Consider the following 115343-nt stretch of genomic DNA (forward strand, 5'->3'; position numbering starts at 1 on the left):
GAACCAGGTAGTTCAAAACATCTTATAAAATTCATGAAATCTGCTGAGGATAATTATGATATTGCGGTTAGAGATATGGTTTATAAACCAGGAGTTTCTCCCTTAGAACTAGTTTCTGCCAAGACTGCAGTAAGAGTAAATCAATTTTTTCCACGATACGAAAAGAAGTTAGGAAAAATATCAAAAGTAAAAAACTAATTCAAATACTAGAATTTCCAGTATTATTTTTAGGAGCAAAGCCTAGCAATACTCCTGCCTTCTATAATTTTATGAATTATGCAGATTTCTCCTTAGGGACCTGGCATCCTGTTGGTGGTATGTATAAAGTAATTGAAGGAATGGTTTCTCTTGCTAAAGAATTAGGTGTTACTTTTAATACAAACAGCCAAATCACCAAGATAGTATTACACGATGATCAAAGTGTTAAAGGTTTGGAGGTCAATGGTGAGTTTTCAGCGTACAACCTCATTCTAAGTGGTGCAGATTACCATCATACAGAAACACTTTTACCAAAAGAAAATAGACAATACTCAGAGAAATATTGGTCAAAAAAGACCTTTGCACCATCGTCCTTATTATTTTATGTAGGTTTTGATAAGAAATTGCAAAATGTTTCGCACCATACCCTGTTTTTTGATACGGATTTTGATGTGCACGCAAAGACAATATACGATACACCAAGTTGGCCAGAAAATCCATTGTTTTATGCAAGTTTTCCTTCGATTACAGACGATTCTTTTTCGCCAAAAGGAAAGGAAGCTGGTACGTTTCTCATACCTCTAGCACCAGGAATTGAGGATACGCAGGAAATTAGAGAAAAATATTTCAAGATTATCATGAAGCGTTTAGAAAAGTTAACTGGGCAAAGTGTTGAAGATTCTATTCTCTTTAAAGAAAGTTATTGTGTTAATGATTTTATTGAAGATTATAATTCTTACAAAGGAAACGCATATGGATTAGCTAATATTCTTACGCAAACAGCTTTCTTAAGACCAAAAATAAAAAGTAAAAAGGTAAAAAATTTATTTTTTACCGGACAATTAACAGTTCCAGGACCTGGTGTTCCTCCATCTCTTATTTCAGGGAAAGTAGCAACAGACTTAATTCTAAAAACAACCACAAAATGAAAGAACTCTTCGATCAAGTATCCTACGAATGTAGCAAGCAGGTAACAAAATATTACAGTACCTCCTTTACGTTAGCAACAAAAATGTTAGCTCCAGAGATAAGATCTGCTGTCTATAATTTGTATGGTTTTGTACGTTTTGCTGATGAAATTGTAGACACGTTTCACGATTACGATAAAAAGTTTTTGTTGGATAAATTTGAAAAGGATTATTATGAGGCCTACGAACAGGGAATTAGTTTAAACCCAATATTAAATGCTTTTGTCCATACGGTAAAAAAATACAATATTGACGATGCTATGGTACAAGCATTCATTGGAAGTATGCGGGCTGATCTTACCAAAACAGTATACAAAACGCAAGAAGAGTATGAACAATATATTTATGGTTCTGCAGATGTGGTAGGTTTAATGTGTTTAAAAGTTTTTGTAAAAGGAGATGTTGAAAAATACAACGAATTAAAAGATGCTGCCATGCGAATGGGATCTGCTTTTCAGAAAGTGAATTTTTTACGAGATTTAAAAGACGATGTAGAATTGTTAAATCGGTCGTATTTTCCAAATGTCAATTTAAAAGAGTTAGACGCAGAATCAAAAGAAAAAATTATTGCAGAAATCGAAGACGACTTCGATTATGCATTTAAAAATGGGATTGTAAAATTACCTGTTGAAGCAAAATTAGGAGTCTATATCGCTTTTAGATATTATCGAAGACTTCTTAAAAAACTAAAAAAGACACCATCGAGTAAAATTATTAACACTCGAATTCGAATTTCTAATGGTTTAAAAATAAGTTTATTGATGCGAGGTTATGCGAGGTATAAATTGAATATATTAAGATAATAAATGAATTACTACATCTTTAGATTTTGTTGTAATTATTTCAATTTTATTAACAGTAATCATTAATTAAATTCTATAAATTAAAACGATAATGATATTATTTTTCTTGGTAACTCTGGGAACTTTTGTAATAATGGAAGGGATAACATGGATGACCCACAAATACGTCATGCACGGATTTGGATGGTTTTTACATGAAGATCACCACCAGCCTGGATACCCGCACGTATTTGAGAAAAACGATGCGTTTTTTGTGGTTTTTGCAATTCCGAGTATGCTGTTATTTTTCTTCGGAATTCGACCAGAATTAAATTTTTTATTCTTTATTGGGCTTGGTATTCTATTGTATGGAATCGCTTATTTTATTGTACATGATGTTTTAATTCACCGACGTTTTAATTGGTTTAAAAATACTAAAAACGCCTATTTACGAGGTCTTCGCAAGGCCCATAAAATTCATCATAAAAATATGGGTAAAGAAGATAGCCAATGTTTTGGTATGTTGTTTGTTCCATTTAAATATTTTAAACAAGCAAAATGGAAATAAGTAAATATTTGTACTTAACGCTTAATCTTGGAAGTATTTCTATACCTCTACTGTATAGTATCTTCGAAAAGGATTTCCATTTCATACAATATTTTAAAAAAGTAATAATAGCAATAACTATGATAGCAATTCCTTTTTTGATATGGGATGCTTTTTTTACAGAGATGGGTGTATGGGGGTTTAACGCAGATTATCATTTGTCTTTAGAAATTTTGGGAATGCCCATCGAGGAATGGATGTTTTTTTTCTGTATTCCCTATGCGTGTATTTTTACGCATGAAGTTCTAAAATTCTATCTACCTAACTATAAATTATCACGGAAAAACACTATTAACCTCAGCGTTTTTTTATTGCTTGTCATAACAATATTATTGGTTTTTAATCTAGGGAAGTGGTATACTTCGGTAAACTTTGTATGGTTCATTTTATTATTGTCGTATAGTTTGAAAAATCAAATAATAGCACTGCAAAGTTACTTCCCTAGTTTTTTAATAATTCTAATTCCATTTTTTATTGTAAATGGAGTTTTGACAGGTAGTTTTATAGAAAATCCTGTCGTATGGTATAATAATGAGGAGAATATCGGCGTGCGATTGTTCACCATTCCGTTGGAAGATGTTTTTTATGCTTTTAATTTACTTTTTTCCATTCAACTCATATTTAACTTATTAAGTGCTAAAAATGAAGTTCATGTCACAGAAAAAATTAGGTAGGTTTCTGCTTTTTTTAGCAGTGAATTTTTTTGCATTGTATGTTGGCGTACAGTTAATGGGTGATGGTTCTAGATCAGAGTGGTATGTTACTTTAAATAAAGCACCCTGGGGACCACCAAATTGGCTTTTTGGTGTGGCTTGGACAACAATAATGGTCCTTTATGCATTATACATGACAAAATTAACTTTTGCATTTCCATATTTTGATAAAAAATTATTGTTTTTATACAGTTTACAATGGGTATTAAATGTCTCCTGGAATTATGCTTTTTTTAATAAGCACAATACTGTTGCAGGACTAATAATTATTATATCCCTTCTCGTATTAATTGCATTTTTTACAGGGAATTTTCGAAAAGAGACAAAAGTATTTACCATTGGTATAGTACCTTACTTAATTTGGTTGGCATTAGCAACAAGTCTTAATGCTTACATCGTTTTTAATAATTAAACAAATACGTTATGACACGAAAAAAAAATATTACCGCAGAAAAAATAGTAGATTTTTACATGAACGATGTTTTACTAGAACACACGCCAAAGTCTGTATATGCATTTGCGGATAAACATAATTTTAACGAGGGGGATTTTTATCAATTTTTTCCAAGTTTTGACAGATTAGAGCAAGAAATTTTTGCGCTTTTTTGTTCTAATACGGTTGCTTTATTGGTTAAGAATGAAGCGTATACTACTTATGACTCTAAAGAAAAACTTTTGAGTTTTTATTATACATTTTTTGAGATTTTAACTGCTAACAGATCATACGTGTATTTAAAATTAAAAGGTAATAAAAACAAATTAGAGTCTCTAAAATTGTTACAAGAACTCAAAAAAGAGTTTTCCAATTATATAACAGCCGAAATTTATAAAGATGGTATTGATTTCAAGAATAAAAATATCAATAAACTAAGAGATAAAAGTGTTCTTGAAGTTTCCTGGATCCAATTACTTTTTACCATTCAATTCTGGTTAGAAGACGTGTCTAAAGGGTTTGAAAAAACAGACATTTTCATCGAGAAGTCTGTGAAAGCAACTTTTGATTTAAGTGATATTACACCTTTGCAGAGTGTTTTCGACTTTGCAAAGTTTTTGTGGAAAGAAAAAATGCCGACATCATGAAAAGTATTGACAGTATACCAACATCAAAAATTCAAAGAGCTTCTAAATTAATTACAACAGGTTTAAAAGTTGGCGTTAATTATGCTAAATACTACGGGGAAAAAATAGTTAAAAGCGAAGAGGAGGCCAAAGAACACCTAAATGAAGCAAATGCTTCTGATATTTATGACGGATTGAAAACATTGAAAGGTTCTGCTTTAAAAGTGGCACAAATGTTAAGTATGGAGAAAAATATTCTACCAAGTGCATATGTAGAAAAGTTTTCTTTATCGCAATTTTCCGTTCCTCCTTTATCACCTCCATTGGTAGTAAAGACTTTTAAGCGATACTTTAAAAAATCACCGCTTGAAGTTTTCGATACTTTTACTTCAGAGTCTGTAAATGCTGCTAGTATCGGTCAGGTTCACAAGGCTACTATCGGTGAGAAAAGTCTTGCGGTTAAGATCCAATATCCCGGAGTAGCAGATAGCATATCTTCAGACTTAGCAATGGTAAAACCAATTGCAATTAAAATGTTTAACATCAGAGGAGAAGGTTCAGACGAGTATTTTATGGAGGTTGAAAATAAGCTAACGGAGGAGACTAATTACACATTAGAATTACAGCAGAGCAATGAAATCGCAGCTGCGTGTAAGCATATTCCTAACTTAAAGTTCCCCACGTATTATCCGGAATATTCCTCCGATAAAATTCTTACAATGGACTGGATGAAAGGTATACACCTTTCGGAATACACGCAAAAGAAAAATTCTCAAGAAAGCCTTAATACCATAGGGCAAGCCCTTTGGGATTTTTATATGTTCCAAATGCATACGCTCCGTAAAGTACACGCAGACCCTCACCCGGGTAATTTTCTAATATCGGACAAAGATGAACTAATAGTGATTGATTTTGGATGTATGAAAGCGGTACCCAATAGTTTTTATGTACCCTATTTTGAATTAGCTAAAAAGGAAAATATAGAAAATGAAGAGTTTTTCTTAGAGAAATTATATGAATTAGAGATTCTTAAACAGAGTGATACTGTCGAAGAGAAGGCTTTTTTTTCCGATCTCTTTCACGAATTACTCTCTTTATTTACGCAGCCATTTCATAACGAAACCTTTGATTTTTCAGACGAAGTTTTCTTCAGTAGGATCGCGGATTTAGGTCAAAAATACGCGAAGAGTACAGAATTAAAGAAAATGAATGGCAACAGAGGATCTAAACATTTTATATACATTAATAGAACCTTTTTTGGATTGTATAATTTAATGCATGACTTAAAAGCGAAAGATATTAAAATTAATAATTTTAAAACATTTTAGTGCATTTTACTCGCGAGCAAATAGACAATTTACATCATATTTATAAAATAAATCTGATAAATAGCATTTCTGGTTACAAATCGGCAAACCTCATTGGAACAAAGTCTGGTGTCGGTATCCCTAATGTTGCAGTTTTTAGTTCTGTGGTGCACTATGGATCCTCTCCTCCGATTTTAGGTTTTGTGTTGCGTCCTACCACAGTTAATAGAAATACCTATGACAATATTAAGGAGACCGGTCTCTATACGATTAACCATATTCATGAAGGAATAATAGAAGACGCACATCATACCTCTGCTAAGTATCCTGCTGCTATTTCTGAGTTTGATAAAACCGATTTAGAAGAACAGTACATTAACGATTTTTATCCGCCTTTTGTTAAAAATACAGCGGTACAGATAGGGTTGAAGTATTTGGAGGAATACCATATAAAAGCAAATAACACTATTTTACTTTTAGGAGAAGTAGTCGATCTTTATGTTAAGGATGATTTGGTCGCTAAAGATGGGTTTATCAATTTAGCGAAAGCAAACACGGCAACAATTAATGGATTAGATACCTATATGGTTCCTAAGACTTTAAAGAAAATGACGTACCAAAGACCAAAGTAAGTTTTTTGTGCCGTTATTATGCTAATTACTATATATTATGAACATATTAATCACTGGTACAACTGGGTATATCGCAAAGCGATTAATTCCTAAATTATTAGAGGATAATCACACCTTGTTCTGTTGTGTTCGTGATTTGTCGAGAATCCCTGAAAACCTTAAGGATAAAAAACAAATTACTTTTTTAAAAGTTGATTTTCTAGAAATAGAAAATTTTAAACTTCCCAAAAATATAGACGTAGCTTATTATTTAATCCACTCTATGTCTTCTAGTAGTAAACACTTTGTAGAACTCGAGAAATCTTGTGCCTTAAATTTCAAATCTTTACTAGAACCAACAGATTGTAAACAGGTAATTTACCTTAGCGGTATAGTGAATGATAATTCGTTATCTAAGCATTTGCAATCTCGATTACAGGTAGAACATATTTTACAATCCGATGTGTACGCATTAACCACATTTAGGCTGGTATTATTGTTGGAAGTGGAAGTGCCTCTTTCGAAATTATTAGAGATCTCGTTGAAAAACTGCCGGTAATGGTAGCCCCAAGATGGTTAAATACCAAAACACAACCAATTGCAATCCGAGATGTATTAACTTACCTTTCTAAAGCAGCACTCCGTGAAAAATTATATAATAATTCCTACGATATTTTCGGTCCGGAAATTCTTACCTATAAAGAGATGTTGCTACAATTCGCAGAAGTAAGAAATTTAAAACGATGGATTTACACCTTACCTGTGTTAACTCCAAAGCTTTCTTCTTACTGGCTATACTTTGTAACTTCAACTTCGTATAAATTGGCTACCTCCCTGGTAGATAGTATGAAAGTAGAAGTTATAGGAAAACCATCTGCTATAAATCAACACATTAATATAGCGCCTCTAACCTATAAAGAGGCAGTGGAAAAAGCATTTATAATAATAGAACAAAATTCTATTATTTCTAGCTGGAAAGATGCAATGATAAGCGGTGTAATTGATACCCAACTATCCGAGCATGTAGCACTACCTCATTTTGGTTGTTTTAAAGATATTCGTAGTAGGAAAGTAATTAGTGAAAGTTTTACGTTGCGTCGTATGTGGAGTATTGGCGGTGAAACCGGATGGTATCGATTTAATTTTTTGTGGAAATGTAGAGGCTATATCGACAAATTATTCGGTGGAGTAGGATTACGAAGAGGTAGAAGACATACAACAGAATTGGTTGCTGGAGATGCTTTAGATTTTTGGCGCGTTCTATTAGCGAGCAAAGAAGATAAAAGACTACTTTTATATGCGGAGATGAAATTACCGGGAGAAGCCTGGCTAGAATTTCGAATCATAAAAGATGTGCTTTACCAAAGAGCAGTTTTCAGGCCCAAAGGAATATGGGGAAGAGCATATTGGTACAGCGTATTACCTTTTCATGCATTTGTTTTTCAGGGGATGCTAAATGCTCTTGTAGAAGAATAATTAATTTTTTGTTCAGGAATAACCTCATTTTTTTATAATATTTACCGTAAATTGACTTGTTGAGTCATTTATTCCTTTTATCCATGTACTTCAGAGAACTTCATGTTTTTACTGCTAATTTTTCTGCTCAAGTTACTTTTTATAGGGAAGTTCTCGAACTAGATATAGTTACCATATCTACAGAAAGAGCAAGTTTTCGTATTGGAAGTTCACTACTAGTTTTACAAAAGAAAGACGGAGCTACACCATATCACATCGCAATTAATATACCTGCCAATAAAATAAAAGAAGCCTTGCATTGGTTGCGCAGTAGAGTAGCGGTATTGCCTCATAATGAACAAGACATTCATGATTTTTGTAATTGGAATGCTAAGGCCATATATTTTTATGACAACGATGCGAATATTATTGAATTTATCGCGAGAAAAAATTTAAAAAACGAAACTCCATTACCATTTTCATCCTCTTGTTTATTAGAAATTTCTGAAATTGGGCTACCAGTTATGCATATTGAAAATACTTACAAACAGCTTTGTAATATGGTTTCTGTAGATATATACGATGGTAACTTTGATATATTTTGTGCCATAGGAAACGAATATGGAATGTTTATATGTATTCATAAGCAACGAAAAAAATGGTACCCAACCAGTACTATTGCATATGCTTCAAATTTTTGGGTTCGCCTAGAGGAAAAAGAAAAGACATATTACCTTGAATTTACCGATGGAGAATTAAAAGAAAAACATAGAAATGGTCCCAATAGTTTATAAAATTATGCTACTGGTAAACATTGAAACTAGCTAGTGTGCATAATCTTTCTTAAAACATCCATCGATATAGTGTCTTCTTGCGTTATTTCTTTAATCTTACTAAAAGGAAGAACGTAATCACAGCCCGTTTTATATGCACTGCACCCATAGGCTGTTTTTCCTTTTACTATTTTTCCCTCGTTACACTTTGGGCAGGCGATGTAGTCTTTAGTTTTTTTAGAACTAATCGAAACCTTTGGTTCTAGTATCAAATTAAAGTCAGCATCGAAACGTAGCAAGCCCTCTATTTTTGCATCTTTAACCTTCCAACCTTTCAAATTTACGGTACAACCTTTATCTAATAATCTAATAATTTGATTTTCCGATATTTTTTTATGGTAAATTTCAAAAGGAAGACGAAAATCGCAACCAGTTTTATAGGAAGTACAGCCATATGCAGCGCTTCCTTTCAATATTTTACCCGTTTTACATTTCGGACAAATTTTATCCGTAACCTTTGGCTTGGTTTTCTTTTTAGTTGTATTTAGAGTATTGGAACTAGTAACTTCCGAGGATATTCTTTTGCTCTTCGTACTCGAGCGAACTTCATACACTAATTGGTCTACCATTCTTTTCATTTCTTTAATAAAGGTTGCGGCATGGTAGGTACCTCGCTCTATTTCCTTTAATCGCTTTTCCCACAAACCTGTTAATTCGGCAGATTTGAGTAGTTCATTGTCTATTAGTTCAATTAGAGCAATACCAGTTTCTGTTGGAATGATTAATTTTTTCTGTCGCTTAATATATTTACGCTTGAATAAGGTTTCAATTATACTGGCCCGTGTTGATGGTCTTCCTATCCCATTTTCTTTCATCAATTCGCGCATTTCATCGTCGTCAACCTGTTTACCGGCTGTTTCCATGGCGCGCAATAAACTAGCTTCTGTGAAATTTCTTGGAGGTTTGGTCTCTTTTTCTAAAAAAGAAGGTTCATGGGGTCCTTTTTCACCTTTCAAAAATGTTGGTAGTACTTCGTTATCCTTTATCTTTTTGTTGTTTTTTGTAGTTTCAAAAACCACTCTCCAGCCTTTACTTAAGACTTCTTTACCGCTTGTTTTAAAAGAAACATTTGCTGCTTTACCAATAACTGCAGTATTTGAAATTTCACTATCCGGATAGAAAACTGCAATAAATCTACGCGTTATTATATCGTACACTTTGTACTGGTTTTCTTGTAGATTCAATTGTACACCGGTTGGTATAATGGCATGATGGTCGGTTACTTTTTTATCGTTAAAAACGCGCGTATTTTTTTAATTTTTGTCGTTAATAATGGGGCAATTAATCGCTGGTAATTCGATAGTTTTTTCAATGTAGGTCCTACCTTAGGAAATACATCGTTAGGAAGAAATGTGGTGTCTACTCTAGGATAAGTAATCGCCTTCATTTCGTATAGTTTTTGTGCAATTTTTAAGGTTTCATCGGCAGAAAATCCAAATTTTGTATTACAGTATACTTGTAAACCTGTTAAATCAAATAATTTAGGAGCATATTCTTTCCCCTTCTTTTTGCTTACCGAAATGATTTCAAAAGTAGCCTCCTTAACTTTAGTAGCAAAAATTTCTCCTGCTTCTTTTTTCAAAAAGCGTCCTTCTTCACAGGAAAATAGGGTGTCTCTATATACAGTTTGTAATTCCCAGTAGGGTAGTGGTTTGAAATTCTGAATTTCCTTAAATCTGTCTACTAGCATTGCCAGTGAAGGGGTTTGTACCCTTCCGATAGAAAGTACTTGCTTATGGCCACCAAATTTAACGGTATACAGCCTTGTAGCATTTAGCCCTAAAAGCCAATCTCCAATTGCTCTTGAATATCCGGCATAAAATAAATTATCGTATTCTTCACCAGCTTTAAGGTTGTTAAACCCCTCTTTTATAGCTTCCTCTGTTAAAGAGGAGATCCAAAGGCGTAGTGTTTTTCCTTTATAATTTGCTTGTTGGATCACCCAACGTTGAATTAATTCTCCTTCTTGCCCTGCATCTCCGCAATTTATAACGACTTCAGCCTTGCTAAAAAGTGATTTTATAATTTGAAATTGCTTTTGAATTCCAGAATCTTCAGTTACTTTGGTTCCAAATCGTTCAGGTAGCATTGGTAAGTTATTTAAGTCCCAACTTTTCCAATGTGGTTTGTAATCTTTTGGTTCTTGAAGCCTGCAGAGATGTCCAAAAGTATACGTTACGGCATAACCATTTCCTTCGTAATATCCATCATGTTTTGTATTAGCTCCTAATATAGAGGCTATTTCTCGAGCAACACTTGGTTTTTCGGCAATACAAACCTTCATTCCTTCTAATTTAAAAATCGAATGTACTATTTTTTATAGGATTAAAGCAAAAAAAACGTGGCAAGTGCCACGTTTTTTAGTTATGTAAACTAAAGAATTAATCTTTAACTGTATTTTTAAATTTATCAAACTTAGTACTGGTTTCTTTTGGCCAGCTGTTGTTTGAAGTATCAATATCTGCGGTTTCTAAATCTGGATCCACAACTATACTTTTAATTTCCTTGTTAGAGGTAAACACTCTGTACACTTGACTATCGTTTTTTCTCCAAATTTGCGCAGGGAATGTTTCACGAGTTTTTGAGCCATCAGCATAAGTTAATTCTACGATAATTGGCAACACAAGACCTCCTGGTTTTTCAAATTCTACCTGGTAGATATACTTTGGAATTTCTTTCATGTTTTCCTTCTGATCTGCAGGAAGTTTACTAATAAACTCCTCTACATCCTTTGCATTAGCGTCTTCTTTTTTGGTGGTTAAGAAAACAAGTTTCCCTAAACGTGAAAAATATGCAGGATACTGTTCTTGTAATTTTTTCGTTCTTTCGTTAGGTTTATCGGTTAGGTAAACCGGCTTTACTTCTTTTATTCCTATATCATTATAGTCGGTAGTATAGAACCATCCTCTCCAGAACCAATCTAAGTCCATTCCTGAAGCGTCTTCCATTGTTCTAAAAAAATCTGCAGGTGTTGGGTGCTTAAACATCCATCTTTTTGAATAGGTTCTGAAAGCATAGTCAAATAATTCAGGGCCCATAATTGTTTGGCGTAACATGTAAAGACCAGCTGCAGGCTTCGTGTATGCGTTTGGACCAAAGTTATATACATAATCGCCCTGTGACATAATTGGAGATAAGTTCTCTTGATCAAGGCTCATGTAACGAACAATGTCTTTTGGTAGGTTTCCGGTATTAAAGGATGGGTCGTAATCTAACTCTGCCAAAATTTCTACAAAAGAGTTCAAACCCTCATCCATCCATGTCCATTGACGCTCATCAGAATTTACAATCATTGGGAAAAAGTTATGTCCTATTTCATGAGTAATTACACCGATCATTCCATTTTTAACTCTATCAGAATAGGTTCCGTCAGGATTTGGTCTACCGTAGTTAAAACAAATCATTGGATATTCCATTCCTTGGCGTTTTGCATGCACAGATATAGCTTTAGAATACGGATAATCAAAAGTTAATTTTGAGTATTCTTCTAAGGTATTGGCAACTACTCGCGTAGAGTGTTCCTCCCATAATGGATTTCCTTCTTTTGGATATAACGAAACTGCCATAACAGTATTTCCGTTAATGTTTACGGCCATTGCATCCCAAATGTATTTTCTTGAAGATGCAAATGCATAATCACGTACATTATTTGCCTTGAAATGCCATGTTTTTGTTTTTGTAGTTCCTTCTTTTTCATTTGCTTCTGCTTCTTCTTGCGTTACAATGAATACTGGATCTTTGTATGATTTTCTAGCTTTTTCCCAACGATTTCGCTGCTCTTTAGTTAGAACTTCTTTTTCATTTTGTAATTCCCCTGTTGCATCTACTATATGATCTGCTGGTACTGTTAATTTAACATCGTAATCTCCAAACTCTAAGGCCCACTCACTGCGACCCCAGAATTGCATATTTTGCCAACCTTCCACGTTATTATACACTGCTAACCTCGGGAAAAATTGTGCTATAGTGTAGTTTTTATTTCCGTCAGGAAAGGCTTCGAACCCAGATCTACCCCCATCTTCAACAGAGTTGTTAATTAGGTAATTCCACTTGATACTAAATTTAAAAACTTGTCCTGGGGCAAGTGCTTTTGGTAAGTTAATTCGCATCATAGTTCGGTTTATCGTATACGATAAATCTTTACCATCTGCTTGTTTAACTTCTTCAATATTAAAACCAAATTGTTTTGGTTTTGCCATATTCTCTTTAACAAACGCATCGGGTGTTTGAAAACTGCTCATTCCCTTAGATTCAACTAATGGTGTCTTAGAGTCTGGGGCACGCATGTTTTGGTCTAATTGTACCCACAGATATTCTAGATTATCGTTAGAATTGTTGTGGTAGGTAATTTTTTCATTACCATATAACATGTTTTTAGCTTCATCTAAACGTAAATCCATAACATAATCAACCTTCTGTTGAGTGTATGCGTGACCAGGAGCTCCAGAAGCAGTTCTTTGATCGTTAGGAGTCGCTAATACGTCTTTTAATTGACGAAATTTATTTTGGTCAATATGACCTTTCGTAGTTTTTTTCTTTTCCGCAGTATCTTGAGCGATAACCGAGGAAGCCATCAAAAAGGCTATTAAAAAAAAGGATGCAAATTTTCTCATTTTCCTGATTAAAGTTGTTTAAGTTTTAGCTGTCTAAATTAATAAATAAATATTAGGCCTCGTATTCTTATGTTAAAATTTTAACAAACTTTTATCTATTATCACAAAAAAGCGATACCCTTCATTAGTACCGCTTTACTTTTATATGAAATAAATGGTTATCCTTTGATTTTATTCTTGAATTTTTCGAATTTATTGTCATTTTTCTTAGGCCAACTATTATTCGAGGTATCTACATCTGCAGTTTCTAAATCAGGATCTATCGTGATGCTAGTAATTTCTTTATCAGAGGAAAATACTTTGGTTACTTGCTTATCGTTAAATCGCCATATTTGAGCAGGATAAGTTTTTCTTTCTTTCGTACCATCGGTATAAGTAAACTCTACGATAATAGGCATTACCAAGCCACCTGGTTTGTCATAGGTAATCTCGTAATGAAACTTAGATTTTGGATTTTTATTCTTTCCAAAGCCCAATCCTTCTGTGGTATCCTCTACAAAATTAATAGAATTATTTCTACCTTCTTCCGTGTAAAACTTTTTAACTTCTTTAACACCAATATCCGTAACATCTGTAGTGTAAAACCAACCTCTCCAGAACCAGTCTAAATCCATAGCAGAAGCATCCTCCATAGATCTAAAAAAATCAGCAGGGGTAGGGTGTTTGAATTTCCAACGCTTTGCATAGGTTTTAAAAGCATGATCAAATAATTCTCTCCCCATAATGGTTTCTCTTAAGATCCATAAAGCAGTTGCTGGTTTACCATAAGCATTATAACCGAATTGATACACATTGTCACCTTTTGTCATTATAGGAGCTATTCTTGACTGATCTCCTCCCATATACTTAACTATATTTTTTGGGTATCCACGCGTAATAGGAAAGTTTGGGTCGTAATCTAATTCCGCTAGCATCTCCATATAAGAATTCAATCCTTCATCCATCCATGTCCACTGGCGTTCGTCTGAATTTACAATCATTGGAAAAAAGTTATGTCCAACCTCGTGAATCGTTACTTTTATCATTCGGTACTTTACCCTATCGGAGTAGGTACCATCGGGGTTTGGTCGACCAGGATTAAAACAAATTTGCGGATATTCCATTCCCATTTGACCATCTACAGAAATGGCTTTGTGATATGGGTAATCAAAGGTATATCTCGAATAGGTTTTAAGTGTTTGTGCAACGGCTCGTGTGGAATGGTCTCCGTATAGTGGATTTGCTTCTTTCGAATAATACGAATATGCCATAACAGTTCTTCCATTAATATCCACTGCCATACCATCCCAGATAAATTTTCGTGAAGAAGCAAAGGCATAATCACGAACATTTTTAGCAACAAATTTCCAAGTTTTTGTTTTTTTAGATTTACCTTTCTCTATTTCCTCCGCTTCTTTTTGGGATACAATCTCTATTGGTTTATCGAAAGTTCTTTTGGCTAGTGCCAATTTTTCTTGTTGTTTTTTGGTCAAGACTTCTTTTTCGTTTATTAAAACACCTGTTGCTCCTAACATATGATCGGCAGGGGTGGTAATATTTACATTAAAATCTCCGAATTCTAGGGCAAATTCACTTCTTCCCCAAAATTGATCATTTTGCCAACCTTCCACATTGTCGTATACACAGAGCCTTGGATAAAATTGCGCAATTACGTAATTGTTATTTCCATCTTCAGGGAAATGTTCAAATCCAGATCTACCTCCCTGCGTTCTATGGTTGTTTATATTGTACCACCAAGATATTTTAAAAGAAAACTTTTCTCCAGACCCCAATGGTTTTGGAAGGTTAATTCGCATCATTGTTTGGTTTATAGTATGTGACAAATTACTACCATTAGTATTGGTTACGTTCGTAATTTTAAATCCACCATCAAATGGTTTTTCAGGGAAATTTCGATTAAATCTATTTTTACTAATACTCTCCGGAATGCTATTCGGTTGAATATCTGGAGTTTTAGAATCGGCGGCTCGCACGTTTTGATCTAATTGCACCCACAGATACGTTAAAGTATCCTCTGAGTTGTTGTGATAGACAATGGTTTCTTCTCCGTAAATTCTTTGGTTATCATCATCCAAAACGATATCCATGGTGTAGTCTACCTTTTGCTGTGTATAGTTTTTACCGGGCGCTCCCGATGCGGTGCGCTGACTATTTGGAGTTGCTAATTCGTCTTTAAGTTGTTTAAATTTATTTTGATTCGTATGTCCTGTTTGTGTTTCTCTTTTATTTTGAGAGCTAAGCGAGAAAACAACAAATAGTGCAGAAAAAATAAATAGTATATTTTTTTTCATTGTTGGAGTTTAATTTATTTGAGAATAAAAGTAAGGAATATGTAGGTTGCAGTCTTTATTTTTGTTAAAATTTTAACAGTCCTTTATCAGTTGATCGATCGAGAAATAAGCTTTTTCTTTTCGCATTAACAACTGCTTTTATAAGATTTTGTTGCTCCGGAAATTGTTTGATAAGCATAGTGTTTTTTACAGTCAAAGAATTTACCGTTTCTACATTTTCAATTTCTAAATAAAAGTACACAATATCACCTTCGTATTCTTTTCCGATGAAGGTATAATTAACAGTGGTTTCATTAATCCAAATTTTAAAATTTTTCTCTAAATATTTAACAAAATAATGGTCAGCGTTTGTTAACTCGTTAGCTGTAGTTAACTGTAAATCAATATTGTATTCTTCATTTAATGAAGTTTCAAAATCGTCAAGAAAAACATTCATAATCATTTGAACATTTTTCTTTTTTTCTACGTATTCGATTTCCGTTAATGCGATGTAGTATTTGTGATCACTTTTAAAAGATACAGACAAAAGAATAGCAAAAAAAAGGCTAGTATATTTCATTGAACTCTATTATTTATCTTTGGAAATTAACTTTAGATAAGGAACGTGTTCTTTGCGTAGAATTTTAATGACTTCTAAAGAATTGCCATTGGCATACATTTTTTCTATACCCAATGGATTGCAATACTCGAGAAAATGGAAATAGCGTTCTGGTGGTATCTGGAGTTCTTCAAAGAAAAACTTTTCTCCATATTCCGACATTAATTTTTCTGGTATTCCTTTTCGAATAGCAAGTTCTTTTCGTAATTCCCATAGGCGTTTAGAACCTCCCATAGGAATAGTTGCACTAGAACCAACACCGACAAAACGTTGTGTTGGATCAGAAATAACAACAGGAGGCCTCACTTTTGTATCAATATGGTCATCATCTTGAATTACTTTCATGTTAACATCGGAAAAATCCATTGTTTTAGCTAAGGCTTCTCTCTTTTTATCTACAGGAGTTTTACTGATATCGGAGTTTAAACTTCCTTTTAAATTATTTTTCGGAATCGTTACTTCATCTAGCGCATAATTTATTTTCTCTAAGTAAAAAGGTGTTATTAAGTCTGCATTTAAATATGCTTTTACAACTGTAATTACTTTAGTATCGTATCCTACTGAGGTAAACTGAATACTATCATTTATTGCCGCATTTATGGCAAATAGACCATTACTATTGGAGAAAGTCGCTAGCTTTGTGTTTTTATTAATAACATGAACATTAGGAAGAATTCCAAACTTGTCAGAAATTTTACCGGTCATTGTAGTTCTCTTATTTTGCGTAAATCCGGTACACGTAGTTACAATAAAAATTATGGTAATGAGTTTTTTCATTTATTAGTTTTAAGACCTTTAAGATACAAAATACTTTCCTCTTTTAATAATCGAATAAGTTCTAAATGCTTATTTTCATAGAACAATTCTTCAATACCCACAAATTTACAATACTCTATGAAATTATAGTACTTGTCTTTTGGTATTTTTAAGATGTTAAAAAAGAAATTTTCTCCTATGGTAATTCGCAATTTGTCAGGAAATGTTTTTGCCAATTCTAATTCTTTTTTAATCTTTTTTATTCGCTCATCATTTTTATTGCCTAATGGTATTGACATCCCTAAACCACTAAAAGAATTTGGTATGGCAGGTGCGACTCCTTTTTGAAGGTGTATTTCATCCTCACCAATAGGCATATCTAGTATAGCATTATAGTCCATACTCCTAATTTCAGAAACAAGATTCGCTACAAGTTCTGAAATCGTATCTTTTGGTATTTGTTTTGCATCGATATGCAGGTTTCCTGTTAAATTATGTTGTGCTATTTCTACCTCATCCAACAAATACGTTTTTCTTACAATAAATATATTAATAGTTCTTTTTTCTATATCTTTTTCAGATATAGTCACGATCTTGGTGTAGTGCTGTATCGACTGAATTTCAATTTATCTCCTTTTTTTACAACAATAGAGAAATTCCCTAACGCATCTGTAAATGTTCCTTCTTGAGTATCAAGATTTATAATGTGTACGTTTGCAAGAGCACCTATCTTGTCATTTATTGTACCGTGAATAGTATATGGTTGCTCAAAAGCAAAAAATTTTTGAGTGAAGAGCAGTAATGTGAAAATTAGAAGTGTTTTCATGTAACAAGTGAAAAAACAAATTAACACACAAGTAGTCTTAAAATTATTGTAAGGAAGTTACAATTTAATGTTAAAGAAAACGATATTTAAATTTTTTTCTACATTTCAACGATATAAAATGGTATTTCAACGACATATAATTGAATTTATATACTATTGTTTGTCAAACTAAGAAAATCTAATTATCTTTATTAACAACATAATTATTTTTATTTAAATCCCCTTAAAATGAAAAAAATTAATCCATCTATCGTTTTTCTGAATTTTATACTTATACTTAGTACTAACATTTATCTTTTTGCACAAAAAGTAGATCTTGCCAATAAAATCGAATATAAATCCTCCGAAGAGCAAGTATTAGATAATAATGCTTTATCCATGGATTTATTGGAAATTAAAAATGCAAGTACCAAAAAAAGAAAAAGCGAAAAATAAGTAAAAAAACAAATTCTACAGGCACAGTAAGTAATTTATTATTAAGTGGAAATAAATTACGTTACCGAAAAAAAAGGGAAAACAATAAATGTTTCGAAACTGTTGTAAATTGCGAGGACAAAAACGATGGTAAGAGTACTGTTTCGGAATCTAAAAATAAGACTTTAATCCCCAAGCAGTAAAACGATACTATTCTATTACTGCAGTTTTTATTTTTTTAAGATTATTTAGTAGTATTTAAGTTTCTTTAGTTCATAAATATGTAACTTTAAAGTTATAAAAAACTATTATTTATGAAAAGACTTCTAATAGCAAGTACTTCCACGGTACACGGAAGCAGTTACTTAGACTATATTTTATCGGAATTAAGTATACATTTTTCTGAAGTTACTACAATCCTATTTATTCCTTATGCCCGCCCTGGTGGGATAGATTACGATACCTACACTAGTATTGCAAGAACGGCATTCCAAAAAATTAACATCGAAGTAAAGGGGTTGCATGAATATGAAAATCCAAAGGAGGCAATTACTAATGCCAAAGGTATTTTTACTGGAGGAGGAAACACTTTTGAATTGGTTAATCAATTATACAAACATGATTTGGTAAGTTGTTTAAAAAATGCAGTAGAAAAAGGAATTCCTTATCTCGGAACAAGTGCTGGAAGTAATATATGTGGTATGACGATGAAAAACACCAATGACATGCCAATTGTTTACCCGCCTAGTTTCGATACTTTGGGTATTATTCCTTTCAATATTAATGCACATTATTTAGATCCTGATCCAAACTCAACGCATATGGGAGAGACAAGAGAAACGCGCATCAAAGAGTTTCACGTGTTTAATAATACGGATGTTCTGGGTTTACGAGAAGGAAGTTGGCTAGAAGTAAAAGGAAACGTTATAAAATTAAGGGGAAGTTTGTCCGCTAGACTTTTTCAAAAAAACAAAACACCTGTAGAAATTGAATCGAATACTACTTTAGATTTTTTTTCTCCAAAACAACCATAAAAAAAGCCTTGTTGAACAAGGCTGTGTAAACGCATTAAAAATCCCCTAAAATAACGCGTTCATTGATACTTTATAAGGATAACGTATTTCTTATGTGAATATTATAGCACTTTGTGTGTATGTATTACTATAAGTTCATTATTCATATTTTTAGTAAAAAATAAGTAGAGTGAGCCACCATCCTTTAGTTTCGTTTCCTTTCTTATTTGAGCGACACTTTTTGGGAAGTTTCTCACAGAAATATTTGCTTGCTTTTCCGATATCTCTTTTCTTATGTTTTTTTTATGGTATTTGAATATTTTTTGAATTTTGAATTTTCTTCCTGGAAATTCGGATAAGAAAGTAGGAGAGGTGTACAAGTGGGAGTGTGGGTGAAGTTTGGCAATGTTGTATTGAAATGCAACTTCGTTGAAACCTCCAGATTTTAAAATTGCTGCATTTGGTTCGTATAAAAATTCTGCAGGAAAACTATACTTAATTTCTTTTTTCAATGCAGGGTATTCAAATGAGAAGGTAGTAACTTTCGAATTATTTTGCATATTATGAGCAAACATTTTTATAGTTTCTGTAAAGCCCTTTTCTACAATAAAAAGTAGTTCTTTAACTTCATTTTTTAAAGCCACAACATGAATTTCTTTAACAAATTTTAATTCTTCTAAAGCTAAAGAAATATCTAGCATTGGTGAATATTTAATAAATATGGTTTTAGATTTTGTAAATAGAAAATCAATATTAGCAGGAATATTAGGCTGGCAATCTTGTATTAAGAAAACTTTTCCTTTGGTATCATTTCTTCTCGAGGGATCAATATAAATACAATCGAAATAGGAATTGTTATTTTGTAAAAAGGATATTCCATCTAGTGCTACGGTTTGTATATTGGTAATTCCTAATTGTTTATAATTATGGGAAACAATTTTAGATAATTTTTCATTTATTTCACAATGAATTACTTTATGGATTCCTTTTGAAAAATAGAAACAATCTACTCCAAATCCTCCTGTAATATCAATTAAAGAATCTACGTGTATTAAATTAGATTTAAAAAAGGCGGTTGCTTCAGATGAAGTTTGTTCAATGTTCAGTTTTGGAGGATATAAAATATTTCTTGTTGAAAACCAAGTAGGCAATTTACTGGAAGCTTTTTTTTAGATTCAATTTGCGTAGCTAATTCTTGAACAGATACTTCAGGAAAAGGAGATCCTTTTAAAATTACTGCATTTATATCTATTTTTAAATTATCTGTAATATAATTTTGTATTTCAGGTTTCAATAACTTAATGTCCATAATTGGGAGTACCTAATAGCAATTGCAAAAATAAAATATAAATTTTTAGTTGACGTTTTTACTTGGTTTCATTTCCTCAATAGAATAAAAAAATGTAGGCTCTGAGAATTGCGTATTTGATTTTAAAATATAGATATGGGCGAATATCCAATTTTCGTAAAATTATTCCTTTTGGCTAATTTCTGTAACTAGGGCCTATATTCTTGAAAAGAACCATCATTGTATAAAAGTATCACTTTACATAATACTTTATTGGAATTTTCCTTGGATGTCTTAATGCTTGCTTTAATTTTAGGTTCATCCTCTACGTTTTCAAAAAGTGTTGGTGGTTTTGCACTTTTTATACTTGTTTGTGATTTTTGAGTTTTGGACAGTGGTTCCTGGGGTTCTGTTGTATTTTTATTTCTAGGGAAGGAGCCTTCTCCTTTCAATAACCAATATAAATCAACTTCTGGATAGGTGTGTATAACCTTAGTCACAAAGTCTAAACTCGGTTTATTTCTTCCAGAAAGTAAATGTGACATGCTTGATCGTTGAACTTGGATACTGTCAGCAAAACTAGATGTGCTTAATCCGTAATGCGCTACAATTACTTGTATTCGTTTAATAATAGCTTCTGTATTCACAATTGTAAATTATTTACCAAATATTTTAATATTACAAATGTAACACACTTGTCTCTAATATCCAAGAATAAATATATGGTCATAAAACGTTATAAATATTTAAATATATACTTTAAGTTACATTATTTAAATTACTAAAAAGCAGTTATTTATAGTATCGCTATAAGTAATCTTTATATATCTCGTTGATTTTAAGTTTTTAGGAAGTGTTTACAAATGTAATTAATGACGCTTACATCAATTAAAAATTCTGAGTATTACATTTGTAACTAACTAAAATAGATAGTAATATCAACCTTTGTCAAATATTCAGAATATAAATGCATATATTTATTTATTATAAACAAAATACTTAAATTTTCAAAAAACCATTGTTTATAGTGTTATTATCGATTGGTTTTATTATTTTTTATGGCATTGTTAAAGTGTTTACAATTGTAAATTAACGTTTATGGAAGATTATTATAAGTTGTAGTTCAAGGTTTTCACTTTATCTAAAAAAAATGTGAGGTTCTGTCATAAATTTTCTCTTTATACCTAATAAAGGGTTCCTTTTAGCGTTTTATTTTTTTTGCATATTTTTGGTGATACTTGATAACTAAACACGTAGCCTATAAAATTTAAAAAAAAATGAAATTTAGTGTTTTTGGCATTCTTATTGTAAATTGTTCTATAATTTTCGAAACTAAACTAAATTATGAAACACACATTACTCTATTTTTTTGCTTTTTTGGTTTTTATTTCCTGTAGTGGGGTAAAATCAACACAGAAAGAAATTAATCAAGGAAATTATAATGACGCTATAAATTACTGTCTAAAAAAACTAGCAGCGAATAAGACGAAAGAAAAAAATGAACCTTATGTTATTATGCTGCAACAAGCATTTGAAAAATCTTCTCAAAAAGATCTCAGTAAAATAGAGTATTTAAAAAGCGAGAAGAATCCTGAAAACTATGAATCTATTTATAATTTATATCTCTCTTTAAAAGAGAGGCAAGATAGAATTCAACCAATCTTACCTTTGTATCTTTCGTCTGGAAAAGAGGCTAAATTTGATTTTGTAAACTATGCAAGTTTATTAGCAAATTCAAAAACTGAACTGTCTGATTATCTTTACAATAGATCTAAAAATGTTTTTAATTCACAAAATAAACTGGATTATAGACAGGTATACCAGGATCTTGAGTATTTAGAGAGAATTAATCCTAATTACAAAGACGTTCGTGCAATGCTACAAGAAGCGCACAAAAGAGGTACTGATTTTGTGTTTGTAGCTTTAAAAAATAAAACACGTCAGGTCATTCCAAAAAGACTAGAGAAAGATCTTTTAAATTTTGACACCTATGGAATGAATGACTTTTGGACAATATACCATAGTAGAAAGCAACCAAGTATACACTATGACTTTAATTTAGAGCTTGTTTTTAGGGATATTCGCATCTCACCGGAACGAATTAAGGATAGAGAAATTATTAGAGAAAAAGAAATCTTAGATGGTTTTGACTATGTTGTAGACGCCAACGGAAATCGTGTAAGAGATAGTTTGGGTAAGGATATAACAGTAGATAGGTATATAAATGTTAAATGTGAGTTTTATGAACATATCCAAAGTAAGTCTGTGCAAGTTAGTGGGATAGTTCGTTATTTATCGAATAACTCTAAGCAATTAATTCACGAGTTTCCATTACAGAGCGAATATCTATTTGAACATGCGTATGGTACTTATAATGGTGACAAACGTGCTTTAGAAAGCTCTTATTTAGATATGCTACGCTTCAGGTCTGTTCCATTTCCAAGTAACGAACAGATGGTGTATGATGTTGGTAAAGATGTCAAAGAAAAGCTAAAGGCAATCATTACAAGAAACAGATGGAGGGGATAAAACACCAGGGTTTAAAAAGGAAAAAGGCACAATAAATTGTGCCTTTTTAAATAAATAATATTATTAATCTAACCCTTCTAAAAGACTAATATTATTAGTAGCAAATGTAAAGTAAATTAGACTTGTTTTTTGTAACAAAAGTTACATTTATGTTTTTTTTAATGTTAATTTAACTTTTCAATCCATTTTCTAGCATTTACAAAAGCCTCTAGCCAAGGCGAAACCTCATCTTTCCTGTCGCCAGGGTAGTAGGCCCAGTTCCATTGGAAAGTACTTCTTTCAATATGCGGCATGGTTACCAAGTGTCTTCCTGAGGCATCACATAGCATTGCTGTGTTGTAGTCTGAACCATTTGGGTTATTCGGATATCCTTCATAACTGTAAGTGGCTACAATATTATACGCTGACGCTTTTTTGGTAAGTTGAAATTTCCTTCTCCATGGGATATCCATACTCCTAGTTCGGTTCCTGCTAAAGAGGATAACATTACTGAATTGTTTTCTTGAATTTTTACAGAGGTAAACGAACTTTCGTGTTTTTTAGATTTATTATGTACAAGTTTACCATGCACGTCGTGTTCAGGATTTATTAAATCCAATTCCATCCATAATTGTGCACCATTGCATATTCCAACGGATAATGTATCTTCTCTTTTGAAAAAATTCTTTAATGCTTTATTTGCTTTTTCGTTGTATAAAAATGCACCAGCAGCCTTTTGCAGAACCTAATACATCGGAGTTAGAAAAGCCTCCAACGGCTCCAATAAATTGAATATCCTCTAGGGTTTCTCGACCAGATATTAAATCTGTCATGTGTACATCTTTAACATCAAAACCTGCGAGGTACATGGCATTTGCCATTTCACGTTCTGAGTTCGACCCTTTTTCCCGAAGAATAGCAGCTTTTGGTCTAGTAGTCAAACCTTCGTTGGCAACTACATCTTTTAGTTTACCGCTAAAATTCTCAGGAAATGTAAATTGAAGTGGTTGTTTTTTGTAATTATTATAGCGCTCTTCTGCCAAATTATTGGCAGTTTGCTTTTGATCTAAAAGAAATGAAGTTTTGTACCATATATCTCTGTATTCTGAAACAGACATTTCTATTCGATCTTCTTTATTTACAATTTCTAAAACATCCGTTGCAGTTACTTCACCAATTTCTGTGAACGAAATATTGTGGTCTTTTAAAATAGATTCTATATCTTTTTGTGCTTGGATAATAATACCTGCATTTTCAGCAAAAAGCACCTTTACAGTATCCGGTTCCTCTAAAGCAGAAATATTAATCTTTGCACCGACATTGGTGGCCGAAAAACACATCTCTAAAAGGGAGGTAATAAAACCACCAGATGCAATGTCATGACCAGCTATTATTTTGTCCTCTTTTATGAGTTTTTGAACTAGATTAAAAGTATGTTTAAACTTCTTTGCATCTTTAATGGTAGGAGTTTCGTTTCCAATTTTATTGTTAATTTGCGCAAAAGAACTACCTCCTAATTTAAAAGTATCTTCAGAGAAGTTAATGTAGTATATAGTGCCTTTTCCAACCTGAAAAACTGGTTCTATTACCTTCGTAATATCATTACAATTTCCAGCAGCTGAAATCACAACAGTTCCAGGTGCTATAACTTCTTCATTCGGATATTTTTGTTTCATCGACAAAGAGTCTTTTCCGGTAGGAACATTAATTCCTAGAGCAATAGAAAATTCTGAAACCGCTTTAACAGCTTTGTATAATCTTGCGTCTTCTCCTTCATTTTTACATGGCCACATCCAATTTGCAGAAAGAGAGACAGATGCTAAACCATCTTTAAGTGGTGCCCATATAATATTGGTTAATGCTTCCGCTATTGAATTTTTACTTCCTGCTTCAGGATTAATAAGCCCGGAAATAGGAGAGTGTCCAATACTTGTAGCTATTCCTTCTTTTCCTTTAAAATCTAATGCCATAACCCCAACGTTATTTAAAGGGATTTGCAACGGACCAACGCATTGTTGTTTTGCTACTTTACCACCGACACATCGATCAACTTTATTGGTTAACCAATCTTTGCAAGCTACTGCTTCAAGTTGCAGCACTTCTTTTAAATAGCCGTGAAAATTTTCTCTTTGGTGTGATATTTCCGAATAGTTCCTAACAATGCTGTTATCTTTAAGTATGGTCTTTGGAGAACTTCCAAACATATCCTCTAAAGCTAAATCCATAGGTTTACTTCCATTCGTTTTAGATTCAAAAGTAAATCTATCATCTCCAGTAACATCGCCCACAGTGTAGATTGGGGCGCGCTCCCTTTCGGCAATTTTATGCAGTTTTTCTATGTGATTTTTTGCAATAACAAGCCCCATTCTTTCTTGTGATTCGTTGCCTATAATCTCCTTGTTAGATAGCGTAGGGTCACCAACGGGTAATTTATCTAAATCAATATGCCCTCCCGTGTCCTCTACTAGTTCGGACAAACAATTTAAATGACCACCAGCACCATGATCGTGGATGGAAACAATATAGTTTTCCTCGCTTTCAACCATACCACGTACTGCATTTGCAGCTCTTTTTTGCATCTCTGGATTAGAGCGTTGTACTGCGTTTAATTCAATTCCTGAAGAAAATTCTCCGGTGTCTGCTGAAGACACAGCAGCACCACCCATTCCAATACGGTAATTTTCACCACCTAGAATAACAATTTTATCTCCTTTTTTTGGCGTATCTTTTAGTGCTTGGTCTTTTTTACCATATCCGATACCCCCGGCTTGCATGATAACTTTATCAAAACCAAGTTTACGTGCATCTTCTTCGTGCTCAAAGGTAAGTACAGAACCACAAATTAAAGGTTGCCCGAACTTGTTCCCGAAATCAGAAGCACCATTGGAAGCTTTGATAAGTATGTCCATTGGTGTTTGGTATAACCATGCTCTTTCTGCCATTGCATTTTCCCAGGGTCTATTTTCTTCCAAACGAGAATAGGAGGTCATGTAAACGGCGGTTCCAGCTAATGGAATGGAACCTTTACCACCTGCAAGACGATCTCTAATCTCCCCACCAGACCCAGTGGCTGCTCCATTAAAGGGCTCTACAGTTGTAGGAAAATTATGTGTTTCTGCTTTTAACGAAATTACAGATTCAAATTCTTTAGTTTCATAAAAATCAGGTTTTTCTGCAGACTTAGGGGCAAATTGTTCAACTTTTGGTCCTTGAATGAATGCAACATTATCTTTATAGGCAGAAACGATGGTATTTGGATTCTGCTTCGAGGTTTCCTTAATCAATTTAAACAATGAACTCGGTTGTTCTTTACCATCAATTACGAAAGTTCCATTAAAAATTTTATGACGACAGTGCTCTGAATTAACCTGAGAAAAACCAAAAACTTCAGAATCGGTTAACTTTCTTCCTATCTTTTCAGAAACCTTTTTAAGATATTCAATTTCTTCCTCGTTTAAGGCAAGCCCTTCTTGTATATTATACGCAGCGATATCCTCAATTTCCAAAATAGGTTCCGGAGATATTTCTACAGTGTATATTTCTTGATCTAAACCTTGGTATTTTTGCGATATCATCGGGTCGAATTCTGTGTAGTTTTCTGCTACATTATTGAATTCCTCAATTCGTATAATACCTTGTATTCCCATATTTTGAGTGATTTCAACGGCATTTGTACTCCATGGTGAAATCATCGCTGCTCTTGGGCCAACAAAAAAGGCGTCAAGTGACGCCGCGTTTATTTTTGGTTGGTTTCCAAATAACCAAGTAAGTTTAGAAATAGTTTCTGAGTTTAATTCTTCTGTTGTTTGGACAGCAAAAATTGTACTGTTTACGTTTCCAAAGAAATGAATCATTATGTAGTTGTATTTGTGTGGTTTTACAGTTTGTAAAGTTAAATTATTTAAGCGAGGTAGCATACAAAAAAATGAAGATAAATAGAACGATCTATTTAGAGTCGTTAGGAAGCCTGTCTATTTCTATTTTTCCCTTTTTAAGGGCCTTGTAATTTTCGTAACAATTGAGTACTGCTTCAATTAGCTGTAAGTCACTTGCTTTTTTTATAAAGTACTCTGAATAATCACAATCAGAAAGTAATTTATTTAATTCTGTTCTATCCATTTCTAGATATTCCATCATTACTTCTCGATCAAATTTTCCAGCGAGCATTTTACGCAAATCGTCCTCTTTTTTTAGTTTTTGTAATTTTTTCAGTTGCTTTGGTTTTTTTCCAAACAGATTGTAAACCAAGTCCACGGGATTTAGAATACTTGCAATGGGCGATTTGATTTTTTTAGGACGTCCTACTTCATAGGTTTGTTGTATTCCATTAATGCGAATTCGTGTGTATTTATCTTTTGGAACCTGCTTTAAATCTACTTCAAGTACACCAATTAATTTTGTTGATTTTATAACAATCTCCTTAATTTCTTCAGGTTTTTCAGTTAATGATATTTCCACTTCGTTTCCTTTTAAAATATCGTTGGTTACCTTAAGCTTAATAGAGGAGTATCCAACAAAAGAAACTAAGATAGTATCGTTGGCTTTACTAGATAATTCAAAAAGTCCATCCTCATTTGTAATGGTCCCAATAACCGTATTAAGATTTAGAATATGCGCCGCACTTAAAGGTTTTTTTGAATTTCCATCTATAATTTGTCCTTTAATTTTATCCTTGACTGTTTCTTGAGCCACACTAAAAAAAGATAATAATAAAACGAAAAATGTTACGAAGTGTCTTTTTTGCATGCTGCGAAAATAAGAATAAAAGCAATTGGTAGTGTTAATAATCTGTGAATATTACGGCTAATTTTGTTCTTTCTTAACTTTGTTTTTTTGAATCTAATTACAAATATTAAAATCCTAAATCTTTAAGTTTATTTTTTGCTCAACAAAGACACAAGCGTACTCTGTATAAAAATTATAAAAATATAAATTTTTCTAGTTTGATGTATTAAACCTTTTTAGGGTATAAGCGTCTAATAATCATAAGTTTTTTGTCTAAATTAAAAATTGACGAATAACTGTTTAATTCTCCTTTAAAAAAGTAACACAAAAAAATAGTAGTGTAACTTTTGTTACAACGAAACCGTGATTTTTACCGAATAAATTTATGAAATACTATTATATTTGTTGAAAAAATAAATACATGACATTAATTAAATCAATTTCAGGAATACGCGGAACAATTGGAGGAGCAGAAGGGGATAATTTGACACCTGTAGATGCTGTTAAATTTGCCGCGGCTTTTGGAACATTTATCAAAAGAAAAAGTAATAAAAAAAATAATGTTACCATTGTATTAGGAAGAGATGCTAGGATATCGGGAAAGATGATAAGTAGTTTGGTTTCAAACACACTGATAGGCTTGGGTATCGATGTAATTGATTTAGGATTGTCAACAACACCAACCGTCGAAATTGCCGTACCTATAGAAAAGGCCGACGGAGGTATTATTTTAACTGCGTCCCACAATCCAAAACAGTGGAATGCTCTCAAACTACTAAACGAAAAAGGAGAATTCATCGATGGGGAAGATGGTGCAGAGGTACTTGCTTTGGCGGAAGGAGGAGCATTAACTTTCGCCGAAGTAGATGAGTTGGGAACCTATAAAAAGAAGAAAAAATATATTAAGAAGCACATAAAAGAAGTGTTAAAGCTTGATTTGGTGGATAAAAAGGCCATCAAAAAAGCGAAATTTAAAGTCGTTGTAGATGGAGTAAACTCCACTGGAGGTATTGCAATTCCTATGCTTCTAAAAGAATTAGGAGTCAAATGTGAGGAACTTTATTGCGAACCAAATGGAGAATTCCCGCACAATCCTGAACCTTTAAAAGAACATTTGACAGACATTTCTGAAATGGTTGTAGCTAAAAAAGCAGATTTAGGTATTGTCGTAGACCCGGATGTAGATCGTTTGGCTTTAATAGCAGAAGATGGATCAATGTTTGGGGAAGAATACACACTTGTAGCTTGTGCTGATTACGTACTTGAAAAGTTAGGTGGAGGAAATACCGTATCTAATTTATCTTCTTCAAGAGCCTTGAGAGATATTACAGAAAAGCATGGTGGTACTTATACAGCAAGCGCAGTTGGGGAAGTTAATGTGGTAAAAAAAATGAAGGAAACCAATACACTTATTGGTGGTGAAGGAAATGGAGGAATTATATATCCAGACGCACATTATGGAAGAGATTCTCTTGTGGGGGTTGCTTTATTTTTGTCGTTATTAGCCCATAAAAAAGTATCGTGTAAAACATTAAGAGATAGTTACCCTAGTTATTTTATGAGTAAAAATAAAATTCAACTAACACCAAAAATTAATGTAGACTCTGTTTTAGAAAAAATGGCAATTGCATATGCAAATGAACAAGTCAATACAATAGATGGTGTGAAAATTGATTTTGACTCGGAATGGGTACATCTCCGCAAATCTAATACAGAACCAATTATTAGAATTTATACCGAGGCAAGTACTCAGGAAAGCGCAGATGCTTTAGCAAATAGAATTATGGAAGAAATTAAAAATATAATTAGCTAGCGATTTGAAAAAAACTATTTTGTTGTGTTTATTTCTATTAATAGGAATTGCAGCTATAGGACAGAATTCGGAGCATGAAAAACATAAAAATAAAGGTAAGTTTTTCGTATATTGGGGATGGAATTGGGCTAGTTATTCTGATTCTGATATTCACTTCACCGGAGATAATTATGATTTTACACTAAATAATGTTGTAGCGACGGATAGACAGTCGAAGTTTTCTTTTAATGACTATTTCAATCCAGGAAGGATTACAATTCCACAAACAAATTTTAGAATTGGATATTTTTTTAAAGAAAATTATACAATTTCTTTGGGTGTAGACCATATGAAATATGTAATGAAACCGGACCAACTAGTTACCATAAACGGTACCATTAACATTGGAAATACGACATACGATGGTAGTTATTTAAATACGCCGATACAATTAGAAGAAGATTTTTTACGCTTTGAGCACACAGATGGTTTGAACTATGTTAATGTCGAGTTGTATCGTTTTGATGACATTAGTAGTTGGTTTGGTATAGACATGGAAAACCTTCAAATAAATTTAACGGAAGGTTTAGGTTTGGGAGTTTTATACCCAAAGACAAATGCAACTTTGTTGGGGAAGGATAGAAGTGATAGATTTCACTTATCCGGATATGGCTCTTCTGTTGGAATTGGACTAAATATTACTTTTTTAAAGCATTTTTTTATACAAACAGATGTTAAAGGAGGTTATATTTATATGCCAAGTATAAAGACTACCAACACTAGTATAGATAATGCATCGCAAAGTTTTTATTTTTTACAGAATAATATTTTGATAGGCGGTAAATTTAAAATTTAAGTTATGAGTTTAGAACGAGAATTTGAAAAGTTTAGAAAGAATATCATAGGAATAGATCAAACTTTTAGAACTCCTTTTGGAGAAAAAAGATTAGTGTATACCGATTGGACAGCAAGTGGTCGAATGTACCGTCCTATTGAGGAGAAATTAATGAACGATTTTGGTCCTTTTGTTGCCAATACACATACAGAAACATCTACCTCTGGGGCTGCAATGACCCTAGCATATAATCAAGCTCGAAAAATCATCAAAAAACACGTAAATGCAAGTGAAGACGATGTTTTAATTACAGAAGGTTCAGGAATGACTGGGGTGGTTAATAAATTTCAGCGAATTTTAGGCTTAAAGGTCTCGGAAAATTTAAGGGAATTTACAGAGATACCAGAAGAAAAACGACCCATAGTATTTGTGAGTCATATGGAACATCATTCCAATCAAACTTCTTGGTATGAGACAATTGCAGATGTTGAAGTAGTTCCCGGAAATGAAGAAGGGTTGATCTGCCTCGAAAACTTTGAAAAATCGATATTGAAGTACAAAGAACGCCCTATTAAGATTGTTTCTATTATTGGTGGATCTAACGTTACAGGTATAAAAACAGACTATCACAAAATTGCTGCTTTAATTCACAAATACAACGGTTTGTGTTTTGTAGATTTTGCATGTTCTGCACCTTATGTAGATATTAATATGCATCCAGAAAACAAAGAGGAGTCTCTCGATGCCATTTTTTTCTCACCGCATAAATTTTTAGGTGGTCCAGGTAGTTCCGGTGTTTTGTTATTCAACAAGAAGTTGTATAAAAATACGGTTCCTGATAACCCAGGAGGGGGAACTGTAACCTATACCAATCCTTGGGGGGAACACGATTATATTGACGATGTTGAAACGAGAGAAGATGGAGGAACTCCAGCTTTTTTACAAACCATTAAAATTGCCTTATCGATGCAATTGAAAGACCAAATGGGAACCCAACGCATGAAAGCACGTGAAAACGAAGTTAATCCTTTAATATTTAATTGCTTAGAACAAGTTAAAGGGGTCAAAGTATTAGCTCCACATCATAAAGAGAGGTTGAGTATTTTTTCATTTTATTTCGAAAAATTCCACTTCAATTTGGTAGTTAAATTGTTAAATGATCATTTCGGAATTCAAACTAGAGGTGGATGTTCATGTGCAGGAACTTATGGCCATTTTCTTTTAAACGTAGATTCGTATACTTCGCACAAAATTAAAGATCAAATATCGGAAGGATGTAGTACGGAAAAACCAGGCTGGGTGCGCTTATCCATTCATCCTACCATCACCGATGCGGAGGTGAACTACATATGTGACTCTTTGATCGCTCTAGGAGAAAATATTGAAGAGTGGTCGAAAGACTACCACTACGATATGGAAAAAAATGATTACGTTCATAATTCTGCAAAAACTATAGAAAAAGAACTCGTGGAAGAATGGTTTGCCGTATAAATTAATCTATGGAAATATTAGATATTGAATTTCTTACCGGAATATATCCGAAAGTAAAAGAGAAAAAAATTCAGGGGAGATGGGTTACCTTTAAGGACATAGAATCTATTCTAGAAGAATTACCTATAAGTATTACTAAGGATATTATTGGCACCTCCGAGCAAGGAATTCCGATTTATAAAATAAGTTTTGGTACTGGAACAAAAAAGTATTGCTTTGGAGTCAAATGCACGGCAACGAAAGTACCGGAACCAAAGCAGTTTTTGATTTTATAAATTTTATTCAAGCACATTCCGGGCTCCCCACAGTGAAGCAAATTATGAATAATATTCAAATACATATTATTCCAATGCTCAATCCAGATGGTGCTTTGTCTTATACTAGAGAAAATTCCAACGGTATCGATTTAAATAGAGATGCAGTAGCTCTAGAGGCAAAAGAAAGTAAACTGTTGCGAAAAATTTTAGAACAAGTAAATCCAGAATTTTGTTTTAATTTACACGATCAAAGGACCATCTTTGGGGTAGAAGGTACTAAAAATCCTGCTTCTATATCTTTCCTGGCACCTTCAGAAGAAAGTACCCGAAAAGTTACCCAAGGTCGCAAGCAAACCATGAATGTTATCATTGCTATGAATTCACTACTACAACAAATTATTCCCGGTCATGTTGGCAGGTATACCGATGAATTTTATCCGACGGCAACAGGAGATAATTTTCAAAAACTAGGGCACAACACGATATTAATTGAGGCAGGTCATTTCCCTGACGATTACGAACGAGAAAAAGTTCGTGAGTTTAATTTTTACGCATTATTGCAAGGGTTGTTTCATGTAGCAACGGAAGATAATTTTGATGACCATAAAGATTATTTTACTATACCTAACAATATCAAGAACTTCTATGATGTTATTTTTAGGATGAAAAATAGTAAAAAAGATATTGCTTATCAGTATGTAGAAAAGATTGAAAATAATAAATTTGTACTTGCTTTAAAAAGGGAGAAAAAGGAAGATTTATCTTTTTATTTGAGTCACAAAGTATTCAATGTAAATAGTTAATTATTGATTTTTCTTCAATAAAAGTATTTGATTAGTGAAAAAAAATCATATTTTAGCGATAATATTTGAATAAAAATAAAAATGAAAAAATTTATACTAGATGAAATTGATCATCAAATATTGGATATCCTAATTGAAAATGCACGAACACCATTTACGGATATTGCCAAAAAATTATTGGTATCAGCAGGAACCATTCACGTTCGTGTGAAAAAAATGGAAGATGAAGGAATTATTCAAGGATCTACTCTAAGTTTAAACTATGAAAAAATGGGCTATTCTTTTATTGCCCATGTTGGAATTTTCTTAGAAAAAACCTCCATGACACAACATGTTTTAGACAATCTTAGGTTTATACCTAATGTTACTGTGGCCTATGTAACCGCAGGTAAATACAATATTTTTTGTAAGGTTAGAGCGCAAAGTACTAATGATGCTAAGGATATAATCTATAGAATAGATGATATACATGGGGTTAACAGAACAGAAACCATGATAGCACTCGAAGAGAGCATTAACGACAAGAAAAGATTAATGCATGCAAATTTTTAAAGAAATTTAGATTAAAAAATATAAAAAGTATTATGGGGATGTTTTTAACATCCCTTTTTTTATGGTGTTATCCAATTAAAATTATCGAACATAATTTTCCAATGTTGGGGAAATTGTGCCTCTATAGAAATTTGCTTCTCTAAAAATGGGTGCTCAAATTCAATTTTTGCTGCATGTAAAAAAGATTTTCGCATTGAAACTCTTTTTCAAACATCACATTATGGTTTTTATCTCCGTACTTTGGATCTCCAATTAAAGGGTGGCTTATTTTAGTACAATGTATTCGTAATTGGTGTAATCTACCTGTTTTAGGGGTTAATTTAACCAAACTATACCTCGAGGTCTCATAAGGTTTTACGGGTATGTTTAATGTTATGTGCTCTAGGCTTTCCAGTTGGGTAATAGCATCTTTATAGACCTTAGCATCTCTGCCTTTAACCGGACTATCAATTATTGTTTTTGAAGGGGAGTGCCCTCGTACTAATCCGAAATACACTTTGTGTATGCTCTGCTCTGTAAATAGAGCTTGAAATTTTGAAACGTATTTTGTTTCCCTTGCTAGTATTATGACACCAGAGGTTTTTCTGTCTAAGCGATGAATAGGATATAATTGTTTATCAAAAATCGCGTTTAAATGTTGTAGTAATGATTTTTCGTCAGCAACATTTCTAGAATGATGGGCATGATGCACAACTACATTGTTTGGTTTTGAAACGCATACGATATATGCGTCTTGATATAATACTTTTATTTTCAAATAAATTAGCTTAAATAATGAATTAAATTAGTCGTCTTTTTTTAAGATATAACAACATTAGCATTGCTAAAATACCACAAATTAAAAAACCAATAAAGATTGGAAGTGTTGTATGCTCAACAAATCTTCCAATACATATCGCGATTGGTACAGCCATTACAGTAGAGACAAAACCATTTATAGCAGAACCAACTCCTGCAATGTGTCCAATAGGCTCCATAGCTAAAGATCGGATATTTCCAAAAAGAAAACCAATAGCGAAGAATTGCATCGCAAAAAAAGCGAGTAGCGTTTCTATTGCTGGATTTGCTTTCCCGAAAAAAAGACAAAGGTAAACAAATGAAGTTCCTATAAAAATAAAGGTGAAAAAATACACCAATTTAAACATTCCATATTTCATTACCAATGTACCATTTAAAAAGGTAGCAAAGCCGATAAAAATAGCCAAGCCAGCAAAAATAAAAGGAAATTCTTCTTTTAAATTATATTGCTCTTCAAAAATTTGTTGAGCAACACTTATGTAAACCATAAAAGAACCAGTTATTAAACCGGAAATAAAGGTAAAGAGAACAGATTGTTTGTGTTTTATAAATTCTTTGTAGCCGGAGGTGAATATAGAAAAGGATAGTTCTTTTTTATAATTTGAGTTTAAAGTTTCTGGTTGTCTTTTCCACAACCATAAAATTATGAAAGCACCGAAAATAAGTTGACTATAAAATATTGCTTGCCATCCAAAATGATCTAAAATAATTTTCCCGAATGTTGGAGCAACTACAGGAACGAGTATAAAAAATACCACAATGAAAGACATTATCTTCGCCATATAATTTCCACTAAAAGAATCGCGAACCATGGCGATACTTATGGTTCTTGGAGCAGCTAAACCAATTCCCTGAAGAATTCTTCCCAATAGCATAACGGAAAGCTTATCGGCAGATATACATATAAAACTAGCAATTACAAAAAGAGAAAAACCAATATAAATAACCTTTTTTCTTCCAATACTGTCAGAGAGCGGGCCAGCCAATAATTGTCCTAGTCCAAGACCTAAAAAAATCATGGTTATCAAGAGCTGGTTATCTTTCGCAATTTTTATGTTGAGAGAGGTTCCAATTTGGTTTAATGCCGGAAGTAAAGCATCAATGGAAAGTGCGGCTAACGACATAAGTGAGGCCATTAACGCAATAAATTCAACTTTTGAATTTTTAATAGGTGTATGCATCTTGCAAAGTTACAATTTGCAAGCGTCTCACAATCCAATTATTAAAATTAAAATTTTGATAATTAATAATTAGATTTTGTTAAAATAAACACAATTAAGTTAAATTATTTTTGGAAATATAATAAAATATATCCAAAATTTGAATACTTTTTTTTTAAGTAAAAAATATTATGTTTGTCGAAATGAGCCTAAAAACCCTTTCTAATCACCATAAAAATTTCCAAAATTTATATGACGAACTTGCAGGTTCGTTGTATAATTATCTTTACTACAAAACTGGTGACAAAGATTTAGCAGAAGATATTTTACAAGATTCCTTTATCAAGTTATGGAATAATTTAGAAAAAGTAGAAGTGAAAAAAGCTAAATCTTATCTATTTACAGTCGCTAATAATAATTTCTTAAATCACGTTGCTCACAAAAAGGTAGTGTTGCGATATGCATCAGCATTAAAACATTCGTATTCTAATGAAACTCCAGAATACGTTTTGGAGGAAAAGGAATTTGAGCAAAAACTGCAAGCAGCTATAGCTAACTTACCGGTAAAACAAAGAGAGGTGTTTTTACTCAACAGGATTGATAAATTGAAGTATAAAGAAATTGCAGATGTACTGAATTTATCTGTCAAAGCAGTTGAAAAGCGTATGTCAGCTGCATTAAAATATCTCCGAACTCACATTAAAGGTAAGTTTTAGTAGGGTTTGTATCAGGTGTCGTGTTTTATTAGTGAAAAACTATTGAAAACATGAAATGCAAAAACGAAGATGCGGGGGATGAGGAGCAACTATTAATTACTATGCGCATTCAAGAAGATTTAATGGAGTGTAAAATACAGATTTCAGAGGTCTCCAATGTGAAAGAAGAATACCTGAAAATTATGGAAACATCAGGTTTAATAGAGAAACCAGTATTTGAGAAGCAGAAGGTGTTCTTAAAAATTAAAAAATTGTTATCCACAAGTAATTAGATGCATAATTTAACGGATTTTAAATTTTGAAATTTAGGCATCCTTCTTGATTAAAGTTGTCTATTCCCTATTATCCAAATTGCATGTAATGACATTTATTTTGAAATAAAGTATTAAATGCCCATTACAGCTTTAACCTTACACAACTTTTAGTTAAAATATTATTAAAAAAATCAAATAATTATAAAAAAATGAAGTATCTTTGTTTAATAAATAAAGCAAAACGTTGAACAATATTAAAACCATATTTACGATTAAAGACCTCGAAAACATTTCGGGTGTAAAAGCGCATACGATAAGAATATGGGAAAAAAGGTACGATTTATTACAACCAAAAAGAACAGATACTAACATAAGGTATTACCCTTCAGAGAGTTTACTTAAATTATTGAATGTTGCTTTGCTTAATAAGCACAACTATAAAATTTCAAAGATATCTAAGATGTCTACTGAACAGATTAATCTTATAGCCCGAGAATTATCTTTCAATCAGGCAACTAGTGACGAGGCTATAAACTCTTTCAAGATTTCGATGTTTCAATTTGATAAAGTTTTATTCAATAATACCTACAATAAACTGCTTCATAAGAAAACCTTTAGAGAGATTTTTAAGGACGTTTTTGTTCCTTTTTTAGAATACATTGGTTTGTTATGGCAAACCGATACTTTAATGCCAGCGCATGAGCATTTCATTTCCAATTTAATTATAAAAAAATACAATTAAATACAGAAAAATTAGAGTCTTCAGTCACGAATAACGATACTACGTATGTATTGTTTCTTCCAGACGGAGAAATCCATGAAATAGGATTACTATACTTGAATTACGAGCTTGTTCTTCGCGGGTACAATACAATTTACTTAGGGCAAAGTTTACCTTTAAACAATTTGACGTATTTTATCGATAGTGATTGCACAATGAAATTTGTTTGTTCCATGACAATTAAGCCGTACGACGATATCATCAATGATTACTTTAGTGAAATCGATGAAAAGTTAAAAGGAACGCAACACAAATTCATCGGTATTGGCAATAAAACCGCTGCTGTCGATACTTCCCAATTCGACTCCGATATCCGTGTGTATCCTTCTGTGGTAGAATTGTTAGAAGTCGTTTAATGCATAACTAAAACTCTCTTTATTTTTTAACATTTTTGTTTAAAGCATTTTCATATATATCTTTATATCCCAGATATTATGTTCTAGTATATATGTTTCTGGTCGTTAGGATGTAACTTTTCAAAATTGTAATGATCATTTTTTATGAATTAATTCACTTTCCTATAATTTTTTACTTAAAAATCTAATGAAAACGTTGGTGATATAGTGTTTTAAGTATTTATTTCATGGTTAGTGCTGTTTAATAATATTTTATTTATATAGTTTTATGTAAATTTTTATGATAGTTTTTTTACATATTTTTATTAAATTAGTATTGCTAATGTTTTAAAAACAAATACTTATGGGATATGTAATTATCATTTTAAAATTAATAATTGGATTTAGTATACTTAATGTTTGGCTTGTTCAACCACAAAAAGCTACTAGATATAGAGGTGGTGATGCTAAAAATATTATAGATGAGTTTAAAGCTTACGGATTTTCAAAGTCTTTTTGTTATATAATCGGATTTTTAAAAATTACCTTAGCTCTTATATTGTTATTTTCTATTTATTTCGAAAATCTTACCCTGCTCGGGAGCTTGGGGCTGGCTATATTATTACTAGGATCTGTCTTGGTTCATTTAAAAATTAAAGATCCGTTGTACAAATCTTTTCCAGCAGCCTTATTTCTAATAATGAATATCATTGTGGTTTGGAGTAGTTTTTAAAAATATAACACGTAAGTTTCTATGGTAATTATTATATTAATTACAGCGTACATAAATGATGGAGAAGATTGTAAAAAATTATCTTTAATCTTTAATCGCACCACAAACCCTGCTATCATTAGTAGGGATAGTCCAATAGATGCTGCGATAAGTATCAGAGGACTACAATAATAACCTATGAGTAAACCGATAGCACCAAGTAATTGTAAAGCGCCAGTAAGTATTCTAAATTTAGGTAATTTATATCTTTTAAATTCTCTAATTATAAATTTGGAGAAAAAACAACCAAAACCAAAATAAATAAACGAAATGGCCGAAAACCAAATTAAGTATGAAAGTATACTCAAAATACAGTGTTTTTTAGATACGTAAATTTACAATATTTTGGTCTAAAAGAAGTTGCTTTAGCTTTTAAATATAGTATTGTATTCTTCTAATATTATTTGACCATCATAATAGATTGGTCTAATTAATTAGTGTATAATATTAAGAAAACACCAATTAGTATTCCGAAAAGTGGTACTAATTTTTTACGTTTATTTTTTTCTTTAAATACTAAACCACCAATTACAACTGCTATTAGGATTTGACTGCGTTTAATTGCTGATAAAAGCATAATCATCGCCTCTGGATCTTGTAGTGCTTTGAAATAAAAATAATCTGCTGTTTGTAATAATATTCCCACTGCAACAATAGACCACCGAAATGTAAATGCCTTTCTTTTTTCCTTAAAGGGCAACCAAGTTATACCTAGTATTACTAAAAGTATAGCAAGGGTGTATATACAAAACCAAAATTGCAAAGTTTGAGGATTTAATTGTAGGTTTTGGATTAGAAATTTATCGTATAAACCACTACTTGCTCCCAAAAAGGTGGCACCAATAATAGCAAATATCCACTTGTTATTTTTAAAATATATCCCTTCTTTTTTTCCTATTTTCGAGTATAACATAACCGAAAAAAGAATGAGAAAAAAACCAATCCATTGCAAAGCATTTGGACTTTCTTTATAGATAACTAAGGCACCGATGAATGTAAAAAAAGGACCGGCTGAACGAATAGGAGTAACAATCGTTATTGGTAAATGTTTTAAGGCTTGGTATGCTAGTACCCATGAACTAGACATGATGCAAGATTTTATGCATATATAAATGTGCTGTTGCCATCGCAGCGTTTGGAAATTGTAACCATTATCGGAAGCGAAATCTGGAAATAGTTTAGTACCCATAAAAAATATCACAATCCAAACAAAACCACTTAATACTGTACCAAACAATACAGGGTAGACTTCATTGCCCCGTACCGCATGTTTTTTACACAAATTATGCAACCCCAGAAAAAGTGCTGCTAATAGTCCTAAATACATCCACATGAGCGCGAAAATATAATTTTATAAATAGCTATAAAACATATAATGATATTTGTTGTTGAATATATTTAATTTGAAAGTAGTGCATCAATTTTCTTTAAATATTCATCTGCGTGAATTAAATGTATTTCTTTTTTTTCAGGAGACATTTTATCGTACATTCTTACAAGCATACTCAGCCTTGGATTAGACAAAAAGAAGTTTCGATGTACGTCCATAAATCGCCAAAACAGCCCGTCCCAAGTCGCTTGCCATTCTCCTTTTTTATAGTTACTCATTTTCATTAGATAATTACTTCCGCTTATATAGGGTTTGGTAGCCATTAACCCTCCGTCAGAAAACTGGCTCATGCCATAAATATTTGTAACCATCACCCAATCATAGGCGTCTACAAATAATTCCATAAACCATTGGTATACCTCTTGCGGATCAAATTCGCAAAGCATCATAAAGTTACCTAGAATCATTAAACGTTCGATGTGGTTACAATATCCTGTTTGGAGCACTTTCTTGATCGTAGTATCTAGGGGAGGAATACCCGTAGTTCCATCATAGAATGAGGTAGGTATCTTTCGTTTAAATTTCCAAAAATTTCTGGTTCTTTCTTCAGTTCCTCTACTTTCGTATATACCTCGAATAAATTCTCTCCATCCCATTATTTGTCGCACAAAACCCTCTGTAGAATTTAATGGAATATCCATTTCTTTAGCGAAAGCAAGAGCGGATTGTATTACCTCTTTTGGGCTAATTAGACCAATATTTAGCATTGGAGAAAGTACGCTGTGGTTTAAGATGGAGTGTTCTGGAACTATGGCGTCTTCATAAATACCAAATTCCATAAACCTATTTACAAAAAATTGATGTAACCATTCTCTGGTCTCTTCAAAAGAGGATGGGTAAAGTGGTTGATCGGATAGAATACCTAAATTTGAATCGAAATAGGTTTTTACATAGGTTTTAGCTTCTTCGTAATGAGAATTTGTATCAGGAAACTGTATGCTTGGAGGTGTTTTTTTTATTGGATATTTTTTGCGATTTTCAGTGTCATAGGTCCATTTTCCTCCTTCGGGTTTCCCTTCAATATCTAATAGAATACCTTGGTTTTTCCGCTGTTCTACATAAAAAGTGGTTTGGTGGTATTTCTTTTTATCCTTTCGAAAAAAATCACCTAAAGTGGCTTTCGAATTTATAAATAAAGGACTGTCAAAAACAGTAGTGCTCAATCCTGTGGCTTGTACTGATTTCGCAATTCTTTTTTGTAACCAATTGTCTACCGGATCTATATAGTTTATTTGTTGTACTCCGGAACTAACTAAATAAGGAAGTAAAGTGCGAATATCTGCTATTTCTTCGAAAGCATTTATATAAACAACATCGAATCCCTTCTTTAGTAAAAATGCTTCGTATCTTTTCATCGATGTTCTGTGAAAAGCAATTTTTTGCTTGTGAAATTTATATTGCTTGAAATACAGATACTCTTCTATGAGGTAAAACGTTGTGTTTTCCTGAAAAAGAGGTGAATTTTCAAATAAATGGTGGGGAAATATTAAATTAACTGTTTTCATTTGTTCCTTCTGCAACGTTCGCTGCAATATTTAACTTCCTCCCAATTTTTGACCCATTTTTTCCGCCATGTAAAAGGGCGATGGCAAACGGGGCAGGTTTTTTGAGGTAAGTGTTGTTTTTTCATTAGTTGTACTATTCCATTTTATTTCAAGAGTGCATATCGTTATGCACTTTATTTACGTGAGTAGCCAGTAATCTATGTCTTTCTTTAATCACAGCTGGATGCTTTTTATGACCCCATATTTTATCTCTAGCGCTTTTAGCACTCTCTTTTAAGTTTACTATTGGAGGAGGGTAGTCTTCTCCGATACGAACATTGCAGAAAACCTGTTCCATCTCGGTCATTTTCCATGGCTCATGAATAAAAATTTCTGGAACATTTCGTAATTCAGGAACCCATTTTTTGATGAATTCTCCTTTCGGATCATGCTCTTGTGAGTTTTTCACAGGATTGTAAAGCCTTACGGTATTAATTCCTGTTGTTCCCGCTTGCATTTGAAATTGTGGATAATGAATGCCTGGTTCATAATCTAAGAATTGTCTTGCCAAATGATAAACACCTTCTCGCCAATCTTGGTCTAAATTCATAGTTAAAAAGGAAACTACCATAGCTCGCATTCTAAAGTTAATCCATCCCGTTTGTGCAACAGCCCGCATACATGCATCTACTAAAGGAACACCGGTATTTCCTGTTTTCCAGGCTACTAAATACTTTTCATTTTTATCATGAGGTAACAATTCATATCCTTTATTAATACACATCGTTTCATAGCTGCATTCCACTTCAAATTTTTGAATAAAGTGGCAGTGCCAATGCAAACGAGTAATCATGGCAGAAAAAGAACGTTTGCGTGCAATGTCGTCAGGATGAGAACGAATGTATTGATAAACTTGTTGGATACTGATGTTACCCCATGCTAAAAATGGTGATAATCTACTACAAGATAATCTACTTTCAGAGGGTTTAGATATGTGTTTTTGATAGTTAAAACCTCTATCGAGGGTAAATGATTTTAAATAACGCCATGCATTTTGTTCCCCTGCTGGCTGAAATTGAGGTGGATAATCTCTCCATATTTTGAGTTTATCTTCTGGTATAGGAAAGGGCAGCTTAATAGGAGGTATTTTTCTACTACTAAATATATTTTTTATTAGCGGGGAATGCATTTTAATATGCCACTTTTTGTTCCAATTTTTTCGATTAGTAATACCTCTTAAAACGCCATCTCTTTGGGATTCCTGCCATTGAATTGTATGTTGCTTACAAAATGATTTTACCTTTCGATCCCTATTATAGGTTATCTGCGTTCCACTTTCACGATAACTTAAAATAGTTTTGATACGGTAGTGTTTCTGGAGATATTGGAAGGCAGTAACTGCTTCACAATAAGAAACATCTACTTTTCTTTGAAAAGGTTTTAAAGTTTTATTCATCGCAATTATAGAGTGATATACAAACCTTAAATGCCTTGTACTTGTGTCGGGATAAGAAATTATATCGGGTTCAAAAATATAAAGTATTACATATGGTATTCCAAGATTTTCTGCAACAAATAACGGCTCGTGATTCGTTGTTCGCAAATCTCGTTTTAACCAAACAATATTAATTTCTTGTTTATTCAAAGATTACTTTGTTTTTTACATTTTTTCCAGAAGGCAAAGAAGGAACGATGATATCCCTCTACCGGAAACATCCAGTCTCTAGACTCTTTATTTCCCTCGTAATTCCTATTCAAAGGATGTTCTTTAAAATAAATATGTAACGGATTACTATTTTGTAATAGTTCTGAAAATTCTCCAGTAAATACCTGAAGGTTATTTATGTTTTCTGTGGCTAGAGTAATTGCAAAATCTATAGACTTTTGCGATACGGGATATTTTTCAAATACACTTGGTTCCAATAGCAATATCCTATTCGCAGAAATGTCTTTTTTCCACATCGGATCTATATTGTAAAAATTATAAATTAAGGTTGGCAAATTTTTATCAATACGAAGTGTTTGTTTTTCTGGTAGCGGTGTTTTAAAATCCAGTATAGCATCTTCTTCAAGTCTCCTAGGAACTGCCATGGTGGTTAAGGCGTCATAGGAAACATCTAAAAACGTATTTTTTTGTTGTGTATGGCAATATTTGTTGATGTTGTCTTGATTTGCAACATATTTCTTATTTGAATTTGTTCCAGCAACCCATTGCCAACTGAGAGCATTGCTTGCCCAATCTGCATCTAAAAGATGATAGTACATCCATTTTGCGGGGATATACCAATGATTTTGAGCTATGTTACAAGAAATACCAGCAATATACATTCGAACGTGATTGTGAAGATAACCAGTTTTATAAAATTCTTCAATAGCTTTATCAATAGCTGTTACTCCGGTGGTAGCTTCTACAATTGCCTTTGACAAATTAGTGGTTTTTACAGGTGTTTGCATATTTCGCATATCTTTGTCAATCTCACTTCCTTTCGCAATCCAAATTTGTTGCCAATAATCTCTCCAAGCTAACTCTTGTATAAACTTTTCAATCTGGTATGGCTTATATCCCATTTGTAAAACCTCCCTTAAAACAATATTGGTCGAAATAAATCCTCTCGAAACATATGGAGACAAGTAAGAAACGTCACCCGAAATATAGTTTCTTGTCTTGGCATAAGCTACCGGCTTTATATTTTGTATTCTTTGAAATATTTCAGCGTAAGAGGTAGGAAATAATTCGGTATATAAGGATGTGATACTCATAATTTAACTGTTACATACTACTTTTTATTTTTCGGATAAAGCTTCTATTTGGTTTAAAATTTCATTGGCTTCATATATTTTTTGATCACTTAACTTCCGATTAGAAGTAGATAGGGCATGTGCTTCTTTAAGCAACTTAGTGTACTGTTCTTGAAGCTTTTCTGTTTGTGTTTTTTTTTTAAATAATCCAAACATATCTCTAAATAATTTAATTCTAGGTAAAGATACAAAATGTTTAACTATTTGTTAAAAAGATTAAACAAAATTATTTTTTATAAATAACAACTACTACCTTCTTTTTGTAAGTGTTTGTTAATCTGAATGCTAACGATTCAGACGGTATTAGAACAGTTCAAGTGGCCTTTTATACAATTCAAATATTTGTGGTTGGGTATTACCCCATATTGTTCCATATTTGAATAGAATTATGTAACCAATTTAAAATAGTATGACAGCAGCACAAGTTTTTTCTATGGCAAGTGTAATAACACTTCCAATGTGGATTTTAATGATCACAGCTCCGAACTGGAAAGTAACGCAATTTCTTATGCAAAAGAGAGTGGTCCCTATTGGTTTATCAGTGGCTTATTCTCTTTATGTAATACAAGAACTGTTTTCCTCCGGAATGATGGATTTTGGTACACTTTCCTCTGTCATGAAAATATTTACTAAAGAATCTGCTGTTTTGGCCGGATGGTTACACTATTTAGCATTCGATTTGCTTATTGGAATATGGATGCTCGAACAAAACAAAAACATACAAATTTCTTCTTTGGTCATGATACCCTGCTTATTAGGAACGTTTATGTTTGGTCCTTTTGGATTCTTACTTTTTACAATTTTTAAAACTATTAAAACCAAAAAATTATGAAACTTATTTATCAAATTTTTAGCACTGTAAAAACGGAAAGTCCGGTATTGTATTATGTAGTATTGGCACACTTACTTCTCGGAGCACTAACTTTTGTGGCATTATTAATTGATTCAAGAACTTTGTTAGGCGTAAATGTTTGGTTAAAACCATTTAAGTTTTGTGTATCTGGTGCAATTTATATTATTACGCTAGGATATTTTATGACTTTATATCCCTACTCAAAAATTAAGAAGGCTTTATTTGGTCACTTGGTAGCATGGACACTACTTGTTGAATTATTGATTATCATATTTCAAGGGGCTAGGGGAGTGCAATCTCATTACAATATGAATACTGCTATAAACGGTTTACTTTTTGCTGCGATGGGAATTTTGATTGGAATTAACGTTGTAATTATGCTTATTTTTTTAATAGATACAATTCGATTAAAGATGAAAACCGAAAGATCGATACAAATAGCTATTTTGTTTGGATGGGTGATATTAATAGTTGGAAGTTGGATTGGCGGACAAATGATTAGTCAAATGAGTCATACGGTTGGCATGGCTAGTCATGGAGAAGGATTACCATTAGTTAATTGGAGTACTGTTGCCGGAGATTTACGCGTTGCTCATTTTTTTGGGTTGCATGGCCTTCAAATAATTCCGTTATTAGCATTTTGGTTGCATAAAAAAACGTTTGTTTCTAATAAAAATCAAGTAATACTTATTTCCAGTATTGCTATATTCTATGCTTCCTTTATTGGTTACATTTTTCACCAAGCAAAACAAGGTTTACCCTTTTTAAGTATATAATTTTATGCCGATTTTTGATAAAAAAAAGAGATTGCAGTATTTGGGTTTTGATGATTTTTGGTTTTCTGTCCTAGGAATTATTTTACTTAGTACCATAACGAACTATCTTTTTAATGCTCCAGAGAAAAGAGCTTCGATTACTTTGGTTTTTATTGGATGGTTTGCGGCTTTTAGTAATACCATGTGCTATTGGTTAGGTACTCGATTGATATTGATAGAACTGCGAAAAAAATATCCTGATTTTAAAGATGATGTAATTCGTATTTTTCTTTTGCTTCTTTGCATTGTTGTAGTTACTCCTGTGATTGATATGGTCATGGGAAACTTCCTCGCCTGGGTATTTCGTCTTTTTGGATATACCTCTTCCTACAATTTTATACTAAAGATTATCATACCTGTTTTTTTAATTGTTGTGATGATGATGGCTATTTACGAAGCGATGTACTTTTATGCGAGGTTAAAAAAGTCTATTAGAGAAGAAGAACAGTTAAAACGAGTAATGGTGCAAGCACAGTTGGATACCCTCAGAAACCAAGCAAGACCACATTTTTTATTTAATAGTTTGAACACGCTTCGGGATATCATCGATCAAGAGGATAAAGAAGAGGCTAAAGTTTTTGTAGATAAATTATCCGATGTATACCGTTTTATTTTAGAGTCAGGAAGTTCCAATTTAATACCCTTAGAAAAGGAAATTCAATTTGTTCGTTCCTATGTGCATATTCAACTCGAACGATTCGGTACAAATCTTATAATACAATGGGAGATTTCACAGGATATACTTCAATACCAAATAGTACCAATGAGTTTGCAGTTATTAGTTGAAAATGCTATTAAGCACAACGTGGTTTCTAAAGCAAAACCCCTTGTAGTAGTTATAAAAACTGGTAATAAAACTCTCTTTGTTGGCAATCGAATTCAAGCGAAATCCACTAAAACACCATCTACTAAAATTGGTCTAAAAAATATCAAAGAGCGCTATGCCTTAATCACCAGAGAACCAGTTACCATTTCCACTAAAGATTCTTATTTTTCGGTAGAATTACCTCTTTTAAAAACAATGACTTAATTATGATGCAAATACTCATCATCGAAGACGAGCCTCGAGCAGCCCGACAACTAAAAAATCTTCTTACTAAAAATAGTTTGCCGCATACTGTATTGGATGTTATAGATACCGTAGAAGATGCGGTTCTATGGTTTAAACAAAATACAGTACCGGATTTAGTCTTTATGGACATCCAGCTAGCAGATGGACTAAGTTTTGAAATTTTTGAAAAAATAGAGGTAACCGCTCCTATCATTTTCACTACAGCTTTTGACCAGTATGCCATTCAGGCCTTCAAAGTAAATAGTATCGATTATTTATTAAAGCCAATTCAACAAAAAGACTTAGATTTTGCAATACAAAAGTTTTCAAAATCTAAAATGGTAACTAATGCACCAGAACCATCGCTAATTAAAGAGCTTTTAAGCAGCATACAAACACCAAAAAAAAGGAGTGGTATTTTAGTTAAAGAAGGCAGTGGATTTATTCAAATTAGGGTTTCTGAAATTCTTTATGCCTATTCTGAATCTAGTATTACATTTGGAGTAACCGCTACAAATAGGTACATTATTGAAGAAACTATGGATCACTTTTTTGATTCTTTAGATGCATCAAATTTTTTTAGAATTAACAGAGGACAAATTATTTCTAAATTTGCAATTCAAAAAGTAGAACCTTATTTCAACCATCGCGTGAAGCTAGTAGTTACGAATCCAAGGGATCAAGAGTTTGTGGTTAGCAGGCAAAAAACTAGTGCTTTTAAAAATTGGTTAAACGCGTAGCTGTTATTGCGACGGTTCAACAATAGAAAACAACACTTCAAGAGAAAGCTTTCTTTTACAAAGACTAATTATCTCACTTTTGTGGTATACTAAACCAATATATCATGAAAAAAATAATCTTTATTGTAGTACTATTTGTAATAAATTTTCTAGTTGCTCAGCAAAAAAACACAGTCCTAGAATGGCAAGAGGATCTTCGGCACATGCAACAAACTATCAACGACAATTATGCATTTCTTTTTGTTAAAACAACCAAAGAACTATTTAATACAGAGGTTGAAAAACTTCATAAAGCGATTCCTAACTTACAACAACATGAAATTATTGTTGGCATCTCAAAGTTGCTAGCTTTATTTGAATACGGACATACCAATTTAAGTTATAATCAACAATCGTTTCAGTTTGCTCAGTTTCCATTTAACCTGTATGAATTTAACGATGGAATATATATTCAGGGAACCAAAACAAACTATGCAAAAGCTCTGGGTGGCAGGGTTTTAGCAGTGGAGGGAAAACCCATAGCAGAGGTTTTAGACGCTATCAAACCAACAGTGGAAATGGAAAACGAACAGTTCTTCAAAGCGTATGGAATAAATAATATTCGATATCCAGAAATTCTTCATACTCAAAAAATAACTGCTTCGCTTCAGGATGAAATAACCATTACCCTTGAGAAAGAAGGAGAAATTTTCAACCAATCTTTTGCTGTTATGCCCAAAGGAAATCGTGTACCTACACATCGTGGTTTTGTTGCGCAAAGTAATAATTGGCTAGATGCAAGAGACCAAAGAGCTACACCTTTATACCTTCAAAATTTAGATAAAATATACAGTGCGACCTATCTCGAAAAAGATAATACAATGTATGTAAGACATAGCAGAATTAAAGATGAAGAAGGCGAAAGAACTAAAGATTTTTATGCTAGAGTATTTCGAGATATTGCAACAAAAAATATAGATAAATTAATAATAGACCTTCGTTTGAATGGAGGGGGTAATAATTACTTAAACAAAGATGTAATTAAGTCTATTGTAAAAGCAGATAAAATAAATAAAGTAGGTAAATTATTTGTTATTATTGGGAAGCGTACGTATTCTGCTTGTCAAAATTTAGTAAATGAAATAGACAATTATACGAATGCTATTTTTGTTGGAGAGCCTACAGCCGAAAATGTAAATTTTTGGGGAGATAATCGTCCTGTTGTACTACCAAATACAGGAATTACACTTTCCTTATCATACCTATGGTGGCAAGATAAACCAGCTCTTGAAAATGCACCGTGGACAGCACCTAGTATTCCTGTAACCATGAGTTTTAAAGAGTATGCAAGTAATCAAGACCCTGTACTTAAGGCGGCTTTATCTTTTAAGGAAAAGGATTTTAAACCCAGGCCTCAAGAGTATATCGTAAGTTTATTTTTATCAGGGCAACATGAAAAATTAGCAGAGGAACTTCCAAAGATGCTTCAAGATCCCTTATACGCATTCTATGATTTTGAAACGGGTTTGTGTGGATTGGGAAATATATTACTTCAAAGTGACAGGACACCACAAATACAAGCTGCAATACAAATATATACAATGGTTTTACAGATGTTTCCTAACTCTGCTTTGGCATACCAATCACTTGGGGAGGCTTATCTGAAGGTCGGAAACAGGCCACTTGCCAAAAAAATGTTACACCAAGTATGCACTATAGATGGCAATGGTGAATTCGGGACAACTGCAAAAGAACTATTGGAAAGCTTGAGGAATTAGTTGTAATACAACAAAAGCACTTATACCATACTTTAATTTATCTATGATAAGTTAAAGTATGTTTGTTGTGTCAGATTTTAATTACGATCTAAGGAATACAATCTGTTATAATATTGTTGATTTTTTTAGTGCTATTTAATCGCATAAAAAATTTGTTTAAATAATTGTTTGCATTTTTTAATTTGAAAATACTAATTATGACTTTTAAAAAATTCTAAAGAAGTTTTATTTTTGTATAAATAATTAATCCAACCCAAACAGTTTGTTAGAAAATAGATCTCAATTACCGGAAGAACAATTTATCCATACAGACTATTTTATATTCTGTTTAGAAGGACTTCTAGATATAGAGAAAAGCGAGCGCACCCAAACCCAACACAAGTTGGAAGAGCTAACTATGCAATATGGAATTGCTAGTATTCATAAAACTTGCGATTCCATTGAAAGTTTAGAAGCTAGTCTGAATACATTAGTTTTAGAGGACCATCACTTTAAAAACTATGAAATTATCTATTTCGTGATGGATGGAGAAGCAAATAGTATTTGCTTAAACGATTATTATTACAGTTTGCAAGAGATCGCCGAGATTTTCGAGGGAATGTTGAATAATAAAATATTACATTTTTCAAACACCAAAATTCTTGATTTAGACCAAGAAGAAGCACAATATTTTCTCGATATTACCGGTGCAAAAGGAATTTCTGGGTATGGTAATCGAAGTAATGGTACCCCTAGCATTAACCTAGATAAAGTCTTTTTTCACTTGTTTCAAAAAGATGATAATATGTTAAACGTAGTCGAAAAATTGCACCAAAAACATTACAAAATGTGTAAGCTTTTAGATTTTCGATTATACTATTAAAACTTTTAAATTTATCTATAAGCCTGAAATCTTTACTGAATACGCTTTGTTTTTAAAGCAGTAGCCTTTGATATTGTTGCAATAATTTATCCAAATATTTCTCTTGCTAAAACCAATTCTGTGCTTTCATAGATAATGCATGCGATAGCTCTTAAACTTTATTTAAAAATGTTAAAAATTGAAGTAAACTTTTAATTAACTAGTTTAAAAATGCATTTAGCCGTATTTTTATAAAATGATAAGACAATTAAATAAAGGTTTACGGTTTCAAAAATTCGAAGAAAAAAAACGCCCTCCATTCGATAAACTTTTTGATGTTTTTAAGGAATTATTAACCTATACATCTGGTGATTTCGATGAAGCTTTTTCCTGGTTAGAACAATTAGATAAAGAATACAATTTAACTACACCAGAGTATACTCTTGATGATTTTCTTGAAGATTTAAAAAATAAAGGATACCTGCGTGAGGAGTTTAAAGATGGGAAAGGTAGTGGAGAAGGGAAGATGAAAATTACGTCTAAAACAGAGCAAGCAATTCGGCAAAATGCGTTAAATCAAATTTTTGGAAAATTAAAAAAGCGCGGGCATGGAAATCATAAAACCAAAACTATCGGTAGGGGAGACGAACATACTGGAGATTTCAGGAATTTTAATTTTGGAGATTCTTTAGATCGAATTTCCATGACCGAAAGTATAAAAAACGCACAAATCAACAGCGGTATTGGTAACTTTTCGATTACCGAAAAAGATCTGGTAGTAGAAGAGACTAATTTTAAAGCACAAATGAGTACAGTACTATGATAGACATTAGTCATAGCATGATTTTGTATGGTGAAGATAGAATAACACCAGCGAAAAAGGTAGCCATGGCATTAGCAGAGCTTATTCGAACCCGTTACCCGAAAGACACCATGGATATTTTAGTTTTTGGTAACGACGCCTGGATGATTTCTGTAAAAGATTTACCGTATTTAAAAGTGGGGCCTTATCATACGAATACTGTTGCTGGACTACAACTTGCTTTAGATATGTTGCGAAGAAAACGCAATACGAACAAGCAAATTTTTATGATTACCGATGGTAAGCCAAGTTGCTTGCGATTATCGGACGGATCCTACTATAAAAATAGTAATGGTTTGGATAAATACATCGTTGAAAAATGCTATAACATGGCTGCGCAAGCTAAGAAGCTGCATATTCCAATTACTACTTTTATGATTGCGAAAGATCCTTACTTAATGCAATTCGTGCAGCAATTTACAAAAGCAAATCAAGGAAAGGCCTTTTATACGGGCCTAAAAGGCTTGGGTGAAATGATTTTTGAAGATTACGAGCAGAATAGAAAAAAAAGAATTCGAAGATTTTAATACGACTAAAAACACAATTAATATATATTGTCCTTTCTAGGATATTTTATTTTACACTACAATATGAATCATCAGGAAATAAATACATTAGGAGAACTAAAGGCAGCAGGCTATCAATCTCTGTCTATAAAAGATGAATTAAGAAAAAATCTTATTAAAAAATTACAACAACAAGAGACTGTATTTGAAGGCGTTTGGGGCTATGAAGATTCTGTAATTCCAGAATTAGAGACCGCTATTTTATCAAAACATAATATCAATCTTTTGGGTTTAAGAGGTCAAGCAAAAACCAAGTTAGCACGATTAATGGTTTCCTTGTTAGACGAATACATTCCTATAGTCGCAGGGTCTGAAATCAACGATGATCCATTAGTTCCAATATCGAGATATGCAAGAGAATTAATTAGTGCTCAAAAAGATAGTACCCCTATTGCATGGGTACATAGAGAAGAACGTTTTTTTGAAAAACTGGCAACTCCCGATGTGACTGTTGCCGATTTAATCGGAGATGTAGATCCTATTAAAGCAATGAATTTAAAATTGAATTATGCCGATGATCGTGTCATTCACTTTGGAATGATTCCAAGAGCCAATCGCTGTATTTTTGTTATCAATGAAATTCCAGATTTACAAGCCCGAATTCAGGTTTCTCTCTTTAATATATTACAAGAAGGAGATGTACAAATTAGAGGTTTTAAATTGCGTTTGCCATTAGACATACAGTTTGTTTTTACCGCCAACCCTGAAGATTACACAAATAGAGGTAGTATTGTAACACCTTTGAAAGATCGAATTGGGTCACAGATTTTAACCCACTACCCAAAATCTATAGCTATTGCAAAAAAAATCACGCACAAGAAGCCATATTTTTACAAGAACAAAAAGATAAAATACACGTGCCAGAATTGGCCAGAGATATCATTGAGCAATTGGTTTTTGAAGCTAGAAAAAGCGAGTATATCGACATTAAAAGTGGCGTAAGTGCAGGATGAGTATTGCTATTTTTGAAAACCTTTTGAGTACAGCAGAACGAAGGGCGCTATTAAATGAAGAAAGCAATACCTCTGTTCGCTTACTCGATTTTTAGGATGCATCCCTGCGATTACAGGAAAAATAGAATTGGTCTATGAAGGAGAGCAGGAGGGAGCAGATGTTGTAGCGCAATTATTATTAAATAATGCCATAAAAACAGTATTTAACACCTTATTTCCAGAGATTAAAAAATTGAAAAAAGAAGGAGAAGCAACCCCTTATGATGCCATTGCTGCGTGGTTTACTAGTAAGGAAGCTTTGGAACTTCTAGATGATATGGACGATGTTTATTTTAGAGAACAATTAAATACCATAAACCCACTTCATGCTTTGATTCTGAAATACCAACCAGACGTTTTGGAAGCGGATGTGCCATTTTTGAAAGAATTTGTTTTATGGGCATTGTCCGAATACAAAATTTTAAACAAAGAACGTTTTACAACCGGATTTCAATTTAACGATCCATTAGCAAATTACATCCGAGGTTTATAAGCTGTATTGTAGCTGCCATATTATAAAAAAAGGGTTGCATAGCAACGCTTTTTGATTTGGAGCATGCTTCGAGTATTCTATAATCTTAAAAAATAAGGAGAGATATTATAATTATTTATTTTCTTGATATTTAATACATCCTTGTGAGGAATTAGACAATTATATTACTTGCTTAAAATCTTATTTAACTAAAAATGGCTACCAGACATTTTCTCAATGTCCAATAATAAAAATTTATTAGATGGAGCCTTTAATTGTTAACAGAATTATATGGTTATTGTGTTGAAAACTAAGAACATTGGTATACAATTCTGGAGGAAAATGTACTGTTTTATAAAAAGTTAGATACTCAACAACGTTACATTTCAAAAAGAGAATCCAATCTTTTTTAAATAGTGTTGAAATTGTTGCAGTAGAATTTATAGAACACCTTAATCAAACAAAATCAAATTTTTTTACGATACAGAATTCTACTCTTAATTATTTTAGCATGGTTTGATTATGAAAAAAGTAAATTAAAAGAACTTGAAGTTCAAAATTCAATTCTCGTAAAATCTAATTCTATGTAGATTAATCATAGATATTCAATTCCTTTCAAAAATAAAAACCTTACATTATAAAATGTACTATAATTAATATTATGTTAAATAGAATATTAAAAGAATAAAACTCTTGCGATTGTATTCTAATACTCTGACCCTGCTTTTTCATTTATACTTTAATTTAAGATGGCTAAAAGTTGTAACAAAGCATTGTTGGCATGTAATGCTGTACGATGTTCGATATCGATATACCCAAAATTAATATCTGAAATACGAATCTTTTTTATCATGTCCATGTTTTGCGGTGAATATTTCGCTAAGAGTTTTATAAAATCAATATCTTCTTTTGTCAATATTCGTACCATAGTATCCGGGAGTTTTTCTTCCCGCGTACTTAAAATTAAATCGCGTATAATCTCATCTGAAAAATATCTTTTACCGGAAGCAATATTTTCTATAGCTACTTGTATGTCTGTCATACACTTTAACAGTATAAACCCCATGCATCCAAGTTGGATCGCTTTCTTTATGTAAGCAGCGGTATTGTGTTCACTAACTAGGATTACTTTTTGGTTTAGCCTTTTTTTGTGCAAATAGTTTAGTATTTCAATACCATTAAAATCAAGTAGATCGTCGTTTATCACTACAATATCATCGGCTCGGGTTTTCTCTATCCAGTGTAAAAAGGAAACCCCGTCATGAAATACTTTCTTAATGCCTATATCTACTGTATTTAACAGCATATTATACCCTTCTATGAGCATTTTATTGTTTTCTACTAATACTATTTTTAAATCCTTCATGTATGAAAGTTAAGATATAATCGAAAATACTTTTAGCTTTTTTTGATAAGGGGCTATTTTATATCGATGATGCTAAATTTTACAATGTTTAAAGTTTCTGTTTTACTGATGTATCGAATTTTTACTACGGTGTAATATTTTCTAATAGGTCCTTTTTTTAGTGGTATTTATACCCACGGCGCGCATAACAGCACGATCTCCATAACGATCTCGCATTTTATCCATTGCTTGGTATAAATTGATAATTTTTGCATTGTCTTCAAACAAATCAATTTGATATCCTCCTGCTACCAAATGACTAAATTTGACGCCGACTAATCGTACTAAAAGTCTTCTTTTGTAGAGTTTTTTGTACAATTCTTTTACCAAAGGTATTATTTTATGATCTGCAGAACTATAAGGAATACGTTTTTGCAAGGTATAGGTTTGAAAATCAGAATATCGAATCTTAAAGGTAATACAGGCTGTTAATTTATTACTTTTTCGCAGTTGGTAAATTAACTTCTCTGTCATGCTTACAATAATGCTCTCTAATTTTTGTACATTGGTAGTGTCTTTGTGGAAAGTACGTTCTGAAGACATCGATTTTCGTTCTTGGTACTGTACCACTGGGCTTTGGTCGATTCCATTTGCTTTTTTCCAGATAGCAATACCATTTTTGCCAAACACTCTAGCCATCATATCCATAGGCATTTCTTGTACTGTTTGTATTTTTTTAATGCCTAAATCGCATAATGCTCTGTAGGTTACTTCTCCTACCATCGGAATTTTTTTTACCGATAACGGCGATAAAAATGGCTTTTCGGTGCCTTGTATTACTCGAATTTCATTATTGGGCTTTGCCTCTCCTGTAGCTATTTTAGACACTGTTTTGTTCACCGACAATCCAAAAGAAATGGGCAGCCCGGTTTCTTTTATAATGCGCTGTCGCAGTTCTGTTGCCAACTGATGGCAACCAAAAAACGATCCATTCCCGTTAAATCAATATAAAATTCATCGATGGAGGTTTTCTCATACAAAGGAACACTTTCCTGAATTACCTCGGTAACAGCCTCGGAATATTTAGTGTAAATTCCAGAGTTTCCTCGTAATACTATTGCTTCTGGGCACAATTGCTTCGCCATACGCATTGGCATAGCAGAATGTACCCCAAAAGTTCGGGCTTCATAACTGCAAGATGCCACCACTCCCCTGTCTGATGTACCGCCTATCAGTACAGGCTTTCCTACTAGTCTACTATCCATTAATCGTTCACAAGAAACAAAAAATGTATCCAAATCCATATGTACTATTGCTCGTTCGCTCATATTGCTTTTTTGGGTCGGTGTCGTTGTGCTTTTCTACTTGCTGTGTAGCGCGGATCTTCTATAATTGCTAAACGCTCCATACGTATAATTTCTAGGGTAATACAATCAAATTCTTCTACTACTTTTCCGTGTAAAGCATAAATACCTTTTCCTCGAAATGGAAAACGTTTGGCTATTTTTGGAAAATGTACGGTATCTAAAAAATCTCCTGAACGATCTAAAAAAGTAGCAAAAAACATCCGGTCACCTTTAGAAGTTCTTGTTTTTTTAATGGTTACCAAATATCCCTCTATAGTAATTACTTTACCTTTATATTGCTGCATGTTTTTAGCGGTGTACGGATGAAATCTTTGTGTAACTAACAAATCAAAAGGACTACATAACGGATAGCCTAATAATTCTATTTGATCAAAAGCATCTTCCAATACAGAAGTATTTAAGGTAGGTGTTTTGTAGCTTACAGAAGGGGTACTAAACAAACTAGGTGTATTCGGTATTGCTATCGAAACTTTACTGATTTTCATGTGTGCCTCCCACAACAAGACTCTTTTATCCCGTTTGGTAAAAGCAAAAGCATTGATTTTAATAAGGATAGAAAGTTGTTCTATCGAAATTGCTACTCTAGTAATAAAGTCATCTAAACTGACAAATTTCCCGTGTAATTTACGTTCTTGGAGTAACTTTTGAATGGTATTGGTTTCCAAAGCATGTAAAAACATAAAGCCGATGTAAATTTTAGTTCCGTAAATAACGGTTTCTCTGTAACTTTTATTAATACAAGGCGCCTTAATAATACCACCGTGCCTTCTCGCTTCGTGTACGTAAATTTCTGTTCGGTAAAATCCGCCAAAATTATTGATGGTAGCTACCATATATTCTAGTGGATAATACGCTTTCAAAAATAAACTTTGGTAACTCTCTACCGCATAAGAAGCAGAATGTCCTTTGGCGAATGCATAGCCTGCAAAACTTTCAATTTGCTTCCATACTTCTTCTGTTAAGGCTATCGATTTTCCGGAGGCTTTACAATTTTGATAGAATTTATCCTTTACTTTTAAAAATTCCTCTCTCGAACGAAACTTTCCCGACATACCACGACGTAGCATATCGGATTCTCCTAAAGTTAACCCTCCAAAATAATGCGCCACCTTAATCACATCTTCTTGGTATACCATTACCCCATAGGTTTCCGGCATAATTTGTAACATTACCGGATGCGCTTCTTTTCTTTTTTCAGGATAACGAAATCGCAATATGAATTCTCGCATCATCCCAGAACTGGAAACACCAGGTCTAATTACCGAACTTGCTGCTACCAAATCTAAATACGCTTCTACTTGCAATTTTTTAAGTAGCATACGCATAGCAGGAGACTCGACATAGAAACATCCAATTGCTTTGGCATTTTTTAATAAGTGTTTAATACGCTCATCTTGTTTGAAACGCTGTATGTCATGAATATCTAGAGTTGTTACCTCCGGACGATTGTATCTAATTACTGCAACGGCATCTTTAATTTTCCCTAATCCTCGTTGGCTTAAAATATCAAATTTATACAATCCGACATCTTCAGCAACTACCATGTCAAATTGGGTTGTGGCGTATCCTTTAGGAGGGATAAAAGTAGCGGTATAGGAATGAATAGGCGCTTCAGAAATTAAAATACCCCCTGCATGTACTCCTAAGTAATTAGGGAATCCTTCGATATACCGACTGTAAATAATTACCAATTGGGAAAGCTTATCTAGGGTTGCATAGTTATACTGTTGCAAAGAAGTTTGTCTATTTCCGATTTTGGTAAACCAAATACTTTTCCTAGTTCACGAATGGCTGCTCTGTATTTAAAAGTATTGTATACGGTTATTAACGCAGTATGTTTAAAATGTGAAAAAATATATCGCGTTACATCATCGCGATCTTTCCAAGAAAAATCAATATCAAAGTCAGGAGGATTTTGTCTATACATATTAATGAATCGCTCAAAATATAAATCAAGTTCTATAGGGTCTACATCGGTAATGCGCAGTAAATAAGCAACAATACTATTAGCGCCACTTCCCCGCCCTACATAGAAATATCCCTTCGATCTTGCATACTTCAAAATTTTCCAATTAATTAAAAAATAGGATACAAAACTTTTCTCTTGGATCATTTTTAATTCTTTTTCAATGCGATCCAGAATTTCTTTCGTTTGCTTTGCATAGCGATATGCTAATCCTGTATAGGTTAATTTTCGTAACAGTCGGTAATCTAATTGTGCATTGCCGGTATAGAACTTTTTATTTTTAGAACTATTCTTCGAAAAATCAAATGCAACAGTACACTTTTTTAACAAGTGTTCTGTATTTTTAATAATTTCAGGAAAAGCAACAAAAGCTTCTTTTAGGGTCTTTGGATTTACCAAACAGTCTGTAATACTTCCCTGTTCGGATTCTGGAAGCTTACTCAATAGCATATTATTAGCAATAGCACGAAGTAAGCGATGTGTATTGAAACCCTTTTTATCAGCAAAAGAAATGCTTTGCAAAATTACCATTTTATCCGTGTGATGTTTCCATGGTGAAAATGGTAATTTGGTCAAATCCTCTTTGCGAATACCAATATATTCGTGCTCCGCCAATGGAAAACCTATCCCCTTTGTAAAAGGATAAATTACATACGTATTTGGCAATACTTTAGCCCGTTCAGATTTTAAAACGAGGGTGCTCTAGAAACGAAGACAGGTACGAATTAATATGTTGGAAACCTTGGTTATTTTTCGCAAGCATGACGAATTCTTGCTGTACGCCATTTCTAAAATCAACGCCTACTACAGTTTTTATATCATATGCCGAAGCCAAACGAATACTATCTATGCACGCTGATGTAGTATTAATATCGGTGATTGCTAAAGCTTTAATTTGAAGCTTCTTAGCAAGATCCAACAAGCGTTTCGGAGCAATAGTTCCGTATCGTAAGCTGTAATAAGTATGGGTATTTAAAAACATTTATGCAAAATTAACTACAATATGTAGTATTCATTGCTTATATTTGTAGTATTATGAATTATATTGCCAAAAACATAAGACACTTACGAAAGTTAAAAGGACATACACAAGAGCAATTAGCGGAAGAATTAACCATGACACGCTCTAAGATTGGCTCTTATGAAGAAGGGCGTTCAGACCCCCCTATTGATATGCTAATTCAATTTTCAACTTATTTCAACCTGCCTATCGATGTGTTGGTTAAAAATGATTTAAGCTATGCTACCGATACTTCCTTTATAGAGATTGGTAACCAACGGGTTCTATTTCCTATTACGGTAGATCCAGACAATACCGATTTAATTGAGGTTGTTCCTGTAAAATCATCTGCAGGCTATTTGTTGGGCTATGACGATCCGGAGTATATTGAACAATTAGAAAAAATAAAATTACCATTTTTACCAACCGGAAAACACCGCGCTTTTCCTATTAAAGGAGACTCGATGCTACCGATGAAAGACGGATCGTATGTCGTAGCAAAGTACGTAGAAAATTTACGAGATGTAAGAAGTGGTATTTCTTATATTGTAGTAACGGCTAACGACGGAATGACGTACAAAAGAGTATACGATAAAATAGAGGAACGAAATGCATTGTTGTTGGTTCCAGACAATAAAAATTACCAATCCTATCATGTTCCAATTACAGAAATTTTAGAATTATGGGAGTTTACCTGTAGTATCAATACACAAGAATACGACGAAAGAGATTTAAAAATTAGTAGTATTGCTTTAATGCTGAATCAATTAGGCGTTGAATTGAAAGCCTTAGAAAAAATGATGTAAGAAAAAATGAAATACGCAATTGTTGATATAGAAACTAATGGAGGTATTAAAATTACCGAAATAAGTATTTTACTTTACGATGGAGAGAAAATCATAGATGAATTCACTACACTAATTAATCCCGAATCGAACATCCCACAATTTATTACTAATTTAACGGGTATTACTGCTACGATGCTAGTAGATGCGCCCAAGTTTTATGAGGTTGCAAAGCGCGTGTATGAAATCACAGAAGATGCTGTATTTGTTGCGCATAATGTAAATTTTGATTATGGTATTATTAGTAAAGAGTTTAAAGCACTTGGTTTAAATTTTCGCAGAAAAAAGTTGTGTACAGTTCGCCTTTCCAGAAAATTATTACCCCATAAAAAATCGTATAGTTTGGGAAATTTATGTGCTTCGGAAGGCATTCCGTTGAACGACAGGCACAGGGCCAAGGGAGATGCAGATGCTACGGTTATTTTATTCGAAAGACTACTGCAATTAGATCGAGAGAATGCTTCCGGGGTATTTGCATCTTTTTTAAATGCCCGTTCTAGGCAAGCGACTTTACCACCACTTCTACCCAAGAAAGTTTTTGATAATTTATCGGAAAAAACTGGAGTGTATTATTTTAAAAATGAAGCAAAAGAAATTATCTACGTTGGAAAGGCGAATAACATCAAACAACGCGTACTGAGTCATTTTTACGATAAAAAGAAAAGGGAGGTTAGCATGTGTTTAGAAACTGCTGATATCACTTATAAAGAAACCGGAAGTGAGTTACTAGCTCTGTTATTTGAATCTTCAGAAATTAAAAGAAACTATCCAAAATACAACAGAGCGCAAAGAAGAACCAAAGAAAGTATTGCGCTGTTTAGCTACGAAGATAGAAACGGAATTACACACTTAGCGTGGAATAACGTGAAATTGGTAGCGAACCCTTTGGCAAAGTTTTATACTATTTCAGAAGTTAGAAATTTCGTAGAGAAACTGTGCGAAAACTTCGAGCTGTGTCCTAAATATTGTCACTTACAAACTAATGTGAGTAGCTGTTTCCATTACCAACTTAAAAAATGTAAGGGTATTTGCAGAGAAAAGGAAACAATTTCTGCGTATAATGCAAGAGTAAAACAAGCAATTGATTCTGTTCGATTTACCACCGATAACTTTATCGTAAAGCAACCAGGATTAACTGCAAATGAATTTGGATATGCCTTGTGTTAAACGGATTTTATAGAGGTTTTGGCTATATAAAGCAAAGTACTAAGGCATTAACAGCCTCCGATTATTTAGCAGCAATAACTCCGCAAAAAGATACCAGAGACATACACCGTATTCTAAAAAGTTACCTCAGAAAAAATATCGAAACCATGGTTAAACTACCTGCTTTTCATGAGCATGGTACATTATTTTAAGATTCGAGTAACACGGAGGGTAATAGCGCAATGGTATTTTGAAGTACAGGGTTTCTATTTTCTTTACTCCAAATTGCAGATAAAGCAGTTCGTTGCGCTACATTTATAAGTGGAATAAATTGCACATCTTCTTGGTATTTTGAGGTTAAGGATTTAGGAACTATAGATACTCCTAATCCACTGGCAACCAGTTTGTAAATAGAGTCTGCATGAATGGTATTGTGAGATACTATTGGAGAGAAACCAGCATCGTCAAAAATTTGCAATACTTTTTCATAATAAGAAACACTATACTTTGGATCAAACAATATGAAAGAAGCATCTTTAAACGCTTGTAAACTCGTGAAATTTTCTGAATTAATATGATGAACCTTAGGAAGTACCAAGCAAAAAGGTTCTATTAATAATGTTTTAACGTGAAAACTTCTCGGGACTCTTTCCATTCGCACAAAACCAATATCAATATCGTTAGTTAGTAGGCTTTCCATTTGTCGCTTATTATCCATTTCATGCAATCCGAAAGATATATTCGGATACTGCGTTTTCATTTTTATCAACAATTCCGGGATGATTCGCTGCATTGCGGATCCGACGTATCCGAAAGTTAAATTTCCATCTTTACCGGCATCAATCAATTTAGCGTGCTCAAAGATCGCTCCCAAGCTGTTGAGGTTTTTGGTAATTTCACTTTGTAAATATTTCCCAGCCTCCGTTAGTACTACACTCCTATTGTGACGATCAAACAGGGTAACGCCAATTCCCGCTTCCAACTGCTTAATTTGTCTGCTCAAACCTGGTTGCGAGATAAATAGTTTTTCTGCGGCCTTTCTAAAATGTAATTCCTCCGCTACTGCAAGAAAGTATTTCAAATGACGATATTCTAATTGATAACTCATAGTTATTAATTTGTGCTTGTATTGGTCTTGTTAAGCATCAAAAATAGTAATAAATTTGTTAGTATTAAGAAGATACCCATGTTTACATACGGAATAGATACATTAACAGTGGCTAAAGTAATTGCCATAGCAAACAATTCTTTACAAGCCAAACTGAACACAGAGGCTATACATAAGATTAACACCTGTAGAGCAAATGTAGAGCAAATGGCCGCCTCTAAAAAGGCAGTTTATGGAATTAATACTGGTTTTGGGCCTTTATGCGATACCCAAATTTCTCCAGAAGAAACTAATTTATTACAAAAAAACTTACTTATTACGCATGCAGTTGGTGTTGGAGAGCCTATTGATAAGTCGTTGTCGAAAATTATGTTAATTACGAAAGTTCATGCACTTTCTCAAGGATATTCCGGGATTCGGCTGCAAGTAATAGAACGTATTCAATATTTTATCGAAAATGATATCATACCGGTTGTACCTGAACAAGGATCGGTCGGAGCCTCGGGTGATTTGGCACCGCTTTCGCATCTGTTTTTACCGTTATTTGGTGAAGGGGAATTTTGGGTTGGAGATACCATAGTTCCGGCTGCTGATGTACTAAAGCATCACGAGCTAAGCCCTATAGAATTGAGTGCCAAAGAAGGATTGGCGCTTATCAATGGCACACAGTTTATTTTAGCACATGCCATTAAAGGTTTGCACAAAATGGAATATTTACTCGATTTAGCGGATCTTTCAGGCGCAATGAGTTTGGAAGGTTTTCAGGGAAGTGCTTCTCCTTTTAAAGAGGCGTTGCACAAAATACGACCATTTGCAGGGAATGTTACAGTTGCTGCTAGAATACGAATGTTTTTAAAAGGTTCTAGTAATTTAAATTCGCATAACGATTGTAAAAGAGTACAAGACCCTTATTCTATGCGATGTATACCACAAGTACATGGCGCCTCTCGAAATGCCTATTTACATTTGAAAGAACTTGCTGAAATAGAAATGAATTCGGTTACCGATAACCCAATAATTCTCAATGAAACAGAGGCTATTTCTGGAGGTAATTTTCACGGACAACCCTTGGCTATGGCACTAGATTATGCTTCTATTGCCGCTTCTGAATTAGGAAATATAGCAGATAGAAGATGTTATTTATTACTAGAAGGTCAATATGGTTTGCCTAGATTACTCACTGAAGCAGGTGGCTTGAATTCTGGTTTTATGATTCCGCAATATACCACTGCAGCTTTAGTAACTGAAAATAAATCGTTGTGCTTCCCTCCTTCTGCCGATAGTGTTCCCACTTCAATGGGACAAGAAGACCACGTTTCTATGGGAAGTATATCTGGTAGAAAGTTTAACCAAATATTAGGTAATTTGGAAAAAATATTTGCCATCGAATTTATGTATGCCGCACAAGCAATGGAGTTTAGAAGACCCAATACATTTTCTCCGATTTTGGAGGAAAATTTTGCGATTATTCGAAGTAAAGTTCCAAAGTTAGAAGAAGACAGAATGTTGAAGGATGATATTTATGCCTTAATAGAACTAGTAAAAGAAAAAGCATTTAAAGTAGCGTAATGATGACATTTAAAGAATTAATACAACAAGGAATCCCGAAGGTACTTCCTCCAAAAAGAAACTACCCAAAGGGAGTTAATAGAGCACCAAAGCGAAAAGATAGTTTATCTGCGGAAGAAAAAAAATTAGCCTTGCGCAATGCGCTTCGGTATTTTCCAAAAGCTTGGCACCAAGAGTTGGCAGTTGAATTTGCAGAAGAATTAGCCAAATATGGACGTATCTATATGTATCGTTTCAAACCAACCTATGCCATACATGCCAGAGCTATAAAAGAGTATCCTGCTGTGTCTAAACAGGCTGCTGCGGTAATGCTTATGATTCAGAATAACTTAGATCCTGCTGTTGCACAGCATCCAGAAGAATTAATTACTTATGGCGGAAATGGCGCTGTATTTCAAAATTGGGCACAGTATTTACTAACCATGCAATACTTGTCTAAAATGACAAACGAACAAACTTTACACATGTATTCGGGACATCCTATGGGTTTATTTCCTTCTTCTGAAGAGGCACCCAGAGTAGTCGTTACTAATGGTATGATGATTCCTAATTATTCAACTCCAGACGACTGGGAAAAGTTCAATGCGCTTGGCGTTACCCAATATGGGCAAATGACAGCTGGTTCCTACATGTATATAGGTCCGCAAGGAATCGTGCATGGTACAACCATTACTGTAATGAATGCCTTTCGTAAAATTTTAACAAAGGGTGATACCCCAAAAGGAAAAATATTTCTTACGGCAGGTTTAGGAGGAATGAGTGGTGCCCAACCCAAAGCAGGAAATATTGCAGGTTGTATCACCATTGCGGCCGAAGTAAACGAAAAAGCTGCACGAAAACGACACGAACAAGGATGGGTGGATGTTTTGGTAGATACGATGGATGATTTATTAAAACGTGTACTAAAAGCACAAGCTGAAAAAGAAGTTATTTCTATAGCTTATATTGGTAATATTGTAGAGGTATGGGAACGCTTTGAGGAAGAAAATATATTTATTCATGTAGGTTCTGATCAAACTTCACTGCATATTCCCTGGACCGGTGGTTACTATCCAGTAGGGATATCCTATGAAGAATCCAATCGCTTGCTACGCGAGGAACCTGAGGCATTTCAGGAAGAAGTTCAAAAAAGCTTACGACGTCATGCTGCAGCAATCAATAAACATGCAGCAAAGGGAACCTATTTCTTTGATTATGGCAATGCCTTTTTACTAGAAAGTTCAAGAGCTGGTGCAGAGGTTATGGCTGCAAATGGAATTGACTTTAAATATCCCTCTTATGTGCAAGACATACTTGGACCCATGTGCTTTGATTACGGCTTTGGTCCTTTTCGTTGGGTTTGTGCTTCCGGTAATCCTGCCGATTTAGACACCACGGATGAAATTGCTGCAACAGTATTGCAAGAAATCATGGAAAATTCTCCGGAAGAGATACAACTGCAAATGCAAGATAATATTACTTGGATACAAGATGCTAAGAAAAATAAAATGGTGGTTGGTTCGCAAGCCCGAATTCTATACGCCGATGCCGAAGGAAGAGCCAAAATCGCAGAAGCCTTCAACAAGGCCATAGCAGCAGGAAAAATTGGTCCAGTTATTCTAGGTAGAGATCATCATGATGTTAGTGGAACAGATTCCCCCTACCGAGAAACTTCTAATATTTACGACGGCAGTAAATTTACAGCAGATATGGCAATACATAACGTTATTGGTGATAGTTTTAGAGGCGCTACGTGGGTCTCTATTCACAATGGTGGTGGCGTAGGCTGGGGAGAGGTTATGAATGGTGGTTTTGGAATGCTATTAGATGGCTCTAGAGAAGCCTCTACTCGGTTAAAAAATATGTTGTTTTATGATGTGAATAATGGCATTGCAAGACGAAGTTGGGCGAGAAATGAAGAAGCTCTATTTGCGATACGCAGAGAAATGGAACGTACTCCTAGCCTAGAAGTAACTATTGCTAACTTGGTAGACGATGGGATACTGAAAGATATTTTTTAACCTGGCTTTATAAACGCATACCATTTTCACACTACTGATAATGGTATGCGTGTTTTAAAAAAATAAACACCATAAAACACAATATATTTCGAATCTTTTTTTACCATTTTACGGAGTTAAAGTACTGACTTTAAATAAAATAATTCTTAATAAGAAGTTTAGCTTACATCGTTTGTATGCCTTCCTTCTTTTACATATTTTTGCACCATGGAGAAATTAAAGCAACGTTGGGGGATAAATACGAATTGGGATGTAATTGCTATACTTATTGTATTTGCTATTAATGGTTCTTTTGCGGCTTGGGTCGCAAAACCAATTACCGCAAGTTTAGGTTTTACACCAGATGTTATCTCTCCTTGGTTTTATTGGCCGTTGCGTTTTCTATTGATTTTTCCCGTGTATCAAATAACTCTACCAGTCGTTGGATGGTTGTTCGGACAATTCTCTTTCTTTTGGAACTTTGAAAAAAAAGTTTTTGAAGCGTCTTGGATTTGGTTTTTTGTTTAAAAAATCAAACTAAAAGTTTTTATCATACGAAATCTTCCCGGATAACTTTATGTATTGGAATTGGTAAATCTACACCCTCTTTAACAAAGCGTTTGTGTACCGCTTCTTTAAAGGCACATTTGGTCTTGAATTCTTTGAATGGCTCATTTATCCACAAATACGCTCGTATGTGTATGTGATCTGGATGCACATCAATAACTCTAACATCTACTTGATTTATATCCGCTAAAATTTGCTCTGGCGTTCTGTAATCGATGGTATTTGGCTGTTTTAGAGCTTCTTCTTGAATAATCTTTCTCGCTAAATCGATATCTGCACGTATCCCTATTTTAAAATTATTAAAGCTAAGGATTTGTGAATCTTCAATGGTATGGTTTAATATAGAATCTGTACTGATTACAGAATTTGGGATAATTAAACGCTTGTTTTCAAAATTATTAATAACAGTATGTCGAAGATTTATATCTTCTACAATACCCAATCTTGTGTCGTCCAGCTTGATATAGTCTCCAACGCGAAATGGCCTAAAGAATACAATAAAAGCACCTGCTATTAAATTTGATAAAGCAGCTTGCGCTGCAAAACCAATGATGGCGGCTATAAGTCCGGCTCCAGAAAATATTAAAGTTGCTTTACTTCTAAAAAGAGGTACTGTCATTATCACAAAAATAATGGCGAAAATACCCATAAAAAATTCACCGAATTTCTAAGGAATTGAATACTAGTTCTGCCGTACTTGTCTTCCTTTCGGAATTTTATTAATAGAACGATTAAATAACGTATAATTCGTGACAATAACCATGTTATAATGCCGACAGTAATGAGATATGCGATAATCCCAAAAAAAGATTCTAAATTAAATAAATTGGATAATTTCAAATTCTCCATAGTATACTCGTATCATCGTAAAATAGTATTGCATTAAAACAAAGCAGTCTGACTAGCATCATCGTCTTTGCTTTTGTGTTTTTTTTGCAAGGCTTTCTCTAGTGCTTTTTTGGTTTTATTTGCTTTCGATTCTTCAAAACTTTTATTCACTTTCGTCTCTATATCTAACGGTAACAAATTATCCTTCACCTCTTCTTCTTCATTGACCTCTATATCCTCAACAATTGCTGCTTTTGGCATCTCATATGGCAAAGAATCTAATGATTTTATCGATCGAATTTTTTCTGTTGTCAATTGATTTCCTTGCGCTTTTATTCCTTTAACAGCTATAAACTCTTCAAAGTTAACCTTTAAATTTTCCAAACTTCGCTTGGAAAAATTAACTTCTACCACAGGCCTGTAATCGGTCACCATTATTTCTAACTTTGATTTTTCATGTTCTGAAATAAAAAGTTCTTCTTTATCAGCAGTCTCTATTAGGAATCGCTTTACGTAATATCGTTCTTTGTTTCCATCAAAATAAATTGCAGAGATAGGTTTGTTAGGATCCCATTTTTCTAGGATGAGCAAATCGTTTTCGAAATGCATGCTCAAGTCGGGTATTACCGCTTTTATTTTTCCACTTTGTACCGCGATTAAAATTCTGTCTTCTGCTCTAAATTCACCTAATAGCTCTCCTCTACCATCTACATTTAATCGTTTTACAGTATTATCATACCAAATCTTCCTAGGTTTAAGTGTAGAAACTCCAGCAGATTTAAACTCAATCTTTTTAATTGCGTATTTGGTAACTTGATTTCCTCGAGCACTTCTACTTTTAATGGCTAAGTCTGCAAAATCAATATCCCATTTTAATTTTTTTATACTACCAACAGCTCTAAGTAAAATGGTAATTACTTCCGCCTCACCATTTGGATTTGCCGAAAAATATAACACCTTGGAACCTTTGCTTCCATTCGTTAAATCGTACTCTTTATCTCTAGTAATGCTCGTAACGTTAAAACGTTTCATATAGCTAGGACCTCTAGTTCCGTCTTTGTATACCATGTTGTATACGGTACGCTTGTCTTTCTTTTTAAAGATAGCAATGTGCATAATGCCTTTACCGACAAAGGTTTTGGATGCTACTTTGGTAACAATCATAGTACCATTATCGCGAAATACAATAATATCATCTATATCTGCGCAATCGGTAACATATTCGTCTTTTTTCAAAGAAGTACCGATGAATCCTTCTTCTTTATTGACGTATAGCTTTGCGTTACGCATAACCACTTTTGTAGCAACAATATCATCAAAGGTAGCTATTTCTGTTTTGCGCTCTTTTCCTTTTCCATATTTTGATTTCAATTGTTTAAAGTAGTCTATTGCATAATCGATTAAATTAGCTAAATGGTGTTTCACCTCCGCAATCTTTTCCTCTAAAGCTTCAATGAACTGTTTTGCTTTATCAATATCAAATTTGGATATTTTCTTTATTCGGATTTCCGTTAATTTGAGAATGTCTTCCTCTGTGACTACTCGTTTTAGATGCTTTGTGTGTGGTTGTAATCCAGTAGCAATGGCATCAATAACTCCTTCCCAGGTCTCTACCTCCTCAATATCACGATAAATTCTATTCTCAATAAAGATTCGTTCTAAAGAAGCAAAATGCCACTGTTCTTCTAATTCATGTAGTTGTATTTCCAACTCTTTCTTTAACAGTGAAACAGTAAAATCTGTTGATTTTTTTAATACCTCGTTTACACCGATGAAAACTGGTTTATTCTCCTCAATAATACAACATAGCGGTGATATAGAATTTTCACAATTCGTAAAAGCATATAATGCATCTATCGTTTTATCGGGAGAAACATTGGGTGGTAAATGCACCAAAATTTCAACATTTGCTGCAGTATTATCTTCAATTCGCTTAATTTTTATTTTTCCTTTATCGTTTGCTTTAAGAATGCTATCGATAAGAGAAGTTGTAGTAGTACCAAATGGAATTTCGGAAATGACAAGCGTTTTTTTATCTAGTTGCGAAATTTTAGCTCTAACCCTTACTTTTCCACCTCTTTTTCCATCGTTGTAATTAGAAAAATCTGCGGTACCTCCGGTTAAAAAGTCAGGAACTATGGTAAAACTTCTTCCCTTTAGGTATTTTACGGAGGCATCTATCAATTCGTTAAAGTTATGCGGTAGGATTTTAGTAGATAAACCTACAGCAATTCCCTCCGCTCCTTGGGCTAAAAGTAAGGGAAACTTAACAGGTAGATTTACTGGCTCTTTCTTTCTTCCATCATAAGAAGCTTGCCATTCGGTGGTTTTTGGATTGAATACAATTTCTAAGGCTAATTTAGATAAACGAGCTTCTATATATCTGGAGGCAGCAGCTCGATCTCCAGTTAGTATATTACCCCAGTTTCCTTGCATGTCAATGAGCAATTCTTTTTGCCCCATTTGCACCATTGCATCTGCAATAGAAGCATCTCCATGAGGATGGTATTGCATGGTGTGCCCTACAATATTGGCTACTTTGTTATACCGTCCATCATCCAGATCTTTCATGGAGTGCATGATTCGCCTTTGTACTGGTTTAAAACCGTCTTCAATGGAAGGAACAGCACGTTCTAAAATTACATAGGAAGCATAATCTAAAAACCACTCTTTGTACATTCCTGTTACTTTGGTAATGGTTTCCGTACTTTCTATTGGAACATTTAAATCCTCCTCATGTTCGTAATTAGTATTCTCTTCACTCATACAGTGATTCCTTTATTTCTTAGATTTATTTTTCACGAATTGTATCGTCACTAAAACAAAAAATGAGCTTAGTATTCCTAAATAAGAAGCTACATTATTTTTATACGTTAAATCCGAATAGTCTATTTGCACCAACCAAAATACCAATATTAGTGCGAATATATAAGATAACACGGTTGTGACTTTTCGAATATTTTTCATTTTAGTTTTCTTCTAATAAATCTAGTTCTACTTTCAAATTATTGATAATAAATTTTTGTCGATCTGGCGTGTTTTTCCCCATGTAAAACTGTAGCATTTGTTCAATAGACATCTCTTTATCAAGCATTACAGGGTCTAAACGAATGTCGTCTCCAATAAAATGAACAAATTCATTTGGAGAAATTTCACCAAGACCTTTAAATCTCGTGATTTCGGGTTTCCCTTTTAATTTTCCAATGGCGTCATGTTTTTCTTCTTCCGAATAACAATAATACGTCTCCTTTTTGTTTCTCACTCGAAATAAAGGGGTTTCTAAAATATACAAATGACCTTCTTTTATTACCTCTGGAAAAAACTGAAGAAAAAACGTAATTAACAGTAATCGTATATGCATTCCATCTACATCTGCATCTGTCGCTATTACTACATTGTTGTAGCGTAAGCCCTCTAAACCATCTTCGATGTTTAATGCTGCTTGCAACAGATTGAACTCTTCGTTTTCGTACACTATTTTTTTAGATAATCCATACGAATTTAAGGGCTTTCCTTTTAAACTAAATACTGCCTGGGTATTGACATTTCTTGATTTAGTAATAGAACCACTTGCCGAATCTCCCTCGGTTATGAAAAGCGTAGTGTCTAAATAATTTTCTTTTTTAGTATCCCCAAAATGAATGCGACAATCGCGCAATTTTTTATTGTGTAAACTAGCTTTTTTTGCTCTATCTCTTGCTAATTTTCGAATACCAGATAATTCCTTTCGCTCTTTCTCGGCTTGTAATATTTTCTTCTGTAATTGCTCTGCTACAACGGTGTTTTTATGTAAATAGTTGTCTAGTTTTGTCTTTACAAAATCGTTTATATAGGTGCGTACTGTTGGCAAGTCTCCTCCCATTTCAGTAGATCCTAGTTTTGTCTTGGTTTGGCTTTCAAAAACAGGCTCCATTACTTTGATAGAAATAGCAGATATAATAGATTTTCGAACATCGGAGGCCTCAAAATTTTTATTATAGAACTCCCGTACTGTTTTTACAACAGCCTCTCTAAAAGCTGCTTGATGTGTTCCACCTTGTGTGGTATGCTGACCGTTTACAAAAGAATGGTATTCTTCTGAATATTGTGTTTTACTGTGTGTTATTGCAACCTCTATATCGTCACCTCGAAGGTGTATTATTGGGTATAATAAATCTTCTTGGTTATTGTTGTCTTCTAATAAATCTTTTAATCCGTTCTCTGAAAAATACTTCTCGCCGTTAAATACAATGGTTAACCCTGGATTTAGATACACATAATTCTTTAGTAATTTTATGATGTACTCCGGACGATACTTGTAGTTTTTAAAGATGGTTTCATCAGCGATAAAAGTAACTTTAGTCCCTTTTCTTCGCGAGGTCGACTCGAGTGTTTCTTTACCTGTTAGGTTTCCTTTTTCAAACTCTGCAGAAGCAGATTTACCATCTCTATTAGATTCTACTCTAAAATAAGAAGACAATGCGTTTACAGCCTTAGTTCCTACTCCGTTCAAACCAACAGACTTTTTAAATGCCTTAGAGTCGTATTTACCACCAGTATTCATTTTGGAGACAACATCCACAACCTTGCCCAAGGGAATTCCACGACCGTAATCGCGAACAATTACTTTAGTATCTTGTAACGAAACTTCAATCGTCTTTCCTCCTCCCATAACGAACTCATCAATAGAGTTGTCTAGAACTTCTTTTACCAATATGTAAATACCATCGTCAGGTGAAGAACCGTCCCCTAATTTACCAATATACATTCCGGGTCGCATTCTTATGTGCTCTTTCCAATCTAAGGAGCGAATATTATCTTCGGTATATTGTGTTTCTTTAGCCATATATAGTGTGTAACATTACGGTATTTGCTAAAATAGCATTAAACATTAAAAAATAAAAAAGTATGTTTAAATACTTTTCAACATACAGAAATAGAGATTTACGACTATACGCAGCTTTGTATTAAAAGCGTTTTTCAATACGGTTTAAAATAGGAATCAATTGTTAAAAAAAAGATCCAAATGCTTGAGGTTTTAATGGTGTTTGCATTTGAATCTTTTAAAATAAAAAATAGGAAGAAAATAATAATGTGAAAATTACATTATGCTTTTATACGTCGTTATCGCTCTTTCTCGAGCTAATTTATGATCTACTATAGGTGTTGGATAGGATAATTCATTAAAGTTGTCTACCCATTTATTAGTGTAGGTTAAGTTTTTGTCAAATTTTTTGAGTTGTTCTGTAGGATTAAATATTCTAAAATAAGGCACTGCATCGCAGCCAGTACTTGCTGCCCATTGCCAATTACCGTTATTGGAAGCCAATTCGTAATCCAATAACTTACTTGCAAAATATGCCTCACCCCAACGCCAATCAATTAATAAATGTTTGCACAAAAAGCTGGCAGTAATCATTCGAACACGATTGTGCATATATCCTGTTTTATTCAACTCTCGCATACCAGCATCCACAAATGGATAACCAGTATTTCCAGTACACCATTTTTCAAAATCGTCTTGGTCATTTCTCCACGGTATAGCATCGTATTTCCTTTTAAAATTTTGGGTTACCACAGCAGGGAAATTGTAAAGGATTTGCATGAAAAATTCCCTCCAAATGAGTTCGCTTAAATAGGTTAGGTTAGTTTTTAGGGCAAAGGAAACATGCTTTCGGATACTTATTACACCAAAACGTAGATACGGAGAAACATAGGATGTTTTATCTATCGATGGATAGTTTCTATCTTCTTCATAATTCGATAATTCGTTTAGATTATATGGCTTCACTAAAATTTTACTTTTTGTAAAACCTAACTGATTTAAACTTGGAAAGTTACTGTTATGCGCAAAGAGATTATGCAAATTTTGGAAAGACGCATATGGCTTCGTGCTTTCTGAGGCATCGAATTGCTTCAACCATTGGTTCTTATACGGAGTAAATACTGTGTAAGGATTTTTATCTTTTTTTACCACCTCTGTTTTTTCAAAAATTACCTGGTCTTTGAACGATAAAAACGGAATATCAAGTTCCATAACAAACTCCTGTATGGATACATCTCTTTTAATTGCGTAGGGTTCATAGTCATTATTGAGATAAATTCCTTTAACCGAATATTCTTTGATAATATCTTTAAAAACCTGAAGGGGGTTTCCTTTTTTTATACACAAACCACTCCCTACAGGTAATAAAGTATCATGTATTGCTTTTAAATTATCGTATATAAACGATAATCTAGCATCGTCAGTTGGCAAACTGTCTGTTATTTGTGCATCAAAAATAAAAAGTGGAAGTACAGGGTAGCCTGAATTTAAGGCTTTAAATAAACCTTTATTATCCTCTAAACGTAAGTCCCTTCTGAACCAAAATATAACGATGTTATTTTTCATTAAATAATTTATCTAAAGTTGTATAGCGGTGCTCAAAAATTTCTATTAATTTTTTCTTTATGAAAATTTGTTGTAAGATCCTTCCTAATACTCCTAAAGGAATTTTATAGGAAACTTTGTCAATAATTTTAGTTGTATCATTTGATAATGCTTCGAACCAATGTTCATGATGCCACATACTGTATGGTCCGAATCGTTGCTCGTCAATAAAAAACTCATGTTCTTTCACATGCGTAATTTCGGTAACCCAATTTTGCTTTACCCCTGGAAAAATTCCAACTTTATAGGTGATTATTTGTCCAGGATACACGTCTTTATCAAGGTCTGAGGTAATACGAAAACCCATTTGATTTGGAGTTATTTCTTGCAAATTTTTCGGAGAGCTAAAAAAATCCCATGCCTGTGTTATTGGAATATTTAGTTCCTGTACAGTTTTAAGGGTATAAATACCCGAATGACTTTTAATCTCTACCATTAGTTGTAACTTTTTGCCATAGTTTATCAGAGTTCAAAAGATAACTACCTACATAATTAAAAGTACACTCTTCCGGAGCTAGAATAGATAAAAAATAGTCTTCATCCTTCTTGTACAAATGATACGTATTTCCAACAATAGGCTCAAAATTATAGTTTACCCCGTACAGTAAATCGTTATCATTGAAAGTAGCTACTAAGTTTTGATATGCTTCTTTTAACTCTTCAAATTTAGATTTGAAATGATTGTTTACGGAATATAGGTTAGACCTTTTCCAACTAACCATGTCGTTAGGCTCAATCTTAGGAGCCGTTAGATTCGTTGGATAAGGTCTTAAATATGCATCGTAGTTGTTTGTTTCGTCGTTAAATACGATATGATCTGGTTTTTTTTTCACCCTTAAATTAACTTGGTTATTTTAGTGCTAGTAGGTCCCGTCATAGAATAGAAAAAATCAATAAATCTACCGTTTTCGTCTACTAAGTATTTTTGAAAATTCCATTTTACAGTAGAATTTGATTTACCATTCAAATCCTTTTGCGTAAGCCATTGGTATAAAGGGTGTTGTTCGTCACCTTTAACATTTACTTTTTCTGTCATTAAAAAAGTAACTCCAAAATTCAATTTACAAAACGATTGTATTTCATCTGCTGTTCCTGGTTCTTGACCTCCAAATTGATTGCACGGAACGCCGATAACCATTAAATCGTCTTGGTATTTTTCATATAGATCTTGCAAGCCATCGTATTGTTTTGTAAATCCACATTTCGAAGCAACATTTACAAATAAGATTTTTTTCCCTTTGTAATTTTCTAAATTAATTTCCTTTCCGTTGATGTCATTTATTTTGACGTCATAGATAGATGTTTTAGGTTCTAAAGTTTGTGCTTTAATTGTTGAAGAGAATAGTGCCATAACTAAGATTAGGTTAAAAAGTTTCATTGTTATTAGGTTTATTGTAATACTATTTTATTTATTTTTAAAGTAAACGATTCGTTTTTTTATTTCCGATTAAAAAAGCTATTTCTCGTAAGACATCTTCATGAAAGTTTTCCATGTCTAGTTGGTATCCACGAAAAGAAGGATAAAAATCTTTTAGAGGTATTTCTATTTTTTCTGTAGTTCCTGAAGTTTGGAAGGATTTGACGTACCAAAATCTTTGGTATTTTTTCGATTTCAAACGGCATTGGTATTTTTTTCCATCACCTTGAAGATAAACCACAAGTTTAGTGTATGATTTTGGTATTTCTATATTTGTTGGTAGTCTCGTCATGGCAAATCCACCATTATTGGCTGTAGAGACAACACCTGAAAAAACGCCATTTCCATCTTCGTCTAGGTCCATTTTTGAAGTAGAAATACCTCCCATTACATCGTCATTTGTTTGGTACCAAGTTCCCTTTTTAAAATTGGAATGCTCAGAAAAATCAAATATGGTTATTTCTTTATTTATTACAAATAGGGCTAGTAAAAATAGCATACTTTTCATGTTTACAGCTTTAAAGTTGTTATACCGGCATCTATTGGCATCACCTGTCCGGAAATCAATCGAGATGCATCCGATAAGAAATATGTAGCCAGAGTAGCAACCTCTTCGGCTTGTAAATAATCTTTTAAAGGATGCCTATCTTGCATAGACAATTTTTGTTTGTCATTTCGTAAAAGTCTTGCCGCTAGAGGCGTTTCTGTAACGGTAGGTGCAATCACATTAAATCTTATTTTGGTCGCATATTCTGCAGCTAATGATTTTGCTAGGCCTTCAATTGCAGATTTACTTGTAGCAACACTTGCATGGAAAGGCATACCAAGTTTTGTTGCTACAGTACTAAATAATACGACACTTCCGTTATTCTGACTTAACACCTTTTCATATTTTTTGATGACCTTTATGGCTCCTAAAACATTTATTCTGAAGTCTTCTTCAAAATCTTCTTCCTTTAATCTTGTAAGAGATTTTAAATTTATACTTCCCGGACAATAGACCAATCCATCAATGGAATCTAAATCTGGCAAGGTGTCCTTTAATACATCTAATGTGTGGTGTTCAATCCCAATTTCTTCTGAAGGTGTTCTACTGAAGGTAATAACAGTATGCTCGTTTTTTAAGGAATCTACAATTGCTTTTCCAATTCCTTTACTTCCTCCAACTACTAAAATAGTTTTCATAAATTATACTAGTAATGTTAATTTCTATGCAGTTAACCTTCCTTTTAAACGCTTCTCTATTTTTCGCTTAATTAGTGTTAATCGCTTCATTAAGTCCATTAAAGAATTGTCTTTTGTAGATTTATAAACGTCGTTTAATGACAACACTAAATCCTTCGCTTTTCTAGATGCTAATATTTTTTCATTTCTCGTGCGAAATGACTTATGATTTTTTTCAAATTCAAGAGCCTCCTGCACTAATTCTAAAGTACTCATTTGATGTAATTTTGTAATTCTCTAATTTTTTCTTTGGTATTAAATTCTCCTCCGTAAAAACATGTAATGGTTGAAGAAGAATCGTCTTTTACTCCTCTTGAAGAAACACATAAGTGTTTGGCTTCAATAATAACAGCCACGTTTTCAGTTTCTAATATTGTTTGTAAATCTCTCGCTATTTGATTTGTTAAACGTTCTTGAACTTGTGGTCGCTTGGCATAATACTGAACAATTCTATTCAGTTTTGATAAGCCTATCACTTTACCAGATGAAATGTAGGCAACATGCGCTTTTCCGATAATGGGTACAAAATGGTGTTCGCAATTAGAATAAAACTGAATGTCTTTTTCCACCAACATTTGATTGTATTGGTACTTATTATCAAAAAGTGCAATCTTGGGTTTGTTTTCTGGGTTTAGACCCGAAAATATCTCATCGATATACATTTTAGCAACTCTTTTGGGCGTTCCTTTTAAAGAATCGTCATTTAAATCTAATCCCATAACGTCCATTATTTGTGAAAATAAAGAAGCTATTTTTTCTTTCTTCTCTTCATTAGACATTAAAAAAGCGTCCTTTTTCATGGGAGTCTCTATACCTGTATACAGATGGTCGTCACCTACTTCTTCGATAGAAAATCCATTCAAGGAATTTTTATCTAAAAGGGTATTCAACAAAGTTTCTGGGTGTTTCATAAAGTTTTATTTTTAAGTCTAAATCTTTTGAGATTTCGTTTTTAATTAAGTTATATATAACAATTGCTATATTTTCAACTGTTGGATTTACATTTTCGAAATGAGATACTTCAACGTTCAAATTTTTGTGATCTAAAGGCTCCAAAACCTTTTCTTTTATGATTGTAGATAGTATCTTAGTATCAATTACGTAACCAGTATCTTCATTCATGTAGCCAATTATGGTAACTTCTAATTCATAATTATGACCATGATAATTTGGATTATTACACTTTCCAAATACTTCCTTATTCTTTTCATCACTCCAATTTTTATTATGCAAACGGTGTGCCGCATTAAAATGTTCCTTACGAGTAATTGCTAGTTTGTGTTTTTCCATCTATCGTTTTGCTATCTTGTTGTTTGAAATAGCTCTTTGACGACTACACTTAAATCTCGACGTCTCAGAGCTTCTTTTTGCTTGATGTTTTGTTTTTCTTCCTTGAACACGCTTTCTCCACAGTTTAAAGCTAGAGGGTTTAAGCTCAAGGCGCATCAATTTTATCACCTCAGATTCGCTTAAGTTAAATTGCATTTTAATGGCATCAAAAGTAGTTCTGTCTTCCCAAGCCATTTCAACAACTCTATCTATTTCTCTATCATTTAACTTCATAAGAACTATTGGATGTTGCTTTTAAAAACATTAAGTTTTGTAAAAATTTTTTACTGACCGAACTATTTTTTGATTTTACCAATTGTATGTAGCTTCCATCGGAGTGTATGCTGAAATAGTCTGCATTAAAAATCGATAATTTATAATATGGTATCACCCATGAGAAACGGTTTAACTGTTGTGTTAATCGAACAATTATTCCATTTGGCCGTAACTCTATGTTCACATAATTTATGTCGGAAACTACATTTAACAAGCTTTTAAAATTTTCACTGACATTGTGAATAATCATTCTTCTACTACCAACCCCTCCTAGTTTGATTTTGGTAAGTAAAGGAAAAGGCTTACCAACCAAACCATTCATTTCATTGACTTCTTCACGATCTAAAAAAGTGGTGTTAAAAACTACCATAATTAGTTGTTTAAGCGATTGTTAAAAGATTTATTTTGTTTTGGCTTGTTGCTATCTTTGACATCCCAAATCACATCTGAAACTCTTTTTTTCGTGGATCTGATGTCAACGACTGGCTCTGGATAATCCTTACCTAAATTGAAATTGTATAGCTTTTGTTCTATAAATGACATCTTATAAGGTTCGTGTCTGAAGTCTACTGGGAGGTTCTTTAACTCAGGAACCCATTGTACTATAAATTCACCCATAGGGTCATACTCTAAACCTATTTTGGTTGGATTAAAATTTTTAATTGTTTTAGTGTCTGAAATCGCAGCTTGTATTTGGGTTTGCGGTAAATGTATCCCTGGTTCAAAGTCTAAAAACAGCCGCGATAAAAAACTTGAGGCCTCTTGCCAAGGTTGCCATAAATTATGTGTAAAAAATGAAACAACCATTGCACGCATTTTAAAATTGAGATATCCAGTTTCTTTGAGACAACGCATACTTGCGTCAATCATAGGATATCCCGTTTTTCCCTCCTGCCAAGCAATTGTATATTTAATTGAAAGTTGCTTTTTAAGTTTGTTATGACCTAAGCTTACTTTTTCTTCTGTCATTATATTATCTGTTTCAAATTTTTGAATAAAATGCGCTTGCCATTTTAATCTAGAAACAAACATATCCATCGGGAGTTTATTAGCTATTTCTTGTTTTCTTTTTTGCGCTTCTTGAAATACTTCTCTAACTGACAAATTTCCCCAAGCTAAATAAGGAGAAAGTCTACTATAACTTTCTCTACCCAACGCAGAGGAAGCTGTGTATTTCGCATAATTGATATAACGTTCTTTGAAAAATGAACGAAAGTATTCTTTGGCGGTTTCAACACCACCTTTTTGTAAAACCTTAGAATCTTTAGTTTCTAGGTTTTTTATAATTAAATTACCCTCAAGATTTGCTATTTCGGAAAAATGCAAAAATCGATGTTCTTTTTCAGGTAGAAAATCTAGTTGCGGAGCTTTCATGTACTGTAGCCACTTATCACTCCAATTCCCTTCCGTGTTTCTTCCTCGGAAAACGCCATTGTTAACATTTTCAATCCATTGTATCGAGTTATTTCGGCAAAAACGTCTAAAAGTTTTATCTCTTACGTACGTTTTATCAATACCAGTCTCTTGGTGTGAAAAAACTGATTTGATGTTGTAATGAGATAATAAAAAGCTAAAAAACGGAATGACCTCCGACTCTACCGTTAAAACTTTTGTATTGCAATTCGATAATTTATGATTTAAATCAAGTAGCGATTGTTTGATAAAATCCCAATGTCTTTCCGAATAATGAGCATCCTCATGTAAACTCGGTTCAAATATGTAAACAAGCAATAATGGTTCTTTGGTTTGAAGCGCATTAAAAATCGCCTCATTGTCATGCAAACGAAGATCTCTTTTGAACCAAACTACTGATATATTGTCTAAATTATTCATAGTACCTATTGCTACTTCAAAAGTAATAATTTTGTTTAACAAAAACAACTCAACAGTTAAACAAAATAGATTAACATATTATAAAAATCAGAAAAATAACGATAATTTATGTATAAAAATAGAACCTTTAAAACCATTAAAACGAACAAAAAAATGAATATAAAAGCTTGTTTACTAACGCTTTACGTATGTTTTTGATTTTGATTCGGAGATGCAGATTTAGCAGTAATATTTTGTTTTATTTTTTTTTAAAAAAAAATAAACAAAATATCATTTTAAGAAAAATGCCGTTTTATATTATTAAAATACGAACTTTATTTTTGTAGTATATATTGTTGTAGCAAAACATAACAGATGTTGTTTAGAAGCATACATAATTGTCTTAAAGTTCCTTGTAATGTGCCATTATTTTATCTACATTTTTAATAGTTTTTTTGACCCAATCGTAATACAATACCTCTTTTTCCTCTGTGGTAAGTTGCCAAGAAATATCAAATTGTCGCATCTTGTTGGTTACCTCTTGCAAAATTATAGCAGCTGCAACAGATATATTTAAACTTTCTGTAAATCCAACCATTGGGATTTTAAGAAACCCATCAGCATGTTGCTTCACATAGTCTGATATACCTTCCTTTTCTACACCAAAGACAAAAGCTGATTTCTTAGTAACATCAAAATCTTGTATCAAACAGGAATCATTATGTGGTGTTGTTCCGATAATCTGATATCCTGATTCTTTTAATGTATGTAAACACCTTTTAGTGTTATTGCCATCGGCATTAAATCGATTTATGGTTAACCACTTTTGACTTCCCTTTGCAACGTGTCTTGATACTTTATTGGTGTATTTATTCTCTATAGTGTATAAATCTTGAATTCCAAATATATCACAAGTTCGTATCACGGCACTTGCGTTATGGGCTTGATATATGTCTTCAAGTACAACCGTAAAATGTTTGGTTCTATTCGACAAAACTTTATGAAACAGCGCTTTTCTTTTATCTGTCAAATAGCCCTCTAAATACTTTAATAATTCTTGATCTACCATATAACAAACATACTAAAATTTACTATTTTAGAGTTTTATTCTTCGATATGAAAAAAATAGTTGTTTTGTCGGGAGCTGGTATAAGTGCTGAGAGTGGAATTAATACTTTTCGAGACTCAGATGGACTTTGGGAAGGACACGATATTTACGAAGTTGCCTCTCCTCAAGGTTTTCGACATAGTCCTACACTAGTGCTTGATTTTTACAATAAACGAAGAAAACAATTATTAGCAGTTACACCCAATCCTGCACATTATACCTTAGTAGCACTTGAAAATTATTTTCAAGTAGAAATAATAACGCAAAATGTCGATGATTTGCATGAACGTGCTGGAAGTAAAAATGTTTTACACCTTCATGGTGAGCTCCGAAAAGTAAGAAGTACTGGGTATCCTGAACTAATTTATCCGTGGGATAAAGACTTAAAATTAGGAGATTACTGTACAAAAAACACACAATTAAGACCACATATTGTATGGTTTGGGGAGGATGTTCCCGAATTAGATAAAGCTATACGAAAAACAAAAGAAGCCGATATATTAGTAATAATAGGCACCTCAATGCAAGTATACCCTGCGGCTAGTTTATTAGACTATAAGGCAAAAGAAACTCCTCTGTTTTTCATTGATCCAAATCCCGCCATAACAAATAATTACTGTGAAAATCTAACCGTAATTTCTGAAAAGGCTAGTGTCGGCACTAAAATACTTCTAGATAAGCTAGTCAGCAGCTGTAATTAATGTTTTAAAATATCCATATAATGCTCCTTTACTTATATAACCTCCTTTTTCAATCAAATCAAATAACTCTTGATTTCTTTCCTTATCGTAAGATTTAGAACCTTTCAAAATTTCAACAGCATCACTCGTTACATTTTTAAACAACCATTCGTAACCTTCTTTTTCTAATAAATTTATATTTTTTTGGGTCACTTTAACAACGATGCGTTCGATTACTTCATTTTTACAGTGAAACAAATTGATTATGTTGGTAGAAAAGTGCTCAAGAAAAGTAACTTTCGTAAGAACATCCTCCCAAACGATATCACTAAAGATATCCATTTCCTCCTCTGCGACCTCTGGCTTGTCTGCTTTTATTATTTTCCATTCTTTGGCATCTATACTTTGGGTAGCGAGAAATTTTGCAAATTCCTCGTGTAAATTTTCGAACTGCTCCTTAGTTAATTTTCTGTATTTCATAGGTAAAAAATGAACGACAAATTTAAGAATTTCAAGGTAATCGAAAATGTATAAACCCAAGAATTTTCTTGGGTTTATACAAATATGATTTTAAAATTTTAGTGTGCGTTTTGCTTTTTAATTTGATTTAATGCAGAGCCTTCTTGATACCATTCAATTTGTCCTTTGTTATATGTGTGATTGGTAAGAATCACATCCTTTGAACCATCTTTATGAACAATCTCAATTGTAAGTGGTTTTCCGGGAGAAAATTGATCTAAATCTAAAAAATTAAACGTATCGTCTTCTAATATTTTATCATAATCACTTTCTGTAGCAAATGTTAAACCAAGCATCCCTTGCTTTTTAAGGTTTGTCTCGTGGATTCTTGCAAATGATTTTACAATAACTGCTGCTACTCCAAGATGACGAGGTTCCATAGCTGCATGCTCCCGCGATGATCCTTCACCATAGTTGTGATCTCCAATAACGATGGTTTTAATCCCTTTCGCTTTATAGGCACGTTGTGTTGCCGGAACAGCATCGTATTCGCCTGTTAATTGACTCTTTACGAAGTTAGTTTTTTTGTTAAACGCATTAACGGCACCAATTAAACAGTTGTTTGAGATATTGTCTAAATGACCCCTGTAACGCAACCAAGGTCCTGCCATAGAAATATGATCGGTAGTACATTTTCCGAAAGCTTTTATTAAAAGTTTAGCCCCTACAATGGAATCTCCTATTGGCGTAAATGGTGTTAATAATTGTAAGCGTTCTGATTTAGGATCAACTTCAATGGAGATTGCACTCCCATCTTTTACTGGTGCAAGGTATCCGGCATCTTTAACTTCAAAACCGTTTATCGGAAGCTCCCAGCCTGTAGGCTCTTCAAAACGAATTTCTTCTCCTTTAGCGTTAGTTAATGTATCAGTCATAGGATTAAAATCTAATCTCCCTGCAATTGCAATGGCGGCAACTAGCTCTGGTGAAGCAACAAACGCATGTGTATTTGGGTTTCCATCTGCTCTTTTTGCAAAATTTCTGTTGAAAGAATGTACGATACTGTTTTTAGGAGCATTTTTAGGATCTTTATATCGTGCCCATTGTCCAATACAAGGACCACAAGCATTGGTAAAAATCGTTGCGTCTAATTTTTCAAAAACCTCTAAAATACCATCTCTTTCCGCAGTATATCTAACTTGTTCAGAGCCAGGGTTTATTCCAAAATTCGCCTTAGTTTGTAAACCTTTATCTAAAGCTTGTTTAGCGATTGAGGCAGCTCTAGATAAATCTTCATAAGAAGAATTTGTACAGGAACCAATTAGTCCCCACTCTACGTCTAATGGCCAATTATTTTCGGTTGCTTTAGACGTCATTTCTGTTCCAGCTTCGGTAGCTAAATCTGGGGTAAATGGTCCATTTAAAAGAGGTTTTAATTCCTCTAAATTAATTTCAATGACTTGATCAAAATATTTCTCTGGGTTTTGGTACACTTCAGGATCTCCTGTTAAGTGTTCCTTGATTGCATTTGCAGCATCAGCAACCGCTGCTCTATCCGTAGCACGAAGGTAACGCTCCATAGCGGAATCATAGCCAAATGTAGAAGTAGTCGCTCCAATTTCAGCTCCCATATTACAAATTGTTCCTTTTCCAGTACATGACATGTGTAATGCACCCTCTCCAAAGTACTCCACGATATATCCTGTACCACCTTTTGCAGTTAAGATTTCAGCTACTTTAAGAATGACATCTTTTGGTGCTGTCCAACCTGATAATTTTCCTGTTAATTTTACGCCAATCAACTTAGGGAATTTTAATTCCCAGGGCATTCCTGCCATAACATCTACTGCATCTGCACCACCAACTCCTATGGCTAACATTCCTAATCCGCCAGCATTCACCGTATGTGAATCTGTTCCTATCATCATACCGCCTGGAAAAGCGTAGTTTTCAAGTACTACTTGGTGTATTATTCCTGCTCCTGGTTTCCAAAAACCAATTCCGTATTTATTGGAAACGGACTCTAAAAACTTAAATACTTCATTACTGGTATTCAGTGCAGATTGCAAATCTTTGTCGGCTCCTAATTTAGCTTGAATTAAATGATCACAGTGCACCGTTGTTGGAACAGCTACCTTCTTTTTTCCTGCTTGCATAAATTGCAATAACGCCATTTGTGCAGTTGCATCTTGACAAGCTATTCTGTCGGGAGCAAAATCAACATAATCCTTACCTCTTTCATAAGCTTTCGAAATAGATGCGTCCCAAAGATGACCGTAAAGTATTTTTTCGGATAGAGTAAGCGGTTTATTTAATATCTTTTTTGCAGTATTAATTCGCTCAGGAAATTTAGCATAAATCTCCTTGATTAATTCAATGTCAAAAGCCATAGTCTTTTTTCTTTTTTGTTATTGTTACATTTTACAATGTACTAAAAATTTTGAAATCAGTTTGGGCGGTTTTCAAGTAAGATTTATTTTTTAAAAATTATTTTAAAAAAAGTCGAGGATAATTCCTCGACTTTTATATAGTACTATTTGGTATCTTATTGCAGTACTAGTTTCTTTTGTGAAGGTTTGAATTTGGTTAAAACAATACCATCTACCGCAGCTTCATATTCTTCCATAGTTGGAGTTCTACCTAGTATAGTAGACAAAACAACGACAGGAGTTGAAGACAACAACGATTCTCCCTTCTTTTCTTTAGAATCTTTTACAACTCTACCTTGGAATAAACGTGTTGATGTTGCTATTACAGTATCGCCAGGTTCTGCTTTTTCTTGGTTCCCCATACAAAGATTACATCCAGGACGCTCTAAATACAACATGTTTTCGTACTTTGTTCTTGCTAAGCCTTTGGGTGCATTATCATCAAATTCAAAACCTGAATATTTTTGTAATACTTCCCAGTCTCCCTCTGCCTTTAGCTCATCAACAATATTGTAAGTAGGTGGTGCTACTACTAATGGCGCATTAAATTCTACCTTACCTTGTTGCGCTTCTATGTTTTTAAGCATTTGCGCAAGAATCTTCATATCTCCTTTGTGCACCATACACGAACCTACGAATCCTAAGTCTACTTTTTTAGTTCCTCCATAATAAGATAATGGCCTTATCGTGTCATGCGTATAACGCTTAGAAACATCTTCATTATTCACATCCGGATCGGCAATCATCGGTTCGGCTATTTCATCCAAATCAATAACCACATCTGCGTAATAATTAGCGTTAGCATCCGGTCTCAAAGCAGGCTTCACTCCCGTTTTTAACTCGCTAATTCTATTCGTTGCAATAGCAATTAATCCTTGTAGTACATGCTTGTCATTATCCATGCCTTTATCAATCATGATTTGGATTCTATCTTTTGCAATTTCTAAAGACTCGATAAGTGTTTCGTCTTCCGATATACAAATCGATGCTTTTGCTTTCATTTCTGCGGTCCAATCGGTAAATGTAAATGCCTGATCTGAAGTTAGCGTACCTATGTGTACTTCTATTACTCTTCCCTGAAAAACATTTTCACCTCCAAATTGTTTTAACATTTGCTGTTGCGTAGCATGAACTACATCACGGAAATCCATAAAACTTCGCATTTCTCCTTTAAATGTAACTTTAACCGATTGTGGAATTGGCATAGTAGCTTCTCCAGTTGCTAATGCCAGAGCAACAGTTCCTGAATCTGCACCAAACGCGACTCCTTTAGACATTCTTGTATGCGAATCTCCACCAATAATTATAGCCCAATCATCAACCGTTATATCGTTTAATACTTTATGTATCACATCGGTCATGGGATGGTATACTCCTTTTGGATCACGAGCAGTAATTAAGCCAAAATCATTCATAAACTTCATTAATCTAGGAATATTTGCTTTTGATTTACTATCCCAAACAGAGGCGGTATGACACCCCGATTGGTATGCTCCATCTACAATTGGAGAAATAACTGTGGCAGCCATCATTTCTAACTCTTGAGAAGTCATTAATCCAGTAGTGTCTTGCGATCCTACAATATTAACCTCTACACGAACATCTGAGCCTGCGTGAAGCGTTTTTCCTGGAGTTGTTCCTACTGCGTTTTTATTGAATATTTTTTCAACGGCAGTTAAACCTTGTCCTTCCACAGAAATCTCTTTTGCTGAGGCATAAACTTGCGGTACTTCAATATTGAGAAGCTTCGCTGCAAATGTTTGTAGTTTTTTTCCAAAAACAACAGCATAAGAACCACCTGCCTTAATAAACTCCATTTTTTGAGGTGTTAAAGAAGCAGAAATATCAATAAGTTCTTGGTCTCCGTGGTAAAGTTTCTTCTCTTTCGTATTGATGGTTAGTACAGTTCCTGTTTCTACAGAATATTTTTGTTCTAAAACTGGTTCTCCATCGGCATCTAAAACTGGCTCTCCATCAGTATCTTTTTTTGTTACCCAGTTCTTGAGATCTACACCTATACCACCTGTTACGCCAACAGTAGTTAAAAATATTGGTGAAATTCCATTAGTACCTGCAATTACAGGAGCTATATTAATAAAAGGAACGTATTTACTCGCTTGGATTCCTGTCCATAATGCAACATTATTTACGCCAGACATTCGCGATGAGCCAACTCCCATAGTCCCTTTTTCCGCAACCAACATCACTCTTTTATCAGGATGTTTTGCCTGAAGTGCTTTTAAATCATTTTGCATTTCCTTGTTGTGTTCGAAAATACATTGTCCGTGTAACTCACGGTCAGATCTTGAATGTGCATCACTACCTGGTGATAGTAAATCTGTTGAAATATCTCCTACTCCAGCAATAAAAGTTACAATGTCAATTTTTTCGGCAACATCTGGTAGTTTGGTGAAAAATTCAGCTTTTGCATAACTTTCAACAAGCTCTTTTGCTATTGGATTACCTTCCTTATACGCAGTCTCAAGTCGCTCTGTATCTGCCTCGTAAAGGAATACTTGTGTTTTTAAAACATCCTTTGCTTTTTCAGCTATTATAGTGTCTTCACCTAATGCTATGTCTAATAGAACGGCTATTGAAGGACCTCCTTTCATATGCGATAGTTGCTCAAAAGCGAAATCAGCGTTGATTTCTTTAACCTCGCATTGTCCTAGAATTATTTCTTTTAAAAAATCCGCTTTTACCCTTGCAGCACTTGTAGTTCCTGGTAAAACGTTATATATGAAAAAATTTAGAGACTCTTCGCGATACTCGTTGTTTTCTTCTTTAATTTGTGCGATGATTGTGCTTAGTAACACATCACTATCAATTGGTTTAGGATGAAGTCCTTGTAATTCACGATCTTTAATCTCTTGAAGGTATTCTTGATAAATGCTCATAAACAAAAATCTTTACTTTTTTAACAGTTTCAATCTAGCCAACGACTATCGTTACAACTGTGTATATTTATAATTATGTTACGTTATTAATTGAAAAAACAATTACACAAAATTGAAAAATGTCTATGGAAACAGTTAACCAAAGGATTTTGAAGATAAAATGAATTAGCACTTTTACCCACTGATGAATAGCATTCAAATTTGCTTTGCAAAAATACAATTTTAGATAGGAATTTTAAAATACATAACATAATTACATAAATAGTAAATTATTTGTAAAATATTTCCAAATAATAAAGATATTTGTAATTGTAACGGGGTTTTTAATCTAAAAATTACGGATATGATAATTTAACAACATTTTAGCACTCTATTCCTTCTTTATAACTATTCTAAATTAAGTAGGTATATTTAAAAGCAGCTCAATAAGCCGGGTTCTGTATCCTTACAACAAGGCTCTTATCATTTATCTAGTTTCGAAATTACTAACGAAATCAATCTGCCTACCCCTTAGAATCGTGCGAGTAACACTCAATTTCTAATATACGTGGCATTGCACCGTATAGAGTTTACCTGGTTTCACTACAGCATAACCTGTACATACTTTCTGTTGCACTTGTCCTCGATTTACATCGGACGGATGTTATCCGCTATACTACTCTTTGGTGCCCGGACTTTCCTACTTGTTTATCAAGTCGATAAGATAGAGCTGCCTTTTTATATACAATAATAGTACTCCTTCCTATAAAAAAACCCACTCAAACGAGTGGGAAAATTGCTATGAAAAAGAAAAAGTGACTCATATAAATATATGAGACTTTGCAAAAATAGGAAATTAAATCACTTTATTCAAAAAAAAGTGCTTAAGATTCCACTTAAACACTTTATAATATTTTGGGCTATAATTTTCTTATGAAAACATATCTTTTACTTTTTCGAAAAACGATTTATCTGTTTTTTGAGGATTTGGACTAAAATTATCATCCTCTATCATTTCTTCAAAAAATCTTCTTTGTTCTTTCGAGAGTTCTTGAGGGGTCCAAACATTAATATGAATCAAAAAATCACCGTTTCCATACCTTTCGATACTTGGTAAGCCCTTGCCTTTCAAGCGTAAAATTTTGCCAGATTGCGTACCTGGCTCTACTTTAATTTTTACTTTACCAGTTACCGTTTCTATTTCTTTAGAAACACCCAACACTGCCTCTGAAAAATTAATATACAAATCGTAATGTATATTACTGCCCTCACGCTTTAAAGTATCGTGCTTAATTTCTTCTATAACCACCAATAAATCTCCAGCAATAGAATTTTTACCTGGGGCTTCGTTACCCTTTCCTCCTACTTTAAGTTGTACACCTTCTGTAACACCCTCAGGAATGTTGATTGAAACTGTTTCTTCTCTAGTAAGTAAACCTTGTGCATCTGCTCCATTTGGTTTTTTATCTAATATTTCGCCTGCGCCATGACAAGTTCCACAGGTAGTTGCCGTTTGCATTCTTCCTAAAATGGTATTGGTAACTCGCATTTGCTGCCCGGATCCATTACAGGTAGGACAAGTTTTGTACGTTACTCCTTCTGCTTTAACTTTTCTTCTTACTTTGACCTTTTTCTCTACGCCTTTAGCAATATCCTCCAAACTGAGCTTAACTCGAATTCTTAGGTTACTTCCTTTTACTCTGGCTTGTCGCTGACTACCTCCACCAAAACCACCAAAGCCACCACCAAAGCCACCACCGAAAATATCACCGAATTGGCTAAAGATGTCATCCATGTTCATTCCGCCACCGCCGAAACCTCCATGACCACCTTCAAAGGCAGCGTGTCCGTACTGATCGTATCTGGCTTTTTTGTTTTCATCACTTAAAACCTCATAGGCTTCTGCTGCTAGCTTAAACTTTTCCTCCGCTTTAGCGTCGTCTGGGTTTTTATCGGGATGGTATTTAATGGCCATCTTTCGGTAAGCCTTTTTTATTTCAGCTTTTGTAGCCGATTTGGAAATACCCAAAACTTCGTAATAATCTTGTTTTGCCATATTTGTTACTTTAAAAATTAACCTTTAAAATGGTTAACTCATTGCTAATTTTGTTTTAAATACTCTATACTTGTCCTATTACTACTTTCGGATGACGTATTATTTTATCTCCTAATTTATACCCCTTTTCTACGCAGTCTATAATTTTTCCCTTAAGATTTTCTGATGGTGCTGGAATTTGTGTAATCGCATCGTGAATTTCAGAGTCAAAATCATCACCAGGCTTTACTTCTATGGCAGTTAATCCTTTTTGCGTAAGGGTGTTTTTCAATTTATTACTTATTAATTCCATCCCTTTTAGTAATTCTGGATCTTCTACTTTTTTTATCTCTGACAACCCACGATCAAAATCGTCCATAATTGGCAGTAAAGCTGTCATTAATTCCTGTCCTGCTGTTTTGAAAAGCTCTATTCGTTCTCTAGTGGTACGCTTTTTATAATTTTCAAATTCAGCAAATAATCGTAAAAACTTATCCTTTTCTACTTGTAATAATTCCTCCACTGAAGGCTCTTTTTCTGCCTCACCTGTAGTGTTTTCAACAGAATCGTTATCGGTTGCCTCTATTTCTGTATTGTCAATAGCGTCTTTTAATTCGTCTTCTTTTGTATATTGATCTTTACTCATTGTAAATCGTGTCTATTATTTCTACTATTTACTTAGCAACAATGCTGCCAATAAAAAATCGTGTCAATTTGACACGATTAAATATGTATGTTATGGTAAGTTTATTCCTCTATACGTTCTATTTTGGCTCCGATTGCACGTAGCCTATGTTCAATATTTTCATAGCCTCTGTCTATCTGTTCTATATTGTGAATAATACTTGTTCCTTTAGCAGAAAGTGCAGCAATTAATAGTGAAATTCCAGCTCGTATATCTGGAGAAGTCATTTTGGTTGCTTTTAACTGACTCTTAAAATCATGCCCTATTACAGTGGCTCTATGTGGATCACACAAGATAACTTTTGCACCCATATCTATCAGTTTATCTACAAAAAACAAGCGACTTTCAAACATTTTTTGATGGATAAGAACAGTTCCTTTAGCCTGAGTTGCAACAACCAAAACAATACTCAATAAATCTGGGGTAAACCCTGGCCAAGGAGCGTCAGCAACTGTCAAAACGGAACCATCTATGTAATTCTGTATTTCATAACCATTTTGCGCAGGAATGTATATATCGTCTTGCTTTTTCTCTAATTGAATTCCTAGCTTTCTGAAAACATCCGGAATTTGCCCTAAATTTTCCCAGCTTACATTTTTAATGGTTAATTCCGATTTCGTCATTACTGCCATCCCAATCCAACTACCAATTTCAATCATGTCTGGAAGTATACGGTGCGTGCAACCACCAAGAGAAGTGACGCCTTCAATGGTTAATAAATTGGAACCAACTCCAGTTATTTTTGCCCCCATACTATTCAACATTTTAGATAGTTGTTGTATGTAAGGTTCACATGCCGCGTTATAAATAGTGGTCGTTCCTTCCGCAAGAACAGCTGCCATAATAATATTTGCAGTTCCGGTTACTGAGGCTTCATCGAGTAACATTGTTGTTCCTTGCAATTTTTTACTCGTTTCTACGCCATAGAAATATTCTTCTTTATTGTATCGAAACGTTGCACCTAGATTTATAAAACCTTCAAAATGGGTATCCAAGCGTCTTCTACCGATCTTGTCACCACCAGGCCTTGGAATGTATCCCTTTCCAAACCTTGCTAATAAAGGACCAACAATCATTATAGAACCACGTAACGAACTACCATCTCTTTTAAAATCAGAACTTTCTAAATATTCAAGATTAATTTTATCCGCCTGAAAACTGTAGGAGTTTTCACCTAATCGCTCTATCGTAACCCCTAACTCTCCTAGTATGAATATGAGTTTATTTACATCAAGTATGTTTGGAACGTTATTGATTATTACCTTTTCTGCTGTTAATAAAACAGCACAAATTACTTGTAATGCTTCATTTTTTGCTCCTTGGGGGGTTATACTACCTTGTAATTGGTGACCTCCTTCAATTTTAAATGATGCCATTTATCTTTTTCTGCTTTTATGTCCTTTGTTATTATTTGTCTTTCCTTTTTGCCCTTGTGTATTTCTTTTGCGCAGTAAACTTTTACTTTCTACCAAACTTTCTTCCACACCTCTTAGATCGATCTTTCCATCAGAGAGTTCATACAAATGCTCAAAAATAACGGCATCGTCTACCGTATCTTTATTCCAGTTCAAATAGCATTTTTTCATGTGATTTGCCACAGTAAAAACAAGCGCTTCTTTTTTATCACCATCTTCCCAGGTTAGCGCAACATCGATCATGGTTTGAATATTGGTACCATAAAAACGATATTTAGATGCTGATTTTGGATAGTCTAACTTGGCTGGTTTCTCTGTTAATTCCTCCTTAGAAGGGGTTTCATATGGCGAATCTACATCCAGATTAAAATCGGCCATGATGTGCAATTGATCCCATAATTTATGTTTAAAATCAGGTACATCTCGTAAATGCGGTTGCAAGTTTCCCATTACTTGAATAATTGCCTTCGCCATTTTATTTCTCTCTTCTTTTTCTTCAAGGGCTATACAGTGATTTACCAATTTTTGAATATGCCTTCCATATTCGGGTATAATCAAAGTAGATCTTGCTGAATTATATTCTAAATCAAACATGTGGTTTATAATTTAAACGCAAAGTAAGTAAATAATATTAATATTTACTTTATTAGTTTCTATTCTGCTAAAAATAAATAAAAAACAAGCCTAAGGCCCATGTGTTTTTCAAAAAGTTTTATCCGATAACTTTTAATTTGGCAAATTGTAGCAATAATTTCTTTTTACCTACCGTACCAAATTTTATTTCTGCCTTTTTATTGGGGCCTTTTCCTTCTAAGTTTAACACCTCTCCTGTGCCGAAACGATTGTGTTCTACGATATTACCAACTGCAATATCTCCATCAAATAGATTAACTTTAGCGGACGTTTCTGAAACTTTCCTCATTTTACTCTTTGGTGGAATTAATGCTGCTTTTTCCTTCTTTTGCAGAAACTCTTTTCGTTTTTTTTGAATTGGTTTCTGAAAACGAAACGATTTTGGAATGTCTTCAAAAAGGTCGGCATCTACAAATTTATTTCTTTGTGGTTCTGGTGCCTTAGGAACTAAAAACTCTACAAATTCTTCGTCTATTTCGTCTAAAAAACGACTTGGTTCACCGTCGGTTAATTTACCCCATCGATATCTTGTTTGCGCATAGGTAAGGTAGGCTACTTTTTCAGCTCGAGTAAGTGCAACGTAAAACAAGCGTCTTTCTTCTTCCAACTCACTTCTTGTATTCATACTCATCGCCGAGGGAAATAAACTTTCTTCAAGGCCCACAATATAAACAAATGGATACTCTAAACCCTTAGATAAATGTATGGTCATTAAGGAAACTCTTGGGGTATTATCTTTTTCACTATCAAAGTCTGTAGCTAGGGCAACATCCTCTAAGAATGCTGTTAAAGAAGCGTCTTCCCCTGTTTCGATTTTATCGGAAATAAAATCTTTTATACCGTTTAATAACTCTTGTACATTTTCTACTTTATTAACACCTTCCGGGGTTCCATCTTTTTGAAGATCGCGAACTAATTGGGTTTTTTTCACCACCAAATCAGCGATTTCGAATGCATTCAAGGTTTGTGCCTCCACTTTAAAACGCTGCATCATTAAAAGAAAATTCTGCAGTTTATTTTTTGTTCCCGAGTTTATTTTTAGGTCTATACGATCTAAATTTTGCAAAATCTCATAAATAGATTTTTTGTAGTGGTTCGCTGCTACAGTTAGTTTGTCTATGGTAGTAGCTCCAATACCTCTTGCTGGATAATTGATAATTCTTTTTAGAGCCTCCTCGTCATTAGGATTAACCAAAAGTCGCAAATACGATAACAAGTCTTTTATTTCCTTTCGTTGGTAAAAGGAAATACCACCATAAATTTTGTATTTGATATCCTTTTTTCGCAACGCATCCTCTATGGCTCGAGATTGTGCGTTAGTTCTATATAGAATGGCGAAATCACTGTTAGACATTTGATGATTCATCTGATTTTCCCAAATGGATTGGGCTACAAATCGTCCCTCCTCACCATCGGAAATAGAACGCATGATTTTAATGCTCTCTCCAGCGTCATTCGCTGTCCAAACCTCTTTGTCTAATTTAGTTTTGTTTTTATCAATAACACTATTTGCTGCTTTAACAATATTGCTTGTAGAACGATAATTTTGCTCTAGCTTGAACGTTTTAACATCCGGATAATCTTTCTGAAAGTTCAATATGTTATTGATATTTGCCCCTCTAAAACTATAAATACTTTGCGAATCGTCTCCAACTACACAGATATTCTGGAATCGATCTGCTAAAGCTCTAACTATTAAATACTGAGAGTGGTTGGTATCTTGGTACTCGTCTACCATAATGTACCGGAAGCGATTTTGATATTTAGCTAAAACTTCGGGAAATCTTGACAAGAGTTCGTTAGTGCGTAACAGCAAATCGTCAAAATCCATGGCTCCTGCTTTAAAGCATCGTTCTACATATTCTTTGTAAATATCACCAACTCTAGGCCTACTGGCATGGAGATCTGCTTCTTGTAGGTCCGAATTGTTAAAATAAGCACGAACTGTTATTAGACTATTTTTAAAAGACGAAATTCTACTTAAAATTTGTTTTGCTTTGTATCGGTCTTTATCCAAGTTCATTTCCTTGATGATCGAGGTAAGAAGTCTTACGGCATCTTGGGTGTCGTAGATAGTGAAATTAGAGGGAAACCCAAGTTTATCTGCCTCCGATCGTAAAATTCTTGCAAAAACAGAATGAAAGGTACCCATCCATAAATTTTTTGCTTCACTATACCCAACTACTCCAGCAATTCGCTCTTTCATTTCTCGTGCAGCCTTGTTGGTAAAGGTGAGCGATAAAATATTAAAAGGATCTACTCCCTGCTGCATTAAATGAGCAATTCTGTACGTTAAAACGCGAGTTTTTCCTGATCCGGCACCTGCAATGATAATCATTGGACCGTCTTTTTGTAAAACAGCATTTCGCTGTGGTTCGTTAAGTTGCTCTAAATAAGTGCTCAATGCAATAAATATTGTGTGAATTATAAGTGTGAAAATTAATACTTCTTTTAGGGATTTTAAAATCTATACTCATTTTTTTATTCACATAATTAAATTATGAAGTTATTATGTGTTTTTTGAATATAACTTATATTAGCAATTCTAAACTGATCAATTTACAATGGAAGATAAATTAATGGATAGTATTTCCTATGTATTGCCAGCAATTGTAACAGGTATCGTTGCATACTATATCTTAAGCGCATTCATACGGCAAGATAATAACGAAAGAAAATTTAAAGCTTTGGTCGAAAAAAAGCGAGATAGTCTCCCCATGAAATTACAAGCCTATGAAAGGATGTTGTTATTTTGTGAAAGAATTAATCCAACAAAATTATTATTGCGAGTAAAACCAATAGGAACGAATTCAGAGAACTATTTACAACTTTTAATCGCGAATATTGAACAAGAGTTTGAACACAATTTTGTACAACAATTATATGTTTCTGAAGCCTCTTGGGAAGCAATTTTAAAGGCAAAACTCGCCATTGTAACAAAAATTAAAAAATTAGAAGAGCAATCGAAATCGGCAAGTGATCTCCGAGAAAATATTTTAATAGATTTTAACAACGGAGATAATCCTAGCAATTTAACAATTCACTTTTTGAAGCAGGAAGCAAAAAAATTATTTTAAAAAAGGAAAGGACTCTTCACAGAGTCCTTTTTTTCTCACTTCACTAAAATTCTATATTCCCAAGGTCCTAAAGAAAATACATTTTCTGTAGTTGTTATACTTTCACCGGATAAATAGTCGGTGAAGGAGTTGTTTAGATTCAGTTGCTGTTCTATCGGATTTACCGATAAATTCGCCATAAAAATTACTTCATCAGTATCTTTTTTTCTTTGGAAGATTAAAACATTTTCTTTAGAATTCAGCCTTTCATAATCTGCTGCTTCTTTACCACCGTTTAGTGCTGTATTTTCTATTTTTAATTTTGCTAACTTTTTTAATAATTCCCATGTTTTGCCTTTTTGATGGGGAATTACATCTTTTTCAAAAAACTTCAATCGATGGTTTAAATCATACTCTTGCCCCGAATATATCAATGGCATCCCCGGAGCTACATAACTAAGCGCTGTAAAAACTTCCCATGATTCTCCTAACCGTTCTGCAATTGTTCCATTCCATGAGTTTTCATCATGATTGGTTACAAAATTCATTAAAATATCATTTTTTTCATAGCGAAGAGAATCTTTCGTAAACGCCTTATCCCAAGCTAAAGCATTTTCCTCACCTTTAGCAATGGCATTCATTACATGGTGCTTATCCCAGCCATAGGCCATATCAAACAACTCTTCTTTTAATAATTCAGGTTCCCAGGCTTCTGCCAACATAAAAATATCTTTCTTAGCTCGTAATTCTGGAATAGCTTGTTGCCAAAAGTCAGTCGGAACAGAACCGGCAACATCGCAACGAAAACCATCAATATTTTCTTTTGTAATCCAATGCAACATATCCTCAATCATTGTTTTTCGTAGGTCTTGGTTGTCATAATTTAAATCTGCTACATCTTGCCATCCAACAGGTGTTCCGTCTTCGTTTAATGGATCTGTAATTTCTCCTTTTGCATTTTTAGAATAAAAATCTGGGTTTTCCGTTATCCAATGATGGTCCCATCCGGTATGATTAGGTACCCAATCGAGGATTACATACATACCATTTTCATGTGCTGTATCTACCAGTTTCCTAAAATCTTCTATACTACCAAACTCAGGGTTTATTTTTTTAAAATCTTTAACCGCGTAGTAACTCCCTAAATATGTATCGCGTTCCTCTTCGGGAAAATCTGTTACAAATTTATCTCCCGTAGCTTTTCTTTTTATTTCAGATATTGGAAATATGGGCATTACCCATAGGATTTTAACTCCTAGTTCTTTTAACTGAGGAATGTCTTTGGTAAATTGATCAAAAGTTCCTTCTTCAGAATATTGTCGAATATTTACTTCATATATAACTGCTGTTTCTAAAGCTTTCTCAGTATAGATAAGCCCCTCTTTTTGATCGAACTTTGTTGCTGTAGCTGGGTTTTTCTTACATGCAATAGCTATGCATAAAACGTAAAATATAAAAATAGTTTTTTTCATGATTGTATTAATTATTTGCTCCTTTTTCTAGCAGTACAATACTATGCTTATTTTCTAGGTGTACTGCTCCTTTAACTACTTTTGTTTCTTCTCCAGAATATGCATCTCTTACAATAGTTCCATCCGAAAATACAGAAGAGACATCAATGGTTTTATTTCCTTTTGGTAGGTCTAATCCTATAACCACAGAATCTTTGTAATCGTCTTTTGCATAGACTCTTCGAAAAACATAGGGTTCTTCCGATATTATAGCGTGTTGTCCGGCACCAATTGCAGGATGATTTTTTCTAAATGAACCTAGTTTTTGCCAATGGGTAAGTAAGGTTTTCGTACTGCCATCGGAAATGGTATTCCAAGGCATATTGGAACGCAAATTTGCATCACCCTTTGCCTGATTTACTACCAAAGGTCTGGCTAGTTCGTCACCGTAATATATTTGAGATATTCCTGGGGTTAAAAACAATTTTGTAGCTGCCTCGAATCCTCGCTTTCGCTCAGGATCAAAAGGTTGACCATCATCATGAGAACTAAGATAATTCAATACACTATTTCCCTTTAACTTTGTTTGTAAAGTACTAGCATAGCTGGCAAATAAGGTTTCATAATTAGGTAGTTGTTTCGCGTTCCATTTAAATTCAAAATTTATTAAACTTTGAAATGCTTTATCGAAATAATTTACTTTTTTATCTGAAAAATTGTAAAATGGACCGCTACTTATGCCATATCCATAGACTTCTCCCATTAAGTAAAAATCTTTTTCATATAATTCTTGAGGATGATTTTTTTGTAAGTAGCAAAGGCCTTTTGACAAATAGTATAGAACTCTTGCCAAACAGTTTCCTCTACATGCTTCACCGTATCCACGCGATATCCATCAATACCAAATTCTTCGATATAATCGGCAAGCCACTTCATAATGTAAAAACGTGGTGCTCTTGGATACCCTGTTTCTTTAAAGAAAGCATCCAATTCTTGAACCTCTTCTTGATATCTACCTTCGGTCTTCCACTTTTCTACCAAATGTTCTGGTAATTGTACCTCTTGATTACTTTCTGTTTTAACATCGGGAAGATTTTTTACCAAAGTACACGTCACAGTATTGCTATAGGTATCATAGGTACATTGTGGTATCGTACGAACCCACTCCTCAGGCCATAAAGGATCTTGCTCTGTTACCGGGCCTGTATGATTAAGTACCGCATCTAACATTACTTTTATGCCATTCGCATGCGCCACTTTAACTAACTCGTGCAGTATCTCTTTGGTTCCAAAATTAGGATCGATTTTCGTCCAATCCTTTGTCCAGTATCCATGGTATCCATAAGTTACACCGGTACCTTCATCTACTGCACCATGTATTTGTTCAACAATTGGTGTCATCCATAATACGTTAACGCCAAGTTTTGTGAAATAACCATTTTCTATTTTATCTATTACTCCTCTTAAATCACCCCCTTCAAATCCTCTTAACTTTCCGGTTTTTTCCACTCTAGAAAATGCCATATCATTTTTGGGGTCTCCATTAGAAAACCTATCCGTAAGTAAAAAATAAACATTGGCAGCATTCCAAGTAAAAGGAACCTCTTGCTTATTTTCTTGTAATTTAGAGGTATTACTAGACTTTGTAGTGCAACTTACAAGCACTAGGAATACTATGCTTAGTCCTATTTTTTTCATAGTGTACATTGTATTTTAATTGTGGTACTTTTATTTGTAACCCATCGTACTGGAATTGTTAATATTTTGCTACCAGCGTCATGCATTGACGGTATTTCTTTCCCATCGTGTGTTACTTTGTTTGGTTTTTTCTCAATATTGTGAATTATAAATTCATAATTCTTTTGCTGGGCAGTATACGATTCTCCGATTACGGCCGAAAGCGAAAAGGATAAATCGCTATTATCAAATACACTTTTTAACTGCACAATTTCGTATGCATTCGCGTTAAATGCATTCGCTGTTTTTCCATCATCATTATAAATTTCTCTCTTACTTTTAAGAACCGAGGTATCGTGATAGTAATGAATACGGAGATCATTTGGATTGTATTGGTGTTCCTTTTCCACCACATCACTTAAAGGTATAAAAGCACCCGACCTAACTAATGTTGGAATAGTATTTTTGGTATGGTGCAATCCGTTTTCCCAACCTTTACCAATAATCTTTTTATCCGTGTAAAAATCAAACCAAACCGTTTTTTCGGGTATATACATTTTATTGTCTGAAGATTTTTCCTTCAAATAGGGTGCGATTAAAAAATCCTTCCCCCAAAGATAGGTTGTAGCGATAGTTGTTGCATTGTTATCTGAATAGTAAAAAAACAATGGACGCATCAATGGAGTTCCTTTCGTATGATTTTCAAATACCAAATGGTAATTATAGGGCAATAATTTATAGCGCAATTGAATTGCTTCTTTTGCTCGCTGCTTTGCATTTTCCGATCTAAATACTGGTTCCGACGGTACTTCTTCTTGTCCGTGCGGCCTAAAGATAGGTTGAAACACTCCATATTGTAGCCAACGAACGTACAATTCATCATCTAAATTTGCTCCTGCAAAACCTCCTAAATCGGAGTGCATATAGCCCAAACCTTGCATTCCCATTTGCAATGCTATTTCCGGTTGACTTTGCAAACCTCCCCAAGTACGATTTACATCACCAGACCAGGGAATCATTCCAAAATGTTGCGAACCAGAATATCCAGCACGCATTAAAATAAACGGTCGAATCTTAGGGTAATGTTTTGTATAGCCCTCATATACTAAACGCGCCCAGTCATGACCATAAATATTGTGAACTTCATCCGCACTCCTATTTCCGTGTCGCACCCAAGATGGATGTACTTCGGGCTCTCCTAAATCTCCCCATACACCTCCGACTCCCATGTTAATTAATTTTTGATAACGAGACCAAAACCATTCCTTCCCTTGTTCCGAATAAATATCTATGAGCCCAGTATTCCCAAAATAAAAATCATAACGAGCAGTATTTCCTACAGAATCTTTTGCCAGAATATTCCCAGAGACCGCTTCCTTCCATTTTTTTGAAGTACTCAAAATAAAGGGTTCTGTAATCGGTATTGTTTTTACACCTTTTTCGCTTAATGTAGCCACCATTCCTTGAAAGTCTGGAAAAGAATCTTTAAAGATTTCAAAATTCCCCATAGTTCCTTTAATGTCTTTGCCAAACCAATATAAATCCAGAATAATAGCATCTAATGGAATATTATTTTTTTCATACGCTGCCACAACTTGCATTACTTCTTTTTGGGAATGGTATCCAAATCTACTAGCGAAATTACCTAAAGCCCATCGAGGAATCATTGGCTGTTTTCCCGTTAAATCTGTGTAACTATCCAGTAGATCAAGCCAATTATCTCGCACTATTACTTGGTAAGTTTTTCTTCCGGAAATCGTTTCGTATCGCAGCGTGTTATTTTGTTTGCTGTCTAGATCTAAAAATCCAATGGGTGCATTATCAAAATGTAAAAGGTATTTCTTTGAAGAAATTACAATTGGCATCGTGTAGTTCATTAATTCGGAATGGGTTTCATACCCATAGTGTGCTTTATTATACAATTTTAATCTATTGCCCCTTCGATTCATTCCTAGCGCCCTTGCTCCACCACCATACAAAACTTCTTTTTCCTCTAAATTAAATTCAAGAATTTCTGTACCGTTTTTTATCATATAACCTCTTTTTTCAGAGACTACCTCTTTGCCGTTGTGAACATAGGAAATTTTGAATGGTGTTTTTTGAATATTGACCTGTAAGGCCGAAGTTCCAAATACGATTTGGTTCTTTGTTTCCTTATAGTTTACCACTATGTTTTTAGGTGGTAAAATAACCGCATGGGATGCTACTATTATATTTTGAGACTGCGGAACAAATGTGTTTTCAACAATATTTGTATCGTAAAACACGAAGGTATAGGTACCGTCATTTACTTGAACCGAAAGACTGTTTTTATCCTTCAGTTTTGCCATTTCCAAAATTCGATTTGCATTTTGAGAAACTAATGGAACGGTAGTTATAAGTGCTATTAGAAGTAAAATTCTTTTCATAAAAAGCTATTTTGCGTTTTGATTTTTCCCTAAAAGAAATAGCAAGGGAGTTGCTAATCTTTTATTCCATGAATTTTCGCTATGGTCTGCACCTTGAAATTTTATATTTCTAAAGTTGGCATTGGTATAACCTTTACTTTGAAAAATAGAATCTATTTTCCCCGCATATGTAACGTAATGCGCATCGAGTGTTTCTGTTCCGTAATCAAAATAAAATTTATGTGTGTTTGGATCTGGGGCATTATCCTTAAGATAAGAAAAAAATACCTCTGGTACAGGATTCCATCGGTTGGGTTTCAAACCAATCCAATGTGTAGACATGCATGCTGCTCCTGCGAAAATCTCGGGGTATTCGCATACTGCATACATTGCTATTAGCCCTCCCATCGAAGCACCAGCTGTAAAAGTATTTTTTCTATCACTATGCGTACTAAAGTTAGCATCTATATATGGCTTCAATTCATTTACAATAAATGCTAAATATGCATCTGCTTTTAATTTTCCGTTTTGTAAACCACTTTGATTCTCTTTTGCTTTCGTAAATAGAGAATCTTGTGTTTTTTTCGAAAGAAGCATAAATGGTTTCTCAGGAAAATAATCGGAATGTCTGCTTTGCGGAATATTCCATATCCCAACTACTATAAAATCTTTAGTTTTATTCAGTTCTTGCATTTTTGTTGCCCATTCGTCCACTTTCCATTCTTGGTTGTTCCAAGTCTTTGAGGCATCAAAAAGCATTTGACCATCATGCATATACAGTACGGAATATTTTTTTGTTTTGTCGTATTCTTTTGGTAACCAAACATCTACATTTCTCGCCGTAACAAATACAGAATTAAAATTTTCTACTCGAAGTAACTTACCAGCATATAATTTGTAATTTAGAACCGCTTTAATGGTGTCTGTTGAATTTGTACTGTTTATGTAGGAAGGTACATCTTTTGCTACTTTCACCTTGCAAGAAAATACGATTACACACAACAATAAAAGACTTCGTATGTTGTTCATTTTATTGTTTTTTAGTGGTTAATAGTATATTTTCTTTGTTCTTGGGAACAGGTAACTAATAGTAGCGATAATATGTATAAAAAATTTCTCATATCGATTAAAAACCTAGTAACTTTTGTTGTTACTAGGTTTACTATTCAAATAATAAACTAAACACTCGGGGGAATGCTAATTCGTTGTTCGTTAACTATAATTTCTAATTCTTTTTCACCTTCTTGCTCAAAACTAGTATTGTCTTTTTCAACCGTTACTTTTAATACTTGCCCTCTAAACAAAACTTTAAAAGAGTAGGCGTCCCATTCTTTTGGTATTTGCGGTGTAAACGATAATGTTCCCTCCTTCACTCGCATTCCTCCAAATCCTTCTACAATACTCATCCATGTTCCAGCCATAGAAGTGATATGCAATCCTTCCTCCACTTCTTTGTTATAATCGTCTAAATCTAAACGAGAAGTACGCAAATAGAATTCATACGCTTGTTCCATTCTCCCTAATTTTGCAGCCTGAATACTATGTACACAAGGAGAAAGCGAACTTTCATGTACCGTAAATGGTTCGTAAAAGTCGAAATGTGTTTTTAGTTCTAATTCTGTAAAATCATCTTCAAAAAAATAGAATCCTTGCAGTGTGTCTGCTTGTTTGATATATGGAGAACGAAGAATTCTATCCCAGCTCCACTTTTGATTTATAGGTCGTTCTTCTTTTGGAAGATCTGCAACACTTATTAACTCTTTGTCTAAAAATCCGTCTTGTTGTAGGTAAACATTATGTTTTTCACAATACGGAAAATACATGGCGCTTGCAATTGCTTCCCAATCGTTTATCTCGGAAGCTTTGAATTTAGTTTTTGCTATTATGCGAGTAAAATCCTCTGGGTACTCTTTCTTAACTTTTTCTATGTTAGTAATTGCATACTCAAGACACCACTTTGCCGCATAATTGGTATACCAATTATTGTTGATGTTATTTTCATATTCATTTGGCCCAGTTACTCCTAAAATAACATACTTTTTCTTTGCTGTCGAATAGGTTGCTCTCTGTTTCCAAAAACGTGCAATACCAATTAACACCTCTAACCCTTTTTCTGAGATATAACTATAATCACCGGTATAACGATGGTAATTGAAAATAGCATAGGCAATAGCCGCATTTCTATGAATCTCCTGGAATGTGATTTCCCACTCGTTATGACATTCTTCCCCGTTCATAGTTACCATCGGATACAACGCTGCACCACTGTGAAAACCTAGTTTTTCTGCATTAGCTATAGCTTTATCTAGTTGCGAATAACGATATTCTAATAAATTTCTAGCTACATTTTGTTCTTTTGTTGCCATGTAAAATGGCAAACAATACGCCTCTGTGTCCCAATAGGTACTCCCGCCGTATTTTTCTCCAGTAAATCCTTTTGGTCCTATATTTAAGCAGGCATCGTTACCTAAGTACGTTTGATTCAATTGAAAGATATTAAATCGAATTCCTTGCTGTGCTTTAACATCTCCAGTTATGGTGATATCTGCCATATCCCAAATGGAAGCCCAAGATTGCTTTTGCTTTTCTAATAATGCATCAAATCCGAGAGCCGTGGCTTGCGATACTACTTCCATAGCTGCCTTCTGCAGTTGACTTTTTTCATGGTTTCTATCTACCGTGTAACCACCAAATTTATAAATGGTTGTGGTTACTCCTTTCGGAGTATCTATTGTATAATGGAATGCTATTTTATGAGTAGTGCCCGTTTTTTCTGGTTGTAAAGAAAGTTTTTTACCATCGCTAAATACTAATGATTGCATAAAGGTACATACGTGAAAATTAGTTTTCATAGTATGGGTGTGAATAAAAGCACTTTCTTCAATAGTAGATATATCTACGAGTTCCCAAAATTTATCATCCCAATTACTATCCTCATTAGTAATACCGGCATCTATATAGGGCGCATACGTTATGGTTACAGCTTTATTCAAAGGTGTAATAGAATATTGAATAGCTCCTAATTCTTCTATATCTAAACTGAGAAATCGTTTTGTTTGTACCTCTATTTGAATTCCATTTGGTAATTCTGCTTGAAACGTTCGAGACAACCATCCCTCTTTCATATGCAGCTCTCTTCGAAAGTTAGATACGGTTTTACAGGTAGCTAAATCTAAGTTTTCCCCATTAATTTTTATATGAATACCAATCCAATTTGGGGCGTTTAGTACTTTTGCAAAATACTCTGGATACCCATTTTTCCACCAACCTACTCTGGTTTTATCTGGATAATACACCCCCGCAATATAGCTACCTTGAAAAGATTCTCCCGAATAGTCCTCTTCAAAATTTGCACGTTGACCCATAGCACCATTTCCAATACTAAATAAACTTTCAGAAGACTTCACACGACTTGGTTGAAATCCTTCTTCCACGACGCTCCATTCTTTTGCTATGATATAATTCTGATTCATTGTTTTTCTCTCTTTTTAAAAAACTGTTTTTTATTAATTTTATGATATTTAAATGTTTTTACTAAAGATGTTATGCAAACAAATTGTCAATAAAACTGATAGTAATTTCTGTAAAATCTCTAAACACATAATCTGCTTCATGAAGTACTTTTGCATCACCAATACCAATAGCAATCATACCTGCATTTTTTGCAGCTTGCACTCCTGCTTGAGAATCTTCAAATACGATGCAGTGTTCTGGTGCAACATTTAATTGTTTTGCGGCATTTAAAAAAACTTCCGGATCTGGTTTTGCCTTAGAAACATTGGTGCCATCTACAATCGCGTGGAAGGCATCTAATAAATTTACTTTCTGAAGTATGGGTCTGGCATTTTTACTGGCAGAACCTAGGGCTATTGGTGCATTTTTACTCGTAAGGTAATTTATAATCTTTGGAACATCCGGTAAGATCTCTTCTGCATCCATTTTTTCAATATAACCCAAGTAATCTGCATTTTTTTTATCCATTAGTTCTTGAAACTGAGTTTCGGATATAGTTGCATTTCCCCATTGTAAGATTTTTTCTAAAGACTTTACTCTGCTAACACCTTTTAGTTGCTCATTTTGTGTTTGTGTAAAATCTATTCCGATACCATTGGCTAACTTTTTCCAAGCTAAAAAATGGTATTTAGCGGTATCTACGATAACACCGTCTAAATCAAATATAAATGCTGTTGTTTTCATTATTCAGTATCCATATCTGGCTGATATGTAATTGCGTTTTTATTAGTTATTAACAAGTTGCATATTGCAGCAAGTAGTAAGCTTACCCCGGCAACTGTCATTGCGTTTATTGCCTCATTTCCTAAAAGACCGGAAACAAAATTTACTCCTCCAATTGCAGCAATTATTTGTGGAATAACAATAAACATGTTAAAAATCCCCATAATCACTCCCATTTTATTTGGATTAACTGCACTAGAGAGCATCGCATAAGGCATGGATAAAATACTTCCCCAGGAAAAACCAATAAGAATAAAGGAAACTGTTAAATATTCAGGCTGGTAATGTATTTCATCATTAAAAATCCAATTCCTCCTGCTATTAGCGAAATCATATGCACGTATTTGCGGTTAATTCTTCTCCGTGAAGTATATAAAACCAGTAGCAGTGCGAATGCCATTGAAGATAGCCCGTAAATCCCCATGTAAGAACCAACGAGATTGGAAGACTTTTGAAAGGCTGTATTAGCCGTATTATAGGCCTCTTTTTCTGTAGGTATCTCCATATCATAATGGGTTTCAATTGGTGCTGGAGTATTAAAAACATGTTCTGTAAGTGCTGGATTTGCCATACTCCACATCGTAAAAAATGCAAACCAACTAAAAAATTGGATTATGCCTAATTTTTGCATGGTAACAGGCATGCTTCCTATGTTATTTACAATGTCAGGAATAAATTGATTTTTTTTTGCTTTTTCCTTTTCAAATTCTTCTAGGTCTTCGGGAGGGTACTCTTGGGTTGTAAATACGGTATATAATATACTTACTAAAAACACTAAAGCACCAATAGCGAAAGCTACCTTGACCGTCATAGGAACTACCCCAGAGGCAGCAGCATCACTAACACCGAGTTTTGAAATGAACCAAGGTAAATTGCTGGCAATCCACGTACCAATTCCTATAATCAAAGTCTGTACTACAAATCCATAAGATCGTTGGGAATTTGGAAGTTTATCTGCAACGAGAGCACGAAATGGTTCCATAGAGATATTTATGGAAGCATCAAGAATCCATAAAAAACCTGCTGCCATCCATAACGCTGAGGAATGCGGTACTAAAAATAGTGCAATAGAACTTAATATTGCTCCAATAAGAAAATACGGTCTTCTCCTTCCCCATCTAGGACTCCAGGTCCTATCACTCAAATAGCCTATTATAGGTTGTACAAGTAAACCTGTTAAAGGAGCTGCTATCCACAACAGTGGAATATCCTCTTTACCGGCACCTAAAGTTTGAAAGATACGGGACATAAAACCTCCCTGAAGCGCAAAACCAAACTGAATTCCGAGAAAACCAAAACTCATGTTCCAGATTTCCCAAAAACTTAATTTTCGTTTATTCATTATCGTAATTATTAATTCATATTACGATAAGTACGGTGACTTATCAATACTATTTGTGGAAAGTAAATTAAAGATAGGTCACTTATTTAAAGTTGCTAATATATGGTATTTTTAGAAAGATAGAATAAAAAAACACATTTTTTCTAACTTTTACTTGATTCGCGAATTTTTAAATCACTAGAAATGACCTTTGTTTGGGGCTTTTTATTAGGATTATTAGTTTCTATTTGCTGAATTAACATTTCTGCTGCTTGTTTCCCCATAGTAAATCCATGTTGAACAACTGTAGATATGGAGGGAGAGGAATATTCCGAAATTAAACCATCGGTAAAACCGATAACAGATAACTCCTCTGGTATTTGCATGTTTTTTTCTTTCGCAATTCGAATAGCTACCGCAGCATAAATTTCATTTACTGCAAAAACGGCATCTATATCTTGTAGAAATAACTTTTCTATCTGTGTTCTGATATCTGCTTCCTCTCGAACCCTAATAATGTAAGACTCCTTTATGGTATGTCCGAATTCTAGTAGGGCTTTTTCATAGCCTTGCAAACGTTCTGTTCCTACATTAATGTGTTTTGGTGTGGTAAGAATTCCTATTCTTTTACAACCTGTATTGAGTAAATACTTTGTAGCCTTATACCCTGCTCCTACATCGCCAACAGTTACTTTGTCACAGGCAAGTGAATGGTGGGTTCTATCAAACAAAACAAGTGGAACATTATTTTGTATTAAATTTTTAAAATGCGTAAACTCACCTTTTTCAAAAGTTTCTTTAGCAATCGATACCAATAAACCATCTACACTTCCATTGGTTAGTACACTTATTGTTTCGGCTTCTTTTTTTTCTTTATCATTAGAAAAACAAACCATTATGTTATATCCTTTTTCTGTAGCAGCTTGTTCTATACCTTTAATTACTGTAGAGAAAAATGATGGACAATTTGCGGAAGGATAATGCCGATAACCTTTGTTTGTTGATTTCTAAGCTGTAAAGCCAAATTATTAGGCCGATAATTATAAAAATCTGCAAAAGCTTTTATTCGATCTTTTGTCTCCTGACTTATTTCAGGACTGTCTCGAAGTGCTTTCGACACCGTGGATGTAGCAACCCCTAATTCCTTTGCTATTATCTTTAATGTAATTCTTGTTTTCATATTTTACAAATTTGACAATTTTAACCCTATGAATTTACTAAAGTGTTAATATTTGGTTAACAAGTTATCAACACGAAAACGTTTTCGGAGTGTTTACAGTACCTAGAGCGATTATTTTCTTTCTATATTCACACCGTGGAAAGTTAAATTAACGATAAAAAAACAAATAATTTACAAGTATATTACTATAAAACGATGAAGTATTTTAAATTAATTTTATCTAGTATCGCACTATTAATTTCATCCCAAATATTTGCACAGCAAGTATTAAAAGGTGTGGTTCTAGAGAAAGCTACAGGTGAAGGATTACCTGGAGTATCCGTAGTCGTAAAAGGAACTACGAAGGGAACTTCTTCTGATTTTGAAGGGAATTTTCAATTAGAAAACATACAATCAGGAGATGTAATAGTATTTAGTTCTGTAGGATTACTAACGAAAGAAGTTACGATTTCCAATAATTTTCAACTTACCATAACTTTAGAGAATGACGCGCAACAATTAGATGAGGTGGTTCTTGTAGGATATGGTTCAACTACCAAAAAAGATGCCACAGGTTCTGTGGAATCTATTACAGAAAAAGATTTTACTAAAGGAAATATTGTTACTCCTGAAAATTTATTAAGCGGTCGCGTTGCCGGCGTAAATATTACTACAAGTGGAGCACCTGGTTCTGGATCGGAAATACGGATTAGAGGAGGATCCTCTTTATCTGCATCTAATGCACCGCTTATTGTAATTGACGGACTACCTATCGATAATAATGGAACCACTGGTTCTAGAGGTGTATTAGCCAACATCAACCCTAATGACATTGCTTCTTTCTCTGTCTTAAAAGATGCCTCTGCTACTGCTATTTATGGTTCTAGAGCTTCAAATGGTGTGATAATCATCACCACCAAAAAAGGAAAAGCAAACTTTAGCTTCAACTACGATGTTCAATATACCTTTGGTGAAATTAGAGATCGTGTAGAAGTTTTTGGTTCGGATGCTTTTCGAGCAATAATTGCAGAACAACGGCCAGATGATGTAGGTATGTTAGGTAGTGCTAACACCAATTGGCAAGATGAAGTCTTACAAGAATCGGTGTCGTCTATGCATAATTTATCGTTACGCGGTACTATTTTAAATGCAGTTCCTTTCCGTTTATCAGCTGGTTTTACAGACCAAGAAGGAAATATTTTAACTTCTAACTTTGAACGAAACAACGCATCTCTTTCTTTGAGCCCAAGCTTATTTGACGATCATTTAAAGGTTAATGCTAATATTAATAGAGTTCATGAAAGTAGTAGGTTTGCCGACGCAGGTCAATTAGGCGCTGCAATGCGTTATGACCCGACACAACCAGTGTATGATGCGAATTCACGATTTGGTGGTTTTTACCAACACACAACCAATAGTAATGGAACAACCATAGTCTTAAATGGTACCACGAATCCAGTGGCAAACTTATTGCAAAGAAGTAACTATGGTAGAGCAAGTAGAACCTACGGTAATGTACAATTAGATTATAACTTCACTTTTTACCAGAGTTAAAAGCTGTTGTAAATGTAGGATATGATGAAACCAAAGGAAACGGTACCGATCGTACTTCATTACAGGTTCCTGTTTCTTCTTCCAATCCTGATTTTATTGGAAATGACTCCTACAGTTCTCAAACAAGAACAAACAAATTACTCGATGGATATTTAAACTACAAAAACAACCTTACAGAGAATCTTGTTGGAGATTTTACAGCAGGTTATTCGTATCAAAAATTCACCAACGAAGGGTTCAATTCTGGAAACACAAGAAATCCATCTAACGAATCGGATACCTATACCGATGATCCTGTGGTACTAATAGGATTCTTCGGAAGAGCAAATCTTACATTTTTAGATAAATATTTACTAACTCTAAACTACAGAAGAGACGGTACCTCTCGTTTTTCAGAGGATAACAGATGGGGTGATTTTGGTGGTGCTGCAGTAGCTTGGAAAATTAGTGAAGAAAATTTCTTAAAAGACTCAAAAGTAATTTCAGACCTAAAACTACGCGCAAGTTATGGTAGTACAGGGCAGCAGAATATTGATGCTAGAGGATTATTTTTAGAACAGTATCGATTGGGTAATTTTAACTCACAGTATATTTTAGGTAATAACCCATATACTATTGCAATTCCATCTAGAATTAATAAAGATCTTAAATGGGAAACTACTAAAACGATTGAATTTGGTATTGACTATGGTCTTTTTGAAAATAGATTTAACGGTTCTATTAGTGCTTACCAAAAAAATTCAACCGATTTATTATTCAACGATGTTTCTGTAGCCGATGGTACTAATTTTTCTAATACCATTACGAAAAACATTGGGGAGTTACAGATTAGAGGTCTTGAATTCTCTATTAATGGAGATATTTTAAATTCGGAAGATTTTCAATGGAATTTTAACCTTAACGGAACTTTTTTCGATCGTGAGATAAAAGAGTTAGCGCTAGGACAGGATGTTAGAACTGGTGGGATTGCTGGTGGAACAGGAAATACCATTCAATTATTGAGTGAAGGGTACGCGCCGAATTCTTTCTACGTGTATAAGCAAATTTACAATACCGCTGGAAATCCTATAGAAGGGGCATATGTAGATCAAAATGGTGATGGAATAATCAATGACAATGATAGGTATTTAAAAGGTAGTCCCGACCCGGATGTTATCTTCGGATTCCAAACGAATTTTAATTACAGAAATTTTGACGTATCTTTCAATTTGAGAGCAAACATTGGGAATTATGTATATAATAATGTAAATTCCTCAAGAGCGCAACTAGAGTTATTACAAGATAATGCAGTATTAGGAAATATACCTACTGCTGTTTTAGATACTAACTTTTTGAGAACATCGGATGTTATTATTTCTGATATTTATTTAGAGAATGCTTCTTTCTTAAAAATGGATAACATTACGATGGGGTATACATTTAATCCTATCAAAAAGTTTTCTAATACAAGTTTACGTTTATGGGCAGGTATGCAAAATGTATTTACCATTACCAACTACAGTGGTTTAGACCCAGAGGTATTTAATGGTATAGACAATACTATTTACCCAAGACCCCGAAATATATTAGTTGGTGCCAATATTAAATTTTAAATCGGTTACGAAATGAAAAAAATTAATCAAAATATACAAGTAGTTTTCATCGCATTGATGGTTATTACTATTGGATTTAGCGCTTGTACCAGTGATTTAAATGTATCACCACAAGACGACGATAATTTATTAAGTGAAGACCTCTTTGCAGACGAAGATTCCTACAAACAAGTACTTGCAGGGGTGTATGCCAATTTGTCTTTAACTGGAACAGACGGCGCAAGTTCTTCTAATATTCAAGGATTAGATGCCGGAACAAGCCAATACGGTAGGGTGTTGTTGTATTTACAAACCTTAAGTGCAGATCAAATGATATGGTCATACGAAAACGATCCAGGAACTAGAGAAATTCAGAGAAATATTTGGACAGCGCAAAACCCTTTAATTGTTGGTATGTTTGGTAGAGCGCATGTTTCTATTGCATTTGCTAATAATTTTTTACGCGAAACTACAGCGGACAAACTTAACGAAAGGAATGTATCGGAAACCACTAAGGCAGATATCGTTGCTATAGAGCTGAAGCCAGATTTTTACGAGCATTATCGTATTATCACCTTATGGATCTTTTCGGTAAAGCAAATTTTATAACCGAAGACACCTCATTAAATAGTTATCCAGAGCAAGCAGATAGAGCTACATTATTTAGTTTTATCGAGAGTGAATTAACTGCTATTGAAAGTGATTTAATTGCTCCGCAAAGTAACGAATACGGTAGAGCAGACCGTGGCGCCCTATGGATGTTAATGGCAAAAATATACCTTAATGCAGAAGTGTATATAGGAGAAGATAAATATGCAGAATGTTTAGCGTATTGCGATAAGATCATCGGTGCTGGCTATGGTTTAGCAGAAGAATATTCGCATAATTTTATGGCAGACAACAATACTAATTCTGCAAGAAATGAAATTATTTTCCCTTTAATTTCTGATGGTTTGAATACACAAAATTACGGTCCGACTACTGTTATGGTAAATGGCCAAGTAGGTAGTATCGAAAAGAATGGAGCTTCAATGGGTGTCGGTGACGGCGGCTGGGGTGGTGCAATTCGAATCAGAAAGCAATTGGCAAACCTATTTAGCGGAACTAATTTTGCAAATGATGCGAGAAACACTATAATTTCTGCAGATAGACCTATCGAAATAGAAGATATATCAGACAGAGACTCTGGATATATACTTACAAAGTATTCAAATAGAACTTCCTTGGGTGAAGCAGGAAATGATCAAACTTTTGTGGATACAGACTTTCCTTTATTTCGATTGGCTGACGTATATCTAATGTATGCAGAGGCACATTTAAGAGGTGGCGGCGGCTCAGCATCTAATGCTGTGGCTTACATCAATGCTTTACGTTCTAGGGCCAATAACCCAGAAAACATAGATGCAACCACTTTAAATTTAGATTTTATATTAGACGAAAGAGCCAGAGAACTACACTGGGAAGCTAAAAGAAGACAAGATTTAATTCGATTTAATAAATTCACCGGTGGGGTTTATAATTGGGCATGGAAAGGAAATGGTAGTAATGGTATTTCTATTTCTAACAATCTAAAGGTTTATCCTATTCCAGAAAATAGTTTATTGGCGAACCCTAATTTAACACAAAACACTGGTTACTAAAACATATAATCATGAAAAAACTAATTATAAAAAATACATATTTAGTGTTTTTAGGACTATTATCCTTGTTTGTAAATTCATGTGATGATACCTCGGAAACATTTTCAATCGATACCAATCCAACTGCTCCAGTTTTGGCAGATTTGAATTTTAGCGAAATTGAACTAGATGCTAATAATGCTAACAATCCTGCCATGACCTTGAGTTGGGAAGACGCCGATTACGGGCAACAACTTGCTATTAATTACGGTGTTGAATTTTCGAGTGACGAAGCGTTTACCGAGACGGTTAATGGCGGAAGTTTAACTGGAAAAAATGCCTTAACGTTATCTGTTGGCGAGTTAAATAGTATTGCTAGTGAGGCAGGCTTAAATCCTTTTGAGTGGGGTACACTATACGCAAGAGTAGTTTCTTCCTTAGGGAGTCAAAAAAGCGAACAAGTATACTCTAATGTAATAGATTTTTCAGTGTATCCATTTTTCAATTATCCATACAAGGAATATTATTTAGTTGGAAATGCAACGGCACCAGGATGGGATAATAATAATAACAACCCTCCCCTATTTCGCGATGTAAATGATCCTAACATCTACTCGTACTCTGGAAATTTTGTTGACGGGCAATTTAAGGTTTTAGAATTCCCTGGTTTATGGCAACCGCAATGGGGTACTAACGATGGAACATTAAGTAACGGCGTTTATGCTGGGTCTATAGATGTAAATCCTGGAGGAGGTACTGACCCAGGAACCTTTCCAAACAACAATACAGATGCAACCGGTGGTAGTTACACATTTACTATTAACTTTACCACAAAAGAATACACGCTTACTACATTTAATGCACCAAACACTCCAAGTCCGGCAAGTTTAAGCCTAGAAGGTAGTGGTGTAAAAGATGGTGCACCAAAAGCCTTTACTGCGTTACCATCAGATGGTCACATTTGGTACGTAAATAATGTGCGTTTGAAACCAGGGACAATAAATTTCGTTACCGACAGTGGAAGTGCATGGGGAAGTGAAGTTGCTTTCGGCGGTATCGCCACAGAAAATGGAGGAGATATTCCTGTGATTGTAGAAGCAGACTATAATGTTTGGTTTAATGACCTAACAGGTCAGTATATTTTTATCCCTCTTGATTTATAATACATAACAAATTTTAGCATGAAATATTTTATACATAAAATACAGTACTTTTTACTTGCAATAATGCTTGTAATTAGTTCTTGTGAGGTAGAAGACAATTTAAATGTTGTTATGCCTGAGGCTGCTTTCACATTAGAAACTCCCGGTATAACAAGTGTTTTTTTAAACTTTTCATTACCGAATAATCCGGCTTTTACAATTACTTGGCAAGACGCCATTACCGATAGCTCTTCGTACACCATAGAGATTTCTGATACTGAGGAATTTACTAATACCGAAATTTTAGGTACTTCTGAAACTGCATCATTCTCTATGACCGTTGCTGAATTTAACACTGCAATTAATAAATTGATAGCTTCTTCTTTTAAAGATGTAGCAATTTATTTTAGAGTGAAGGCTGGTGATGCGGTAAGTAATACTATTTTATTATTGGTAACTACGTACCCAATTAACCCGCCATCTTTTGAAGGAATTGCAGAGGGAGATACCTTTGCTTTATCCAAAGATAATAAAGATGATGTTGCAGTAACTATTGCATGGAACGATCCTATCTTAGATGCAACACTTAATATCGATGCAGAATATACGATAGAGGCATCAAGCGTGGCAGATGATTTTACTGCACCAATTGAAATTGCAAAAGTTTCTAATGTAAATAGTTACGATGTAAAAGTATCCAAGCTTAATGCAATCGCTCTCGAAAGCGGAATTGCACCCGATACGAATGGAGATTTATTACTTCGAATAAAATCTGTTATTACAGACAATGGCAATACTTTAGAAAGAATTAATACACCTATTAAGATTTCGGTTACTACCTACAAAACAGTTCTAGATTTATCAACTACATGGGGAATCGTAGGAGAATTTACAGGTTGGGGAAGTGATGCTGATGCTCCGTTTTGGAAAACGGAAGAAGATGGCGTGCTTAATGCTTATGTAACACTTCCTGTAGGTGAGATTAAATTCAGAGAAAATAGCGATTGGACAAATAATTACGGAGATACTGGTGCAGATGGAACATTAGAGGCTGGCGGAACTAATATTAGTATTGCAGAAGCAGGCTCGTACAAAGTAACCATGAATCTTAATGACCTAACCTACACCATTGAAAAATTCTCTTTGGGTATTGTTGGTAGTGCTTATAATAATTGGGGGCTACGCCGGATTTCATGCTAGAATATGACCAATACTCAGATGTTTTTAGGGGAATTGTAACCTTGTTAGACGGGGAGATGAAATTTAGAATGAATAATGCATGGGATGAAAACTACGGTGATGATGGTGCTGATGGAACTTTAGAGCCTGGCGGACAAAATCTATCAGTAACTGCAGGTATATATATAGTAACCGTTAATTTAAACGAAAAAACATATTCACTACAACAAATAGAAAATGTATGGGGCTTAGTAGGTAGTGCATACAATAACTGGGGAGCTACTCCGGATGCACAATTTACAAGAGACTGGTCGAACCCGTTAGAAGACATTTGGATTCTTGAAAATGTAGATTTGTTAGATGGTGAATTTAAGTTTAGAGCAAACAATGCTTGGGATGTAAATTACGGTGATAACGGAGGCGATGGAACTCTTGAAATTGGGGGTGCTAACATCGTTTCAACCGCTGGAAATTACACCATTACGCTAGATTTTTCCGATCCTGCAAATCCAACATATACGATAGATCAAAATTAACATTTCTCATTATTAAATTAAAGGCTGTTTTTAATATGGAAACAGCCTTTTTCTTTCCTAGATTTGTATCCTTATGAAAAAAATACAACTTATTCTTATCCTTTTTGTTAGTTGTGCAATACGCGCACAAATAACCACCAATCCAGGTACCCCAACGATTAGTGATGAAATAGTAATAACCCTTGATACTTCTGGAACAGAATTAGAAAATTACACCGGTGATATCTATGCACATACCGGCGTTACCGCTGACGATGAACAATGGCAAAATGTAATTGGAACATGGGAGATAATGAAGTGCAACCTAAATTTACCAAAACAGCATCCAATACCTATACTTTAACCATAACAGGTAATGTTTATGAATTTTATGATGTAGCAACAACAGTAAGTATTTCCGAAATCAATATAGTAGCAAGATCGGAAGATACTACCTTACAAACCAGACCGGATATTCACATTGAAGTTTTTTCTAATGAGTTAAATCTTCAGTTTACAAACCCAGATAACAATAGTATTTATGAAGCGAATACTGCCACTACTATCACCGCAGAAGCAACTACGGAAGCTACCCTGGAATTATATGTAAATGATGAACTAATTGCATCGCAAACTGACAGTAAGATTATAACAGAAGCGTATACTTTTAGTACAACCGGTCAACAAGTCATAAAAGCAATCGCAACCGCCAATGGAGTGACCAAAGAAACGAATATTAGCGTGTATGTAAAAACAATAACTACAAACGAAACGAAACCAACTAATGCAGCAAATGGGGTTACATTGAATGCAAATAATTCGGTAACATTTATTTTGTTAGCACCTGAAAAATCGGATATTTTTTTACTTGGTGATTTTAACGGTTGGAATGTTCAAGAGGAGTATCAAATGAAAAAAGATGGTGATTATTTCTGGATTACAATTAGTGATTTAGATCCTGACCAAGAATACGCATACCAGTATTTTATCGATTATTCCAAGAAAATCGCAGATCCGTATGCAAGAAAAGTTTTGGATAAAGCAAACGATAAATTTATAGATCCAATTAACTATCCTAATTTAAAAGAGTTTCCAGCAGAGGCCGATGGTATTGTAAGTACATTCCAAATTGAAGAAGATGCCTACAATTGGCAGCAAGCATCGTTTACAAGACCTAAAAAAGAAGAATTGATTATTTATGAACTTTTGGTTAGAGATTTCTCAGAAAACGACAGC

The 115343-nt window shown here is 33.9% G+C and carries 100 protein-coding genes, 1 other RNA gene and 9 pseudogenes (2 of these 110 cut by a window edge); 49 read left to right on the top strand and 61 right to left on the bottom strand.

Annotation, left to right across the window (positions count from 1 at the left end; translation table 11 throughout):
• The 10 genes and pseudogenes from BSU00_RS03165 to BSU00_RS03210 all read left to right on the top strand — a co-directional run.
• A pseudogene (locus tag BSU00_RS03165) lies at positions 1-1127 on the top strand (phytoene desaturase family protein); it begins 351 nt to the left of the window's first position.
• Complete coding sequence (locus BSU00_RS03170) at positions 1124-1969, top strand: phytoene/squalene synthase family protein (RefSeq protein ID WP_105003085.1); 846 nt, start codon at positions 1124-1126, stop codon at positions 1967-1969. The pseudogene BSU00_RS03165 and the gene BSU00_RS03170 overlap by 4 nt, the downstream one beginning before the upstream one ends.
• Positions 1970-2060: 91 nt before the next feature.
• A complete protein-coding gene (locus BSU00_RS03175; RefSeq protein WP_233188563.1) occupies positions 2061-2516 on the top strand; it encodes a sterol desaturase family protein in 456 nt (151 codons plus the stop codon).
• Positions 2507-3229, top strand: coding sequence for a lycopene cyclase domain-containing protein (locus BSU00_RS03180; RefSeq protein WP_105003087.1), 723 nt, complete (start codon positions 2507-2509; stop codon positions 3227-3229). Before BSU00_RS03175 ends, BSU00_RS03180 begins: the two co-directional genes overlap by 10 nt.
• Positions 3207-3680: a TspO/MBR family protein gene (locus BSU00_RS03185; RefSeq protein ID WP_105003088.1), complete on the top strand. Its 474-nt coding sequence runs from the start codon at positions 3207-3209 to the stop codon at positions 3678-3680. Before BSU00_RS03180 ends, BSU00_RS03185 begins: the two co-directional genes overlap by 23 nt.
• 11 nt (positions 3681-3691) lie before the next feature.
• A complete protein-coding gene (locus BSU00_RS03190; RefSeq protein ID WP_105003089.1) occupies positions 3692-4348 on the top strand; it encodes a TetR family transcriptional regulator C-terminal domain-containing protein in 657 nt (218 codons plus the stop codon).
• Positions 4345-5655 carry an AarF/ABC1/UbiB kinase family protein gene (locus BSU00_RS03195; RefSeq protein ID WP_105003090.1) on the top strand — a complete coding sequence of 437 codons (1311 nt, stop codon included), beginning with the start codon at positions 4345-4347 and terminating at the stop codon, positions 5653-5655. The genes BSU00_RS03190 and BSU00_RS03195 overlap by 4 nt, the downstream gene beginning before the upstream one ends.
• Positions 5655-6266: a flavin reductase family protein gene (locus BSU00_RS03200; protein WP_105003091.1), complete on the top strand. Its 612-nt coding sequence runs from the start codon at positions 5655-5657 to the stop codon at positions 6264-6266. The genes BSU00_RS03195 and BSU00_RS03200 overlap by 1 nt, the downstream gene beginning before the upstream one ends.
• Positions 6267-6303: 37 nt before the next feature.
• Positions 6304-7721: pseudogene (locus BSU00_RS03205) on the top strand (SDR family oxidoreductase).
• A gap of 59 nt (positions 7722-7780) precedes the next feature.
• The gene (locus tag BSU00_RS03210; protein WP_146104781.1) at positions 7781-8494 is read left to right on the top strand and encodes a VOC family protein; all 714 of its coding nucleotides are present in this window, start codon (positions 7781-7783) and stop codon (positions 8492-8494) included.
• A gap of 26 nt (positions 8495-8520) precedes the next feature.
• Here the strand turns inward: BSU00_RS03210 and BSU00_RS03215 are convergent.
• The 7 genes and pseudogenes from BSU00_RS03215 to BSU00_RS03245 all read right to left on the bottom strand — a co-directional run bounded on the left by BSU00_RS03215 (position 8521) and on the right by BSU00_RS03245 (position 17617).
• Positions 8521-10817: pseudogene (locus BSU00_RS03215) on the bottom strand (DNA topoisomerase 3).
• A 97-nt stretch (positions 10818-10914) separates the two neighbouring features.
• Positions 10915-13146, bottom strand: a complete 2232-nt coding sequence (locus tag BSU00_RS03220) for a M1 family metallopeptidase (protein ID WP_105003093.1) — start codon at positions 13144-13146, stop codon at positions 10915-10917.
• 158 nt (positions 13147-13304) lie between these two features.
• Positions 13305-15437 carry a M1 family metallopeptidase gene (locus tag BSU00_RS03225; protein ID WP_158254387.1) on the bottom strand — a complete coding sequence of 711 codons (2133 nt, stop codon included), beginning with the start codon at positions 15435-15437 and terminating at the stop codon, positions 13305-13307.
• Positions 15438-15501: 64 nt separating this feature from the next.
• Positions 15502-15996, bottom strand: a complete 495-nt coding sequence (locus BSU00_RS03230) for a DUF6702 family protein (RefSeq protein WP_105003094.1) — start codon at positions 15994-15996, stop codon at positions 15502-15504.
• Between the two features lie 9 nt (positions 15997-16005).
• A complete protein-coding gene (locus tag BSU00_RS03235; protein WP_105003095.1) occupies positions 16006-16812 on the bottom strand; it encodes a carboxypeptidase-like regulatory domain-containing protein in 807 nt (268 codons plus the stop codon).
• Positions 16809-17381 carry a hypothetical protein gene (locus BSU00_RS03240; RefSeq protein ID WP_105003096.1) on the bottom strand — a complete coding sequence of 191 codons (573 nt, stop codon included), beginning with the start codon at positions 17379-17381 and terminating at the stop codon, positions 16809-16811. Before BSU00_RS03240 ends, BSU00_RS03235 begins: the two co-directional genes overlap by 4 nt.
• The gene (locus tag BSU00_RS03245; RefSeq protein ID WP_105003097.1) at positions 17378-17617 is read right to left on the bottom strand and encodes a hypothetical protein; all 240 of its coding nucleotides are present in this window, start codon (positions 17615-17617) and stop codon (positions 17378-17380) included. The genes BSU00_RS03240 and BSU00_RS03245 overlap by 4 nt, the downstream gene beginning before the upstream one ends.
• 228 nt (positions 17618-17845) lie before the next feature.
• Here BSU00_RS03245 and BSU00_RS03250 point away from each other — a divergent pair, with 228 nt between their 5' ends.
• Together BSU00_RS03250 and pepE are read left to right on the top strand one after the other, a co-directional pair.
• A complete protein-coding gene (locus BSU00_RS03250) occupies positions 17846-18052 on the top strand; it encodes a hypothetical protein (RefSeq protein ID WP_105003098.1) in 207 nt (68 codons plus the stop codon).
• 293 nt (positions 18053-18345) lie between these two features.
• Complete coding sequence (pepE, locus tag BSU00_RS03255) at positions 18346-19065, top strand: dipeptidase PepE (protein WP_105003099.1); 720 nt, start codon at positions 18346-18348, stop codon at positions 19063-19065.
• Positions 19066-19166: 101 nt separating this feature from the next.
• Here pepE and BSU00_RS03260 read toward each other — a convergent pair whose 3' ends face one another.
• Complete coding sequence (locus tag BSU00_RS03260; RefSeq protein WP_369820246.1) at positions 19167-20195, bottom strand: class I SAM-dependent methyltransferase; 1029 nt, start codon at positions 20193-20195, stop codon at positions 19167-19169.
• Positions 20196-20541: 346 nt separating this feature from the next.
• Positions 20542-20979, bottom strand: a complete 438-nt coding sequence (locus BSU00_RS03265) for a helix-turn-helix transcriptional regulator (RefSeq protein ID WP_233188564.1) — start codon at positions 20977-20979, stop codon at positions 20542-20544.
• A 697-nt stretch (positions 20980-21676) separates the two neighbouring features.
• On the opposite strand from BSU00_RS03265, the gene BSU00_RS03270 reads away from it, so the two are divergent.
• Complete coding sequence (locus BSU00_RS03270) at positions 21677-22861, top strand: hypothetical protein (RefSeq protein ID WP_105003101.1); 1185 nt, start codon at positions 21677-21679, stop codon at positions 22859-22861.
• Between the two features lie 164 nt (positions 22862-23025).
• Here BSU00_RS03270 and purL read toward each other — a convergent pair.
• Positions 23026-26694 (bottom strand): annotated as a pseudogene (gene purL, locus BSU00_RS03275) (phosphoribosylformylglycinamidine synthase).
• A 91-nt stretch (positions 26695-26785) separates the two neighbouring features.
• Positions 26786-27532 (bottom strand): carboxypeptidase-like regulatory domain-containing protein, encoded by a 747-nt coding sequence (locus tag BSU00_RS03280; protein WP_233188565.1) that lies wholly within the window; start codon positions 27530-27532, stop codon positions 26786-26788.
• A gap of 454 nt (positions 27533-27986) precedes the next feature.
• Between BSU00_RS03280 and glmM the strand changes: the two genes are divergently transcribed.
• The 6 genes from glmM to BSU00_RS03305 all read left to right on the top strand — a co-directional run bounded on the left by glmM (position 27987) and on the right by BSU00_RS03305 (position 33295).
• The gene (gene glmM, locus BSU00_RS03285; RefSeq protein ID WP_105003103.1) at positions 27987-29378 is read left to right on the top strand and encodes a phosphoglucosamine mutase; all 1392 of its coding nucleotides are present in this window, start codon (positions 27987-27989) and stop codon (positions 29376-29378) included.
• A 4-nt stretch (positions 29379-29382) separates the two neighbouring features.
• Positions 29383-30213 carry a hypothetical protein gene (locus BSU00_RS03290; RefSeq protein WP_233188566.1) on the top strand — a complete coding sequence of 277 codons (831 nt, stop codon included), beginning with the start codon at positions 29383-29385 and terminating at the stop codon, positions 30211-30213.
• A 3-nt stretch (positions 30214-30216) separates the two neighbouring features.
• The gene (locus BSU00_RS03295) at positions 30217-31683 is read left to right on the top strand and encodes an aminotransferase class V-fold PLP-dependent enzyme (RefSeq protein ID WP_105003104.1); all 1467 of its coding nucleotides are present in this window, start codon (positions 30217-30219) and stop codon (positions 31681-31683) included.
• Positions 31684-31691: 8 nt separating this feature from the next.
• The gene (locus BSU00_RS13140) at positions 31692-31958 is read left to right on the top strand and encodes a hypothetical protein (protein ID WP_233188567.1); all 267 of its coding nucleotides are present in this window, start codon (positions 31692-31694) and stop codon (positions 31956-31958) included.
• Complete coding sequence (locus BSU00_RS03300) at positions 31895-32743, top strand: M14 family zinc carboxypeptidase (protein WP_233188568.1); 849 nt, start codon at positions 31895-31897, stop codon at positions 32741-32743. The genes BSU00_RS13140 and BSU00_RS03300 overlap by 64 nt, the downstream gene beginning before the upstream one ends.
• Before the next feature lie 81 nt (positions 32744-32824).
• A complete protein-coding gene (locus BSU00_RS03305) occupies positions 32825-33295 on the top strand; it encodes an Lrp/AsnC family transcriptional regulator (protein WP_105003105.1) in 471 nt (156 codons plus the stop codon).
• Between the two features lie 139 nt (positions 33296-33434).
• On the opposite strand, the gene BSU00_RS03310 is transcribed toward BSU00_RS03305, so the two are convergent.
• Both BSU00_RS03310 and BSU00_RS03315 read right to left on the bottom strand, forming a co-directional pair.
• Complete coding sequence (locus BSU00_RS03310) at positions 33435-34052, bottom strand: pseudouridine synthase (protein WP_233188569.1); 618 nt, start codon at positions 34050-34052, stop codon at positions 33435-33437.
• A 22-nt stretch (positions 34053-34074) separates the two neighbouring features.
• Positions 34075-35274, bottom strand: coding sequence for a multidrug effflux MFS transporter (locus BSU00_RS03315; RefSeq protein ID WP_105003106.1), 1200 nt, complete (start codon positions 35272-35274; stop codon positions 34075-34077).
• 182 nt (positions 35275-35456) lie between these two features.
• On the opposite strand from BSU00_RS03315, the gene BSU00_RS03320 reads away from it, so the two are divergent.
• The 5 genes from BSU00_RS03320 (at position 35457) to BSU00_RS03335 (ending at position 38072) form a co-directional block, all read left to right on the top strand.
• Positions 35457-35969 carry an RNA polymerase sigma factor gene (locus BSU00_RS03320; protein WP_105003406.1) on the top strand — a complete coding sequence of 171 codons (513 nt, stop codon included), beginning with the start codon at positions 35457-35459 and terminating at the stop codon, positions 35967-35969.
• Between the two features lie 50 nt (positions 35970-36019).
• Positions 36020-36241 (top strand): hypothetical protein, encoded by a 222-nt coding sequence (locus BSU00_RS03325; protein ID WP_105003107.1) that lies wholly within the window; start codon positions 36020-36022, stop codon positions 36239-36241.
• 226 nt (positions 36242-36467) lie between these two features.
• Positions 36468-36965: a MerR family transcriptional regulator gene (locus tag BSU00_RS13145; RefSeq protein ID WP_233188570.1), complete on the top strand. Its 498-nt coding sequence runs from the start codon at positions 36468-36470 to the stop codon at positions 36963-36965.
• 212 nt (positions 36966-37177) lie between these two features.
• On the top strand, positions 37178-37360 hold the full coding sequence (locus BSU00_RS13150) for a hypothetical protein (RefSeq protein WP_233188571.1): 183 nt from the start codon (positions 37178-37180) through the stop codon (positions 37358-37360).
• A gap of 343 nt (positions 37361-37703) precedes the next feature.
• Positions 37704-38072, top strand: coding sequence for a DoxX family protein (locus BSU00_RS03335; RefSeq protein WP_105003108.1), 369 nt, complete (start codon positions 37704-37706; stop codon positions 38070-38072).
• Here BSU00_RS03335 and BSU00_RS03340 read toward each other — a convergent pair.
• The 7 genes from BSU00_RS03340 to BSU00_RS03370 form a co-directional block, all read right to left on the bottom strand.
• Entirely contained in the window at positions 38069-38419 is a 351-nt protein-coding gene (locus BSU00_RS03340; RefSeq protein ID WP_105003109.1) for a DoxX family protein, read from the bottom strand. The genes BSU00_RS03335 and BSU00_RS03340 overlap by 4 nt on opposite strands.
• 122 nt (positions 38420-38541) lie before the next feature.
• On the bottom strand, positions 38542-39444 hold the full coding sequence (locus BSU00_RS03345; RefSeq protein WP_105003110.1) for a DMT family transporter: 903 nt from the start codon (positions 39442-39444) through the stop codon (positions 38542-38544).
• Positions 39445-39509: 65 nt separating this feature from the next.
• Complete coding sequence (locus tag BSU00_RS03350) at positions 39510-41006, bottom strand: cryptochrome/photolyase family protein (protein ID WP_105003111.1); 1497 nt, start codon at positions 41004-41006, stop codon at positions 39510-39512.
• Entirely contained in the window at positions 41003-41131 is a 129-nt protein-coding gene (locus tag BSU00_RS03355; RefSeq protein ID WP_105003112.1) for a DUF2256 domain-containing protein, read from the bottom strand. The genes BSU00_RS03350 and BSU00_RS03355 overlap by 4 nt, the downstream gene beginning before the upstream one ends.
• 23 nt (positions 41132-41154) lie before the next feature.
• Complete coding sequence (locus BSU00_RS03360) at positions 41155-42630, bottom strand: cryptochrome/deoxyribodipyrimidine photo-lyase family protein (protein ID WP_105003113.1); 1476 nt, start codon at positions 42628-42630, stop codon at positions 41155-41157.
• Positions 42627-43745 carry an FAD-binding domain-containing protein gene (locus tag BSU00_RS03365; RefSeq protein WP_105003114.1) on the bottom strand — a complete coding sequence of 373 codons (1119 nt, stop codon included), beginning with the start codon at positions 43743-43745 and terminating at the stop codon, positions 42627-42629. Before BSU00_RS03365 ends, BSU00_RS03360 begins: the two co-directional genes overlap by 4 nt.
• Before the next feature lie 24 nt (positions 43746-43769).
• Positions 43770-43940: a Lacal_2735 family protein gene (locus BSU00_RS03370; RefSeq protein WP_105003115.1), complete on the bottom strand. Its 171-nt coding sequence runs from the start codon at positions 43938-43940 to the stop codon at positions 43770-43772.
• Between the two features lie 253 nt (positions 43941-44193).
• On the opposite strand from BSU00_RS03370, the gene BSU00_RS03375 reads away from it, so the two are divergent.
• From BSU00_RS03375 to BSU00_RS03410, 8 genes and pseudogenes are all read left to right on the top strand, one after another.
• The gene (locus BSU00_RS03375) at positions 44194-44616 is read left to right on the top strand and encodes an ABA4-like family protein (RefSeq protein ID WP_105003116.1); all 423 of its coding nucleotides are present in this window, start codon (positions 44194-44196) and stop codon (positions 44614-44616) included.
• Positions 44613-45413 carry a hypothetical protein gene (locus BSU00_RS03380; protein WP_105003117.1) on the top strand — a complete coding sequence of 267 codons (801 nt, stop codon included), beginning with the start codon at positions 44613-44615 and terminating at the stop codon, positions 45411-45413. The genes BSU00_RS03375 and BSU00_RS03380 overlap by 4 nt, the downstream gene beginning before the upstream one ends.
• A 4-nt stretch (positions 45414-45417) precedes the next feature.
• Positions 45418-46482 (top strand): sensor histidine kinase, encoded by a 1065-nt coding sequence (locus tag BSU00_RS03385; RefSeq protein ID WP_105003118.1) that lies wholly within the window; start codon positions 45418-45420, stop codon positions 46480-46482.
• Positions 46483-46484: 2 nt separating this feature from the next.
• Complete coding sequence (locus BSU00_RS03390) at positions 46485-47243, top strand: LytTR family DNA-binding domain-containing protein (protein WP_233188572.1); 759 nt, start codon at positions 46485-46487, stop codon at positions 47241-47243.
• Positions 47244-47347: 104 nt separating this feature from the next.
• Positions 47348-49000, top strand: coding sequence for a S41 family peptidase (locus BSU00_RS03395; RefSeq protein WP_105003119.1), 1653 nt, complete (start codon positions 47348-47350; stop codon positions 48998-49000).
• 262 nt (positions 49001-49262) lie between these two features.
• On the top strand, positions 49263-49862 hold the full coding sequence (locus BSU00_RS03400; RefSeq protein WP_105003120.1) for a DUF6642 family protein: 600 nt from the start codon (positions 49263-49265) through the stop codon (positions 49860-49862).
• Between the two features lie 235 nt (positions 49863-50097).
• Positions 50098-51230: pseudogene (locus BSU00_RS03405) on the top strand (VWA domain-containing protein).
• Positions 51231-51293: 63 nt separating this feature from the next.
• Positions 51294-52754: pseudogene (locus tag BSU00_RS03410) on the top strand (AAA family ATPase).
• Between the two features lie 718 nt (positions 52755-53472).
• On the opposite strand, the gene BSU00_RS03415 reads toward BSU00_RS03410, so the two are convergent.
• From BSU00_RS03415 to BSU00_RS13875, 5 genes and pseudogenes are all read right to left on the bottom strand, one after another.
• Positions 53473-54099: a response regulator gene (locus tag BSU00_RS03415; protein WP_105003121.1), complete on the bottom strand. Its 627-nt coding sequence runs from the start codon at positions 54097-54099 to the stop codon at positions 53473-53475.
• Positions 54100-54240: 141 nt separating this feature from the next.
• A pseudogene (gene dinB / locus BSU00_RS03420) lies at positions 54241-55406 on the bottom strand (DNA polymerase IV).
• Positions 55403-57178 carry a hypothetical protein gene (locus BSU00_RS13865; RefSeq protein ID WP_369820247.1) on the bottom strand — a complete coding sequence of 592 codons (1776 nt, stop codon included), beginning with the start codon at positions 57176-57178 and terminating at the stop codon, positions 55403-55405. Before BSU00_RS13865 ends, dinB begins: the two are co-directional and overlap by 4 nt.
• A complete protein-coding gene (locus BSU00_RS13870) occupies positions 57151-58077 on the bottom strand; it encodes a hypothetical protein (RefSeq protein WP_369820248.1) in 927 nt (308 codons plus the stop codon). The genes BSU00_RS13865 and BSU00_RS13870 overlap by 28 nt, the downstream gene beginning before the upstream one ends.
• A gap of 13 nt (positions 58078-58090) precedes the next feature.
• A complete protein-coding gene (locus tag BSU00_RS13875; protein ID WP_369820249.1) occupies positions 58091-58393 on the bottom strand; it encodes a PHP domain-containing protein in 303 nt (100 codons plus the stop codon).
• Between the two features lie 53 nt (positions 58394-58446).
• On the opposite strand from BSU00_RS13875, the gene BSU00_RS03430 reads away from it, so the two are divergent.
• The 3 genes from BSU00_RS03430 to BSU00_RS13155 are packed head-to-tail and all read left to right on the top strand — an operon-like array spanning position 58447 to position 60614.
• On the top strand, positions 58447-59217 hold the full coding sequence (locus BSU00_RS03430) for a LexA family transcriptional regulator (RefSeq protein ID WP_105003122.1): 771 nt from the start codon (positions 58447-58449) through the stop codon (positions 59215-59217).
• A gap of 6 nt (positions 59218-59223) precedes the next feature.
• Complete coding sequence (locus BSU00_RS03435; protein ID WP_233188573.1) at positions 59224-60423, top strand: exonuclease domain-containing protein; 1200 nt, start codon at positions 59224-59226, stop codon at positions 60421-60423.
• On the top strand, positions 60417-60614 hold the full coding sequence (locus tag BSU00_RS13155) for a hypothetical protein (protein WP_233188574.1): 198 nt from the start codon (positions 60417-60419) through the stop codon (positions 60612-60614). Before BSU00_RS03435 ends, BSU00_RS13155 begins: the two co-directional genes overlap by 7 nt.
• Here the strand turns inward: BSU00_RS13155 and BSU00_RS03440 are convergent.
• A complete protein-coding gene (locus BSU00_RS03440) occupies positions 60611-61510 on the bottom strand; it encodes a LysR family transcriptional regulator (protein WP_105003123.1) in 900 nt (299 codons plus the stop codon). The genes BSU00_RS13155 and BSU00_RS03440 overlap by 4 nt on opposite strands.
• A gap of 78 nt (positions 61511-61588) precedes the next feature.
• Here BSU00_RS03440 and hutH point away from each other — a divergent pair, with 78 nt between their 5' ends.
• From hutH to BSU00_RS03455, 3 genes are all read left to right on the top strand, one after another.
• Positions 61589-63079 carry a histidine ammonia-lyase gene (gene hutH / locus BSU00_RS03445; RefSeq protein WP_105003124.1) on the top strand — a complete coding sequence of 497 codons (1491 nt, stop codon included), beginning with the start codon at positions 61589-61591 and terminating at the stop codon, positions 63077-63079.
• Between the two features lie 2 nt (positions 63080-63081).
• Positions 63082-65079 carry a urocanate hydratase gene (locus BSU00_RS03450; protein WP_105003125.1) on the top strand — a complete coding sequence of 666 codons (1998 nt, stop codon included), beginning with the start codon at positions 63082-63084 and terminating at the stop codon, positions 65077-65079.
• A 207-nt stretch (positions 65080-65286) separates the two neighbouring features.
• On the top strand, positions 65287-65586 hold the full coding sequence (locus BSU00_RS03455; RefSeq protein ID WP_233188575.1) for a DUF6787 family protein: 300 nt from the start codon (positions 65287-65289) through the stop codon (positions 65584-65586).
• A 22-nt stretch (positions 65587-65608) separates the two neighbouring features.
• Here BSU00_RS03455 and BSU00_RS03460 read toward each other — a convergent pair whose 3' ends face one another.
• From BSU00_RS03460 to BSU00_RS03535, 16 genes are all read right to left on the bottom strand, one after another.
• Positions 65609-66244, bottom strand: coding sequence for a mechanosensitive ion channel family protein (locus BSU00_RS03460; RefSeq protein ID WP_233188576.1), 636 nt, complete (start codon positions 66242-66244; stop codon positions 65609-65611).
• A 263-nt stretch (positions 66245-66507) separates the two neighbouring features.
• A complete protein-coding gene (locus BSU00_RS03465; RefSeq protein ID WP_105003127.1) occupies positions 66508-69219 on the bottom strand; it encodes a DNA gyrase/topoisomerase IV subunit A in 2712 nt (903 codons plus the stop codon).
• A gap of 202 nt (positions 69220-69421) precedes the next feature.
• Positions 69422-71278, bottom strand: coding sequence for a DNA topoisomerase IV subunit B (locus tag BSU00_RS03470; RefSeq protein ID WP_105003128.1), 1857 nt, complete (start codon positions 71276-71278; stop codon positions 69422-69424).
• A gap of 255 nt (positions 71279-71533) precedes the next feature.
• The gene (locus BSU00_RS03475) at positions 71534-72823 is read right to left on the bottom strand and encodes a deoxyribodipyrimidine photo-lyase (RefSeq protein ID WP_105003129.1); all 1290 of its coding nucleotides are present in this window, start codon (positions 72821-72823) and stop codon (positions 71534-71536) included.
• Complete coding sequence (locus tag BSU00_RS03480; protein ID WP_105003130.1) at positions 72813-73298, bottom strand: SRPBCC family protein; 486 nt, start codon at positions 73296-73298, stop codon at positions 72813-72815. The genes BSU00_RS03475 and BSU00_RS03480 overlap by 11 nt, the downstream gene beginning before the upstream one ends.
• On the bottom strand, positions 73285-73695 hold the full coding sequence (locus BSU00_RS03485) for a DUF2452 domain-containing protein (protein ID WP_105003131.1): 411 nt from the start codon (positions 73693-73695) through the stop codon (positions 73285-73287). Before BSU00_RS03485 ends, BSU00_RS03480 begins: the two co-directional genes overlap by 14 nt.
• 2 nt (positions 73696-73697) lie before the next feature.
• Positions 73698-74240 (bottom strand): glutathione peroxidase, encoded by a 543-nt coding sequence (locus BSU00_RS03490; protein WP_105003132.1) that lies wholly within the window; start codon positions 74238-74240, stop codon positions 73698-73700.
• A gap of 37 nt (positions 74241-74277) precedes the next feature.
• Positions 74278-74778, bottom strand: coding sequence for a CIA30 family protein (locus BSU00_RS03495; protein WP_233188577.1), 501 nt, complete (start codon positions 74776-74778; stop codon positions 74278-74280).
• 11 nt (positions 74779-74789) lie between these two features.
• Complete coding sequence (locus tag BSU00_RS03500; protein WP_105003133.1) at positions 74790-75464, bottom strand: SDR family NAD(P)-dependent oxidoreductase; 675 nt, start codon at positions 75462-75464, stop codon at positions 74790-74792.
• Positions 75465-75488: 24 nt separating this feature from the next.
• The gene (locus BSU00_RS03505; protein WP_105003134.1) at positions 75489-75719 is read right to left on the bottom strand and encodes a hypothetical protein; all 231 of its coding nucleotides are present in this window, start codon (positions 75717-75719) and stop codon (positions 75489-75491) included.
• On the bottom strand, positions 75716-76414 hold the full coding sequence (folE, locus tag BSU00_RS03510) for a GTP cyclohydrolase I FolE (RefSeq protein ID WP_105003135.1): 699 nt from the start codon (positions 76412-76414) through the stop codon (positions 75716-75718). Before folE ends, BSU00_RS03505 begins: the two co-directional genes overlap by 4 nt.
• The gene (locus tag BSU00_RS03515; RefSeq protein WP_105003136.1) at positions 76374-76793 is read right to left on the bottom strand and encodes a 6-carboxytetrahydropterin synthase; all 420 of its coding nucleotides are present in this window, start codon (positions 76791-76793) and stop codon (positions 76374-76376) included. Before BSU00_RS03515 ends, folE begins: the two co-directional genes overlap by 41 nt.
• The gene (locus BSU00_RS03520; protein WP_105003137.1) at positions 76794-77066 is read right to left on the bottom strand and encodes a TIGR03643 family protein; all 273 of its coding nucleotides are present in this window, start codon (positions 77064-77066) and stop codon (positions 76794-76796) included.
• The gene (locus BSU00_RS03525; RefSeq protein ID WP_105003138.1) at positions 77053-77478 is read right to left on the bottom strand and encodes a hypothetical protein; all 426 of its coding nucleotides are present in this window, start codon (positions 77476-77478) and stop codon (positions 77053-77055) included. Before BSU00_RS03525 ends, BSU00_RS03520 begins: the two co-directional genes overlap by 14 nt.
• Before the next feature lie 2 nt (positions 77479-77480).
• Positions 77481-78941, bottom strand: coding sequence for an FAD-binding domain-containing protein (locus tag BSU00_RS03530; RefSeq protein ID WP_105003409.1), 1461 nt, complete (start codon positions 78939-78941; stop codon positions 77481-77483).
• Positions 78942-79323: 382 nt separating this feature from the next.
• Positions 79324-79989, bottom strand: coding sequence for an RNA methyltransferase (locus BSU00_RS03535; RefSeq protein WP_105003139.1), 666 nt, complete (start codon positions 79987-79989; stop codon positions 79324-79326).
• A gap of 47 nt (positions 79990-80036) precedes the next feature.
• Here BSU00_RS03535 and BSU00_RS03540 point away from each other — a divergent pair, with 47 nt between their 5' ends.
• On the top strand, positions 80037-80729 hold the full coding sequence (locus tag BSU00_RS03540; RefSeq protein ID WP_105003140.1) for an NAD-dependent deacylase: 693 nt from the start codon (positions 80037-80039) through the stop codon (positions 80727-80729).
• On the opposite strand, the gene BSU00_RS03545 is transcribed toward BSU00_RS03540, so the two are convergent.
• The 9 genes from BSU00_RS03545 to BSU00_RS03585 form a co-directional block, all read right to left on the bottom strand.
• The gene (locus tag BSU00_RS03545; protein WP_105003410.1) at positions 80709-81188 is read right to left on the bottom strand and encodes a DUF6495 family protein; all 480 of its coding nucleotides are present in this window, start codon (positions 81186-81188) and stop codon (positions 80709-80711) included. The genes BSU00_RS03540 and BSU00_RS03545 overlap by 21 nt on opposite strands.
• Positions 81189-81286: 98 nt before the next feature.
• The gene (locus tag BSU00_RS03550; RefSeq protein WP_105003141.1) at positions 81287-83557 is read right to left on the bottom strand and encodes an aconitate hydratase; all 2271 of its coding nucleotides are present in this window, start codon (positions 83555-83557) and stop codon (positions 81287-81289) included.
• Positions 83558-83712: 155 nt separating this feature from the next.
• Entirely contained in the window at positions 83713-86493 is a 2781-nt protein-coding gene (locus BSU00_RS03555; RefSeq protein ID WP_105003142.1) for a bifunctional aconitate hydratase 2/2-methylisocitrate dehydratase, read from the bottom strand.
• 410 nt (positions 86494-86903) lie between these two features.
• Positions 86904-87209: RNase P RNA component class A (rnpB, locus tag BSU00_RS03560), an RNA gene on the bottom strand.
• A 194-nt stretch (positions 87210-87403) separates the two neighbouring features.
• Entirely contained in the window at positions 87404-88528 is a 1125-nt protein-coding gene (gene dnaJ / locus BSU00_RS03565) for a molecular chaperone DnaJ (protein ID WP_105003143.1), read from the bottom strand.
• Positions 88529-88592: 64 nt separating this feature from the next.
• The gene (locus BSU00_RS03570; RefSeq protein WP_105003144.1) at positions 88593-89153 is read right to left on the bottom strand and encodes a nucleotide exchange factor GrpE; all 561 of its coding nucleotides are present in this window, start codon (positions 89151-89153) and stop codon (positions 88593-88595) included.
• A gap of 101 nt (positions 89154-89254) precedes the next feature.
• Entirely contained in the window at positions 89255-90568 is a 1314-nt protein-coding gene (murA, locus tag BSU00_RS03575; RefSeq protein ID WP_105003145.1) for a UDP-N-acetylglucosamine 1-carboxyvinyltransferase, read from the bottom strand.
• Positions 90569-91201 carry a DUF4290 domain-containing protein gene (locus tag BSU00_RS03580; RefSeq protein ID WP_105003146.1) on the bottom strand — a complete coding sequence of 211 codons (633 nt, stop codon included), beginning with the start codon at positions 91199-91201 and terminating at the stop codon, positions 90569-90571.
• 118 nt (positions 91202-91319) lie between these two features.
• Positions 91320-93644, bottom strand: a complete 2325-nt coding sequence (locus BSU00_RS03585; protein WP_105003147.1) for an ATP-dependent helicase — start codon at positions 93642-93644, stop codon at positions 91320-91322.
• A gap of 160 nt (positions 93645-93804) precedes the next feature.
• Here BSU00_RS03585 and BSU00_RS03590 point away from each other — a divergent pair, with 160 nt between their 5' ends.
• Positions 93805-94317 (top strand): hypothetical protein, encoded by a 513-nt coding sequence (locus BSU00_RS03590; protein ID WP_105003148.1) that lies wholly within the window; start codon positions 93805-93807, stop codon positions 94315-94317.
• Between the two features lie 35 nt (positions 94318-94352).
• On the opposite strand, the gene BSU00_RS03595 is transcribed toward BSU00_RS03590, so the two are convergent.
• The 10 genes and pseudogenes from BSU00_RS03595 to BSU00_RS13160 form a co-directional block, all read right to left on the bottom strand.
• Positions 94353-95768 carry an alpha-amylase family glycosyl hydrolase gene (locus tag BSU00_RS03595; protein ID WP_105003149.1) on the bottom strand — a complete coding sequence of 472 codons (1416 nt, stop codon included), beginning with the start codon at positions 95766-95768 and terminating at the stop codon, positions 94353-94355.
• 7 nt (positions 95769-95775) lie between these two features.
• Positions 95776-96510 (bottom strand): hypothetical protein, encoded by a 735-nt coding sequence (locus BSU00_RS13880; protein WP_369820250.1) that lies wholly within the window; start codon positions 96508-96510, stop codon positions 95776-95778.
• Positions 96510-97445 carry an alpha-amylase family glycosyl hydrolase gene (locus BSU00_RS13885; RefSeq protein WP_369820251.1) on the bottom strand — a complete coding sequence of 312 codons (936 nt, stop codon included), beginning with the start codon at positions 97443-97445 and terminating at the stop codon, positions 96510-96512. The genes BSU00_RS13880 and BSU00_RS13885 overlap by 1 nt, the downstream gene beginning before the upstream one ends.
• Positions 97442-99832, bottom strand: a complete 2391-nt coding sequence (locus BSU00_RS03605; RefSeq protein WP_105003150.1) for a TIM-barrel domain-containing protein — start codon at positions 99830-99832, stop codon at positions 97442-97444. Before BSU00_RS03605 ends, BSU00_RS13885 begins: the two co-directional genes overlap by 4 nt.
• Before the next feature lie 6 nt (positions 99833-99838).
• Complete coding sequence (locus BSU00_RS03610; RefSeq protein WP_105003151.1) at positions 99839-100840, bottom strand: alpha/beta hydrolase; 1002 nt, start codon at positions 100838-100840, stop codon at positions 99839-99841.
• A 149-nt stretch (positions 100841-100989) separates the two neighbouring features.
• A complete protein-coding gene (locus BSU00_RS03615) occupies positions 100990-103284 on the bottom strand; it encodes a glycoside hydrolase family 65 protein (RefSeq protein WP_105003152.1) in 2295 nt (764 codons plus the stop codon).
• 70 nt (positions 103285-103354) lie between these two features.
• Positions 103355-104008 carry a beta-phosphoglucomutase gene (gene pgmB / locus BSU00_RS03620; RefSeq protein WP_105003153.1) on the bottom strand — a complete coding sequence of 218 codons (654 nt, stop codon included), beginning with the start codon at positions 104006-104008 and terminating at the stop codon, positions 103355-103357.
• A pseudogene (locus tag BSU00_RS03625) lies at positions 104008-105389 on the bottom strand (MFS transporter). Before BSU00_RS03625 ends, pgmB begins: the two are co-directional and overlap by 1 nt.
• A gap of 143 nt (positions 105390-105532) precedes the next feature.
• Complete coding sequence (locus tag BSU00_RS03630; protein WP_369820270.1) at positions 105533-106309, bottom strand: substrate-binding domain-containing protein; 777 nt, start codon at positions 106307-106309, stop codon at positions 105533-105535.
• A complete protein-coding gene (locus BSU00_RS13160; protein WP_233188578.1) occupies positions 106309-106548 on the bottom strand; it encodes a LacI family DNA-binding transcriptional regulator in 240 nt (79 codons plus the stop codon). Before BSU00_RS13160 ends, BSU00_RS03630 begins: the two co-directional genes overlap by 1 nt.
• Positions 106549-106743: 195 nt before the next feature.
• Between BSU00_RS13160 and BSU00_RS13165 the strand changes: the two genes are divergently transcribed.
• From BSU00_RS13165 to BSU00_RS03665, 9 genes and pseudogenes are all read left to right on the top strand, one after another.
• Positions 106744-108081 (top strand): TonB-dependent receptor plug domain-containing protein, encoded by a 1338-nt coding sequence (locus tag BSU00_RS13165; protein ID WP_233188579.1) that lies wholly within the window; start codon positions 106744-106746, stop codon positions 108079-108081.
• Positions 108082-108152: 71 nt separating this feature from the next.
• A pseudogene (locus tag BSU00_RS13170) lies at positions 108153-109673 on the top strand (TonB-dependent receptor domain-containing protein); the annotation flags it as partial.
• A gap of 12 nt (positions 109674-109685) precedes the next feature.
• Positions 109686-110261, top strand: coding sequence for a hypothetical protein (locus BSU00_RS13890; RefSeq protein WP_369820252.1), 576 nt, complete (start codon positions 109686-109688; stop codon positions 110259-110261).
• Complete coding sequence (locus BSU00_RS03640; RefSeq protein WP_369820253.1) at positions 110231-111292, top strand: RagB/SusD family nutrient uptake outer membrane protein; 1062 nt, start codon at positions 110231-110233, stop codon at positions 111290-111292. The genes BSU00_RS13890 and BSU00_RS03640 overlap by 31 nt, the downstream gene beginning before the upstream one ends.
• An 11-nt stretch (positions 111293-111303) precedes the next feature.
• Complete coding sequence (locus BSU00_RS03645; protein WP_105003154.1) at positions 111304-112434, top strand: SusE domain-containing protein; 1131 nt, start codon at positions 111304-111306, stop codon at positions 112432-112434.
• Positions 112435-112452: 18 nt separating this feature from the next.
• Positions 112453-113613, top strand: a complete 1161-nt coding sequence (locus tag BSU00_RS03650; protein ID WP_105003155.1) for a SusE domain-containing protein — start codon at positions 112453-112455, stop codon at positions 113611-113613.
• On the top strand, positions 113607-114128 hold the full coding sequence (locus BSU00_RS03655; RefSeq protein ID WP_105003156.1) for a hypothetical protein: 522 nt from the start codon (positions 113607-113609) through the stop codon (positions 114126-114128). Before BSU00_RS03650 ends, BSU00_RS03655 begins: the two co-directional genes overlap by 7 nt.
• 73 nt (positions 114129-114201) lie before the next feature.
• A complete protein-coding gene (locus BSU00_RS03660) occupies positions 114202-114471 on the top strand; it encodes a hypothetical protein (RefSeq protein ID WP_105003157.1) in 270 nt (89 codons plus the stop codon).
• Positions 114411-115343 carry the 5' portion of an alpha-amylase family glycosyl hydrolase gene (locus BSU00_RS03665; protein ID WP_158254388.1) on the top strand. It continues 1587 nt past the right edge of the window, so the window shows 933 of its 2520 coding nt (coding positions 1-933); it begins with the start codon at positions 114411-114413; its stop codon lies off the right edge, out of view. Before BSU00_RS03660 ends, BSU00_RS03665 begins: the two co-directional genes overlap by 61 nt.

This window comes from Tenacibaculum sp. SG-28 (assembly GCF_002954385.1).
Taxonomy (GTDB): Bacteria; Bacteroidota; Bacteroidia; order Flavobacteriales; family Flavobacteriaceae; genus Polaribacter.

Bases quoted from the DNA above. Each gene is read 5' to 3' on its own strand.
- BSU00_RS03590 (WP_105003148.1), top strand. From the start codon at position 93,805: ATGGAAGATAAATTAATGGATAGTATTTCCTATGTATTGCCAGCAATT.
- BSU00_RS03250 (WP_105003098.1), top strand. From the start codon at position 17,846: ATGAAAAAAATTAATCCATCTATCGTTTTTCTGAATTTTATACTTATA.
- BSU00_RS03475 (WP_105003129.1), bottom strand. From the start codon at position 72,823: ATGAAAAATAACATCGTTATATTTTGGTTCAGAAGGGACTTACGTTTA.
- BSU00_RS03460 (WP_233188576.1), bottom strand. From the start codon at position 66,244: ATGACAGTACCTCTTTTTAGAAGTAAAGCAACTTTAATATTTTCTGGA.
- BSU00_RS03220 (WP_105003093.1), bottom strand. From the start codon at position 13,146: ATGAGAAAATTTGCATCCTTTTTTTTAATAGCCTTTTTGATGGCTTCC.
- pgmB (WP_105003153.1), bottom strand. From the start codon at position 104,008: ATGAAAACAACAGCATTTATATTTGATTTAGACGGTGTTATCGTAGAT.
- BSU00_RS03235 (WP_105003095.1), bottom strand. From the start codon at position 16,812: ATGAAAAAACTCATTACCATAATTTTTATTGTAACTACGTGTACCGGA.
- BSU00_RS03335 (WP_105003108.1), top strand. From the start codon at position 37,704: ATGGGATATGTAATTATCATTTTAAAATTAATAATTGGATTTAGTATA.
- BSU00_RS03515 (WP_105003136.1), bottom strand. From the start codon at position 76,793: ATGGAAAAACACAAACTAGCAATTACTCGTAAGGAACATTTTAATGCG.
- BSU00_RS03175 (WP_233188563.1), top strand. From the start codon at position 2,061: ATGATATTATTTTTCTTGGTAACTCTGGGAACTTTTGTAATAATGGAA.
- BSU00_RS03550 (WP_105003141.1), bottom strand. From the start codon at position 83,557: ATGGCTTTTGACATTGAATTAATCAAGGAGATTTATGCTAAATTTCCT.
- BSU00_RS03230 (WP_105003094.1), bottom strand. From the start codon at position 15,996: ATGAAATATACTAGCCTTTTTTTTGCTATTCTTTTGTCTGTATCTTTT.
- BSU00_RS03450 (WP_105003125.1), top strand. From the start codon at position 63,082: ATGACATTTAAAGAATTAATACAACAAGGAATCCCGAAGGTACTTCCT.
- BSU00_RS03440 (WP_105003123.1), bottom strand. From the start codon at position 61,510: ATGAGTTATCAATTAGAATATCGTCATTTGAAATACTTTCTTGCAGTA.
- BSU00_RS03395 (WP_105003119.1), top strand. From the start codon at position 47,348: ATGAAAAAAATAATCTTTATTGTAGTACTATTTGTAATAAATTTTCTA.
- BSU00_RS03365 (WP_105003114.1), bottom strand. From the start codon at position 43,745: ATGAGTATCACATCCTTATATACCGAATTATTTCCTACCTCTTACGCT.
- BSU00_RS13150 (WP_233188571.1), top strand. From the start codon at position 37,178: ATGACAATTAAGCCGTACGACGATATCATCAATGATTACTTTAGTGAA.
- BSU00_RS03190 (WP_105003089.1), top strand. From the start codon at position 3,692: ATGACACGAAAAAAAAATATTACCGCAGAAAAAATAGTAGATTTTTAC.
- BSU00_RS03465 (WP_105003127.1), bottom strand. From the start codon at position 69,219: ATGAGTGAAGAGAATACTAATTACGAACATGAGGAGGATTTAAATGTT.
- BSU00_RS13165 (WP_233188579.1), top strand. From the start codon at position 106,744: ATGAAGTATTTTAAATTAATTTTATCTAGTATCGCACTATTAATTTCA.
- folE (WP_105003135.1), bottom strand. From the start codon at position 76,414: ATGAAACACCCAGAAACTTTGTTGAATACCCTTTTAGATAAAAATTCC.
- BSU00_RS03580 (WP_105003146.1), bottom strand. From the start codon at position 91,201: ATGTTTGATTTAGAATATAATTCAGCAAGATCTACTTTGATTATACCC.
- BSU00_RS03385 (WP_105003118.1), top strand. From the start codon at position 45,418: ATGCCGATTTTTGATAAAAAAAAGAGATTGCAGTATTTGGGTTTTGAT.
- BSU00_RS13890 (WP_369820252.1), top strand. From the start codon at position 109,686: ATGAAAAAAATTAATCAAAATATACAAGTAGTTTTCATCGCATTGATG.
- BSU00_RS03195 (WP_105003090.1), top strand. From the start codon at position 4,345: ATGAAAAGTATTGACAGTATACCAACATCAAAAATTCAAAGAGCTTCT.
- BSU00_RS13880 (WP_369820250.1), bottom strand. From the start codon at position 96,510: ATGGGAGAAGTCTATGGATATGGCATAAGTAGCGGTCCATTTTACAAT.
- BSU00_RS03530 (WP_105003409.1), bottom strand. From the start codon at position 78,941: ATGAATAATTTAGACAATATATCAGTAGTTTGGTTCAAAAGAGATCTT.
- BSU00_RS03370 (WP_105003115.1), bottom strand. From the start codon at position 43,940: ATGTTTGGATTATTTAAAAAAAAAACACAAACAGAAAAGCTTCAAGAA.
- pepE (WP_105003099.1), top strand. From the start codon at position 18,346: ATGAAAAGACTTCTAATAGCAAGTACTTCCACGGTACACGGAAGCAGT.
- BSU00_RS03470 (WP_105003128.1), bottom strand. From the start codon at position 71,278: ATGGCTAAAGAAACACAATATACCGAAGATAATATTCGCTCCTTAGAT.
- BSU00_RS03225 (WP_158254387.1), bottom strand. From the start codon at position 15,437: ATGAAAAAAAATATACTATTTATTTTTTCTGCACTATTTGTTGTTTTC.
- BSU00_RS03605 (WP_105003150.1), bottom strand. From the start codon at position 99,832: ATGAAAAGAATTTTACTTCTAATAGCACTTATAACTACCGTTCCATTA.
- BSU00_RS03645 (WP_105003154.1), top strand. From the start codon at position 111,304: ATGAAAAAACTAATTATAAAAAATACATATTTAGTGTTTTTAGGACTA.
- BSU00_RS03540 (WP_105003140.1), top strand. From the start codon at position 80,037: ATGAAAAAAATAGTTGTTTTGTCGGGAGCTGGTATAAGTGCTGAGAGT.
- BSU00_RS03525 (WP_105003138.1), bottom strand. From the start codon at position 77,478: ATGGTAGTTTTTAACACCACTTTTTTAGATCGTGAAGAAGTCAATGAA.
- BSU00_RS03180 (WP_105003087.1), top strand. From the start codon at position 2,507: ATGGAAATAAGTAAATATTTGTACTTAACGCTTAATCTTGGAAGTATT.
- BSU00_RS03170 (WP_105003085.1), top strand. From the start codon at position 1,124: ATGAAAGAACTCTTCGATCAAGTATCCTACGAATGTAGCAAGCAGGTA.
- BSU00_RS03415 (WP_105003121.1), bottom strand. From the start codon at position 54,099: ATGAAGGATTTAAAAATAGTATTAGTAGAAAACAATAAAATGCTCATA.
- BSU00_RS03295 (WP_105003104.1), top strand. From the start codon at position 30,217: ATGAGTTTAGAACGAGAATTTGAAAAGTTTAGAAAGAATATCATAGGA.
- BSU00_RS13875 (WP_369820249.1), bottom strand. From the start codon at position 58,393: ATGTTTTTAAATACCCATACTTATTACAGCTTACGATACGGAACTATT.
- BSU00_RS03380 (WP_105003117.1), top strand. From the start codon at position 44,613: ATGAAACTTATTTATCAAATTTTTAGCACTGTAAAAACGGAAAGTCCG.
- BSU00_RS03495 (WP_233188577.1), bottom strand. From the start codon at position 74,778: ATGCTATTTTTACTAGCCCTATTTGTAATAAATAAAGAAATAACCATA.
- BSU00_RS03390 (WP_233188572.1), top strand. From the start codon at position 46,485: ATGATGCAAATACTCATCATCGAAGACGAGCCTCGAGCAGCCCGACAA.
- BSU00_RS03640 (WP_369820253.1), top strand. From the start codon at position 110,231: ATGGATCTTTTCGGTAAAGCAAATTTTATAACCGAAGACACCTCATTA.
- glmM (WP_105003103.1), top strand. From the start codon at position 27,987: ATGACATTAATTAAATCAATTTCAGGAATACGCGGAACAATTGGAGGA.
- BSU00_RS03350 (WP_105003111.1), bottom strand. From the start codon at position 41,006: ATGAAAACAGTTAATTTAATATTTCCCCACCATTTATTTGAAAATTCA.
- BSU00_RS03315 (WP_105003106.1), bottom strand. From the start codon at position 35,274: ATGCATACACCTATTAAAAATTCAAAAGTTGAATTTATTGCGTTAATG.
- BSU00_RS03375 (WP_105003116.1), top strand. From the start codon at position 44,194: ATGACAGCAGCACAAGTTTTTTCTATGGCAAGTGTAATAACACTTCCA.
- BSU00_RS13160 (WP_233188578.1), bottom strand. From the start codon at position 106,548: ATGAAAACAAGAATTACATTAAAGATAATAGCAAAGGAATTAGGGGTT.
- BSU00_RS03660 (WP_105003157.1), top strand. From the start codon at position 114,202: ATGAAAAAAATACAACTTATTCTTATCCTTTTTGTTAGTTGTGCAATA.
- BSU00_RS03570 (WP_105003144.1), bottom strand. From the start codon at position 89,153: ATGAGTAAAGATCAATATACAAAAGAAGACGAATTAAAAGACGCTATT.
- BSU00_RS03490 (WP_105003132.1), bottom strand. From the start codon at position 74,240: ATGAAACTTTTTAACCTAATCTTAGTTATGGCACTATTCTCTTCAACA.
- BSU00_RS03355 (WP_105003112.1), bottom strand. From the start codon at position 41,131: ATGAAAAAACAACACTTACCTCAAAAAACCTGCCCCGTTTGCCATCGC.
- BSU00_RS03610 (WP_105003151.1), bottom strand. From the start codon at position 100,840: ATGAACAACATACGAAGTCTTTTATTGTTGTGTGTAATCGTATTTTCT.
- BSU00_RS03480 (WP_105003130.1), bottom strand. From the start codon at position 73,298: ATGGTAGAGATTAAAAGTCATTCGGGTATTTATACCCTTAAAACTGTA.
- BSU00_RS03325 (WP_105003107.1), top strand. From the start codon at position 36,020: ATGAAATGCAAAAACGAAGATGCGGGGGATGAGGAGCAACTATTAATT.
- BSU00_RS03650 (WP_105003155.1), top strand. From the start codon at position 112,453: ATGAAATATTTTATACATAAAATACAGTACTTTTTACTTGCAATAATG.
- BSU00_RS03270 (WP_105003101.1), top strand. From the start codon at position 21,677: ATGAAACACACATTACTCTATTTTTTTGCTTTTTTGGTTTTTATTTCC.
- BSU00_RS03615 (WP_105003152.1), bottom strand. From the start codon at position 103,284: ATGAATCAGAATTATATCATAGCAAAAGAATGGAGCGTCGTGGAAGAA.
- BSU00_RS03245 (WP_105003097.1), bottom strand. From the start codon at position 17,617: ATGAAAACACTTCTAATTTTCACATTACTGCTCTTCACTCAAAAATTT.
- BSU00_RS03435 (WP_233188573.1), top strand. From the start codon at position 59,224: ATGAAATACGCAATTGTTGATATAGAAACTAATGGAGGTATTAAAATT.
- BSU00_RS03320 (WP_105003406.1), top strand. From the start codon at position 35,457: ATGAGCCTAAAAACCCTTTCTAATCACCATAAAAATTTCCAAAATTTA.
- BSU00_RS13885 (WP_369820251.1), bottom strand. From the start codon at position 97,445: ATGAAAAAAATAGGACTAAGCATAGTATTCCTAGTGCTTGTAAGTTGC.
- BSU00_RS03595 (WP_105003149.1), bottom strand. From the start codon at position 95,768: ATGAAAAAAACTATTTTTATATTTTACGTTTTATGCATAGCTATTGCA.
- BSU00_RS13140 (WP_233188567.1), top strand. From the start codon at position 31,692: ATGGAAATATTAGATATTGAATTTCTTACCGGAATATATCCGAAAGTA.
- BSU00_RS03430 (WP_105003122.1), top strand. From the start codon at position 58,447: ATGAATTATATTGCCAAAAACATAAGACACTTACGAAAGTTAAAAGGA.
- BSU00_RS03505 (WP_105003134.1), bottom strand. From the start codon at position 75,719: ATGAGTACTTTAGAATTAGTGCAGGAGGCTCTTGAATTTGAAAAAAAT.
- BSU00_RS03535 (WP_105003139.1), bottom strand. From the start codon at position 79,989: ATGGTAGATCAAGAATTATTAAAGTATTTAGAGGGCTATTTGACAGAT.
- BSU00_RS03555 (WP_105003142.1), bottom strand. From the start codon at position 86,493: ATGAGCATTTATCAAGAATACCTTCAAGAGATTAAAGATCGTGAATTA.
- dnaJ (WP_105003143.1), bottom strand. From the start codon at position 88,528: ATGGCAAAACAAGATTATTACGAAGTTTTGGGTATTTCCAAATCGGCT.
- hutH (WP_105003124.1), top strand. From the start codon at position 61,589: ATGTTTACATACGGAATAGATACATTAACAGTGGCTAAAGTAATTGCC.
- BSU00_RS03345 (WP_105003110.1), bottom strand. From the start codon at position 39,444: ATGTGGATGTATTTAGGACTATTAGCAGCACTTTTTCTGGGGTTGCAT.
- BSU00_RS03500 (WP_105003133.1), bottom strand. From the start codon at position 75,464: ATGAAAACTATTTTAGTAGTTGGAGGAAGTAAAGGAATTGGAAAAGCA.
- BSU00_RS03455 (WP_233188575.1), top strand. From the start codon at position 65,287: ATGGAGAAATTAAAGCAACGTTGGGGGATAAATACGAATTGGGATGTA.
- BSU00_RS03185 (WP_105003088.1), top strand. From the start codon at position 3,207: ATGTCACAGAAAAAATTAGGTAGGTTTCTGCTTTTTTTAGCAGTGAAT.
- BSU00_RS03655 (WP_105003156.1), top strand. From the start codon at position 113,607: ATGCTAGAATATGACCAATACTCAGATGTTTTTAGGGGAATTGTAACC.
- BSU00_RS03520 (WP_105003137.1), bottom strand. From the start codon at position 77,066: ATGAAGTTAAATGATAGAGAAATAGATAGAGTTGTTGAAATGGCTTGG.
- murA (WP_105003145.1), bottom strand. From the start codon at position 90,568: ATGGCATCATTTAAAATTGAAGGAGGTCACCAATTACAAGGTAGTATA.
- BSU00_RS03545 (WP_105003410.1), bottom strand. From the start codon at position 81,188: ATGAAATACAGAAAATTAACTAAGGAGCAGTTCGAAAATTTACACGAG.
- BSU00_RS03305 (WP_105003105.1), top strand. From the start codon at position 32,825: ATGAAAAAATTTATACTAGATGAAATTGATCATCAAATATTGGATATC.